The 115343-nt window shown below is 48.1% G+C and carries 101 protein-coding genes and 1 tRNA gene (2 of these 102 only partly in view); 49 read left to right on the forward strand and 53 right to left on the reverse strand.

The window, feature by feature from the left end; all coding sequences use genetic code 11:
- The 3 genes from BUC30_RS07395 to BUC30_RS07405 form a co-directional block, all read left to right on the forward strand.
- A protein-coding gene (locus BUC30_RS07395; RefSeq protein WP_139260808.1) for a hypothetical protein crosses the window boundary here: on the forward strand, nt 1-601 show its 3' portion. It extends 356 nt beyond the left edge of the window; the window shows 601 of its 957 coding nt (coding positions 357-957); its start codon lies off the left edge, out of view; it ends in the stop codon at nt 599-601.
- Nucleotides 602-679: 78 nt separating this feature from the next.
- Complete coding sequence (locus BUC30_RS07400) at nt 680-2374, forward strand: proline--tRNA ligase (protein WP_073424247.1); 1695 nt, start codon at nt 680-682, stop codon at nt 2372-2374.
- A gap of 98 nt (nt 2375-2472) precedes the next feature.
- Nucleotides 2473-3765 carry a PAS domain-containing protein gene (locus BUC30_RS07405; RefSeq protein WP_073424248.1) on the forward strand — a complete coding sequence of 431 codons (1293 nt, stop codon included), beginning with the start codon at nt 2473-2475 and terminating at the stop codon, nt 3763-3765.
- A gap of 230 nt (nt 3766-3995) precedes the next feature.
- On the opposite strand, the gene BUC30_RS07410 is transcribed toward BUC30_RS07405, so the two are convergent.
- The gene (locus BUC30_RS07410; RefSeq protein WP_073424249.1) at nt 3996-6524 is read right to left on the reverse strand and encodes a GH36-type glycosyl hydrolase domain-containing protein; all 2529 of its coding nucleotides are present in this window, start codon (nt 6522-6524) and stop codon (nt 3996-3998) included.
- Nucleotides 6525-6793: 269 nt separating this feature from the next.
- The gene (locus tag BUC30_RS07415; RefSeq protein ID WP_014545006.1) at nt 6794-7390 is read right to left on the reverse strand and encodes a PadR family transcriptional regulator; all 597 of its coding nucleotides are present in this window, start codon (nt 7388-7390) and stop codon (nt 6794-6796) included.
- A gap of 221 nt (nt 7391-7611) precedes the next feature.
- Between BUC30_RS07415 and BUC30_RS07420 the strand changes: the two genes are divergently transcribed.
- The 5 genes from BUC30_RS07420 (at nt 7612) to BUC30_RS07440 (ending at nt 13178) form a co-directional block, all read left to right on the forward strand.
- Nucleotides 7612-10188 carry a response regulator gene (locus BUC30_RS07420; protein WP_170861517.1) on the forward strand — a complete coding sequence of 859 codons (2577 nt, stop codon included), beginning with the start codon at nt 7612-7614 and terminating at the stop codon, nt 10186-10188.
- 52 nt (nt 10189-10240) lie between these two features.
- Complete coding sequence (locus BUC30_RS07425; RefSeq protein ID WP_073424251.1) at nt 10241-10918, forward strand: hypothetical protein; 678 nt, start codon at nt 10241-10243, stop codon at nt 10916-10918.
- Nucleotides 10919-10924: 6 nt separating this feature from the next.
- Entirely contained in the window at nt 10925-12619 is a 1695-nt protein-coding gene (locus BUC30_RS07430) for a M3 family oligoendopeptidase (RefSeq protein WP_073424252.1), read from the forward strand.
- Between the two features lie 136 nt (nt 12620-12755).
- Nucleotides 12756-12840: transfer RNA gene (locus BUC30_RS07435), tRNA-Ser, on the forward strand.
- 23 nt (nt 12841-12863) lie between these two features.
- Nucleotides 12864-13178 (forward strand): hypothetical protein, encoded by a 315-nt coding sequence (locus BUC30_RS07440; protein WP_073424253.1) that lies wholly within the window; start codon nt 12864-12866, stop codon nt 13176-13178.
- Between the two features lie 154 nt (nt 13179-13332).
- Here the strand turns inward: BUC30_RS07440 and BUC30_RS07445 are convergent, their stop codons facing one another.
- The gene (locus BUC30_RS07445) at nt 13333-14457 is read right to left on the reverse strand and encodes an RICIN domain-containing protein (protein WP_244536540.1); all 1125 of its coding nucleotides are present in this window, start codon (nt 14455-14457) and stop codon (nt 13333-13335) included.
- A 142-nt stretch (nt 14458-14599) separates the two neighbouring features.
- On the opposite strand from BUC30_RS07445, the gene BUC30_RS07450 reads away from it, so the two are divergent.
- From BUC30_RS07450 to BUC30_RS07460, 3 genes are all read left to right on the forward strand, one after another.
- On the forward strand, nt 14600-14983 hold the full coding sequence (locus BUC30_RS07450) for a hypothetical protein (protein ID WP_073424254.1): 384 nt from the start codon (nt 14600-14602) through the stop codon (nt 14981-14983).
- 12 nt (nt 14984-14995) lie between these two features.
- Nucleotides 14996-15880: an OmpA family protein gene (locus BUC30_RS07455; protein ID WP_244536542.1), complete on the forward strand. Its 885-nt coding sequence runs from the start codon at nt 14996-14998 to the stop codon at nt 15878-15880.
- Between the two features lie 181 nt (nt 15881-16061).
- Complete coding sequence (locus BUC30_RS07460) at nt 16062-17060, forward strand: class II fructose-bisphosphate aldolase (RefSeq protein WP_014544999.1); 999 nt, start codon at nt 16062-16064, stop codon at nt 17058-17060.
- Between the two features lie 58 nt (nt 17061-17118).
- Here the strand turns inward: BUC30_RS07460 and BUC30_RS07465 are convergent, their stop codons facing one another.
- A complete protein-coding gene (locus BUC30_RS07465; RefSeq protein ID WP_073424255.1) occupies nt 17119-17352 on the reverse strand; it encodes a hypothetical protein in 234 nt (77 codons plus the stop codon).
- A 3-nt stretch (nt 17353-17355) separates the two neighbouring features.
- Between BUC30_RS07465 and BUC30_RS07470 the strand changes: the two genes are divergently transcribed.
- Both BUC30_RS07470 and BUC30_RS07475 read left to right on the forward strand, forming a co-directional pair.
- Nucleotides 17356-18201: a hypothetical protein gene (locus BUC30_RS07470; RefSeq protein ID WP_073424256.1), complete on the forward strand. Its 846-nt coding sequence runs from the start codon at nt 17356-17358 to the stop codon at nt 18199-18201.
- Between the two features lie 90 nt (nt 18202-18291).
- Nucleotides 18292-18528 carry a zinc ribbon domain-containing protein gene (locus tag BUC30_RS07475; RefSeq protein WP_073424257.1) on the forward strand — a complete coding sequence of 79 codons (237 nt, stop codon included), beginning with the start codon at nt 18292-18294 and terminating at the stop codon, nt 18526-18528.
- Here the strand turns inward: BUC30_RS07475 and BUC30_RS07480 are convergent.
- Together BUC30_RS07480 and BUC30_RS07485 are read right to left on the reverse strand one after the other, a co-directional pair.
- Nucleotides 18506-22495 carry a hybrid sensor histidine kinase/response regulator gene (locus BUC30_RS07480; protein ID WP_073424258.1) on the reverse strand — a complete coding sequence of 1330 codons (3990 nt, stop codon included), beginning with the start codon at nt 22493-22495 and terminating at the stop codon, nt 18506-18508. The genes BUC30_RS07475 and BUC30_RS07480 overlap by 23 nt on opposite strands.
- Entirely contained in the window at nt 22492-23577 is a 1086-nt protein-coding gene (locus BUC30_RS07485; RefSeq protein ID WP_073424698.1) for an HD-GYP domain-containing protein, read from the reverse strand. The genes BUC30_RS07480 and BUC30_RS07485 overlap by 4 nt, the downstream gene beginning before the upstream one ends.
- 170 nt (nt 23578-23747) lie before the next feature.
- On the opposite strand from BUC30_RS07485, the gene BUC30_RS07490 reads away from it, so the two are divergent.
- A complete protein-coding gene (locus BUC30_RS07490) occupies nt 23748-25562 on the forward strand; it encodes a glycoside hydrolase family 43 protein (RefSeq protein WP_073424259.1) in 1815 nt (604 codons plus the stop codon).
- A 75-nt stretch (nt 25563-25637) separates the two neighbouring features.
- Here the strand turns inward: BUC30_RS07490 and BUC30_RS07495 are convergent, their stop codons facing one another.
- Together BUC30_RS07495 and BUC30_RS07500 are read right to left on the reverse strand one after the other, a co-directional pair.
- Entirely contained in the window at nt 25638-26234 is a 597-nt protein-coding gene (locus BUC30_RS07495) for a hypothetical protein (RefSeq protein WP_073424260.1), read from the reverse strand.
- Nucleotides 26235-26236: 2 nt separating this feature from the next.
- Nucleotides 26237-26833 carry an FISUMP domain-containing protein gene (locus BUC30_RS07500; protein WP_073424261.1) on the reverse strand — a complete coding sequence of 199 codons (597 nt, stop codon included), beginning with the start codon at nt 26831-26833 and terminating at the stop codon, nt 26237-26239.
- Nucleotides 26834-26982: 149 nt separating this feature from the next.
- Here BUC30_RS07500 and BUC30_RS07505 point away from each other — a divergent pair, with 149 nt between their 5' ends.
- From BUC30_RS07505 to BUC30_RS07550, 10 genes are all read left to right on the forward strand, one after another.
- Nucleotides 26983-27678: a hypothetical protein gene (locus BUC30_RS07505; protein ID WP_015732445.1), complete on the forward strand. Its 696-nt coding sequence runs from the start codon at nt 26983-26985 to the stop codon at nt 27676-27678.
- Nucleotides 27678-28361, forward strand: coding sequence for an N-formylglutamate amidohydrolase (locus BUC30_RS07510; protein ID WP_073424262.1), 684 nt, complete (start codon nt 27678-27680; stop codon nt 28359-28361). Before BUC30_RS07505 ends, BUC30_RS07510 begins: the two co-directional genes overlap by 1 nt.
- A gap of 141 nt (nt 28362-28502) precedes the next feature.
- Nucleotides 28503-32072 carry a pyruvate:ferredoxin (flavodoxin) oxidoreductase gene (nifJ, locus tag BUC30_RS07515; protein ID WP_073424263.1) on the forward strand — a complete coding sequence of 1190 codons (3570 nt, stop codon included), beginning with the start codon at nt 28503-28505 and terminating at the stop codon, nt 32070-32072.
- Nucleotides 32073-32344: 272 nt separating this feature from the next.
- On the forward strand, nt 32345-33256 hold the full coding sequence (locus BUC30_RS07520) for a patatin-like phospholipase family protein (protein WP_073424264.1): 912 nt from the start codon (nt 32345-32347) through the stop codon (nt 33254-33256).
- Between the two features lie 186 nt (nt 33257-33442).
- Complete coding sequence (gene glgC, locus BUC30_RS07525) at nt 33443-34693, forward strand: glucose-1-phosphate adenylyltransferase (protein ID WP_014544985.1); 1251 nt, start codon at nt 33443-33445, stop codon at nt 34691-34693.
- A 203-nt stretch (nt 34694-34896) separates the two neighbouring features.
- Nucleotides 34897-35718, forward strand: coding sequence for a NifU family protein (locus tag BUC30_RS07530; RefSeq protein ID WP_073424265.1), 822 nt, complete (start codon nt 34897-34899; stop codon nt 35716-35718).
- A 110-nt stretch (nt 35719-35828) separates the two neighbouring features.
- Nucleotides 35829-36881 carry an IMP cyclohydrolase gene (locus BUC30_RS07535; protein WP_073424266.1) on the forward strand — a complete coding sequence of 351 codons (1053 nt, stop codon included), beginning with the start codon at nt 35829-35831 and terminating at the stop codon, nt 36879-36881.
- A 17-nt stretch (nt 36882-36898) separates the two neighbouring features.
- A complete protein-coding gene (locus tag BUC30_RS07540; protein ID WP_073424267.1) occupies nt 36899-37354 on the forward strand; it encodes a hypothetical protein in 456 nt (151 codons plus the stop codon).
- A gap of 1 nt (nt 37355) precedes the next feature.
- Nucleotides 37356-38687, forward strand: a complete 1332-nt coding sequence (gene trmFO, locus BUC30_RS07545) for a methylenetetrahydrofolate--tRNA-(uracil(54)-C(5))-methyltransferase (FADH(2)-oxidizing) TrmFO (protein WP_073424268.1) — start codon at nt 37356-37358, stop codon at nt 38685-38687.
- Nucleotides 38688-38690: 3 nt separating this feature from the next.
- A complete protein-coding gene (locus tag BUC30_RS07550) occupies nt 38691-40082 on the forward strand; it encodes a GntR family transcriptional regulator (protein ID WP_073424269.1) in 1392 nt (463 codons plus the stop codon).
- 87 nt (nt 40083-40169) lie between these two features.
- On the opposite strand, the gene BUC30_RS07555 is transcribed toward BUC30_RS07550, so the two are convergent.
- From BUC30_RS07555 to BUC30_RS07575, 5 genes are all read right to left on the reverse strand, one after another.
- Nucleotides 40170-40904, reverse strand: a complete 735-nt coding sequence (locus BUC30_RS07555) for an IMP cyclohydrolase (RefSeq protein WP_073424270.1) — start codon at nt 40902-40904, stop codon at nt 40170-40172.
- A gap of 43 nt (nt 40905-40947) precedes the next feature.
- Nucleotides 40948-41193, reverse strand: coding sequence for a hypothetical protein (locus tag BUC30_RS16325; protein WP_244536543.1), 246 nt, complete (start codon nt 41191-41193; stop codon nt 40948-40950).
- 170 nt (nt 41194-41363) lie between these two features.
- A complete protein-coding gene (gatB, locus tag BUC30_RS07565) occupies nt 41364-42821 on the reverse strand; it encodes an Asp-tRNA(Asn)/Glu-tRNA(Gln) amidotransferase subunit GatB (RefSeq protein ID WP_014544977.1) in 1458 nt (485 codons plus the stop codon).
- A 96-nt stretch (nt 42822-42917) separates the two neighbouring features.
- Entirely contained in the window at nt 42918-43367 is a 450-nt protein-coding gene (locus BUC30_RS07570; protein WP_073424272.1) for a type II toxin-antitoxin system VapC family toxin, read from the reverse strand.
- Entirely contained in the window at nt 43360-44430 is a 1071-nt protein-coding gene (locus tag BUC30_RS07575) for a hypothetical protein (RefSeq protein ID WP_073424273.1), read from the reverse strand. Before BUC30_RS07575 ends, BUC30_RS07570 begins: the two co-directional genes overlap by 8 nt.
- A 133-nt stretch (nt 44431-44563) precedes the next feature.
- Here BUC30_RS07575 and BUC30_RS07580 point away from each other — a divergent pair, with 133 nt between their 5' ends.
- A complete protein-coding gene (locus BUC30_RS07580) occupies nt 44564-46138 on the forward strand; it encodes a hypothetical protein (RefSeq protein ID WP_073424274.1) in 1575 nt (524 codons plus the stop codon).
- A 189-nt stretch (nt 46139-46327) separates the two neighbouring features.
- Nucleotides 46328-47893 (forward strand): FISUMP domain-containing protein, encoded by a 1566-nt coding sequence (locus BUC30_RS07585; RefSeq protein ID WP_073424275.1) that lies wholly within the window; start codon nt 46328-46330, stop codon nt 47891-47893.
- 104 nt (nt 47894-47997) lie between these two features.
- On the opposite strand, the gene BUC30_RS07590 is transcribed toward BUC30_RS07585, so the two are convergent.
- Entirely contained in the window at nt 47998-48195 is a 198-nt protein-coding gene (locus BUC30_RS07590) for a hypothetical protein (RefSeq protein WP_014544972.1), read from the reverse strand.
- 141 nt (nt 48196-48336) lie between these two features.
- On the opposite strand from BUC30_RS07590, the gene BUC30_RS07595 reads away from it, so the two are divergent.
- Nucleotides 48337-49077: a TatD family hydrolase gene (locus tag BUC30_RS07595; RefSeq protein WP_073424276.1), complete on the forward strand. Its 741-nt coding sequence runs from the start codon at nt 48337-48339 to the stop codon at nt 49075-49077.
- On the opposite strand, the gene mfd is transcribed toward BUC30_RS07595, so the two are convergent.
- Nucleotides 49042-52440, reverse strand: coding sequence for a transcription-repair coupling factor (gene mfd, locus BUC30_RS07600; protein WP_073424277.1), 3399 nt, complete (start codon nt 52438-52440; stop codon nt 49042-49044). The two genes, BUC30_RS07595 and mfd, sit on opposite strands and share 36 nt — an antisense overlap.
- A gap of 148 nt (nt 52441-52588) precedes the next feature.
- On the opposite strand from mfd, the gene BUC30_RS07605 reads away from it, so the two are divergent.
- Together BUC30_RS07605 and BUC30_RS07610 are read left to right on the forward strand one after the other, a co-directional pair.
- Nucleotides 52589-54091 (forward strand): RimK family protein, encoded by a 1503-nt coding sequence (locus tag BUC30_RS07605; protein WP_073424699.1) that lies wholly within the window; start codon nt 52589-52591, stop codon nt 54089-54091.
- 9 nt (nt 54092-54100) lie between these two features.
- Nucleotides 54101-55396 carry a carboxylate-amine ligase gene (locus BUC30_RS07610; protein WP_073424278.1) on the forward strand — a complete coding sequence of 432 codons (1296 nt, stop codon included), beginning with the start codon at nt 54101-54103 and terminating at the stop codon, nt 55394-55396.
- A gap of 6 nt (nt 55397-55402) precedes the next feature.
- Here BUC30_RS07610 and BUC30_RS07615 read toward each other — a convergent pair whose 3' ends face one another.
- The 5 genes from BUC30_RS07615 to BUC30_RS07635 all read right to left on the reverse strand — a co-directional run bounded on the left by BUC30_RS07615 (nt 55403) and on the right by BUC30_RS07635 (nt 60979).
- Entirely contained in the window at nt 55403-56275 is an 873-nt protein-coding gene (locus BUC30_RS07615; RefSeq protein WP_280168757.1) for a TIGR02172 family protein, read from the reverse strand.
- A 355-nt stretch (nt 56276-56630) separates the two neighbouring features.
- Nucleotides 56631-57206, reverse strand: coding sequence for a hypothetical protein (locus tag BUC30_RS07620; RefSeq protein ID WP_073424280.1), 576 nt, complete (start codon nt 57204-57206; stop codon nt 56631-56633).
- Between the two features lie 120 nt (nt 57207-57326).
- Entirely contained in the window at nt 57327-58769 is a 1443-nt protein-coding gene (gene purB / locus BUC30_RS07625) for an adenylosuccinate lyase (protein WP_073424281.1), read from the reverse strand.
- Between the two features lie 73 nt (nt 58770-58842).
- Nucleotides 58843-60426, reverse strand: coding sequence for a bifunctional metallophosphatase/5'-nucleotidase (locus tag BUC30_RS07630; protein WP_073424282.1), 1584 nt, complete (start codon nt 60424-60426; stop codon nt 58843-58845).
- 31 nt (nt 60427-60457) lie between these two features.
- Complete coding sequence (locus BUC30_RS07635; RefSeq protein WP_073424283.1) at nt 60458-60979, reverse strand: nitroreductase family protein; 522 nt, start codon at nt 60977-60979, stop codon at nt 60458-60460.
- Between the two features lie 220 nt (nt 60980-61199).
- Here BUC30_RS07635 and BUC30_RS07640 point away from each other — a divergent pair, with 220 nt between their 5' ends.
- The 7 genes from BUC30_RS07640 to BUC30_RS07670 all read left to right on the forward strand — a co-directional run bounded on the left by BUC30_RS07640 (nt 61200) and on the right by BUC30_RS07670 (nt 69315).
- Nucleotides 61200-62927: a BspA family leucine-rich repeat surface protein gene (locus tag BUC30_RS07640; RefSeq protein WP_073424284.1), complete on the forward strand. Its 1728-nt coding sequence runs from the start codon at nt 61200-61202 to the stop codon at nt 62925-62927.
- A gap of 34 nt (nt 62928-62961) precedes the next feature.
- Complete coding sequence (locus tag BUC30_RS07645) at nt 62962-63606, forward strand: hypothetical protein (RefSeq protein WP_073424285.1); 645 nt, start codon at nt 62962-62964, stop codon at nt 63604-63606.
- 3 nt (nt 63607-63609) lie between these two features.
- Entirely contained in the window at nt 63610-64710 is a 1101-nt protein-coding gene (locus tag BUC30_RS07650) for a BspA family leucine-rich repeat surface protein (protein ID WP_073424286.1), read from the forward strand.
- A 116-nt stretch (nt 64711-64826) separates the two neighbouring features.
- Nucleotides 64827-66899, forward strand: a complete 2073-nt coding sequence (gene metG / locus BUC30_RS07655) for a methionine--tRNA ligase (RefSeq protein WP_073424287.1) — start codon at nt 64827-64829, stop codon at nt 66897-66899.
- A gap of 62 nt (nt 66900-66961) precedes the next feature.
- Nucleotides 66962-67156, forward strand: a complete 195-nt coding sequence (locus BUC30_RS07660; protein ID WP_073424288.1) for a hypothetical protein — start codon at nt 66962-66964, stop codon at nt 67154-67156.
- Nucleotides 67157-67165: 9 nt separating this feature from the next.
- Complete coding sequence (locus BUC30_RS07665; RefSeq protein ID WP_073424289.1) at nt 67166-67885, forward strand: MauE/DoxX family redox-associated membrane protein; 720 nt, start codon at nt 67166-67168, stop codon at nt 67883-67885.
- Nucleotides 67885-69315: a hypothetical protein gene (locus BUC30_RS07670; RefSeq protein WP_073424290.1), complete on the forward strand. Its 1431-nt coding sequence runs from the start codon at nt 67885-67887 to the stop codon at nt 69313-69315. Before BUC30_RS07665 ends, BUC30_RS07670 begins: the two co-directional genes overlap by 1 nt.
- Before the next feature lie 38 nt (nt 69316-69353).
- Here BUC30_RS07670 and BUC30_RS07675 read toward each other — a convergent pair whose 3' ends face one another.
- From BUC30_RS07675 to BUC30_RS07705, 7 genes are all read right to left on the reverse strand, one after another.
- On the reverse strand, nt 69354-69776 hold the full coding sequence (locus BUC30_RS07675) for a PTS sugar transporter subunit IIA (protein ID WP_073424291.1): 423 nt from the start codon (nt 69774-69776) through the stop codon (nt 69354-69356).
- Nucleotides 69776-70798: an aminoglycoside phosphotransferase family protein gene (locus tag BUC30_RS07680; RefSeq protein WP_073424292.1), complete on the reverse strand. Its 1023-nt coding sequence runs from the start codon at nt 70796-70798 to the stop codon at nt 69776-69778. Before BUC30_RS07680 ends, BUC30_RS07675 begins: the two co-directional genes overlap by 1 nt.
- 116 nt (nt 70799-70914) lie before the next feature.
- Nucleotides 70915-71931: an ABC transporter permease subunit gene (locus BUC30_RS07685; RefSeq protein WP_014545089.1), complete on the reverse strand. Its 1017-nt coding sequence runs from the start codon at nt 71929-71931 to the stop codon at nt 70915-70917.
- On the reverse strand, nt 71932-72762 hold the full coding sequence (gene dapB, locus BUC30_RS07690) for a dihydrodipicolinate reductase (protein ID WP_073424293.1): 831 nt from the start codon (nt 72760-72762) through the stop codon (nt 71932-71934). It abuts the gene before it with no gap.
- Nucleotides 72763-72851: 89 nt separating this feature from the next.
- Nucleotides 72852-73592 carry an ankyrin repeat domain-containing protein gene (locus tag BUC30_RS07695; RefSeq protein ID WP_073424294.1) on the reverse strand — a complete coding sequence of 247 codons (741 nt, stop codon included), beginning with the start codon at nt 73590-73592 and terminating at the stop codon, nt 72852-72854.
- Nucleotides 73593-73700: 108 nt separating this feature from the next.
- Complete coding sequence (locus BUC30_RS07700) at nt 73701-76073, reverse strand: LysM peptidoglycan-binding domain-containing protein (protein ID WP_073424295.1); 2373 nt, start codon at nt 76071-76073, stop codon at nt 73701-73703.
- A complete protein-coding gene (locus tag BUC30_RS07705) occupies nt 76070-76285 on the reverse strand; it encodes a hypothetical protein (RefSeq protein WP_015732474.1) in 216 nt (71 codons plus the stop codon). The genes BUC30_RS07700 and BUC30_RS07705 overlap by 4 nt, the downstream gene beginning before the upstream one ends.
- A gap of 380 nt (nt 76286-76665) precedes the next feature.
- On the opposite strand from BUC30_RS07705, the gene BUC30_RS07710 reads away from it, so the two are divergent.
- A complete protein-coding gene (locus BUC30_RS07710) occupies nt 76666-78681 on the forward strand; it encodes a thrombospondin type 3 repeat-containing protein (protein ID WP_244536545.1) in 2016 nt (671 codons plus the stop codon).
- Between the two features lie 30 nt (nt 78682-78711).
- Here BUC30_RS07710 and BUC30_RS07715 read toward each other — a convergent pair whose 3' ends face one another.
- Together BUC30_RS07715 and BUC30_RS07720 are read right to left on the reverse strand one after the other, a co-directional pair.
- Nucleotides 78712-78891, reverse strand: a complete 180-nt coding sequence (locus BUC30_RS07715; protein ID WP_073424700.1) for a hypothetical protein — start codon at nt 78889-78891, stop codon at nt 78712-78714.
- 92 nt (nt 78892-78983) lie between these two features.
- Nucleotides 78984-80633, reverse strand: a complete 1650-nt coding sequence (locus BUC30_RS07720; protein WP_073424297.1) for an endo-1,4-beta-xylanase — start codon at nt 80631-80633, stop codon at nt 78984-78986.
- A 299-nt stretch (nt 80634-80932) separates the two neighbouring features.
- Between BUC30_RS07720 and BUC30_RS07725 the strand changes: the two genes are divergently transcribed.
- Nucleotides 80933-81817 carry a tRNA modification radical SAM protein MnmL/YtqA gene (locus BUC30_RS07725; protein WP_244536546.1) on the forward strand — a complete coding sequence of 295 codons (885 nt, stop codon included), beginning with the start codon at nt 80933-80935 and terminating at the stop codon, nt 81815-81817.
- 98 nt (nt 81818-81915) lie between these two features.
- Complete coding sequence (locus BUC30_RS07730) at nt 81916-82431, forward strand: adenine phosphoribosyltransferase (RefSeq protein WP_073424299.1); 516 nt, start codon at nt 81916-81918, stop codon at nt 82429-82431.
- A 48-nt stretch (nt 82432-82479) separates the two neighbouring features.
- Here BUC30_RS07730 and BUC30_RS07735 read toward each other — a convergent pair whose 3' ends face one another.
- From BUC30_RS07735 to BUC30_RS07800, 14 genes are all read right to left on the reverse strand, one after another.
- Entirely contained in the window at nt 82480-83709 is a 1230-nt protein-coding gene (locus BUC30_RS07735; protein WP_073424300.1) for a beta-ketoacyl-ACP synthase, read from the reverse strand.
- Nucleotides 83706-84434, reverse strand: a complete 729-nt coding sequence (gene fabG / locus BUC30_RS07740; protein WP_170861518.1) for a 3-oxoacyl-ACP reductase FabG — start codon at nt 84432-84434, stop codon at nt 83706-83708. Before fabG ends, BUC30_RS07735 begins: the two co-directional genes overlap by 4 nt.
- A 15-nt stretch (nt 84435-84449) precedes the next feature.
- Nucleotides 84450-84920 (reverse strand): hotdog family protein, encoded by a 471-nt coding sequence (locus tag BUC30_RS07745; protein ID WP_073424302.1) that lies wholly within the window; start codon nt 84918-84920, stop codon nt 84450-84452.
- Nucleotide 84921: 1 nt separating this feature from the next.
- Nucleotides 84922-86157 carry a beta-ketoacyl synthase N-terminal-like domain-containing protein gene (locus tag BUC30_RS07750; protein ID WP_073424303.1) on the reverse strand — a complete coding sequence of 412 codons (1236 nt, stop codon included), beginning with the start codon at nt 86155-86157 and terminating at the stop codon, nt 84922-84924.
- Nucleotides 86154-86777 (reverse strand): DUF3261 domain-containing protein, encoded by a 624-nt coding sequence (locus BUC30_RS07755; protein WP_073424304.1) that lies wholly within the window; start codon nt 86775-86777, stop codon nt 86154-86156. The genes BUC30_RS07750 and BUC30_RS07755 overlap by 4 nt, the downstream gene beginning before the upstream one ends.
- 37 nt (nt 86778-86814) lie before the next feature.
- Complete coding sequence (locus tag BUC30_RS07760; protein WP_073424305.1) at nt 86815-89148, reverse strand: MMPL family transporter; 2334 nt, start codon at nt 89146-89148, stop codon at nt 86815-86817.
- Nucleotides 89149-89163: 15 nt separating this feature from the next.
- Nucleotides 89164-89820, reverse strand: a complete 657-nt coding sequence (locus BUC30_RS07765; protein WP_073424306.1) for a LolA family protein — start codon at nt 89818-89820, stop codon at nt 89164-89166.
- Nucleotides 89813-90241 (reverse strand): acyl-CoA thioesterase, encoded by a 429-nt coding sequence (locus tag BUC30_RS07770; RefSeq protein ID WP_073424307.1) that lies wholly within the window; start codon nt 90239-90241, stop codon nt 89813-89815. Before BUC30_RS07770 ends, BUC30_RS07765 begins: the two co-directional genes overlap by 8 nt.
- 14 nt (nt 90242-90255) lie before the next feature.
- Nucleotides 90256-91782: an HAL/PAL/TAL family ammonia-lyase gene (locus tag BUC30_RS07775; RefSeq protein ID WP_073424308.1), complete on the reverse strand. Its 1527-nt coding sequence runs from the start codon at nt 91780-91782 to the stop codon at nt 90256-90258.
- 15 nt (nt 91783-91797) lie between these two features.
- Nucleotides 91798-92793, reverse strand: a complete 996-nt coding sequence (locus tag BUC30_RS07780) for an LpxL/LpxP family acyltransferase (RefSeq protein WP_073424309.1) — start codon at nt 92791-92793, stop codon at nt 91798-91800.
- Between the two features lies 1 nt (nt 92794).
- A complete protein-coding gene (locus BUC30_RS07785; RefSeq protein WP_073424310.1) occupies nt 92795-93562 on the reverse strand; it encodes a glycosyltransferase family 2 protein in 768 nt (255 codons plus the stop codon).
- Entirely contained in the window at nt 93555-95321 is a 1767-nt protein-coding gene (locus BUC30_RS07790; RefSeq protein ID WP_244536547.1) for an ApeI family dehydratase, read from the reverse strand. The genes BUC30_RS07785 and BUC30_RS07790 overlap by 8 nt, the downstream gene beginning before the upstream one ends.
- Before the next feature lie 581 nt (nt 95322-95902).
- On the reverse strand, nt 95903-96157 hold the full coding sequence (locus BUC30_RS07795) for an acyl carrier protein (RefSeq protein WP_073424312.1): 255 nt from the start codon (nt 96155-96157) through the stop codon (nt 95903-95905).
- Between the two features lie 3 nt (nt 96158-96160).
- On the reverse strand, nt 96161-96436 hold the full coding sequence (locus BUC30_RS07800; RefSeq protein ID WP_073424313.1) for a phosphopantetheine-binding protein: 276 nt from the start codon (nt 96434-96436) through the stop codon (nt 96161-96163).
- Between the two features lie 102 nt (nt 96437-96538).
- Here BUC30_RS07800 and BUC30_RS07805 point away from each other — a divergent pair, with 102 nt between their 5' ends.
- From BUC30_RS07805 to argH, 6 genes are all read left to right on the forward strand, one after another.
- Nucleotides 96539-97636 (forward strand): methyltransferase, encoded by a 1098-nt coding sequence (locus tag BUC30_RS07805; RefSeq protein ID WP_073424314.1) that lies wholly within the window; start codon nt 96539-96541, stop codon nt 97634-97636.
- Between the two features lie 2 nt (nt 97637-97638).
- Nucleotides 97639-98331: a beta-ketoacyl synthase chain length factor gene (locus tag BUC30_RS07810; protein WP_073424315.1), complete on the forward strand. Its 693-nt coding sequence runs from the start codon at nt 97639-97641 to the stop codon at nt 98329-98331.
- Between the two features lie 5 nt (nt 98332-98336).
- Nucleotides 98337-99113, forward strand: coding sequence for a lysophospholipid acyltransferase family protein (locus BUC30_RS07815; RefSeq protein WP_244536549.1), 777 nt, complete (start codon nt 98337-98339; stop codon nt 99111-99113).
- Between the two features lie 202 nt (nt 99114-99315).
- Nucleotides 99316-100338: a hypothetical protein gene (locus BUC30_RS07820; RefSeq protein WP_073424316.1), complete on the forward strand. Its 1023-nt coding sequence runs from the start codon at nt 99316-99318 to the stop codon at nt 100336-100338.
- Between the two features lie 71 nt (nt 100339-100409).
- Nucleotides 100410-100859, forward strand: coding sequence for a hypothetical protein (locus BUC30_RS07825; RefSeq protein ID WP_073424317.1), 450 nt, complete (start codon nt 100410-100412; stop codon nt 100857-100859).
- A 76-nt stretch (nt 100860-100935) separates the two neighbouring features.
- Nucleotides 100936-102339: an argininosuccinate lyase gene (gene argH / locus BUC30_RS07830; protein WP_073424318.1), complete on the forward strand. Its 1404-nt coding sequence runs from the start codon at nt 100936-100938 to the stop codon at nt 102337-102339.
- A 187-nt stretch (nt 102340-102526) separates the two neighbouring features.
- On the opposite strand, the gene BUC30_RS07835 is transcribed toward argH, so the two are convergent.
- From BUC30_RS07835 to BUC30_RS07885, 10 genes are all read right to left on the reverse strand, one after another.
- Nucleotides 102527-103825 carry an FISUMP domain-containing protein gene (locus BUC30_RS07835; RefSeq protein WP_073424319.1) on the reverse strand — a complete coding sequence of 433 codons (1299 nt, stop codon included), beginning with the start codon at nt 103823-103825 and terminating at the stop codon, nt 102527-102529.
- Between the two features lie 41 nt (nt 103826-103866).
- Nucleotides 103867-104532, reverse strand: a complete 666-nt coding sequence (locus tag BUC30_RS07840; protein WP_073424320.1) for a hypothetical protein — start codon at nt 104530-104532, stop codon at nt 103867-103869.
- Nucleotides 104532-105182 carry an OmpA/MotB family protein gene (locus BUC30_RS07845; protein ID WP_014545120.1) on the reverse strand — a complete coding sequence of 217 codons (651 nt, stop codon included), beginning with the start codon at nt 105180-105182 and terminating at the stop codon, nt 104532-104534. The genes BUC30_RS07840 and BUC30_RS07845 overlap by 1 nt, the downstream gene beginning before the upstream one ends.
- Nucleotides 105183-105184: 2 nt before the next feature.
- Entirely contained in the window at nt 105185-107083 is a 1899-nt protein-coding gene (locus BUC30_RS07850; protein ID WP_073424321.1) for a fimbrial protein, read from the reverse strand.
- A gap of 7 nt (nt 107084-107090) precedes the next feature.
- A complete protein-coding gene (locus BUC30_RS07855) occupies nt 107091-108008 on the reverse strand; it encodes a hypothetical protein (RefSeq protein WP_073424322.1) in 918 nt (305 codons plus the stop codon).
- Nucleotides 108009-108017: 9 nt separating this feature from the next.
- Entirely contained in the window at nt 108018-108734 is a 717-nt protein-coding gene (locus BUC30_RS07860; protein WP_073424323.1) for a right-handed parallel beta-helix repeat-containing protein, read from the reverse strand.
- A complete protein-coding gene (locus tag BUC30_RS07865; RefSeq protein WP_073424324.1) occupies nt 108731-109579 on the reverse strand; it encodes a hypothetical protein in 849 nt (282 codons plus the stop codon). Before BUC30_RS07865 ends, BUC30_RS07860 begins: the two co-directional genes overlap by 4 nt.
- Before the next feature lie 67 nt (nt 109580-109646).
- Nucleotides 109647-110210, reverse strand: a complete 564-nt coding sequence (gene tadA, locus BUC30_RS07870) for a tRNA adenosine(34) deaminase TadA (RefSeq protein ID WP_244536550.1) — start codon at nt 110208-110210, stop codon at nt 109647-109649.
- 2 nt (nt 110211-110212) lie between these two features.
- Nucleotides 110213-111205, reverse strand: coding sequence for a putative heme d1 biosynthesis radical SAM protein NirJ2 (nirJ2, locus tag BUC30_RS07875; RefSeq protein WP_073424703.1), 993 nt, complete (start codon nt 111203-111205; stop codon nt 110213-110215).
- A 385-nt stretch (nt 111206-111590) separates the two neighbouring features.
- Entirely contained in the window at nt 111591-111917 is a 327-nt protein-coding gene (locus BUC30_RS07885; RefSeq protein ID WP_139260811.1) for a hypothetical protein, read from the reverse strand.
- A gap of 243 nt (nt 111918-112160) precedes the next feature.
- On the opposite strand from BUC30_RS07885, the gene fabF reads away from it, so the two are divergent.
- The 4 genes in view from fabF to BUC30_RS07900 are tightly spaced (at most 18 nt apart) and all read left to right on the forward strand, a layout consistent with a single transcriptional unit that may run on beyond the window.
- Nucleotides 112161-113411: a beta-ketoacyl-ACP synthase II gene (gene fabF / locus BUC30_RS07890; protein ID WP_073424704.1), complete on the forward strand. Its 1251-nt coding sequence runs from the start codon at nt 112161-112163 to the stop codon at nt 113409-113411.
- A 13-nt stretch (nt 113412-113424) separates the two neighbouring features.
- Nucleotides 113425-113556, forward strand: a complete 132-nt coding sequence (locus tag BUC30_RS16435) for a hypothetical protein (RefSeq protein WP_015732488.1) — start codon at nt 113425-113427, stop codon at nt 113554-113556.
- Nucleotides 113557-113559: 3 nt separating this feature from the next.
- On the forward strand, nt 113560-114330 hold the full coding sequence (locus BUC30_RS07895; protein ID WP_073424327.1) for a polysaccharide deacetylase family protein: 771 nt from the start codon (nt 113560-113562) through the stop codon (nt 114328-114330).
- A gap of 18 nt (nt 114331-114348) precedes the next feature.
- On the forward strand, nt 114349-115343 hold the 5' portion of the coding sequence (locus BUC30_RS07900; RefSeq protein ID WP_073424328.1) for an AMP-binding protein. The gene runs 733 nt beyond the window's last position; only the first 995 of its 1728 coding nucleotides appear in the window; its start codon is at nt 114349-114351; its stop codon lies off the right edge, out of view.

Consider the following 115343-nt stretch of genomic DNA (forward strand, 5'->3'; position numbering starts at 1 on the left):
CTATTATGTTCCTGATGAAGAATACTACGGAGATTACCTTTGGGGGGAATCTGGTAATTTAACCGATGAAGATCTTCGTCCGCACTGCTACTACACGAAAAAGACAGTTATTCCCGATCCGCCTTATGAATACCCATTCAAGGCAACTGAAGTTTATTACAGCATACTCAATACTTCAGGCGACACCATCCAAACTGAAAAACAAATGACATGTGATGAAAATGAAATTGTGCGTTTCTGCGGTGGAAACATTACGATTCAAACAACGATGTTTCCTGAAGGTGAATACAAGCTCGCTGCAAGAATAAGTATAAATGGAGAAGAATTCGATAAAACCATAAAATTCGTCTCGAAAAGTGATAACGAAACATTGGATTTAAAAGGACCAAGCAAATCTGTTTCGCAAATCAAAATTCATTCTTCAGGCTTGCAAATTCAAATTTTCAGTTCGGAACCGAATGTGTTTTCCGTATTCAATTCCAAGGGGCAAACAATCCAAAAAGGGCGCGTCAATGGTTCAACGAATATCGCCATCATGGCGCCGGGCACCTATTGGGTTAAGGTGGGTTCAGAGACTCGCCGAGTGCAAGTTTTCAATTAGTTTTGATTTGGAGAGCGCTTGTCCGGTAATGGCTTTTTAGCTACATTTACGCCGTAAAATTTTAAAAGGTCATTAACGATGAAACTCTCCAAGTACTTTTACGTCACGCTCCGCGAAACGCCGAGCGATGCCACCATGCCCTCCCACATCTTCCTCATGCGCGGTGGCTACATCAAGCCCGTTTCTACCGGTATCTATTCCATGATGCCGATTGGTTACCGTGTCATCCAGAAGATCGTAAACATCATCCGCGAAGAAATGAACAAGATTGGCGGTATCGAAGTGGACTTGCCGGTGGTGCAGACCGCTGAACTCTGGAGCGAATCTGGTCGTTATCAGGCTATTGGCGAAGAACTCCTCCGCTTCAAGGACCGCAACAACCACAACATGGTGCTCGCCATGACGCACGAAGAAGCCATGACCGACCTCGTGCGCTACGTGCTCAACAGCTACAAGCAGCTGCCGGTAATGCTCTACCAGTTCAAGACCAAGTACCGTGACGAAGCCCGTGCCCGCGGTGGTCTTATCCGTGTCCGCGAATTCTTGATGAAGGATGCTTACAGTTTCCACACCAGCCAGGAAGACCTCGACCGTCACTACCAGGAAGAATACGACGCCTACCTCCGCATCTACCGTCGCGTGGGCATTGAACCGGTGGTGGTGCAGAGCGATACGGGTATCATGGGCGGTAAGGTCGCTCACGAATTCATGCTCGATACTCCAAACGGCGAAGACTACTTGATTCTCTGCAAGAAGTGCGGCTACCAGGCCAACCGCGAAATCGCCAAGTTCCAGCGCGTGCCGTTCAAGGGCGACGAAAACGCAGCCCTCGAAAAGGTTGCCACGCCGAACAGCGAAAGCATCGAAGAAATCACCAAGTTCCTGAACGTTCCGGCAGAATCTACCGCCAAGTGCGTGTTCTTCGACTTCGAAGGCAAACTCATCACGGTCGTGGTTCCGGGCAACCTCGACGTTTCCGAAATCAAGCTCCACAACCTCTTGAAGGCCAAGGAACTTTACCCCGCCGAAGACAGCCTCATCAAGGCTTGCGGCATGGTTCCGGGCTTTGCATCCCCGATCAATTCTCACGACACCCGCATCATCGTGGACGAAGCCATCGCAGATTCCTTCGATCTCGTCACGGGCGCAAACGAAGAAGGCTTCCACTTCAAGCATTGCAACCCGAAGCGCGACTTCCCGAAATTCGAAGTGGCCGACATCGCCGAAGCTTCCGAAGTCTGCAAGTGCCCCTGCTGCGGTGAACTCCTCACCGAAACCCGCGGCATCGAAATGGGTAACATCTTCAAGCTCGGCACCAAGTTCTCTGAATCCATGGGCGCCAAGTTCCTCACCGCCGAAAAGACGACCGCTCCGGCCATCATGGGCTGCTACGGCATTGGCGTGGGTCGCTTGATGGCATCCGTCGTGGAAAACAGCCACGATGACTTCGGACCGATCTGGCCCAAGTCCATCGCTCCGTTCCAGGTGGAAATTGTTCCGATCGGCAAGGAAGCTGAACTCATGGAACTCGCTGAAAAGTTCGAAAAGGAACTCGAAGCCGCTGGCATCGATGTGCTCGTGGACGACCGCGACGAACGTCCGGGCGTGAAGTTCAAGGACGCTGACCTCTGGGGTTCTCCGGTGCGTATCGCCATCGGCAAGAAGGGCCTCGCAAACGGCGAAGTTGAATGGAAGTTCCGCAACGAAAAGCAGTTCACCATGGTCAAGGTTGAAGACGTTATCGCCAAGGCCAAGGAATACTTCGCTGAATAAGACGAAAAGAATAACGTTATTCCCGCCTGCCCTTCGTGGCAGGCTTTTTTCTTTGCTCTATTGCCCCATCCCTGTAAAATTGATTATCTTATAAACGTATGATGAACTCTATTGACTGGTCTGTGGGCTGGTGCTATATCTGCACCGTGCTCTTGCTTTTATTGATTGTCACCATTTTGCTGTTGCTCGACTACTGGAAGAGGCAAAGGCTTTATACGCTTTTCGCGGGCAACCTTGGTGAGTTCATCGTCGTACTTTCCGACAAGTTTGAATTCATCAGTTCACTTCCGCAGTTCATGTCGGACCCGCTCTTTGATAATTTGAGCAAGGACCGCTTGTTCCGAGACATTCTTCCGCCGAAGGACTGGGCTCGTCTCAAGCTTTACTTTGACGATATCGACAAGCACCCCGAAATGCCGTTCATGTTCTCGTACAAGCGTGATGACGGCACCATGCTCTGGTTCGAAATGCGCTGCCAGCACCAACGCCTTTCGATGGACGAGTCTCGTTACATCTGCTTGATTAAGAACATTTCTAACACAGTCGAAAACCAGCACCGCTTAGACGAGGCTGAAACAAAACTCAAGTCTTTGCTCCGCAATACCGGCGACTTCCTGTGGAAATTCGATTTTGAAAGCCGCCAGCTCTTTTTGCTCACGCCAATGATGGACGATGACTACCGCGACGTACCCCGTTCTGGCGGTGTTGTCGATATTGAATCGCTCATGCCAGAAGATGACTTCAAGTTGCTCGAACGTGTGATGAACGAATGCATGATGAAAGCTGGTGGCGAAGCCGCCTATGATGACAAAGGGCACCTGCTTGACGAACTGAGCCAGCTCAACCGCCTCGCCAACGAAAACGCACGATTCGGCACTCTCAAAATCCGTTGCTGGAACAGTGAAAAGAACCTCGTGTGGTACGACTTCCGCGGTCACCTCGCCCCTGATGACGAAGACCGCATCGTGATGATGGGTTCTGCCCGCCGCGTCGAAACCTCACCTGAAATTCCGTTCCTCATGAAGAGCGGCATTGAAGAATCTCTAATAAATTCACTATTCAATTTCCCGAACATCGGTATTTTCTGGGTCGACCGCAACTTTACCATTCTTGGATGCAACAACGCCTTTGCCACAGACTCTGGATTTGCCAAGACCGACGAAGTCATCAATCAATCCCTCAAGGATGTCATTTCCATCAAATATCTCCCCTATTATGATTCCATGATCAAGGACGTATTCGACAACGGTTCAGCCAAAAGCTGGAAAGGCAAATTTGCTGATAGTGACTGGATTACAACAATCAACGTTGTACCGATGCTCAAATCGCTCCTCAAGTCCGGCTATACCGTAAGCCGTGTACTTTGCGTCTACATGCGAATCTCGGGATAAAACCTCTTTAAGTATAAATTCACAATTCCATTGCAAAGCAATGGAATTTTTTTTATAAAAAACACCAGCCTCGTGAGAGACTGGCGTCTAAAATTCCGAATTTGGATTAGAACCGAATTATCGTTTCAAGAAACGCAGAGAGCCTAGCGAGAGCAGGAAAGATCGCCCGTAGCGTAGTTTCCTACGTGAGGGCGAGATTGACGAACTATCGCGACGGCTATATGTGTTTCTTAACCCAAGGTGACTTCGACCTTGTGCACACCCTTCGTAAAGATTGGGGCGACGTTGGAATCAATTTCCTGACCGTCAACGACCATCTTTGCGACACCCTTGCAGATGTGATCCGGGTTCTTCACGGTGATCTGGTAGGTAGCACCACGGAACTTACGGGTAGCTTCGAAGCCATCCCATGCGCTCGGGATGCAAGGATCAACGACGAGACCGGTGAAGCTTGCGCGGATACCGAGGATGAACTGCGTTGCAGCCTGGTACGTCCAAGTAGAAGTACCGGAGAGCCATGCGTTACGGCCCATACCGAACTGCTTGTGTTCGTCACCGAGGATGTTCTGCGGATAGCAGTACGGTTCAGATTCGAACACGTCGAGGATGTCATTCTTGGAAGCCGGGTTGATCTGGTTGTAGTACTGGAAAGCGTTATCGCCACGGCCGAGGATCGTTTCGGCGATCATCACCCACGGGTTCGTGTGGAGGAAGATACCGCCGTTTTCCTTTGCTCCAGGAGGATAGGTGGAGATGCCACCGACAGCCGGTTCAAAGCCACGGTAACCCGGAGTAGAGCTCTTCACACCGTACTTGGTGTTGAGGAGCTTGTTCAAGCTGTCCATACCCTGCACAGCGCGGTCACCGAAAGCAATGCCGGAGATGACCGGCCAGGACTGACCGTTGCAGTAAATCTTGCCGTACTTGGCAGAAGAAACACCGTAACCGTTGCCGTCCTTGTCAAACCAACGAGTCCACCACTTGCCGTCCCAAGCGCTATCGTTGAATGCCTTCTTGACATCTTCGTACCAGCCCTTGTACATTTCAACGGCTTCCTTGTCGCCGAGAGCTTCTTCAATGCCCATCATTTCGAGCAAAGCCTTTGCGTACAAAGCAGTGTTGAACGTAGATTCAGCACCGAGCGGGAGGTTCATGCAGTCGTTCCAGTCAGCGAAGCCGAGGAGCGGCAAATTGTGCTGACCGAGGTGTTCACGAGTGAACTGGAGAGCGCGCTTCAAGTGTTCGAGAATTGTGCCTTCCGGACGTTCGCCACGCTTCTTGCCAGGAACGTAGAACGACTGCTTTTCGTTGAGGAGTTCCATCTTGCCGGTTTCCTTGAGGTAGGAAGCGACAGTGAGAACGATCCAGAGATGGTCATCGCCGTACCAGTCGGCATACATCGGATTGCCATCGGCATCAAGGACGCCAGCCTTTTCGCGGGAATCGCCGGCGTTAGCTTCGTTACCCGTGTCTTCAGCAAGAGCGAGCGGAGCGTACTGGTGCATAGCGTTACCTTCCGGACGCTGCACGGAGATGAGGTTCTTCGTAAGAACGAGAGCTTCTTCAGGCATGTGGCTCATAACGCCCATGAGGTCCTGAGTAGAGTCACGGTAACCGATACCGCGGCTGGTGCCGTAGCCCAACTGGTAGAGGGATAAGTAGCGGCTCCAGTTCTTGGTGGTGTGGCACTGACGCGGGTTGTGCACGTTCACCATCGTGTTGAAGGAAGCATCCGGGGTCTTGACCTGGATCGTGGAGAGGTAGTTTTCCCAGAACTTTGCGAGTTCTTCGAAAGCCTTGTCCACGTTCTTGAGATCGCGGTACTTCTTGATAGCCTTAGCTGCAACCTTGAGGCTCTGTTCCTGACCGAGCTGGGTGCAGGTACGGAAAGTCTTCTTGGCAGCGATCTTGCCAGCGTGGATCATGAGAGCGGCGATGTTATCGCCACGGTCGCATTCGCTGTTAGCAAGTTCCTTGTTCTGGAGGCTGAGCGGATTTGCCCAAGAACCCATTTCGTTATGGCCGAGGAATACGCGGCGGTCACCATCGAAGGAACCAACCTTGCAGTCAGCAGTAACGTAGTTCACAGCGTAGTCACGCTTCATGTAAGCGTACTGTTCCAAAACGACGTGGCCGTCCTTTTCCCAGTGACCCTTGAGGGTCATGGTCTGCGGAACCCAGTCGGCGTTCGTGAGCTGCTTTTCAGCTTCAAAGTGGCTGAATTCATAAACCGGGATGATGTCCACTTCCTTAGCGCCACCGGCAATGTTCGTCACCTGGATGTCCTGGAGGAGAGTGTTGGAGCCCGTCGGAACGAAAATCGTGACCTGCACGCGGAGACCGAAAGCTTCGGCAATCCAACGCATGTAGGAAAGGCCCACGTGGCATTCCCACTTGTCCATCTTGGTCAAAGTCGGAACGTAGAACGGGGAGAAAATCTTGTAGCTCTTGCCATCCTTGATACGGATGTAGATAGTGCTGGCCTTGAAGTCAGAGCACGGCATCTGTGCAATGTACTTGGTGATACGGTTGAGAGCCGGGTCGCCTTTGCAAACGAGAGTGCCGCCGGTCGTATCGACGATACCGCCGAAGTTAAGAGTACCGACGTAGTTGCACCACTTGATCGGGGTAGCCGGGGTGGTGAGCACGTATTCTTTTGCAGCGTCATCAAAGTAGCCATACTTCGGGGCAGCGACCTTAGCGGTCTTCTTTGCCGGGGCCTTCTTTGCAGCGCTCTTCTTCACTGTTTTTGTAGCCATTTTATCTCCGTTAGAGAGGGGGGGGGTTAGTTAAATTCGGAAGTAGGAATTAGGAATCCGGAATTGTGAATCTGATATTCGATGTTCTGAACTCGTTAATTTCCTTCAAATTTTGCGGGTAAATATAGTTTTTAGTTGGTAGAATTTAGTTGATAGAACTTAGAGAACGTCTTTAATTCCGTCATTCTGAGCAAAGCGAAGAATCCAGTCAAAGAAAGCACTGGATCCTTCCACCTACGGTGTCAGGATGACGAGCACTCGTCTAAGCTCTATTCATCAAACTTTTCAAAATCTCTGTTACCGAAATTGATGTAGAAGTATCCACCGAGTTTCTTGCTGCGGACCGGGTCGCGCAAAATGCCGATGGCGGCACGCACGTACTTGAGTTCCACCAAGATGTGGTCGCGGCTCATGCAGTTGAGGAACGGTCCTTCCGGGTAAAGCGTCGGACGTGGCTCTTCGGCAATCATCTTTTCGAGATTTTCGATTTCCTGAACCAGTCTACGTTCATGCACTTCGAGCGTGCGGATAACTTCTTTGTTTTCGGCACCATAAAGGAAAGCAAAACCAAGCGTACGCGGATCGTCGTTGAAACCGGTCAAATGCTTGAGGACTTCCTTGCGCAGCACTTCCCTACCCTTGTCCGTGATGTTGAACACCATGCGTTCCGGGCGGTTTCCGTCGCGTTCGGAATGACCGACAATGCATTCATTCTTTTCAAGCGTTATCAGTCTATTATAAACGGTCGAAGTGCTAATCTTAGCCCAGCGGTCAAGTTCACGATCACGAATTTCCGTGATAATATCATACCCACTGCGTTCGTGTTCCAGAATGAGGCCGAGCAATACAAGATCGTAACGGTTCATTTAAATTCCTTGATTTTGCTAGTATTCCAATTTGGAATAATTGACTAACAAGAAAATTACATTTTTTTCGCGGAAAAGAAACAACATGATGTAAAAATTCGGAAAATTTTTGAATTTAGTCCCGTAAATCCGCAAATACTCTTTTTTTAGGCAACTCTCCATTCTTATTGGGATAATTAGTTTATATTTCTATTGGTTGCTAGTAGATATTGGGGAGCTTTGTGCAGACTATTCAGAAAATAAAAAGAAAAAACAATCGATTAAAATTTTCGATTATAAGGTTTGCACCTCTTATTCTCGTTGTCTATTTGATCATCGAGGCTTTTGCTGCGTTCCAAAAAGAAGACAAAAGCGCGGTTACAGCTCGCAATAGGGACTATATCAAGGATATCACCCTAGCGATGGCTAATAAGCTCGACGATATTTTTTCCAATTCTCTCAAGTCTGTCGAAGCGCTAGCCAAGCTCAGTTCAAACGATATTCGAGACGGTCAAATGAGTTCCGTATTCCTGGCGGAACTTGAAAAGTTGATTCAATTTGACCATTTGATCTTTGCGGATTCTAGCGGAATGGCTATAAAGACTTCTGGTCAAAAGGTTTATGTGGGCAATAAGTGGGCTTTTACCGACGGCATGAAAGGCAACAGCGGAATTTACGTGGCTATGCCCACCAATACTACAATTGCATCTGTCGGCTTTTACGCTCCTGTGATTGTCGATAGAAAAATAGTTGGTCTGCTATTCTCGTCATTTGACGAAAACACCATCAAGAGATTGCTTGATTACAAGGTTTTTGGCGCACATGCTTCCGCTGGCATTATCAACACGGAAGGCAAAAATCTCATAGCTCTTGAGACCATGAAAATACAGCAAACTTCGATTCAAGGTCTCCCCAAGGATAACTTCAAGAATTTCCTTTACACCTCTAAGTTCGATGAAGAAAACAGAAATAAGATTATATACGCCTACACAACGCGAAGCCCGTCCAGCTACCAGTTCAAAGGAGAAAACGATGAAATCCAGGGCTACATCGCTCCGCTACACTCGGTTCCTTTAAGTGTTTATTCCAACTTCCCCACTGAAGCCGCAAATGCCCTTTATACCATGGGCATCAAAGCGGGGCGCATGCTTCAGTTTTTGCTCATTTGCATATTCGCAGGTTATATCGTCTATCTCATGATTGTACAACTGTTGATAAGGCGTAACGAAGCCCGGCAGAATCGTATGGCGAACTATATCGCCATAGCCGAAAATACAATCGCAAGAGCCATGATTTACGTGGATGCCGAGAATGGAACATTCGAAGACCTCTCTATCACGCCAATGCCGTTTCCCAAAAACGGACGCTTGGATGATCTTGTTGAAGGGTTTATCAGATTCAACGACGACATGCAGAATGGCGACGACTTTAGGACCTTCTTTAATGTAACCATAAAGGATCGCAAGGTTCTCGATTATATTCCAAGTGTCATATTCTGTAGCCCACAACCCAACGGGAAAAAAGAATACATTACCATGGTGTATATTCCTGTTGAAGTGAAAAAGAATGTTGTACACAAAGGAATTATTTTATTTAGAAACATCACCACTGAAAAATCTAAAGAAATTGAAGCAAACCGCAAGCTTTCGCAAGCATTGAACGCCGCCCGCGAAGCAAGTAATGCCAAGACGACATTCTTGTTCAACATGTCACACGACATCCGCACACCGATGAACGCGGTCATGGGATTCACGGCAATGGCGAAAAAACATATCGAAGAAAAAGAAACTGTCAAGAAATACTTGGATAAAATCGATATCGCCGGTAAGCAGCTTTTGTCTCTTGTGAACCAGGTTCTTGAAATGTCCCGTATTGAATCGGGAAAGATTATTTTGAGCGAACAGAAGTGCAACCTCGAAAATATCATCAAGGCTTTGTCGACAACGTATGGTTCGCACGCCGAAACAAAGGGCATTCTGTTTACAGCAACGATCACGAACATCGAACACAAGTTTGTCCTTGTCGATGGCGACCGCATCAATCAAATTGCGGCAAACATCATCGGAAACGCCATCAAGTACACGAATGAAAATGGAACCATCATGTGTACACTCGAAGAGCAAAAATGCGACCGGGATGGCTACGGGATTTACGCTTTTACTGTTGAAGACTCAGGCATTGGCATGAGCTCTGAATTTTTGGAGCACATTTACGACGAATTTACACGCGAAAGTTCCACAACGGTCAGCCGTATCCAAGGCACCGGTCTTGGCATGACCATCGTGAAAAAGCTCACAGACATCATGGGTGGCACAATCAAAATCGAATCCAAGAAAGGACAAGGTACAAAGATTGTCGTGAGCATCCCAATGAAGTGGTGCCAGGAATTGAAGACCGAAGTCACAGAACAGAAAACCATTACGACAATCCCGCTTAAGGGAATGAAGGTGTTGCTCGTTGAAGATAACGAAATGAACCGCGAAATCGCCGAAGAAATCCTGACCGAAAACGGACTCATCGTCGATACTGCAACTGATGGCGATATAGCCGTCGATAAAGTGCGTAAAGCTGCACCTGGCGATTATGAACTCATCTTGATGGACGTGCAGATGCCCCGCATGAACGGCTACGATGCGACCAAGGCAATCCGCAAGCTAGAGGATTCGCAAAAGTCTAGAATTCCAATTATCGCCATGACAGCAAATGCTTTTGAAGAAGACAAGAAAAACGCACTTGACGCGGGCATGAACGGGCACCTCGCCAAGCCGATTGAAGTCCAAAAACTTATCCAAATGTTGACTAATTTTAGGCAAAGTTAAACAAGTGGAAAAATATTTGTTATAATAAATGATATAAGACAAGGAGATAAATATGAAAACCAAATTCTCACGCTTCGCAATATCGCTCGCTGTTGCAGGTGCATTTGCTCTTGTGACAACATCACTCACCGGCTGCTCGATTTTCAAAAAGCTTCAGGCAGCTAAAGTCCTCATCCAGACAAAGATGGAGTACAAGGACCTCACCTTTGATAACGTCGATGTCTATGATGACGTCATGGAACTCGTGAATACCGGAATGGACGGTTTCTTGCCGAACCCGAAGGCAGTCATGTTGGTCAAGGACTTGTCCCAGAACATCATCAACAAGAGCCTTGGTAATGCAAACTTTGACGTTTACATGAACGCCAATAACACAACCAAGGACACCTTGTGGATCAACAAGCTCCAGATCGAAATCAAGTTCGATACGCTTGTGACGGTTCCGCTTACTCTGAAAGATACCATCAGACTTGCTCCGGGCGACAACGACCTGCACTTCAACGCAGCATTCCCGCTTGATGCAAACGTCTTTAAGATTAACGAAATCAAGTACTACGGCATTGCAGGCTTTATCGACGTATCCCTTACCGAAGGGGGCGAACCGGTTTCCCAGGACTTCGAAATCAAGAAAGATGTCCAGCCTGAAGATGTCGAAAAGCTCCAGAACCTCGTCCGCGACAGATTGTTTGATCTTCTCGTGAACAAATGGCTCGGAAAAATTATTAAATAATAACACATGAAAAAACGTACCTTTGTTCCGGAGAATTTGAATCCGGATGATGAAAAAGAAATCTCTAGACTATATCGCGCTCTTTTGCAGCGCGATATTCCTGTAAACGTCGAACCGCTCCGTCAATGGATTTTAGACTGGAGCGAACTGGAATCGGTTCTTGGCGAAGTGAGCTGCAGACGCTATGTCGCCATGACGTGCGATACCCGTGACGAGAAAGCAGCCAAGGCTTATTCAGATTTTGTTGAAAACATTCAACCGCTCATGATTGAATACGACAACAAGCTGAATAGGAAGCTCATGGCACACCCGTCTAAGGACGCTCTCAAGGGTGAATTCGGTGAATGGCTCAAGGGTGTACAAGTTTCTTTGGACTTGTTCTCCCCCGCGAACATTCCACTTGAAACCGAAGAGAACAAAGCGATTCAGGCATACCAGAAAATCACTGGTGGCATGAGCGTCGAGTTCGACGGCGAGGTCAAGACCATGCAGCAGCTCGCTGCCTATATGGAAAAGACCGACCGCAATCTTCGTGAACGCGCCTGGCGTGCTATGTGGGAACGCCGCCTCCAGGACAAAGATGCGTTAGACCAATCTTACGATAAGTTGTTTGAAATTCGCAAGCAGATTGCCCAAAACGCAAACTGCAAGGATTTCATCGACTACATCTTCCTTGCAAAACACCGTTTTGACTACACTCCTGCCGATTGCGAAGCCTTCCACGAAAGCATCGAGAAGCTTGTTCTTCCGTTGCAGAAGGAAATGTACAAGCGTCGCGCCAAGGAAATGGGGCTCGAACGTTTGCGCCCGTGGGACTTGGATGTCGACCCGCTGAGCAGACCGCCTCTTAAGCCGTACCAGAGCGGTGATGAACTTATCGAAAAAGTCGATTCCATTTTTGAAAGCATCCATTCGCAAGCCGGTAAATGGGCCCGTGAAATGCAGGCGAAAAAGCTTATTGATCCGGATTCCAGACTGGGCAAGGCTCCGGGCGGATACCAGATTGGTTTTGACGAAAGCCGCCTCCCCTTCATTTTCATGAATTCCGCCAATACGGACCGCGACATTTATACGCTGTTGCATGAATCAGGCCATTCGTTCCATCAGTTTGCTCTCGCAAACCAGCCGATTTTCGCTTACCGCGATGTTCCTGCTGAATTTGCAGAAGTTGCAAGCATGAGTATGGAACTGATCGGCATGTCGAACCTTAAGCCGTTCTATGGTGACGACCACGAAGCGATTGTCCGCAGCACTGAAGGCGAACTCGCCGACGTGATATGGTTGTTCCCGTGGGTGGCTAGTATCGACAGTTTCCAGCATCGTCTGTACAACTTCCCGACTCATACCGCCGAAGATCGCAGCGATATCTGGAGCGAAATTATGGACCGCTACGATGCTGGTGTGGATTACAGTGGACTTGAAGCCGTTCGCCGCAACTTGTGGCAAAAGCAACTTCATTTGTTCGAATGCCCGTTCTATTATATCGAATATGGCATCGCACAGATTGGCGCTTTGCAGGTCTGGGCAAACTTCAAGAAGGATCCGCAGAAGGCAATCGACGATTTGTTCAAGGCAGAAAGCCTAGGCAGCAGCCGTCCGATTCCAGAGCTCTTCGCAACCGCAAACATCAAGTTTGATTTCACGCCCAAAACGCTGGAACCCTTGATGCAAGTGGTCTGGGACGAACTCAGTAAGCTGTAGGGCTGTATTTGAGGCTAAAAAATCTTAAAAGCTCTAAAAAATTTCACTTTTTTTTGATTTTTTAGCCCAACACCCTTGACAATCAAAAAAATAAAAGTTATTATTGGCGCACCTCCTCAATGGAGGTCATCCTAACGGAGGGATGGCCGAGTGGTTGAAGGCGCACGCTTGGAAAGCGTGTTTACCTTACGGTAACGAGGGTTCGAATCCCTCTCCCTCTTCTAAAAATTTTTCGAGGTACCTAATGGCTGAATCTCAAAGAGTTTATCTTGACGATATTTACGCTAGTGAAGAATGCCAAGGTTCGGTTTTCCGCGCCGTTGTCATGATGGCTCATGAAGCCCGCTTCATTAACAATCAGTCCAAGCAAGGTTACATTCAGCTCACTCAGAAGCCGACAACTATTGCTATGAACCGTTTTAAGGAACATAAGCTCACGATGGTTGAAAAAGGCTCTAACGATGTGACTGAAAATGCCGTAAAGGCATCCGTTGCAGAAGTTGCTCCGAGCGCAGAAGCTGTTGCAGAAGCAAGCGAAGCCGCAACTGACGCTTTCTAATCTCGAAAAACAGAATTCAAAAAAGACCGCTTTCGAGCGGTCTTTTTTTATCCCACATTCGTCATCCTAACGCCAAAGGCGGATATGTGAAACTTGGCTCTTCAGTGCCTTAATTGAATTAGGTTCGAAGGAGCAGGATCCAATGAGATTTCGTTTAGTTGCTTTTCAAGAGTTTCGACGTTACACCGCGACGAATCTTGCCGGCAGCTCGTCCGAGAGCATCAAATAACCGCTCTGGCATTGATTCTTCCAAATTCTTGTTTGGAACTCGGCGTTTGGAAATGGATACAGGCTTATCCGCAGTATCGGCTCGCTGTTCTTCAATTTTCCAGATGAAATCATCAGAGCGCGATGTCATTGGGTTCTGCACGACATTTTTACCGACCGCCTGCAAATAAAGCCCACTCTTGTAATTCTTGAGAAGGAAAGCATTCGGAGTGTTCACTCCGGCATCTTCGAGCTGGTATTTTTGGTGCGCACCGCCATTGTAGCCGTATGTCGATGCAGTTACACCCGCAGCGGTTGATTCATTCGGAATATCGATTACGCGATTTCCAAGCTGGAATCGGTAGGTGACAGGCTTATCGCCCATCGAATAAATCTTGACAAAAGTTGCCGTGTCGGCACAATCCATGAGTTCAAGCGTATTCGAAGAAGTTATTCCCATGCATTTCTTTTCGGAAAGGGACTTTACCCTCCCCTGCTTGAAGAACGCTTCCTTGAAAATGTCCTGATACATCGCGTTCACGATTTTCACGTGATTGATCAAATCCTGTTCGGAATGGACTTCACTCTTGTAATTGATGCCATACGGCCAAAAATGTTGGCTATCGCCTTTGAGCACGGCATCCGGACCATCAATTTCCTTGATAAGCGCTTGGGCTTTTTCTCCCTGGAACACGCCGTCCTTGAACATTGCTTTGTACTCAGATGTTGTGCCCATGCCCATGGTATGCGCCATTTCGTGCATGGCAGTGCCCACATACATATAACCCCGATCCTTACCGAAACGTAAATCGCCATTGCTGCTAGCCTCGGCTGTAGGAACGCCCGTGCTGTAGTAAACTTCGATATGTTTCGAAAGATCAGAGTACTTATTGTACAGGAAAACCGCCGAATCCATCGCCGCCGTAATATGCTCGTAGGCGTCAAGTTCGTCCTGAGTCGGATTTGCGGATTTATTCAAATGATATTCAACGTTGCCAGCAAAAGCGCTAGACAACGGAAGCAGGAAGGAGAAAATTCCAATATAACTTGATTTTTTTACAAAAAGATTCATAAAAAACCTTCCTATATACAATTTTAATTTACACTATTCCATATATATAAGCAAGTAAAAAAAGTTTTTTGTGATTGCAAGAACTATGTAATAAACCAGAATGTAATTTTAGCGTGGAATATCAATCATAGGAGAAGCCCCAATGAAGGCTAAATTATTAGCATGTTGTTCTGCAATCGCACTTGCCGCCCTTACCGGCTGCTCAGGAAGCCAGAGCGGAATCAACCGTTCCCTTGGACAAGCCGATGCAACACGCTCGCTCGTCAATGAAAACAAACTCGACGCAAGCATGACTTCGAACTCGTACTCCAAACTTGTCGCAGCCAAGGCTCTGAAAGAAGACGGAAAAATCGAAGAAGCCCAGGCTCTTGCAGAACAGAGTGAACTCGAAATGCGACTCGCCATAGCCAAATCTGAAAACGAAAAGGCAAAAATCGAAGACAAGAAACTCGAAGAATCTCTCCGTGCCGACGAAGAACGCAAGGTCTTGTACCAGAGCATTCTCGAAAAGGAATCTAAGAAGTAAGGAGCCGCAAAGATGAAGACGATTAAGATTTTGACTCTCGGCGCCCTCGCCGCATCCATGAGCTTTGCCGCAGATGCACCTTCTGTCACCCCTGTTGACCAGTGCAGACTCGCTCTCGACAATGCCAAAACCAATTTGCCATCCAATGCTTACGCCGCAAAGCTTACGCTTGCCGAAGGCTATGGCACGCTCAATGCCCTCGAAACAATTTATGCGGATGACGATGAATCCAAGCTAATCCCGACATTCTTGGAAAACTGCCAGAAATACGCAGAAATCGCAAAGCTCCAGGGCGAAACCCAGGCTATCCAGAATCACATTGCAGAAAACTGGGAAAAACGCGCAGCCACAAACCGCACCATCGAAGCAATCCAAGAACAGATTGGCGAAGCTCGTAGCGGTAAGGTCTCGGACCTCGAAGCTGAAAAGCAGGCAATCAAGGCTCAGAAGGACAAGCTCGAAGCCAGCAAGAACGAAGCTATGGACAAGTTAAACGCCCTCCAGTCCCAGATGATCCAGGTGACGAAGGACGCTCGCGGTATCATCCTCTCGATGTCCGATATCTTGTTCGACGTGGGCCGTGCCACCTTGAAGACCGACCTCATGACAAGCCTTGCTAAGATTGCCGGGATCCTCTCCGTTTACCAGCAGTTTGACGTGTCCATCGAAGGTAACACCGACAACACCGGTTCTGAAGAATTCAACATGACGCTTTCTCAGCAACGTGCAGAAAACGTGATGAACTTCCTCGTGGAACAGGGCATTGCCGAAACCCGTCTCACCGCCAAGGGTCTTGGCATGACCATGCCGATTGCGGACAACTCTACCAAGGAAGGTCGCCAGAAGAACCGCCGCGTGGATCTCGTTATCACGGACCGTACGCAGAAAGTGAAGTAGTTCGGTAAACCGAATAAGACAGGAGTCGCCCCGGCCTTAGGTCGGGGTCTCTTTTATACAGGAAAATTCATCAACTTTTTGATAGAAAAGCCTTTTAATCAAGTCTATTTTTTCTAGATTTAGTCACGTAACTTTTAAACCGGCGGCGCAAGTCGCCAATCAAAAACAAGAGGTAAAACAAATGGCAGTTTCTTACAAGGAACTCGGCTTGGTTAACACCAAGGAAATGTTTGCTAAGGCAGTTAAGGGTGGCTATGCTATCCCGGCTTTCAACTTCAACACCATGGAACAGATGCAGGCTATCGTGCAGGCCGCCGTTGAAACCAAGTCTCCGGTGATCATGCAGGTCTCTAAGGGTGCTCGTAACTACGCTAACGGCACCATCCTCCGCTACATGGCTCAGGGTGCTGTTGAATACGCCAAGGAACTCGGCTGCGCAAATCCGCAGATCGTGCTCCACCTCGACCACGGTGACTCTTTCGAACTCTGCAAGGACTGCATCGACAACGGTTTCTCTTCCGTGATGATCGACGGTTCTGCTCTTCCGTACGAAGACAACATCGCCCTCACCAAGAAGGTTGTTGAATACGCTCACGCTCACGACGTTACCGTCGAAGCTGAACTCGGTGTTCTCGCCGGTGTTGAAGACGAAGTTGCTTCTGAAGTTTCTCACTACACGAAGCCGGAAGAAGTGATCGACTTCGCTACCCGTACGGGCTGCGACTCCCTCGCTATCTCCATCGGTACTTCTCACGGTGCTTACAAGTTCAAGCCGGAACAGTGCACTCGTAACGCTCAGGGCAAGCTCGTTCCGCCTCCTCTGGCATTCGACGTGCTCCACGCCATCGAACAGAAGCTCCCGGGCTTCCCGATCGTTCTCCACGGTTCTTCTTCTGTCCCGCAGGACGAAGTTGACACGATCAACGCTCACGGCGGTAAGCTCCCGGATGCAGTTGGTATTCCGGAAGAACAGCTCCGCGAAGCTTCTCGCTCTGCTGTCTGCAAGATCAACATCGACTCTGACAGCCGTCTCGCTATGACTGCCGCTATCCGTAAGTATTTCGACGAACATCCGGAACACTTCGACCCGCGCCAGTACCTCAAGCCGGCTCGTGAAAACATGAAGAAGATGTACATGCACAAGATCGTGGATGTGCTCGGCTCCAACGACAAGCTGTAATCTATAGTAGACTATAGCTGATTTGCTTTTAGAACCGCTAGGCAATCGCCTGGCGGTTTTAATTTTTTGAAGTCACTAGAATAACAATCAATCCAATAACAGATACAGACGCAGCCGCAATTCCAACTTTCGTCAATGTTGAAGCAGCCTCTGATTTCGCATTTTCTTCAGCAACACATTCTTCATATTCAGTCTTTTGAGCGTAAATAGCAGCACAATTTGTCGAAGCGCATCCTAACATGTTGCAGCAAAGAATTGCAGAAAAAAAAGTAAATACAAAAGTCTTGAGCATGAAATGCAATATAAAAACTTTTGTTATATTAAAAGCAAATTAAAAGGGGCTTTATTTATGTTCGGAAAGTGCAAACATTTATTTTTTATTTCAACTATTCTTTTGACGTTGAGTACCATTGCCTCGGCTAATAAATGTACAGATGCTATGTTTGGAGGTAATTCATTCGTCCTTCAGGATAAGGCTCGTATTGATTCTTCTTACTTTAACGAGCGTGGAAACGAATGGACTCACAAATATATTTACAATGAAAATGGGCGATTAGAACAAATGCTTTTTGATTCAAAAGAAGGTTCAAAAACCGAAGTTCTTTACTTTTATTATGACACAACAGAAACAGCGCTCAAAAATAGAGGTTCAGAATACATCATATTGAACTGCAATACACAGGACACTATGTGCATTCGTCAAAAAATTTATTACGATGGGGCGTTCCAAGGGGAACAAATCAGCAAAAGAACCTCAAATTACGCAAGTTCAGAAACAATAGAATCATCGACACATTGGTTCACGGAACGAATTCTAAAAAATGATACGCTGTTTGAAATCGAATACTTTGATTACAACACAGATTCCGTACGGAAAAATCAGAATCTAATTGTTGCAGATTTTTCTGACGATTTTAAATGTCTCGAATACAGAGGTGACGACAATACAGTGAATTCCATAACTTATAAGCCCAATGGAAACGGATATTCTATAAGCATTGACGAGGGAACCTACCACAGAGAATTTTTCTTCGTGAATACAGACAAAACAACTTCCATCCGCAAAGCTGTAAAGCCTGTTAAAATGCTTCCCAAGGCCCGTTACTTCGACCTTCTGGGACGATATAAATTCACAAAATAAATGGTGATTCCCGGTTAGATCCCCTTCCGCGCTACGCTTGGTCGAGGATGACACTTCCAACTTCCTACTGTCTACTTCCCACTGCCTACTATGATTTGTCCTCATTGCGGCGCCGAATTGAAACAAGGCGCGACCTTCTGCCCCCACTGCGGGAGCGACAAGAACACCGGCTGGAAAGAGGGCGCTGAATATAGCGACCTCGACCTCCCCGACTACGATGAAATTGTCGAAAATGAATTCGGCGAAAAGAAGAAAAAATCAAGCCCGCTTACGATTGTCGCAGTGGTGATTGTCGTGCTTGCATTTATGGCTGCGATGGTTCTTTAAGCGTTTCTTCCAAGCTCTTGAGGCTTGCTTCGGCAGCCGTAAAATCGTAATCGTCAATCTGGTTATGCAGTTTCTGCAAAAGTGATTCCTGCTCCTGCGAGAACATGATCTCATCGAGCGAATCGAGAATGCGTTTGCAGGCGGTCAGCGAGCAAGATTCTACAGCCGGCTTAAGTTCTTCTATAGCTTGAGTAAGCTTGCTTATGGCTTCAGGATCCACATGCTTGATAATAACGGCAGCGTTCGACTGCTCAGCTGCGATATTTTGCAAGACAATTTTCAAATCGTCAATTAAATCTTCGAGAGCATCTATAAACGCATTGTATTCGCTATAATTTTGCTCTTTCTTGAGGAGCGAATTTTCAAGCATAACGCCAAGCGTCTGCACGTGATACGAACCAATCGTTCCACAAAGCCCCTTAATCGTATGAACAATGCGCGTCGATTCTTCGAAATCAGCACCTTCAAAAGATTTTTTCAGTTTAAGAACTTCACCACCGTAATCACGAACAAAGCCCTGAATAATCTTGAAATACAGATTCCTGTTGTCATTGGCGTGGTAAAGACCTGCCGCCGCATCGAAGTTGCGCACCTTTTGGAACATAGCGACAGCACTATCATCAGTACTTACAGATGTATTTTCTGTTTCGCTAACACTTGCTGTCATCGGAATCTTATCCGCCACTTGTAAATACTTGGCAAGTTCCGCATAAAGCATCATCGGATCAATCGGCTTCGCGATGTAAGAATTCATGCCCGCATGGAGACAATCGTCGCGGTCCTTTTGGAAAGCTCTTGCACTCATGGCTATAATCGGCACATTCTTGAAATACTCATCGGAGCGATTACGAATCGCCCTTGTGGCATCAAGACCGTTCATCACAGGCATCTGGATATCCATTAGTACCAAGTCAAAAGCATCTTTTTTGAGCAAATCAAGTGCGATTTTACCATTTGCGGCAACCATTGTCGCAAGTCCCACGCTGTTCAAAAGCGATACAGCCAAATCCTGGTTCATCTCATTATCTTCAACGAGGAGAATCTTCGCTTCCTTGAAGAATATCTTATTTTTCTCAACTTTTTGAGCTTTCTGATACGTGAGTTTTTCATTAACCGCTTCTTGCATAGCACTTAGCAAGGAGCTTATCTGCAGCGGTTTAGCGACACAGCTATTGAAACCGATTTCTGACGCCAGATGATAATTTTTCTCGTCAAAGTGAATCGGATGCATGAGAATTTTCGGAATAATCCTCATGTTTGCGGGCAAGCCCTGAACAAAATCAAACCCATTCATAATGGGCATCTGATAATCGACAATAAAGAAATCGTACGGAGTCTCCCCCGCTTCTTCGTGAGCTTGTATCAAATCCAAAGCTTCATCCACAGAAGCAGCCTCTTCAACAACGCAGCGCAACTTCGTCAAATAATGCCTCAAAACAGCTCGCAGTCTTTCGCAGTCGTCCACCAACAAAACATTCTTGTTTTTAAATGTCGAAACAGACTTCCATTTTGGAACAGCCACCTGTGAAGCAAGAGCAAGCGTTATCGTAAAGAAGAACTTTGAACCCTTTCCATATTCACTTTCGACACGCAGTTCACCACCCATGAGTTCCACAAGCGATTTCGAAATGACAAGACCAAGTCCAGTTCCCCCGTACTTGCGGGTAATAGAGCCATCCGCCTGCGTGAATGCGTTAAACAAATGCTGCAGTTGCTCGCTCGTCATGCCGATACCCGTATCAATAACGCTAAATGACAGCTTAACATTATTTCCAAGCACCTGTTCCTGCTTGATCTTCAGCGTAATGCTTCCGCTTTCCGTGAATTTGGTCGCATTGTTTATCAAGTTTGTGAAAATCTGAGAAAGGCGTAACGGGTCACCCATCAGGACTTCCGGAATTTCCGGGTCTACATCGACAATCAATTCTATTGGGCGCCCGGCGATGCGCACTTCGGCAAGGGCAGCAACTTCACCAATAATATCTTGCAGCACAAGTTGCGTGATTTCCAAATCTTGCTTATTCGCTTCGATTTTCGAGAAATCGAGAATGTTATTGATAATACCGAGCAGCGATGTTGCCGCATGGCTAATGCGTTCGATAAATCCAAGCTGTCGCTCATCCAGTTTCGTTTCCTGAATCAAGTGAGCCATACCGATGATGGCATTCATCGGTGTGCGGATTTCATGACTCATATTTGCCAAGAATTCACTCTTGGCCTGTGTTGCATGTTCAGCAATTTCACGAGCCGCCACAACCTCAGAAATATCGATCATCGAGAGCATATAGCCGACAATCGCATCTTGCACCTTGAGCGTGCAAGCTTCTCCGCGGAACCAAGTGTCTGTATGCGAATTGAGCGTCTGGAGCATAAACGTATCTTTCCAGACACCTTGCTCATTAAACGTCCTTTTGAGCGCTTCTACAACATCTTCGGGCATGCCGCACTTGGGCATGTTTTCTAGTGGTTGCCCAATCGCATCTTTCCAGTCCACAACAAGGTAATCAGCCAACTGTTTAGACATGTACTTGACTTTACGGTTCTTGTCAAAAATCACAAGAATCGAATTTCCTGCCGAAAGCATGATCGTATCAAGAATCGTATCCTTCTGGATGCCGCTCGTTTCATCAGAAATCAGGAACAAATAGCGAATTGAACCATCGTCTTCGACAAGGAACTGGAAAATGACTTTCCACCAAGCATCTTCGCCCACGCAACTACGCACCGGAATAATAATCTGGCGCTCGCTAGCATGCATTTCGCCGCCCTTCGACACCTTGTAGACAAACTTTTTGAATTGCTCCGAGCGGAAGAACTTCCAGAGAATTTCGCCACGGACGTCATTGCCATTATTGAAAAATTCAGCAATATAGGCACTCGCATGGAGAATATCAAACGTATCGTTCGTCAAGATAAGTCTAAAGTTATCACTCCCCAAAAGCGTCTCGAACATCGTACTGGAACTGACACTTTCGTTCAAGTCTTTTTGAATAAAAAACTTGAAAAGGAAACGCACAATAAGCCACGTGAGGAAAATCAACGAAGCTACAATAAGCGACACGACCAAAATAATGGCGTACAGATTTTCTTGAACCTTCGCAACGACCTTGTTTTTTTGAATCACATGGACAACATAAAACGGCGCATTTTTTAACGGCTTAACTAAAAAAATCAATTTGCGATTTTCGACGTTTGTCTTTTCAAAAAGAGTCACGTTCACAGAATCCAAATTTTCAATCTGGATATCATCCTGGACAAGGTGTAAAAGCCCCGCAACAGTATCCGTAACTATATTATGCAAATTGGTTTCATACGGGAAATACGTAAACAGGCTATCGTTTTCCGAACTCACAAGCATCGTAATACCGCCGTCAGTCCTAGCAAATTCCCCCATCAACTGACGGACTTTTTGCAAATCGACATCGACGGCGACAGCCCCCATAAACGTTCGATTTTTCTCCCAAAGCGGATATGAATACGTGAGCACGCGCTTCTTGGCTTTTGCATTTATTTCGGGACCCGTGATAGCAAGCCCCTTGTGCCGAGAAGCTTCCAAATACCAAGTTCTTATACGAAATTCTTTTTTGCCTTCTTCGAGCTTATAATCATTTGCAGAAATATACTTGCCATTCTTATTGCCATAATAGGCATCAACAATAAAAGGAGATGACTGCTGGTGCTTTTTCAACACCTTCTTGATTTCAGATTCTTTTGTATGCTGGAGAATTTGTGGAAGTGGCTTGAAATGCTTTTCAAATTTCGAGAAGAACAGTTCAAGATCGACAACAACTTTGTCCTGAAATTTAGATTCCGAAGAACTGTACGAAGAAGTAATTAAGGTGGATTTTAGAAAGTTCGAAAAAACAACGACCAACACGATGGTAAAGACAAGCATCGGTATGGTATAAACGAGCGAAATGCGCCAGCTGAGGTGGCGCTTTTTTTCATTTATAGGACTTGGTGTCAATCCTTACATTCCTCGGAAGAAGAAGTGTCTTTGAACCGTTCGTAAATTTCGGGCAATTGGTCTGCTATGGCGAGGAACGCATCAACAACATCGGGGTCAAACTGCGTCCCGCGGCCCTTGACAATTTCTTTGACAGCGACCTCATGCGGGTATGGTTCTTTATACGGGCGTTTCGAGACAAGGGCATCGTAAACATCGGCAACCGCCATGATGCGGGCTCCAATCGGAATATCGTCGTGTTTCTTGTGGTTTGGGTAACCGTCACCGTTCCAATGTTCATGGTGACCGAGAGCCATTTCTGCAGCTATACGCACCATCGGGCTATCATGAAGTTCCTTGGTCGCCTCTTGCAAAACATCGTAACCCATCTGCGGGTGCTGCATCATGATTTCACGTTCATCTTGCGTAAGCGTTCCCGGCTTGCGCAAAATACGGTCATGAATGCCGACCTTGCCAATATCATGGAGCGGTGCTGCGGTCGCTAAATTTTCAATGTATTCCGGTGTAATCGTTTCAGTGAATTTTGAGTTTTTACGCAACTCTTCCGCAAGGCGCTGTACAATAATCTGTGTACGCTTGATATGCTCACCCGTCTCAGGATCGCGGTATTCGGCAAGCGAACCAAGACTCGTAAGCATGACCTTAAGCGTCCTGCGGAGGTCCGCCGTCTTTTCATCGACAAGATCGTGCAAGTGGTCGCGCTGGAGCTTTAGCTGGAGCTGGTTTTTGATGCGGAGCGTCACGAGAGCCGGGTTGAACGGTTTGGTAATATAGTCTACAGCACCGAGGTCTAGACCTATCTGTTCGCTCTTGCTATCAGCCTTGGCAGTTAGGAAAATAACCGGAATCCCTTGCAAAATGTTTTTTTCGCGCATGATCCTCAAAGTCTCATAACCATCCATTTCGGGCATCATGACATCAAGCAAAATCAGGTCTGGCTTAATTTTTTCGGTAAGCTCAATCGCCTTTTTACCATTGAGTGCAACACAAACATCATAGTCATTCGACAGAATACCTTCCAACACGTCAATATTCGTCTTGGTATCATCAACAACTAAAATTTTTAAACGCGAACGTTCCATATTCATAATATACGTTAAATAATCTAAATATTACAACTCATTTTATTACACCATAGAACATAAAATAGTCTTATTTTTCTCTATGGATTATTTCTCAAAGGTTCCACACCATGATTTAGTGATTTTCGTCATAGCAGAAAGTATATTAGGAATATAAATTTGGAGTTTTTATGAAAAATCGTTTGGGATGGACCAAAGTACTCTTTACTAGCGCATTTCTGGCTAGCACAGTTCAAGCCGATGAAATTGTCGATATCACTCCGTTCTATCGAGCTGTCGATAGCGTGGCCCTTGGCAACATAATCAACGACCTTTATAATGACCTAACCCTCCCCGACACGATAAAGTTGGGCGGAGAATCCTTTGCAATCACCTGGGAAAGCAGCGATACGCTGTTCCTCACCCATGATGGACACATCAATGGTCGTTTTGTCGGCGAAAACAAAGAAGTCACTCTCACGGCGACCGTGCAAGACTACTTGAGCGATAAAAAACAAGTTGTAAAGAACAAGGTTTCCATCCACGGATTCGAGCCTTATTCCAACTACCTTTTCGCTTACTTCCCCGCCAATAACGACGAAAACATCTATTACGCCCTCAGTAACGACGGATACAACTTCACCCCGATGAATAACGGCAAACGCGTCGTTGCCGCCGACTCCGTGAGTATCAAGAAAGGGCTCCGCGACCCCCACGTGCTCCGCGCACCGGACGGCTGGTTCTACATGGTCAATACCGACATGAAGAGTGCCGAAGGCTGGGCCAGCAACCGCGGCATGGTGCTCATGAAATCCCGCGACCTTATCCATTGGAGGCACGCCACAGTGCATTTCCCGGAAAAATACAAAGGCAAGAACTTCGCGAACGTGACCCGAGTTTGGGCTCCAGAAACAATCTGGGACGAGAATTACGAAAACAAGGACGGGAGCAAAGGCCGCCCGCTCGTATATTATTCGCTTTTGACTAACGACGGGACCATCTCTTACGACCAAGTGTTCTTCAACTACGCGAACGAAGACTTTACCGACCTCGAAGGCGACCCGAAGCACTTTTTTGACCGCGGCAAATCCACCATCGACATGGACATCGTCTACAACCCAGTGGACAAGCTCTACCACGGGTTCTACAAGAACGAAGGCGACGGTGGCATCTGCAAGGTGCAGGCAAGGACTCTCACCTCCGAAAATGGGACTAAGGGGCCAACGTGGTACAACAGAACCGGCGCTTTGCAGCAAACAACCGAAGCGGTCGAAGGTGCAGGAGTGTTCAAGCTCATCAACCAAAATTCCTGGGTCTTGATGTACGACTGCTACGTGAATGGGCATTACCAGTTCACGTCTAGCTCGGACCTCAATACATTCAAATTCGTGCAGAACACCAAGACAAGCGGCGCATTCACGCCACGTCACGGTACAATCCTCCCGCTTACCGCAGCAGAAACGGCAGCGCTCATGAAGGCTTTCCCCACTCCGGACTTTGAAGCAAAAGTCATCGACATTCCCGATTCCATCGGTGTTTGCGATGGCAAGAAAGTTGTTGGACCATGTAGCGCAACAAAGATTATCCCTTACGTGAAAGTAGGCGATGACGGTTGGAAAGAAACGCTTGATGTGAAAGTTACAAAAGGCGCTAGCGTAACATTCGGTCCGCACCCGTGGGATGGCAAAATTTGGAGCTGGGAAGGTCCAGACGGATTCAAGTCCACAACCCGAGAAAACACGCTTAAGAATCTGGATGGCACCAAGAGCGGTTATTACACAGTAACATACACAAACGAAACAGGTTGCAAGAGCGTTGCAAAAATCAAGATTGTCGTAGACGATCCAGACCATCCGTATGAAGAACAGCCTCCGGTAAGCATTGGTAATCGCGGAATGCGCGAAAGCAGCAAGGATTTACGTCTGAAACGCAACCCCATCTATTTTGATTTACTCGGTAACAGGCTTTCTGGCAAGCCGCGCAACGGAATGTTCGTAGTAAAATAGTCGTTAGTCACCGGTTATTAGTCATTAGTTAAAGAATCACGGCTGAGTCGCCTAACAGAAACCAATGACCATTGACTAAATGCTATTGACCAATCTATTAAGCTTTATAAAAGCATTCACAGGGTCGGCGTAATTCCAGACGCCACCGAGCGAAGCGACGCCAGCGGGTGACAACTTCTTAAAATCGTCAATCGTATCCGTATCGACACCTCCCCATAAAATGAGGGAGGCTTTTGCGTTTATGCTTAGAGAAGTTCCTAGCGTTTCAACAGAATCAATCGCCGAAAGCGGTTGCATAATCGGGCCAACGAGAGCGCCTGCCACCCATTCCGGGAGCTTTTCGGCTTCTTCCGCATTTTTGCAGAGTGCGACACAGTTGATGCGTTTCCAGCTTTCGGGAACCTCGCCTATAAAGCTTTGCGCATCGCAGACGCAACCGCGAACATCAAGCTCTTCGGCCATGTCTGGCGTTCCACGCACCCAGATGCGGTCGCGCAATTCCATCGGGAGTCCAAGTAGCCAACGATCGAAATCGTTGAATGTCGCGCGAGCATTTCCACCTCGCCCACGCTTGTCGAGAATCAAACGGGTTAAACCACGGCGAAACATTTCTTCGATATCGTCGTGTTCAGCAGCAAAATCATCAGGACAAGTAAAGAGCCAAAGTCGCATTTTTATTTCCTCACACATCTGACGGAGAGGGCAAATTCTTCGTAAGTTTCATCATACGATACGCTGGAACGTCCTTTTTCGAGCATCACAGTGCGGGCGTAATTTGCACGGACCTCATCGGTTGTCCAAAAGTAAGCGTATTCGTCAAAATAATTATAGTATTCCAAAAAATGGTAACCGCCACCAACTTCTGATACAAAGTCCAATGACATCAATGAATCTGCAGCAAAATCAAAACCGCCTACAGCTTCAATCAAGTTGTCAAAATCTGCTTTTGATGGGATTTTCCAACCTTGCGGGCAAGCAACCATCGCTACATTCCAGGCGTAAAGTCTCCCCTGCTTTTCGCAATACTCTGCGCTATCGTTATAGCAAGATGTTCTCTTGTAAAGCGAGTCCGAAGCATCAAAATAATTCAAGTTTTGAGCCATCCAGACTTGGCCACCTATTTCAATGATCTTGTAGCTTTGCGAATCGCGAGCGTCAATGAAAATGCCTGTGCGGGAATCCTCGTCCGCAGCGCCCACCGAAGAATCCGAACACGCCCAAAATGCGATTGCAAAAAAGACAGAAACGAAAGCCCCTAAAAAATGTCTCATATTATCAAATATAATAAACGATTTTTTCGCACTACAAGATGGCGATTCCGGCTCCCTGGAACATTTCGTACCCAACAAAATTTTTGTATATTTGTGCGCGGATTGACGATTTGATGATCAAACCGCCACGGTTAATAACGAGGCACTCGATGGATTTGAAAATACTCCCTCAGCCAGACGATGTTACGTGCGGACCGACTAGCCTACACGCTGTTTACTCTTATCTTGGCTATAACATTCCCCTTAAAAAGCTCATTTCCGAAATTGAATTTTTGGAAGAAGGCGGCACGCTAGGCGTTTTCCTTGGCATAGACGCCCTCAAGCGCGGTTTCAAGGCTACTATTTATTCTTACAATCTCAAAATTTTTGACCCGACGTGGAGCAAACTCAAGATGCCCGAGCTCCGCGAAAAACTGGTCGCTTTGCACAAGGCAAAACACGCCCCCAAGCTCAAAAAGGCTATTGACGCCTACATCCGATTCATTGACCTTGGCGGAACCGTTGCTACAGCAGACCTCCGCGCAAGCATGTTCGAAAGCTATTTCAAGCGAGGCATTCCGGTGCTTTGCGGCCTCAGCGCCACCTATCTTTATCGTTCCCCTCGCGAATACACAAACGAAAAAGACCAGTCCGTCTTTGACGATATCCACGGTGAGCCGATGGGGCATTTTGTAGTGCTTTACGGACTCGATGAAAAGAAGCAGTTCATGGTAGCAGACCCGGATTGTACAAACCCGATGGCAAACGGCCCTTATTACAAAGTAGACAAGTTCCGTCTAATCCACAGCATTTTGCTGGGTGTCATGACGTACGACGGAAACATCCTGGTCGTGGAGAAAAAGTAATGAAAGCTCCGGCACTGATGATTACCTGCGAACATGCGAGCAATGCTGTGCCGGATTTCGTCCTGCGCGCACTCCGCGATTCCAAAATTCCCGATGACGTTCTCGCCTCCCATCGAGCTTACGACATTGGTGCATATAAAGTATTTTCAAATCTTGTAAAACGATTAAAGCCCGACTTCCATTGCTCTAGTCGGTTCTCGAGACTCGTGGTCGACATGAACCGCAGTGCGACCAACAAGACGTTCTTTTCTGAATTTACTGTTGGATTACCAAATACCGTAAAATCGCACATGATGAGTCTTTGGGAAAAGTACCGTGAGAAAATTGAAACCTTTGTCGCGAGTGAAATTCCTGCGAGAGCGCGCAAAAATGAGAAAAATGCACCTAAGGAAGCGCCGCTCAAGGTCATCCACCTCGGTATTCATAGCTTTACGCCTATATTAAATGGTATCGAGCGCGATGCCGATGTCGGGATTCTCTATGACCCGAGCCGACCTGCCGAAGTAAAAATTGCGCAAACGCTCATCCAGAACATCCACGAACGCGCCCCGTGGCTTAAAATCCGCAAGAATTACCCGTATTTGGGCAAGTCCGATGGCCTTACGACCACGCTTCGCCAAAAGTTCGGCCAAAGTTACGCGGGACTTGAAATCGAGATTAACCAAAAGCTGCTTAATTTTTAAACTTTTTTCAAAAATTGGTTGTCCGTTTTGGGTAATCTTATTTAATTTTATGCGTGGATTTTTGCCCTTTTAGCGTGTAATGCACGCCGAAGGTGTATATGATCAGATTTTTTACGAAAAAACCTAAAAACGGAGATATCCATGGCAAAAAAGATGATTGCGTGTGACGGTAACGAAGCCACCGCTAGCGTAGCGTTTGCTGTTAGCGAAGTTGCTGCTATTTACCCGATTACACCGTCTAGTCCTATGGCTGAGCACGCCGACAACTGGAGTGCTGCAGGCAAGAAGAATATTTGGGGACAGGTTCCCCGCGTGTTTGAAATGCAGTCCGAAGGTGGCGCTGCCGGTACCGTTCACGGTGCTTTGCAGGCCGGTGCTTTGACCACGACCTTCACCGCATCTCAGGGTCTTCTCTTGATGATCCCGAACATGTACAAGATTGCGGGCGAACTGACCCCCACGGTCTTCCACGTCACTGCACGTGCTCTTGCTATGCAGGGCCTTTCCATTTTCGGTGACCACTCCGACGTTATGGCTTGCCGCCAGACGGGTTTTGCAATGCTCGCCTCCAGCTGCGTACAGGAATGCCAGGACCTCGCTCTCGTGGCCCACGCTTCTACGCTCGAAAGCCGCGTTCCGTTTATGCACTTCTTTGACGGCTTCCGCACTTCTCACGAAGTGATGAAGATTGAAGCTCTCGAAGACGGCGTTATCCGTAACGTTATCGACGAAAAGTATGTGAAGGCATGCCGCGAACGCTGCCTCACACCGGACCGCCCGACTATGCGCGGTACCGCCCAGAACCCGGACGTTTACTTCCAGGGTCGTGAAACCGTGAACCCGTTCTATGCAAAGGTTCCGGAAATTGTCCAGAAGTACATGGACAAGGTTGCTAGCTACACTGGCCGTCAGTACCACATCGTGGACTACGTCGGTGCTGCCGATGCAGAACGCGTTATCATCTCTATGGGTTCTTCGACCTGCACCATCGGTGACACAGTCAAGTACCTGAACTCCAAGGGCGAAAAAGTCGGTCTCGTCAACATTCGCCTCTACCGTCCGTTCCCGATGGAAGCTGTTGTTGCCGCACTCCCGAAGACTGTCAAGAAGATTGCCGTCCTCGACCGCTGCAAGGAACCGGGTTCCGCTGGCGAACCGCTCTTCCAGGATGCCCTTACCGCTATTTCCGAAGCTGTGATGGCTGGCAAGATGGCTATGCCGAAGATGATCGGCGGCCGCTACGGTCTTTCCTCCAAGGAATTCACGCCGGCTATGGTCAAGGCCATCTTCGACGAACTCTCCAAGGCAGAACCGAAGGCACGCTTCACCGTCGGTATCAACGACGACGTTTGCCACACGAGCCTCACCATCGACCCGAACTTCAAGCTCGAAAGCGACTTCTTCCAGGCAATGTTCTTCGGTCTCGGCTCTGACGGTACTGTCGGTGCAAACAAGAACTCCATTAAGATTATCGGTAACGAAACCGACAACTACGCTCAGGGCTACTTCGTTTACGACTCCAAGAAGTCTGGCTCCATGACCACCTCTCACCTCCGCTTTGGTAAGAGCATCATCGACGCCCCGTACCTGATTGGCGAAAACGAAGCTGACTTTGTTGCTTGCCACCATACTCCGCATCTCGAATCCATCGACATGCTCAAGTATGCCAAGGTCGGTGCAACGTTCCTCGTGAACACCCCGCACTCCGCCGACACCGTTTGGGACACCTTCCCGCGTCCGGTGCAGGAAGCCATCATCAAGAAGCACCTCAAGGTGTTCGTCATTGACGCTTACGCCGTTGCCGCAAAGACCGGCATGGGCCGCCGCATCAACACTGTGATGCAGACCTGCTTCTTCTCCAAGCTCGGTAACGTGCTCGATGCAGAAACTGCTATCAAGTACATCAAGAAGTATGCCGAAAAGACTTACGCCAAGAAGGGTATGGAAGTCGTCCAGAAGAACTGGGACGCTATCGACGCCTCTCTTGCCAACCTCTTCGAAGTCAAGGTTCCGTCTGCTGTCACCAGCACAAAGGAATTCCGCGCTCCGATCCACGGCAACGCTCCGAAGTTCGTGAACGAAGTCACCGCAGAAATCATCAAGGGCAACGGCGAACAGCTCCCCGTTTCCAAGATGCCTTGCGATGGTGTGTTCCCGACCGCTACCACCAAGTACGAAAAGCGCGACCTCGCCCTCAACATCCCGTCCTGGAATCCGGACGCTTGCGTGCAGTGCGGCAAGTGCGCTATGGTCTGCCCGCATGCAGCCATCCGTATGAAGGTTGTGGACGAATCCGCCGTGAAGAACGCTCCGGAAGGCTTCAAGTTCACTCCGGCCAAGGGCTTCAAGCTCGAAGGTTCCGAAAAGCCGGTATTTGCAATTTCCGTGTCCAGCTACGACTGTACGGGTTGCGGCGTTTGTACGCAGGCCTGTATCGGTAAGGACAAGACCGACGCTACCAAGAAGGCCATCAACATGGTGCCGCAGGAACCGATCAAGGTTCAGCAAGGCAAGTGCTGGGACTTCTTCGTCGACCTCCCGGAATTCGACCGTACCAAGGTCAACAAGAACCTCGTCAAGCAGGCCATGCTCCTCGAACCGTTGTTCGAATTCTCTGGCTCCTGCGCAGGCTGCGGCGAAACCGCTTACGTGCGTCTCGTTTCTCAGCTCTTCGGCGACCGCATGGTTGTCGCTAACGCTACGGGTTGCTCCTCCATTTACGGCGGTAACCTCCCGACCACTCCGTGGGCAAAGAACAAGGAAGGCCGCGGTCCGGCTTGGGCAAACTCCCTCTTCGAAGACAACGCTGAATTTGGTCTCGGTATGCGCCTCGCTATCACGAAGCATGCCAAGCAGGCTTTGAGCCTCCTCGAAGCCGTGAACGTTCCTGCAGAACTCAAAGAAAAGCTCACGACCCAGGAGCAGAATGACGAAGCCGGCATCAAGGCTCAGCGTGAAAACGTTGCCGCCCTTAAGGCAGCTCTCGCCGGTGCTACCGACGATGCATCCGTCAGCCTCCGCGACGAATTCGCCGACTACCTCGTGAAGAAGTCCGTGTGGATCTTCGGTGGTGACGGTTGGGCATACGACATCGGTTACGGTGGTCTCGACCACGTGATGGCCACGGGCGAAAACGTGAACATCTGCGTCCTCGACACCGAAGTGTACTCCAACACCGGTGGACAGGCTTCCAAGGCCACGAACCGTGGCGCCGTCGCCCTCTTCGCTGCCGCTGGTAAGCGCGCTGGCAAGAAGGACCTCGGCCTTATCGCCATGAGCTACAAGAACGTTTACGTTGGCCGTATCGCCCTTGGCGCAAACGATGCTCAGGCCCTGAAGGTTCTCCAGGAAGCAGAAGCTCACAATGGTCCGTCTCTGATCATCTGCTACTGCCCCTGCATCAACCACGGTTTCGATCTCAACAGCCAGCTTCAGCACCAGAAGATGGCTGTGGATTCCGGTTACTGGACTCTGCTCCGTTACAACCCGGCTCTCGCCGCCGAAGGAAAGGCTCCGCTTATCCTCGACTCCAAGAAGCCGACGATTCCGGTTGCAGAATACATCTACACCGAAAACCGCTACAAGCAGCTCACCCGTAACAATCCGGAAGTGGCCAAGAAGCTCGCCGACGACCTCCAGAAGGAAGTCGATGCACGCTATGCATTCTATGACGCCATGTCCAAGGATACGGAAGGGCTGATTAGTCTCTAATCAGTGCTAACGGCATCAAGAAAGGCTCCCGTTCGAAAGAACGGGGCCTTTTTATTTTAGAAGCGGGCGTCCACACTGCCAAGCGAAGGAGGCTACTCTTAAGTAGCCTTCGTAGCGCGGAGCATTCAACGTCACAAGTTCTTGTATGCGATAGTTGAATGCGGAGTCTCATACGCGGCAAGAGAAATCTTGCCGCTCTTTTTTTTCTTTGTACAGAATATTTTATTATTTTTAGACAAACTTTAATAGAACTATTTACCAGGGAGAATTTTATGAAACTTGCGATTGCTATTTCGGGCGGTGGCGCTCTTGGCATCGGTCCTTTGCAGTTTATGCGCCGTCTGGAAGCAGACCTTTCTTCTCATCTTGCTGACGCAGGCGCTGCTTTTGCGGGAACCTCAACCGGTTCTATCGTTGCGGCAGGTCTTTGCTCCGGCATGACAGCAAGCCAGCTTTACGACCTTTACAGATGCAATTTGCCCGCTATCTTTACCAAGGTCAAAACACCGCAATTTTTAAATATTCTCTCTTCGGATTATCATCGTTATGACAATTCGAATCTCAAGAAGCTATTGCAGCAGAATTTCCGTTACAAGATGTACGAATTCAAGAAGCCCATTTTTATCCCTTCGACGTTCATGAATGGCGATAGCGTTGAAAAGGTCTGGGACCGTGGCGATGGAATGTCTGACCAGTGGTTTGCGGTGCTCTCGAGCTGCTCTGCCCCGACGTATTTTGATCCTGTAAGTCGCGAAAAGAATGGCAAGACGGAAATTTATTGCGATGGCGGCATGTGGTCCAACGACCCTATCATGGTTTTGGAATCCGGTCTGAACAAGGTCAAGGAATTCAAGGACAACTACAAAATTCTCTCGTTCAATACGGGAATGCGTTCTGCCAATAAAGCGCCGACCGACCACAGTATCATCGGCTGGGGCAAATACATCATGGAAGAATGGGTGGCACGCACAGGCAGATCCGGCTATTTCCAGGCATGCGCAAACATTGGCGAAAAGAACGTTTATCGTGTCGTTCCCGAAGTCGATAAGAAATACGCCATGGACGACCTCTCCGTTATCGATACAGTTTCTGACATCTGGGATAAGCTGTACGACCAAATCGGCAAGGAAGTGTGCGAATTTGTGAAGTCGACAGAACCGGCTCAGAAATTGACGAAAGACTAAAAATCCATAAAGAAGTCGAAAACAGCATCTATAAGTCTTTCTGACATACACTTATGGGATATACTCCGCCAATCACCTTGGTGGGGTATGTTTTTTTTAACAAAAAATCAAAAATTTAAGGTTTTTTGCAAAAAAAAAAGTATTTTATGGACGACTATTACATAATTGCATTTACAGAGGAATTTCATGAGCTGGTCTTACTCAAGAGAGCATCAAAAGAATATTCTTTGCATGATCATGGCTGGTGGACAAGGGAGCCGTCTACAGCCCCTCACCCGCGACCGTGCAAAACCCGCCGTACACTTTGGCGGAACCTACCGCATTATCGACTTCGTCCTCAACAATTTCATCAATTCCGGCATTTTCAAGATCAAGGTTTTGACGCAGTTCAAGAGCGATTCGTTGAACAAGCACATTTCTGCCGCCTGGAGCCTGAACGCAAGTTTGGACCAGTATGTGGACCTCGTGCCCGCCCAGATGCGTACGGGTGACGAATGGTACCGCGGTACTGCCGACGCCATATTCCAGAACATCAACTTGATTACCGACGAACGTCCGGACCTCGTGGCAATTTTCGGTGGCGACCACATTTACAAGATGGACATCAACCAGATGATTGATTTCCATTTGAGCCGTGCAGCCCTTCTCACGATTGCGGCTATTCCGGTGCCGGTCGAAGAAGCTCGCGAATTTGGCATTATCGAAATTGACGCGGACAACCGCATGATCGGTTTCGAAGAAAAGCCGAAAGAACCGAAGCAGATGCCGAACCGTCCGGGTTGGTGCCTCGCCAGCATGGGCAACTACCTTTTCACAAGCAAGTTCCTCGTGCGCGAACTTTTGAAGGGCGCAAACGACGGTGCAACGGACTTTGGCAAGCACATCATTCCGCGCTTGTACAAGGAATACCCGGTGTACGTCTACGACTTCAATACAAACATTGTGCGTGGCGAAAAGGCTTCTACAAAGGGCTACTGGCGCGACGTGGGTACGCTTGACGCCTTCTTCGAAGCAAACATGGACCTTTGCTCCGAAAATCCGCCGTTCGACCTTTACAACAACTACTGGCCGATCCGTACATACAACTGGAATCAGCCGCCTGCACGTTTCTTTGCGGGCGACAACGAAAGCCACCAGGGCGCAGCCGTCGATTCCATCGTTTCTGCGGGCTGCATTATCGGTGGCGGTACGGTTGTGAAGAGCATCCTCTCGCCGGGTGTTACCATCCAGAAGGACGCTCTCGTCGAAGAATCCATCCTTTTCCCGAACGTGACGATTGGCCCGGGTGCTAAGGTGCGCCGTGCTATCGTTGAAAAGGGCTTGCATATTCCGGCTGGTTTCCAGATTGGTTACGACCTGGAACGCGACAAGCAGCTCTTCCACGTGACCGAATCCGGTATTGTCGTCCTCGCCAAGGATACTATAATTAAAGCCTAGCAAGGCGAGCGTCGCGGGAAAGCTAGCTTTCCCATGACCGAGCCGCTAAGGCTTGCGCTCGAAGAGCGCCAGGCGTAAATACATAAAGTCTCTAGTGCTCGCCATAGCGCGGGCATTTCCTTTTTTACGTTTAAAACCCTATATTTACGCTAGGCTTTGTAAAACCCTCCCCAAAAGCGCTATAAATTTCTAAATTAGCGCACATGAACGAAGAACAAAGCGTAAAATTCTCTCAGAAGTTACAAGATATTGCTAAAGCTCCCAAGTATCGTGGGGCAATTTTCCAGATTGAAGCTGATGAAAAAGGCCTCGCCCTCGTCGATGTGAAGGAAGCGAGCCTCAAGGTCTACTTGATGATTGACCCGGAATGCGACAAGATTTTGGAAACGCGATTCTTTACGTACGGCGGACCGCTCTTTACTGCCCTCGCCGATTCGTTCTGCCGCAAGATTCAGATGGCAACAGTCGATGACGCCTGCAAGATTACCGCCGAAATCCTCGAAGAAGAATTGCGCGACACGCCGGACGTGCGAGCCATCCCAGAAGACGCCGTAGAAATAAAGCAGATGAACACGCTCATCTCGAAGATTCAGCTCGTCTACCCCGAAAAAAAGGCAACCGCAATTATCGTTCGCGAAAAGATGGAACGCATCAAGTACCGCACGCAGACAGCAGAAGGTCGTGCCGAAGCTGATGCCGAATGGAATGCGCTTACCAAAGTCCAGAAGATAGAAAAGATTGAAGCATGGCTGCACCAGACCGTCCGTGGAACGCTCCAGGGCGATGGTGGCGACGTGCAGATTCTCGACTTGACGGACGACAACCGTTTGCAAATCCGCTATCAAGGCGCATGCGCCGGATGCGGCAGCGCTATGGGCGGCACGCTCTTCTACATCGAAGACGAGCTCAAGAATAATGTCTATTACAACCTGATCGTTGAACCGGAAGACCCGCTCGCCAACATTCCGCAGAATCCGGACTTGCCTGGATTGGACGACAACAATCCGCCTGCTAGTTTGTTCTAATTGTTAGCCAGCAGTCGTTGGTCAATAGTCATTGGTTATTAGTTTTTTGAGCCCACCGTGCGTGGGCTTTTTTCTATATTTCCTTTGGAAAAATCCACAAAGGAAATGATATGTCCGAAGAACTCGTTTTGAAATTCGTTGACCCGCAGCCGATGCGCTACGGTGAAAACTCCCACCAGTCCGCTGTATTCTACCGCGACCCGACCTGCACCGAAGCAAACCTCGCTTCTGCAAAGCAGCTCTGGGGCAAGGAACTTTCTTTCAACAACATCGTCGATGCTGACGCCGCCCTCGAAATGGCTCGCGAATTCAGCGACGGCAATGCTGTCGTGATTGTGAAGCACATGAATCCGTGCGGTCTTGCTACGGGCGAAACGCTCCGCGAAGCTTTGGAAGCCGCTTGGGCAGGTGACCCGGTGTCCGCTTTCGGTTCTGTGATTGCCGTGACTCGCAAGGTTGACCTCAAGACGGCCGAATTCCTCAAGGGCAAGTTCGTTGAAATATTGCTCGCTCCGGCTTTCGATGACGACGCTCTCGAATTCCTCAAGAACAAGTCCAAGGACATTCGCCTCCTCGAAGTTGGCGAAATCAAGAAGGCTACGCCTTGCAAGGTTTACAAGCACGTGATTGGCGGTATGCTCGTCCAGGACCGCGACATCGGTACTTGGGAAAAGTTTGAATGCGTGACAAAGGCTCAGTTCCCGAAGAACAAGGAAGACCTCGCCCGCTTCACTTGGCTCGTCACGAAGCACACGAAGTCCAACGCCATCGTGATGTGCTACGAATACAAGCCGGGTTACTTCCAGGTGATGGGTCTTGGCCCGGGTCAGCCGAACCGCATTGACTCGAACCTCCGCCTCTGCCAGCCGCGCGTTCGCGACAACGTTGCACGCCTCCCGGAAGCAAAGGAATTCTTCGACGAAAACGGCAAGCTCATCAACGAAGCAGGCCTCAAGGCTCTCGAAAAGAAGGTCTTCGGTGAAGTCGTTATGGGTTCTGACGCATTCTTCCCGTTCCCGGACAACGTCGAAGCAGCACACGATGCCGGCGTCCGTTACATTGTTCAGCCGGGTGGTTCCAAGAAGGATGACCTCTCCATCGAATCTGCAGACAAGTTCGGCATTGCGATGGTGTTCACCGGAATGCGCCATTTCCGCCACTAATTCATTATAAGGTAAGAATGATTCCAGTATCTCAAAAAGAATCAAACCAAAGGGAGAAGGACCTGTATTACGCAGTCCTCTCCTTCTTGAAATCTGTCCGCAAGGCCGGGAAAACGACCGCCAAGGAATGGAATGATTACCGTTCCAAGTTGAGCGGGATTGCACCCTCGCCCGAAATGAGCAAGGCAACCGACATGTGGACTATGGATAACCTGGATCAGTTCCAGCCGGATAAGACGCAGCTCCCGCCGTTGAATGACATGGAGTCTGTCGCTAAGGTTTCGCCCGAGTTCTTGTCTCAGTTGCTTGAGGCTTTGTACTACGGCATGCTGAACTTGACTCAGGCGAATCTTATTTCGGACGAAATTCAGGATGCGGACCCGGAATGCGTAAGTACGGCATCCCTCGAAGAATTGTTGGTCAAGCTCTGGATCGGTAACGCGAAGAGCTATAGAAAAATTGTTGTGAATTAAAATGAACGAACGAGTACGTGTTATTGGTGGCGGTCTTGCAGGCTGCGAAGCGGCTTTACAATTGGCAAGCCGTGGTTTTCAGGTTGATTTGTACGAAATGCGCCCCAACAGGCAGACGCCCGCCCACAGGGATGGACACCTCGCCCAACTCGTCTGTTCTAACAGTTTCAAGGCTTTGGGCATTACAAGCGCCCATGGCCTTTTAAAAGCGGAACTCACTCTGCTCGGGAGTTTCCTCCTGGATTCCGCGCGTGAAGCGGCAGTGCCAGCAGGCGATTCCTTGACGGTGAACCGCGACATTTTTAGTGAACTTGTCGAAAAGAAGATTGCAGAATTCCCGAACATTACGCTGCACCGCGAAGAAGTGACGAGCCTCGAAGGCGATTGCCCGACACTTGTTGCCGCAGGGCCTTTAGCAAGTGATGCGCTTGCTGACGATATTTTTAAGCGTCTCGGCAGTAACCGTCTGCACTTCTTTGATGCGATTGCGCCTGTCGTCGAGACGGACAGCATCGACTTTAACCATGCATTCTACATGAACCGCTGGGAAAAAGGCGAAACGGCAGACTTTATCAACTGCCCGCTCGACAAAGAAACTTATACAGAATTTGTAAACAAGCTCTGCGAAGCAGAAGCGACGGAACCGCGCCCGTTCGAAAAGCGCGAACTTTTTGAAGGTTGCCTGCCGGTCGAAGAAATGGCGCGTCGTGGCTACGAAACTCTCCGCCACGGGCCCATGCGCCCGATTGGGCTTGGGCTTGGAAACAACGGACATCTGTGGTATGCCGTGATCCAGCTCCGTGCCGAAAACAAGCAGAAGACATTGTTCAATATGGTCGGTTTCCAGACGCGCCTCAAGTGGGGCACGCAAAAGGAAATCTTTACCATGGTGCCTGCCCTCCGTAATGCGAAATTTGCACGCCTCGGCTGCATGCACCGCAACACGTTCATCGAATCGCCGAAGTTCCTTGATAAGACGCTCCGCTTGCGTCCGGAACTCGATTGCGCCAAAGATATTCCGCCTACGTGGTTTGCAGGCCAGATTACAGGATCCGAAGGCTATACCGAAGCGGTTGCTACAGGTTGGTACGCCGCCTGGAACATGGCCCAAACGATTTTGCACGGGCATTCCGACCCGCTCCCAGATGAAAGCTGCATCGGATCCTTGATGAACCGCCTTGTCGAAGAGAACGAGGACTTCCAGCCGATGAATTTCAACTTCGGCCTCCTCCCCCATCACGAAGGCTTGAAGAAAAAGAACAAGAAAGAGATTCTTGCCGAACGTGCCGAACGCGCCGTTCGCGAATGGATTGCGGCCCGAAACATGGCATAAATTATGCGTGACGAGATCAAACAAGCGATTTTGCAGCAAGAGCTGAAAGACGGGGAAATGCTCCCGTCTGTACGCAAGCTGATGAAAACGTTTGGAGTCTCATCGGGAACCATTCAGGGCGTGCTCAAGCAACTCTCTGAAGAAGGGCTCATTTACAGCATCCGCGGCAAGGGATTCTTCTGGGGCAAGGCTCCGGACGCCAATGATCTTGCACAAATGCTTTCGAAGACTGTTCATCGCGAAACCGTGCTCGAACGCCTTGAACGCGAATTTTCAACGGACTGGGAAAAGGGTTTCCTCGACCCGAATAGGAATTTGCCGCTTGCGAAGGAACTTTCCGACCGCTATAACGTGTCGCAGACGATTCTCCGCAAGTTCCTGATCCACAAAGTGAATCAGGGAATTCTTGTGCGTCGTGGGCGCTTGTACGCATTCGCCTCCCCGCTCAAGACAAAGACGGTCAAGAATTTCAGCGAGATTTTGTTCGTTACGCGATGCAATTCGTGGGGCGGCTTTACCGCAGAAAGCGAACGTGAACTCGACTTTTTGCGTCTCGTTTACCAGACCGCCGGTGAACAACATTTCAAGCTCATTCTGCTCGGCATCAACGAAGAAAGCGGCAAGCTCATTGACCGCAGTGGAAAAGTCTGCCGTCTGACAGATTATCCGAATGCAATCGGTGCAGTGCTATCGACACTCTTGGTGCAGAATCCGCATGCGCTTTTGCAACTCTTTTACGGTGTGAAGTACCCCGTCTCCGTATGGTGGGAACACCCGCTGCAAAACATTCCACCGAGATTCTTGAGCAAAAATAACTGGGCGTTTTTCAACTCCACATTCGGAGAAATCCCGGGCCAGCAGCTCGGCAAATACCTATTGCAGAAAGGCATCAAGAAGGTCTGTTATTTTTCGCCGTACCATAACAGTTCCTGGTCTAAAGACCGCTTGACTGGCCTCATGAATTCGGGGCTAGAAGTCATTGCATTTACCGATGACGAATACGCAAGCCCGTGGGACTACAAGGAAATCGCAAGACAGAGAGTCTCGAGATTTTCCGTCGAATCGTACGCCCGTAATCTCGTGAAGAAAAAGCTTTTGCAGTTCGCCAAGAATGTTCCTGAGGATTGCAACTGCTGGGTCTGCGTAAATGATGAAGTCGCAGGTATTTTCTACGAAATGAGCGATGACGGCGATTGCACATTGCCGGGCGACAAAACCGACCCGAACGTGCTCGGATTTGACAACTCCGCCGAAAGCTACTTGTTGCGCATTGCATCGTACGACTTCAACACAAGCGCTCTCATCAAGCAGATTTTCTACTACATCGAAAATCCCGATGGCTTCGGGAATAAAAAACGCCTGCACCAGATTCTGGGGCAGGTCATTGAGAAATAGTTTTATAGTCGTTAGTAGCTAGTCAATAGTTATTAATTAATCGCGACATGCGCCAAAAACTAATGACCATAGACCAACGACCATTAACTAAACGTTCTTATTCACGATAATCGTCTTAGCTTCGAAGGTTTCGCGGTCAATCCACTTGACCATCAAGGAAACCTTGTTGTCTGCATTGAGAGCGTCCCAGTAAGCCTTGAGCGTTTCTTCGGCAGAGTTGAAAATCGGCATGAGCTTCGGGAAGCCGTTGAAAGACGGAATCGGCTTGCCATCCGTTTCGTACGTGCTGATGAAGTGTCCAAGACCCGGGAGAGCCTTTTCGAATTCAAACGTCATGCGTTCGCAGCCAGCATCTTCGCTGTTGCCCCTGCTCTTGAGGATGGAGAGCTTGTAGATAGCCGGTTCAGCATTCTTGTAGTGGATGCCGGAAATACGCGGCGTGAAGTTCGGAGCATCGTCTTCGTACTGGCGAGTGCGGAGAGCGCTTTCGAACGTGCCGCCGAGCTTGATGGCGTTGTAAATCGTGTCCGTCTGGTCACCGTTCGTGATAATCTGGACGTCCTTCGTGTGGCGAGCCGGATAGTAAATGATGAGGTGCGGGTCCGTGAGCTTGGATTCATCGAAAGCCTTGGTCTTCATAAAACCAGTGTCGGCTTCGATTTCAAACACGCGGTTGCGGCTGTTCACGCTGCGACCCATGATCCAGTAAACCTGCACGTAAGACTTACCATCGGCGCTTGTGCCAAGCACGATACCACGGCCCGGATACGGATTCTTGGAGAGGTCGTTGAAATTCTGTTTTGCTTCTTCTGTGTAGTTCATATTGATTTCGGCGTGCCAGCGGCACTTTGTTGTAGGTTTAAACTTATCTCTTCGGGTTGTAATTGTTCATCAGGACCATCGCAAGGGCAACGCAGAACATCACCACGCTGCCGACAACCACCTGCTGTTTGTGGTCGTATTCGCGTTTGACGTAAGTCGGATTTTCTTCGTTGAGTTCCTGGAGCGTTGGGCCTTTGGCGAGAGTTGAGGAATCCACGCCGTAGACCTTTTCCTTTTGCTCTTCAGTCATGTTCAACGTGCTGACGTAAGAACTATCCGAACGGTCCATCTTTGCGAAGGCTGAGGTCGGAAAAGCAAGAAAGAGAGAAACAAGAAAAGCCAAAACAAGGCGCTTCGACAACACTTCGATAAACTCAGTGCATCGGCTCAGCGACCTTGTATCTCTTTCTTTCTCTCTAGTCTCTCGTCTGTAGGGCATAGCCCGTTCTCTCGTCTAAATTACCCTTCCTTAGCGAGTTTGTCGAGGATCTGGTTCACGAGACCCGGGTTAGCCTTGCCACCGGACTTGCGCATCGTCATACCCACGAGGAAGCCCTTGAGAGCAACCTTACCTGCCTTGAATTCAGCGAACTGAGCGGCGTTAGCGGCGCAGACTTCGCGGACCACGGCTTCGATAGCGGCGGTGTCGGTCACCTGCACGAGGCCCTTTTCCTTCACGATGACTTCAGGATCCTTGCCTGTTTCGAACATTTCGGCAAACACGGTCTTTGCAATCTTACCGTTGATGGTGTTGTCTGCAATGAGGTTCACGAGAGCGCAAAGCTGTTCCGGCTTGATCTTGAGAGCGGAGAGACCTCCTTCGAGGTCCTTCATCTTGGCGAGGAGTTCCGTGATGACCCAGTTGGCAAGCACCTTGCCGTTCTTGCAGTTCTTGGCAGCAGTGTCGTACCATTCGCTCACGTCGCGATCTTCGGTCAGCACCTGAGCGTCGTATTCAGAAACACCGAAGTCCTTCATGAAGCGTTCGCGGCGTGCATCCGGCAGTTCCGGAAGGGTGCGGCGGATTTCTTCGACAAATGCCGGGTCGGTCACGAGGCGGACCATATCCGGTTCCGGGAAGTACTTGTAGTCGTGTGCGTCTTCCTTAGAGCGGATCACAATCGTCTTGTCGGCGTTGGGATCATAGCGCTTGGTGCACTGTTCAACTTCCTTGCCTGCATCGAGCGTCGATGCCTGGAGGTTCATTTCGCAGTAGAGAGCCTTTTCGAGGTTCGTAAAGCTGTTCAAGTTCTTGATTTCAGCACGGATACCAAACGGAGCGTCTTCAGATGCGCGGAGGGAAATATTACCGTCGCAGCGCATGTTGCCGTTTTCCATGTTGGCATTAGAAACGCGTGTGTATTCGAGCGTCTGCTTGATCTTCTTCAAGACGAGCACGGCTTCTTCCGGGCTACGGATGTCCGGTTCAGTCACGATTTCGCAAAGCGGAGTGCCGCAGCGGTTTGCGTCAAAATGGCTCTGGGACGGGCTCATGTCGTGGATGAGCTTACCGGCGTCTTCTTCCATGTGGATACGGGTAATGCCCACGCGCTTCTTGGTGCCGTCGGCCTTCACAATTTCGAGCCAGCCGTTCTTGCAAATCGGATGGTCATACACCGGAAGTCCACCCGTCTGCGTAATCTGGTAACCCTTCGGAAGGTCCGGGTAGAAGTAGTTCTTACGAGTCCACATGGCGTTCAAATCGATTTCGCAGTTGAGAGCGAGACCCAAGCGAATGGCGTATTCCACAGCCTTCTTATTCGGCACAGGCATGGCACCCGGCATACCGAGGCAAACAGGGCAAACGTGCTTGTTCGGGCTTGTGTTCACTTCAATTTCGCAGCCACAGAACATCTTTGTCTTAGTGGCGAGCTGGCAATGGATTTCGAGACCAATAACAGGACAGTAATTAGACATGTTAAACTCCAATAAATTTTACGCGGAAAAGATAGAAAAAGTAGGATGTAGGAAGTAGGAAGCCGGAAGGATTTAGGCTTTTTTCCTAGCCCACAATTACAGCTCATCCAGCGTTACCACGAGCGCATCGGTATCATCGCGGAAATAAGCGCATTCCGTGAGGATGCAGTCGGCACCATTCACAAACGCAGTCGCCAAGCGCAAAGATTCCGCTTCGGTCAGCTTGTGGTTCGTACGGGCTGCTGCAGCAAAAAGTTCAGCCGCCTTGAGCGACACATCGGCATTCACTTCGCAAAGGTGCACATTTGAGGACTTCTCAAAGAATTCGCGATACTGCCTAGCAAGCACACCGTCATTTGCGCCATACGCCTTCTTGCAAATTTCAAACAAAGTTACAGAAGAAACCAAGACTTGCACATTATTTTCATACACGCCATCGAGCACACCCGAAACAACCGGATAATAATCCGGATGCATCTGCAAGAGCCGTACAAGCGGCCCCGAATCCAAAAACAAAATACGACTCTGTTCAATCGACTTAATCATCTTCTTTGACCGGTTCGTAGATTTCCATGTAAGCGGCATCATAACGCTGTCCAGAGCGCATCATCTTAAAGCGCCCCGCACGCGGATAGAAATACCAGTTCATCCATTCGCCACTCATGTCGGTGCGCTTGGTCTTGATGGCAATCGGTTTTTCGCCATTGTAGAAATCTCGTTTATGCGGAATCACGCGTTCCATGGCGCGGTACGTATGCACCGTATTGCCAGCCTTGCGTTCAATCGTTCCGTGGCCGTCTTTGCTCCAGGTGATGTTCACAATGCCATGTTCATCTTTTAGCGGTTCGCATGTATCGAAACCGCTTGCGCACCACAGATATTTTGGATAAGAGAAGCTATAAGAATCTAAATTAAAAGTTTCAACGATACGGTTGTTACCCTTAAACGTCGGATAATTGCCGGCAAGCGTGTATTCGCCAGCATTGTAATCTTCGCAGCCACGCTGAGCCACGCGAACAACTCGGTTAAACACGTCTACGCCTACAGCGCAGCCTTCTTCTTGGTAAACAAAGCGAGCATGACCATTGATGTTTTTCTTTTCGAGGTTGCCCATTTCAATTTCGGCAATGTTATCATCTTTGCCGTTCTGCACAATGATGTTGAAGCGGCTAGCATTGCTCGGCGAACTCTTGAGAACCACGCGTCCCGTTTCAGAGACGTATTCCCCACTCAAGTCTGCGTATTCTTGCATAAAACGGTCCAGCTCCGAACGCTTGACCCACACATCGCCAAACTTGCAGTTTACAGGAACAAAACGAGGCGGAGTCTTGGGTTCAATTTCTTCGTAGGTTACAACCCTTTGTGTCTTAGTGACGGTCTTGTATTTTCCGTTTTTGCCACGAACCTTTTCTTGGACATCCACATAGCTTTCGTGTTCAATTCGATCTTTCGGAATAGGGAGTTCTTTAATTGCATCCGATGAAGTTAAGTAGCCTAGGGGTCGATTTTCGTTGATTTCTCCATTATTTTTTGCAAATACATCAAGTCTCATTTGGGCAAAAGAACATGCAGCTAAAGCACCCACGACCACCAACAAAATTTTTTTCAAAATGGAGTCCTCTTTTGAATTAATAGATTAGATTATTGTCGGCTTTATATGTAGCAAAAAATAATATGAAGTTTTTTTTACTAACATTTAAACAAGGAATTTAAACATAACCTTCCCCCAAGGAGTACATGTAATGAAGAAAATGTTTCTTGCAACCTGTTTGCTTGCAGCATCAGTGTTTGCAGCACCGAGTGCAGAAGATGTTAAGGCTGTAACTGAAAAGCCGGCTGTTGAAGCTAAGACTGCTGTTACCAAGGCAAAGGCCGCAACAACAAAGAAGAAGGCTAAGGCAAAAGCCAAGGTTGAAAAGGCTGCTGAAGATGCCAAGGCTACTGCCGCTGCTGCTGATGCCAAGGCTCAGGAAGCCGCTAAGACCGCAGAAACAGCAAAGGCTGCTGCAACTGAAGTAAAGGATGATGCTAAAGCCGCTGTAGCTGAAAAGGCACCGGAAGCAGAAGTCAAGGCTCAAGAAGCTGCAAAGGCTGTAGAAGCAAAGGCAGAAGCCGCTAAGGCTGACGCAGCTGCTGCTGTTGAAACGACGGCTCCGGCAGAACCGATTATTCCGGCTATCGATCCGACTCCGGAAGCTCCCAAGGCAGAGCCTGCTCCGGTTGCTGAAGTCAAGGCTCAGGAAGCTCCAGCACCTGTTGTCGCCCCCGCTCCGGCTGTCGAAGTTCCGACAGAAGTTGCACCGGCTGAAGTCGCTTCCGCAGAACCGGCTTCTACTACGAGCCGCAAGAAAAAGAAGATGATCGAAAACGCAGTCTTTACCGTCAACCAGATTGATTTCGACATCAACGCCGACTTCGAACTCGAAGCAGGCAAGGTTCTTTGGACAACCGAAGACGATGAGAATTCGGATAACTTTGAAACCTGGAGCGGTAAGGCCAACCTCGCTATCCTCGCTGAAACACAGAACTTCAAGGGCAAGGTTGCTCTCGCCTTCTATCCTGGTGACTTGAAGACCGATAGCGACAACCACGCCATTGGTGGTGCAGAAGACTACTTCACTCTCGATGAAGCATGGGCTTACCAGAGCAAGGACTGGTTCAGCTTCAAGGTCGGTCGTTGGGACAACACCGATAAGAATGGCGACTACTTCGGTGGCTATATCGATGGTTACAAGAGCGGTTTCCTTTCTACGCAGGATCCGGAAAACCAGTTTGAATTTGGCTTCAATGTCAACGAAAACATGGATATCGCCCTTTCCTTCATCAGCACGGCAGCCCACCTCAACAACGGTGACCTCCGCCTTGTGTTTAACTTCCACGATCTTCCGAGTCTCGAATTGTTCGATATCCAGCTCGGCTACCGTAGCAACATCTTTGACAGAGTTCACGATAGCAAAGCCAAGATCCAGCACAATGCATCTCTGAAGGTTCGCGCTCCGATCGTTCCGGATTTCTTCACGGTCTTTGCTGAAGCAGCCCTCATGGACCTTGCTGACGACCTCGCTGTACCTGTCACTGGCGGTTTCGAATTCAACTTCAAGACTGTTGACCGCGTCATTCTTGAAGCAGAATACATCAACCATCGCAGAAGACATGGTTTCTATGAAGTCCAGACCAAGCATATCAAGGACGTTCTTGCAGCACTTTATCTTGAAAAGGCGCTCACGGATCGCTTCTCCCTGTCTGCCGGCCTTCACAACTACTACGGTTCCAGAGACGTGATGATTTCTGGCAACCTGGTGGGTAGAATAAACTAATAAGACTGCTCGGCTCTTGAGCAAAGCAAGACTCCGTCTTCGCCTCGCTCTCGCCAACGCCCTCGGTTAATACCGAGGGCTTTTTGCTCACAGACTACTGCAAAAACAGCCTGGCTTTACAAAGGCACCTTGCTTGGCAGGGTGTTTTTTTATATTACTGATAAATGGTTTGTTTTAAGGAGGATATGGATGAAATTATTAAGAACGCTTGCGGTAGCGGCGACACTTGCGCTTGTGGCATGTGGTGACGAAAATGCGGTCGCACTTAACGAGCCTCCTGTATCAAGTCAAGAGGATTCTAGCTCCAGCTCTGATGTAATCGAAACAAGTTCCTGTTCTGAAACGGTAGTCACAAGTTCTAGTTCACAAACACCCTCCACAGAAATATCAAACGGTTCCATCATCACCGATGGCAAAGTTGTCGATTTGCGCGATGGCAAAACATACAAGACAACGGTCATCGGAAATCAGGTGTGGATGGCTGAAAATCTCAAATTGGATGTTACCCAATACGTTGATGACGGAACATATAATAACGAATACGGTTTTTATGACGCCTTATGGAACAGTTATTTGTATGGCGAAGTTTTAGACACTAGCGAGCATTTCTACCCGTGGAACATCGCCATCGATACAGCCGGATTATTTGGAACAAGTGCCAAAGGTTGCGGCTTCGAGTCTCCATGTAATTTAACGGGAATGGTTCGTGGAATATGCCCCGAAGGTTTCCATATTCCCAATCCATCAGAGGTCGAACAATTGATTAGAGCAATAGGCGGAAAATGTGGAACAGCACAAAAGCTTAAAGCCCAAAATTCAGAATGGAAAATTAACAACGGTACCGATGAATTCGGTTTTGCAGTACTTCCTGCCGGTTATTATGCCGTATGGTGGGGTGATGGCATGGAAGGTTTTACTTTTGAATACGAAAGGAATCCTCCAGCAAAATTTTTAACAACAGCAGATACACTTACTTGGAGTATCGCAACCGAAGCAACCTATGATAGCGGCGTTAGAGAAGAATACGAAGTCGTTGCTGTTTATGAAGAATACCACGGATACATGAGTTCACTTCGTTGTTTAAGAGACGAACCCGCCGGAGTTGATTGGGTGGATCCGCCTCTGCCAACCGCGCCCGCCTTGCCAGATTTTGAATACGGTGAATTCACCGATGAACGCGATGGACAAACATACAAGACCGTTGTTGTCAACGGCAAAACATGGATGGACCAGAACTTAAATTACGTCTTTGACGCTGTGGATACAAATGCTTCGTGTAAGGTTTTTTACGAAGATGAAGACGAAGAATGCGAGAAATCCTCTGATTATTCATGCAAGCATCCATTTGTCGGAAGTCCTGTAAGTTGTAAAAACAAATACAGCATAGATGCCGCTTACTGCAAAGAAAATGAAGCGGTCTGTAAAAATTATGGAAAGTTCTACACTTGGAATCAAGCTTTAAAAGCATGCCCCACAGGTTGGCATTTGCCCGACAATAACGAAATAGATGACTTTTTGGAATCCATCAACCCCTATACCGTTTATGAAGGGGAATGTCTTTTAAAGCATACCAGGTTCAAAAAAATTGAAGATCCAGACTTAAACAAACTGTTATATAAAGATTTTGGAATGGACTATTTCCAAATGCAATTCTGGACTTCAACCATAGCCAATTTCAACGACGATTACGCAAACACTTCTGGTTACGCATGTCACAAAACGGACTTGCAAAATGTCCGCTGCGTAAAAGACTAGCAGTCACTTAAAAATCATAAAAGAAATCCTGCGATGACCTCGCAGGATTTCTTTTGCAATTACTGCCTACTGTCTACTGCCGACTGATAACTGCGGCGAAGCCGCTAGAAGCCCTTGCGTTCCAGGTCGAGCAAAAGCGCCTGGAGAGATTCTTCGACCGAAGCACGGAAGCTATTCGATCCAAGGCTGCAACTTGCAACGACTTCGTTACCAGAAGAAATTCGAATGACATCAAAGCCATTTTCGGATGTAAAGCAGACAGTCAAACCTTTATTCAGAGCTTTTTCGAGTAAATCGCGCATAGCGACTCCTTTAATGAGGTGATCAAAAAACTTGGGTTGGCGCACCAACAAACTTAAACTAGGCTTTTTTACCCCAAAAAACAAGCAAATAATTTTGTTTTTCCATAAATTCTTTGTATTTTAAAGGTATAGGGGGCTATTATGTTCGATTTTCACATTCATTTAGCACGATTACCCCAAAAAAAGCAGCTCACGCAGTTGCTTTTAGACCGTAATTATGACTTTATTGCGGTTTCTTGTGAACCCTGGGAATGGGAAGAAGTCTCGCAACTGAAAAAAGAGTTTTCGACCGAAATCAAGCCTTTTAAAGTGACCTACGGAATCCACCCGATGATTGCAACACAGGTTTCTAGCGAAACGTTAGCCCAACTGCGCACCCGTTTAGAAGAAGATCCGTTTGCCATGGTCGGCGAAGCGGGTATCGACAAGCGCTATCCGGGTTACAACGACGGCACCCAAGACCAGATTTTTTTGGCGCAAGCCGGACTTGCATTGGAACTCAAGCGGGATTTGCAAATCCACTGCGTTGGCGACTACATGCACGTGTTGAAACTTTTGGAAGAGGCGGGGTTTGAGTCCGTGGCTCAAACCGATAGAGCCACAAGCGCGCCGTCACGAGAAGCGCCACGCCCGATATTCCACCGTTTTGGCGGGGATGCAAATTTTGTGAGAAAAGCCCTCCCCTATGGAGCGCTCTTTTCCCTGCACGAGGATAGTTTCCGCAAAAAATCAACCGCAGCCGCTATCAAGCTCATTCCTGAAAGCAACGTATTCTTCGAGACTGATGCCGATGAATCATTCCTTGAGCCTGCGGAGCTTCTTGAAGAACTTGAAGGCCGTCTGGAATCAGTTCGGCTCGCCTACGCCAAGAGCCTTGAGTAAAGGATCCGCCGACCTGATGGTCGCCGCCTGCACTTGAATATTTGCAAACGCTCGGAACACTTCGAGCGTTTTTTTTGCCATTTCCACGGGAGTCCCGCGCCCGACCTCGAACACAGCCTGTAACGGCGACATTCCCAAATAACGCATACTGCATGTGCAAAGGCTGCTGATTTCGCCAAGCACACGCGGGTCCGGCGACGGCGTTTCTGCAAATGTCGCAACAATGACACCCTTGCGGAGCGCAAGCCCCTGGATGCGCAAACGACCTGCCAAAAGTCCAAGTTCGGTCACGAGCAAAAGCATCTTTGCCGGTGTTGGCACAGGGCCAAAGCGGTCCTGGAGTTCGCTTTCGATATTCTGCACATCCGCCTGCGACGTGATGCGGGCAATGCGCTGGTACAGCGAGATTCTCGTAAGGCCATCTTCCACGTAATCTTCGGGGAGGTAAGCATCCACGCCGATTTCCACACGCGGCTGTATCGGCTTTTCAAGAGCACCGCCGCGGAGCATTTCCACCGCTTCACGCACCAAACGCACATACGTTTCAAAGCCGACTTCGGCAATAAAGCCGTGCTGTTCCTGACCAAGCAAGTTCCCTGCACCGCGAATTTCAAGGTCGCGCATGGCAAGCTGGTAGCCGCTGCCGAGGTCGGTAAACTGTTCCAAAGCCTTGAGGCGGCGCATGGATTCTTGCGAGATTTCGCCACGCTGCGGAATGACGAGGAACGCCTTTGCCAAGACGCTGCTGCGGCCCACACGTCCACGCATCTGGTAAAGCTGGCTAATGCCAAAGTGGTGCGCGTTCATGATAATAATCGTGTTCGCGTTCGGCACATCCAAGCCCGATTCGATAATGCTTGTGCTCACGAGAATATCGAACTTGCGCGAAAGAAAAGCGTCCATCACACGTTCAAGCTCGTGATCTTCCATCTGACCATGGGCCACAGCGACTTTCGCTTCGGGAGCCATCGCTTCGATATCTTCGGCAAGCTTCGTAATCGTTTGCACGCGATCGTTCACCACAAACACCTGGCCACCGCGAGCAAGTTCATCGAGAATCGCATTCTTCAAGACTTCGTCATCGCGCTGCATCAGCTTTGTTTCCACCGGCAAACGGTTAATCGGCGGCGTGTTGATAAGCGAAATATCGCGAACGCCCGTCATGCTCAAGTGCAGCGAACGCGGAATCGGCGTTGCACTCATGCTGAGCGTATCGACAGCAAGGCGGAGCTGGCGCAATTTTTCTTTTTGCTTCACGCCAAACTTTTGCTCTTCGTCGATAATCAAAAGACCGAGGTCCTTGAACTCGCTCTTGTTCGACAAAAGTGCATGCGTTCCGATGACGATGTTCACGGAACCTTCCGCAATCTGCTTAAAGATTTCCTTCTTTTCCTTGGCACTCTTGTATCGGTTCATCAAGGCGATGTTGACCGGATAAGCGGCAAAGCGTTCGCAGAAATTTTCGTAATGTTGTGCCGCAAGAATCGTTGTCGGCACAAGAATCGCCACCTGCTTGTTGGAGGCCACACACTTGAACGCCGCACGCATGGCAACTTCCGTCTTTCCAAAGCCCACGTCACCGCAAATGAGGCGGTCCATCGGGCGGTGACTTTCCATATCGCGTTTGATGTCGGCCGTAGCACGGAGCTGGTCTGGCGTCGGATCGTATTCGAACGATTCCTCGAATTCCTTCTGCATGTTGCCATCGGGCGGGAATCCGAAACCTTCAACGAGTTCGCGTTTCGCATAAAGTTCCACGAGATCGCGCGCAATCTTGATGACCTTTTCCTTGACGCGCTTCTTGATGTTTTCCCAAGTCTTGCTGCCGAGGCGATCGAGCTTTGTTTCCACATCGTCCGAGCGGTCGAGGCGTTCGATCTTTTGCAAATCCGACACGGGGAACTTCAAGCGGTCGCCGCCCTCGTATTCGAGCAAGGCGCAATCGACCATACCGCCGTTGACTTCTACACGGACAAGCCCCAAGTAGCGGCCAATGCCGTGGTCTTCGTGCGCCACCAGGTCTCCGCGATTGAGCGATTCCACCATCAACGCATTCGTCACCGAGCCCGCAATCTTGTGCTTACGAGCCTTGTTCGCATGGCGGTTTAGAATTCTCGATTCCGTGAGAAACGCCACATTATCGTCTTCGAGCCAAAAGCCTTCGCTCAAGTTTCCGATAAAATAATCTTCGACCGGCAAGCCATCAAAAATTTCACGCAAGCGGTTCACGCCGCCAAGCGTCTGAGCCATCACATAAACGCGACCGCCCTTGTCGTAAAATTCCTCGATTTCTTTGGCAACTGCATCCGTGCCGTTCGAGGTAAAATCTTGCGGACGCATGTGCATTTCGTGCCAGTTGCCGTCATCCACCTTGACACGAGTCATATCCAGCGACGCGCGGCCTACGAACAAACGCGAAAGCTCTCCAATTTTGAACCACAAATCCGCAGGGGCCGCAATTCCAGCATCAGCTACGCGAGCTTCGTCATAAGCGCCTCGGAACGCGCCATACATCTTCGAAGCAGTTTCCGAAAGCAACGAAAGTTCTTCAAAGACAAGCGATGCACGCGGCATGTAATCCAAGAGGCTCGCCACCAAACGCTGGTGATTCGGTCGATGCCACCACAGCGATTCTTTGGAACATTCCTCGCCCGCCATCACCGATTCTGGCACCGTAAATTCACCCATCGGGAAGAACTCGATATGCGTCATCTGCTCTAGCGAACGCTGCGAGAAAATATCGAATGCACGGATGGATTCAATCTCGTCGCCGTAAAATTCAATACGAATCGGGTGTGGATAAAGCAAGCAGTTCACATCGACAATGCTCCCGCGAATCGAAAACTCGCCTACCCCGCTTACCATCGGCTGTTCTACAAAACCATGATCAAGGAACCACGGGCGCAAAGACGAAGGCTCCAGCTGGTCGCCAACGCGGAGCGTACGCACCTGACGCATAATTTCGCCCGGTTCCGGGAGTTTCATCAAAAACGCATCAAGCGGACAAACGACAACGAACGGCTTTTCGGTATGCGAAACATCGCGGAAGAACTTCAAGCGTTCTTCAAGCACGCCCTCGAACGGTACCTTGATTTCGTAAGGCTTCAAACCAAGTGACGGAAAGAACCTAACGAACTCCTCGCCCACCATGCTTTCCAGGTTTTCGACCCAGACTTCGGCACTGCGGTAATCCTTAGCCACAACGAGAATGTTTTGCGGGCTTTTCAAGAACCGGTTCGCCACCATCATCGATGCAAGCGGAACCGATGCACCATTGACGTGAATGGCCTCGTTATCAGCATTTTCAAAAAGCGAAATCGCAGGGAACGAATTTTCTTGAAGGAATTCCGAAATGGTAAGCATAGAGGGAAATGTAGAAAAAATCTCCCTTTTCCTCGCCACGCTTTACAATTCTTGAAATATTGAGCTATCTTTATAGCGTCAAAAAGCAAAGAGGTTTTTGGCACGCACGACGCAACTTCGCCTTGAAGACGCCACACGTGCAAACATTATGAAAAAAATAATTGTCGTGAACACGCCAAAGAATTGGAAGTTCCACATTCCCGAAGCCGAAATTGTCTCGGCAAAAGACTACCTTACTAATCCAGAATTTACAACCCAGAAAAACGTTCGCGTTTTCAACTTGTGCAAAGACTACAGCTACCAAAGCAAGGGCTATTATGTAAGCCTGCTTGCCGAAGCGCGCGGGCACAAGGTCATCCCGAACGTCAAGAACATCCGCGACTTTAAGGCCCCGGCAGTCGTGAAAATCATCAGCGATGAAATCGATGAACTGATCCAGAAGAGCCTGCACAAGCTGACCGGCACAGAATTCGTGCTTTCCATTTACTTTGGGCAAAACGTCAGTGCGCAATACCTAGAACTTTCGCAAGCACTTTACCGCGTTTTCCAGGCACCGCTTCTGCGTGCAAAATTTGTTTTCAAGCAAAAATGGTTCATCCAGTCCATCCGCCCGATTAGCGTTGACGAAATTCCCGAAACGCACAAGGAAATGGTTGACCAGTTCGCCATCGAATACTTCCAGAAAGACCGCTACGTCTCCCCCAAGACGGAAGATTACGTGTACGACCTCGGCATTTTAACGAACCCCGATGAAGTGGAACCGCCGAGCAACAAGGAAGCCATCCAATTGTTCATTGAAGCCGCGCAAGATACGGGTTTCCGTGTGGAAATGATTACCAAGACGGACTACCACCGAGTCGGTGAATTTGATGCAATCTTCATTCGCGAAACGACAAACGTCAACCACCACACATACGCATTTGCACGCCGTGCCCAGAGCGAAGGCATCGCTGTCATTGACGATCCCGATAGCATTTTACGTTGTTCCAACAAAGTTTATTTGCAAGAACTGATGACTGTCGGTAAGATTCCCTCCCCGAAGACGATTATTGCCCACAGCGAAAACCGCCACACGCTGGCCAAGGAAATCGGATTCCCGATGGTCATCAAGACACCGGATTCCAGCTTCAGCATGGGCGTCAAAAAGGCTAACAATAAAGAAGAACTTGAAAAAATTCTCGACACAATGTTCGAGCACAGCGACTTGCTCATCGCTCAGGAATTTACGCCCACGGAATTTGACTGGAGAATCGGCATTCTCGACGGAAAGCCGCTCTTTGCCTGCAAATACTACATGGCAAAGGACCACTGGCAAATTTACAACTGGGATAGCAAAGACAAAAACGCTGTTTGTGGCAAGTGGGATTGCCTCCCGATTGAAAGCGTCCCGCACGGCATAGTGAAAACGGCTCTCCGCGTCGCAAGCCTTATCGGTAACGGGCTTTACGGCGTGGACCTCAAGGAAATCAACGGTCACCCGGTCGTAATTGAAGTAAACGACAACCCAAGTATTGACCACGGTATCGAAGACCAAGTTGGCAAAAAGAAGATTTATCTTGCCATCATGAGGAGCCTGCGCCACCGCATCGAAGACCGCCAAAATGCAGCACAGCAGAAAGTGCTTCAACACGAAAGGGATATGTTTTTATAGGGGGCAATCATGAGCAACTACAAACTTTGGGAACGCTTCGGCGTCGAAATGGAATTCATGATTGTCGATCGCGACACGCTCAACGTGCTGCCTCGCGCCGATGTCCCGCTCGGAAAAGATAAAGACGGCAATCAACTTTCGGACATTGAATACGACGATATCGGACTTTCGAACGAGCTCGTAAGCCATGTGCTGGAATTCAAGTGCGCTCACCCCAAGTCTACATTCGACGGGCTTGGCAAGCGATTCTTCCACGAAATCCGCCGTGCAAACAAGAAACTCGAAAAAATCAATGCCATGCTTTTGCCGAGCGCCTGCCATCCGTTCATGGACCCGGCAGAGATGCAACTCTGGCCGTACGATTGCCTCGACATTTACCAAACTTACGACCGCATTTTCAACTGCAAAGGCCACGGCTGGGCAAACTTGCAAAGCACGCACCTGAATCTTTCTTTTGATGGTGACGAAGAATTTGGCGAGCTTCACGCAGCAATTCGCTTGCTGTTGCCGCTGATTCCCGCCATTGCCGCAAGCAGCCCGTATCTCGACGGCAAATACACCGGCTATCGCGACGCCCGAATCAACGTCTATCGCCACAATCAGGACAAAGTCCCTGAAATCACAGGCCAAGTCATCCCGGAACAAGCGTACAGCTACGATGAATACAACAAGATGATTTTTGACAAAGTCAAGAAGGCTATCGCGCCTTACGATACCGAACACTTGCTCAATCATTTCTTCTTGAACAGCCGTGGTGCCATCGCCCGCTTTGACCGCGGAGCGATTGAAATCCGCCTCGTCGATATTCAGGAATGTCCGAATGCCGACATCGCCATTGTAGAGCTAGAAATAGCAACACTTAAGGCGATTGTGAATGGCAAGTTCGCGGCATCTCGCGAAAACGCATCCGAAGCCGCCTCCGCCGCAAATTCCGTGCCGCACACGCTTAAGGAATACCGCGAATTCTTGCGCAACTTCGACACAACTCGCCTTGCCGAACTCCTCGCCAAGACCACGAAGGATGCTGAAAACGCGACCATCAATTGGCAAGAATACCTCTCCGTATTTGGCATGGATTCCGCGGTTTCCGCGGGCGACATCTGGAAGCACATCTATAGCGTTGTAAAAAACGACCTCACCGAAGTCTCGCAAAGCTTTATGGAGAAAATGCTCGAACGTGGAACGCTCTCCAGCGCCCTCTACAAAGCACTCGGCGACGCCCCCACCCACGAAGCATTTGTCACCGAATACAAAAAATTAGCCGATTGCCTTGCACACAACCGGCTCTATGGAATTAGCGAATAAAACCGCTTACAATCCCAAGTCTTTTCGAGCTACCTGGAAATTCATTTCCAGGTATTTTAAATTTGCATCTTCAGCCATCAAATGCTCAAAATCGAGAATCGGGAACAGCACGTACGGTTTGACGCGAGCATCCACCGCCGCCAATTTCTCCGGAGTATCGGCACCAAAATAATACTTTGCAAACACGTCCCAGCACTTGTGCATCATCGCCGCATTCATGTAGTGGGCAGCCAGCAAATAATCATCCGGCAGATAATGGCAGAAATAGAAATAGCAACCTAAATCGAAAAGCGGGTTACCGCAGGCAAACTCGCCCAAATCGATAAAGTACGCGCCATTGTCATTGACAATTAAGTTGCCCGTCTGCATATCGCCATGAACGCAACGAGAAACCTTTGGCGTTTCCTTAATGAGGTTACGCGCAAATTCCTTGACATTCTCAGGGAACATCTTGGATTGTTCGAGCAATCGCGAATACTTTTCCTCAGCATCTTGGAACGTGCCAGGAATGCACGACGTGGAATGCAGCTTTTTGCAATGTTCCGCAAAAACTTTAATGTATTCCTCAAGATGTTCTGGATTTTCGCCCACGCATTTCGAAATCGAACGCTTCCCCACGATGCGTTCGTAAATCAGGCCCAAACGACCATCCTGTTCGACAATATCGCCCACATGCGGCGTCGGGATTCCAAGTGAAACCACTTTCCGGCAAATATCCTGCTCACGGAGCAATTCCTCCTTCGTCGAGCAAAACCCCGGAAAACCCAATTTCAGCATCCATTTGCCATCCGGACTATTGTAGTTCTCGGAATTGTGACGATTGCTGAACATCGTCCATTGTGATAAGTCAATTTTCTCCATAATGGTAAAATACACCATTTTATTGGAGAAATCACAAAAAAAATCGCTTTTTTCAAAAGTGAACAAAATCACACCGTGATGGAATTCACATTAAAAAACACGCAAAACTAAATATATTTTCGTCATCCAAAAAGGAAAGGAGGGTGTATATGGAACCGCATAATCGCAGTAACGAAGGCGATGATTATATTCCGCCATTCAAGCCGTAACATCATTTAGTTACAATGCAAAAAACGAGCCCGCAAGGACTCGTTTTTTTTCATTTCATAATTCGCGACATTCGACTTTTGCTTTTTTAATGTTAGACAATATAGAAGCGATCAGGTCAGCGCCAACGCTCAGACCGTATTTTGCAGCGTTTGGATGTCTTATTTCACTCTTCAAGGCGAATATTAAATTGATCTGCACACGAACGAAGATTCTGTACAAAATGCTCAGACAAATTAAAATCGCCAACAATCTGAGGTTTTATAGCAACAGCAATATCATTTTCAAAAACAAAGCCAAAGCCGTCTGACGGAATACTTACAGACGTACTCGATAAATCAATCTTGCCTGTAATAGGATTCCTTTCAGGCTCTTTCTTTTTTATTATTCTTTCAAAATTCAAATACAATGACGAACTTTGGAATTCATCACTTATAACATATTCATCAAAGAATCCCTCAATACCAATCATTGCATATTTACGCTCCACATCATAATAAATCAATCCAACAATTGCTTTTTGTTCATTTTCAAAAACGCATCTGGAAATATCATCTATCAATGACTTGTTTTGATTGTACAATTTAATCCATTCTGCAAAACGATCATCCTGCGCAATTACATTACTTTTTGATGTTTGGAACTGATTACCTTTTTTAGAGTTCAAGGAACTTGAATTTGTTAGAGTGCAACCATAAAGCAGAAATATAAATATTGAACAAAAAATCAAGTTTTTCACCATTGAATCCTCTGACGAAATGTTTTATAATCAAAATACTTATATTCGGACAAAAACACAAGCAAAAAAATACCCCATGACAACATGGGGTAAATTCACTAATTTTCCTAGAAACGAGCTGAATTAAACCTTCAACTCTCCAGCATCTATATTGCTCCAGTCGGGAACCTTTTCGATTGCCGGGCGGACTTCTTCAGTCACGAACTTCACGACCTGACCAGGAGCGCGACCCACGAACTTGCGGAGGTCGAGGATTTCCTTGAGCTTTTCTTCGGTGATGCCGAGCTTCTGGAACTTTTCGTTCTTCAAGACGCGTTCGAGCAAGTCGTTGTCCTTGCCCTGTTCCTTCACGACCTTGCCCGCTTCCATACTCATCACGCGGATTTCTTCGTGGAGTTCCTGACGGTCGCCGCCATTCTTCACGCCTTCCATGATGATGTTTTCGGTAGCCATGAACGGGAGTTCAGCCATGATGCGCTTTTCAATGACCTTCGGATAAACAACGAGACCGTTGGTAACATTTTCTGCGATGATAAGCATGGCATCCATAGCGAGGAATGCTTCAGGAATTGCCAAGCGCTTGTTTGCACTGTCATCGAGCGTACGTTCGAACCACTGCGTTGCCTGCGTGAAGGCGGTGCTGTTGACCTGAGCCATCACGAAACGAGCGAGAGAGCAAATGCGTTCGCTGCGCATCGGATTACGTTTGTAAGCCATGGCGCTGGAACCGATCTGGGTCTTTTCGAACGGTTCTTCGACTTCCTTGACGCCCTGCATGAGACGCATGTCAGTCGCGAACTTGTGCAAACTCTGAGCGATGGAGCTGAGCACCTGGTTCACGCGGTTGTCCCACTTGCGGGTGTAGGTCTGACCGGTGATGGTGAGCACGCGCTTGAAGCCAGCCTTGGCAGTCACGCGGCGGTCGAGTTCCATAATCTTTTCTTCGTCGCCATTGAACAGGTCCATGAAGCTAGCCTGCGTACCGGTCGTGCCCTTCACGCCGCGGAACGGAAGCACTTCGATGAGGAAGTTCAATTCTTCGAGGTCGATGAGCATGTCCTGGAGCCAGAGGCAAGCGCGCTTACCCACGGTCGTGAGCTGGGCAGCCTGGAAGTGCGTTGCACCGAGCTGGGCCATGTCCTTGTATTCCATCGCAAACTTGGAAAGCTTGTCCATCACGCGGCAAAGACGCTTGCGCACGAGAATCATGGCCTGCTGCATCTGGATAAGGTCGGTGTTGTCGCCCACGAATGCAGACGTTGCACCGAGGTGGATGATGCCCTTAGCCTTCGGGCACTGCACGCCGTAAGCGTAAACGTGGCTCATCACGTCGTGACGGCGGCGCTTTTCTTCTTCTTCGGCGACTTCGAAGTTGATGTCCTTTTCGTGAGACTTCAGTTCGTCCACCTGTTCCTGCGTAATCGGAAGACCGAGTTCCATTTCGGATTCGGCGAGGTAAATCCACAGCTTGCGCCAAGTCTGGAACTTGTACTGCGGGCTGAAGATGAAACTCATTTCCTTGCTAGCATAACGCTTGATAAGCGGGCTTTCGAATTGATCACGCATGATTCTATCCTTTTTTAAGTTTTACAAAGGCAAAGATAAAAATTTGCAGAACACATTAAAAGGGGCATTTTTCTTACCGAACGTATTTCACCGCAATCCGCCCCTGTGGTTTTCGGTAAACTTCGGGGATTTCGTCGCCCAAGCTTTTCAAGAATTTCACCATCGCTTCATCATCGGTCATCACCTTATCCATAATGATTTCACTTTCGCGGAAGGCTGTAATTTCACCGCCTTCGTATGCCACATAAGATGACAATCCGACCGTATATAAAGCCTCCTCGTCAATAGCGACAAAGCCTTTATCAGTCTCTACCTGCACATTTTCAATGCGTACTTGCGCAGCTCCGCCACCATTTTTCGTATCAACGACAGCCGTATAGCGGAGTCCCGAAACTTGCAAGAATCCGCCGGATTCCTCAGGCAATTTCGAAGCTCCTTGAGCAAGCGCCTCCTTGATCTGACGCCCGGTTGCACGAATCAAGCACATGCCATTCCCAAAAGGCATTATGTTCAGAATGTCTTGATATTTCACTGCGCCCATAGGAACTGTTACGCGGACACTTCCGCCATTTTCAATCCCAATTTGCGCTCCCACCGCAAAACGCATAGCATCTGCCGCCAAGTCGCCCAAGTTTGTTTCGCCCTTGCGAACCAAACGCTTTCCGTCATCGCCATTGATTGTCAATTCAAATTTCGTATTCGAGACAACTTTCTGCAAATCGGCGGCAGTCAAAGCAAGCAAGCTATCGTGTACCGCAGCGACCTTTTTGTTCACAGTAACGACGCCATCCAGCGGAATCAACCGAGAGTGGAATTTCCCATTGCGAGTAATATCTAGCACCCCGACATTCTGGAATTTCGTTCCCGTCTGCGAAACAAGAACGCTGTCGCCATTGGCGTTTGCAATAAACTCTTCGCCAACAACGCTATGCGAATGCCCGTCCAACACAGCGTTTATCCCCATCGTTTTCTGAACAACTTCAACAGAACTCACCGGTGGCACAAGCCCCAAATGCGAAAGCAAAATCACGTAATCTGCGCCTGCTTTACGCGCATCATCAACCGCCGACTGCACGAGATTGAAAATTTTCTCCGAAGGAATATCATACAAAGTCTTTAGCGATTCATCCGTAAACGCGTAAGCCTCCCCCACTAAAGTTTGCGGTGTCAGCACTCCGACAAATGCAATTTTTTTTGTGCCAATCTGCTTTAAAACGTAGGGCTTAAACAGCGGCGTCAAAGTTCCTTTCTGCACAAGGTTCGCACAAACGATTGCTGCGTTCATGGAGTCCGAAAGTTCCATCAAGCGCGGAATTTTATAATCAAACTCATGATTTCCGAGAGTAACAACGTCATACCCGACAGCATTCATGAGCGAAACAACATAACCGCCGCGAGAGATACTCCCCATCGCTCCGCCCTGCAAGAAATCGCCGGACGAAACCGTCAAAACATCAGCTGTATCAGCAATCGCATCGCGAAGACCTGCAAATTTTGCATAGCCATCCATTTGGCAATGAACATCATTTTCGTAAACGACAACGATGCTCCGGGGTGAAGCCAAAGCATTCGAACGACCTTCAACTTGAGGCTGTTTCCCTGAACAAGAAAATACGCCAAAAACAACCAAAGGCAACAAGTACTTTAGCTTATTCATAACCCCTCTATAATTGCAGTTTTTGCCTGTATTAAAGCTTTTCGGCAAATTCACTCATCGGCTTGCGCACGTCATGACGAGGTGACGGCACACCGTTCTGCGGGTCGGCATAGCCAATGTCCAAAAGGCAAGCGAGCTTGATGTTTTCCGGGAAACCGAATTCATGTTCAATGTGAGCAGCATTGAAACCGCGTGCCCAGAGCGTTGCAAGTCCGAGGTCGGTCGCCTGCATCATCATCGAAGTTGCAATAATGCTCGAATCCATAATGCCACTTTTGAAATTGTCCATGTAGGTCGTCGGAGTGTAGACCTTGTTGTCGTCGTAGCAGACCATCAGCACCACAGGAGCGTTATACGCCATGCGCGTGATGCCACGAATCTTCTTGAGCGCGGCCGGCGATTGGAGAACCTTGATAAACACAGGTTGTCCATTCACAGCTGTCGGTGCGATACGTCCCGATTCCAAAATTTGCATGAGTTTTTCGGGTTCAACTTCTTTTTCGCTAAAAGCACGGCAACTAAAACGATTTCTGGCCAATTCAATAAATGACATAAGTACTCCTTTCCTTTTTCTGTATATCTATAAAAACAATATACCTCTGTCAACAATGTTTATAGAAAGCATTCCTCTTAGCAATTATATTAAAATATTTCCAAAAATATCTCGACAAAAGACCACTTCACGAACGATAATAAAACGAGGTGCGTCAAAATTCTATAATATTCTTACGAAAAAAGGATATATTCCATTAGGTAAAATAAGGAATTAAACAATGGCAACAAAAAAGACCGGAGAAAAAGTCGTCGCAAAAGACAAAGAGCATCTAAAAAAATTGATTGAAGACTCCATAAAAGAAAAAGGTATTAATTGCAATCTCAATTTCATCGATGTTTCTAACATAACAGACATGTGTTGGTTATTTCATTCATCGGAATTTAACGGAGACATCAGCAAGTGGGACGTGTCTAACGTGACCAACATGAGCTACATGTTCGATGAATCTCAATTCAACGGCGATATCAGCAAATGGGACGTGTCTAACGTGACCAACATGAGCTACATGTTCACAAGTTCTCAATTCAACGGCGACATCAGCAACTGGAACGTGTCTAACGTGACCAACATGAGCTACATGTTCGCAGGTTCTCAATTCAACGGCGACATCAGCAACTGGAACGTGTCTAACGTGACCAACATGAGCAACATGTTCACTGATTCGCAATTCAACGGCGACATCAGCAACTGGAACGTGTCTAACGTGACCGACATGAGTTTCATGTTCGAAGCCGGCAAGAATTTCATGTTCGGACGATCTCAATTCAACGGCAACATCAGCAACTGGGACGTGTCTAACGTGACCAACATGAGTTTCATGTTCGGACGATCTCAATTCAACGGCGACATCAGCAACTGGGACGTATCAAAAGTCACAAACATGCAAGGAATGTTTGCTGAATCTATATTCAACGGCGACATCAGCAACTGGAACGTGTCTAACGTGACCGACATGGACTACATGTTCGCACGTTCTCAATTCAACGGTGACATCAGCAAGTGGGATGTTTCAAAAGTAAAAAACAAGAAGGTCATTTTCAGTGATTCTTTGCTTGAAAAAAGCGATAACCTTCCCAAAGGGGTCTCTAAAAGCAAGAATGCATCACAAAAAAAGCCATCCACAAAAAAGCCCGAAAACTTGTTTATGTTGAATACAATCACCATGAGCGATGCTCAAATCAAAAAATTCAACAGCATCTATAATGAAAAAAACATTCCTGAAATTTTTGGCAAAAAAGGTGCTGCATTAAACAAAATTTTAAGTGGAAAAACAACATTCAAAACAGCTAAAACACCGCCAATCGAAGTCTATAAAGATATGGCAGAAAAGGGTCTTGAATTCAACATCCACTGGGAAGGCACAGAATTTACAGAACTCGAATCTTGGGGTGTCGGCAACGGCAATGCAAAAGGCGGAAATTTCTGGTATTGCATAGACTTTAACGAAACTAGAGCAAAATTCTTAGAAGATTACGACCAAGATTGGAATCCTCAATCTAGTGAATTTGTAAAGCACATGGACGAATATGGCAACAACTGCGAAATCAAAAAATTCCAAGTTGTAGTCCATGGCGATAGCCAGCAAAAAATTTTCGCGTTGCCCGTCAAAAAATTGCTTGAACCAAACAAAAGCACAGAAAAAGGACTCGTTATTTTCAAAATTCCTTATTATTTGGAAGGCAACTACGATTCCGCAGGTCGCAGTTGCAAAGATTTTAGCGACAACCTTCGTTGCACATCCAAAGACAGCAAAAAAGAACTTTACCTTTTGGATAAAAAAGGACAGAAAATCAAAAGCATCCTCGACTTTGAGCATAGCGAACCAGATAAAAACGGTGATGTCTATTATCCTGTTCCAACAAGCGATTTTGAAAAGAAATCCAAGAACAAAACACTCACCCAAGAAGCAATTGCTAAGTGGAAAAAACTGTTGGGCATGAAGTAAACACCACATTGAATAACAAGCAAAGAAAATAAAAATGAATGAAGAAAATAATATCAAACAATGTATTGAAGACTTTCTCAAAAAAAATTTAAACACCGAGTATATCTACAACGAATTTTCGTTGCAGTTTGAGCTTGGAATATTCTTAAGGAACAACGGATTCAATGTTTATTTTGAAAAGAACGTTATGGCCGAATTCGGCAAAGAATATTCTAAAGATTTCATAAAAAAAGAAATGGATCTTTACGTAATCGGCAAAGATAATGAAAAATACGCTATTGAGTTAAAATATCCTACAAATGGAGCATACCCAAAACGAATGTTTCAATTTTTAGCAGATATTCAGTTTATGGAATCTGTAAAAAAGAATCTTTCTTTCACCAAGACTTTTTGTCTAGCTCTAATAAATACAGACAGAAAAGGCGGACCATTTATGGTGATTGGCAAAAAAAATACCAATGACGAACTAAAACCGATTTATTCTCTTTTCCGATCATCAGAGAATTCTTATAATAACAGCGACCAATTTTTTGCACAACAGCCGATCCATGGAAAAATCAATAATCCAATAAATTCAAAAAAATCAACTGAACCACCATTTGTAAAAATTGAAGGATCTTACAATATCAAATGGAATAAGGCAAACGAAAATTTTTGGTATTATCTGCTTGAAATATAACCCATGCTCTCATCCCCCCACACCTCAATCATCGCCCGCGACCGCGATCACCTAGAACAACTAATCAAAGAAGCCATCGAAAAAGATGGTCCAAATTGCGATTTGAACTTTATTGACGTATCCAACATAACGGATATGTCAGGATTGTTCAGTAGATTTAGCTTTTTCAACAATGAGTTTCATAAATTCAACGGCGACATCAGCAAATGGGATGTATCCAATGTCAAACGCATGGACGGCATGTTCTTTGAATCCGTATTCAATGGCGATATAAGCAAGTGGAATGTATCAAATGTCCAAGATATGCATTCCATGTTTATCGAATCCCTGTTCAACGGAGACATTAGTAACTGGAACGTTTCCAATGTCAAAGACATGCATTCCATGTTCGCTGAATCGCAATTCAATGGCGATATAAGCAAGTGGAATGTGTCCAATGTCGAATACATGTATTCCATGTTCTGCAATAGCCCTTTCAATGGCGATATCAGCAAATGGAACGTATCCAAAGTCAAAAACATGAACAGCATGTTCGCCGGATCCAAGTTCAATGGCGACATCAGTAACTGGGACGTTTCCCATGTGAAAGATATGAACGGCATGTTCGAATGTTCAGAATTCAAAGGAGACATCAGCAAGTGGGAAACAGAACGTTTGCTAGACCTCCACGGAATGTTCCGCGATTCTGAATTTGAAAAATCAGGGAAAGCAAAAGAGTGGCTCAACAAAATTTATCCGCTCATGCTCGAAAACGCAACCGATTTCGATGGTCACGTTACCGCGTTGAACCGCGAACATCTGCTCAATTTAATCGAGGCTTCAATGTGGTTGCATGGTCCAAATTGCGACTTGAACTTTATCGACACATCCAATGTAACAGTGATGGACGAGTTGTTCTATGGCTCTCCGTTTAACGGCGATATCAGCAAATGGGATGTATCCAAAGTGAATTCAATGTACTCCATGTTCACAAATTCTCATTTCTCTGGAGACATCAGTAATTGGAACGTCTCAAAAGTGAAATGCATGTACGACATGTTTGAAGGTTCAGCACTCGAAAAACTCGGCAAAATTCCCAAGTGGTATGACGAATCGTTGATTTAGGCACCTACGGTGTCCGAATAACGGTACAATTTTTCATTTAAAAATTCTTCATTAAACGAACAAAACATAAAAATCTAAGTTCTAAGTTCTAAGCTCTAATTACTATATTTACGCACATGAAGAATTTTTACGTTACAACCCCAATTTATTATGTAAATGATGCCCCGCATATCGGGCATTCCTACACGACCGTTCTCGCAGATATCCTTACCCGCTTCCACAAGATCATCGGCTACCAGACATTCTTCTTGACCGGTACCGACGAACATGGCCAGAAGGTGCAGCGCGCTGCCGCCAAGCGTAACGTGACTCCGCAGGAACACGTGGACGAATACTACCACCGCTTCGAAGACCTCTGGAAGAAGATGAACATCCAGAACGACTTCTTCATCCGCACCACGATGCCGGAACACAAGGCATTTGTGCAGGAATGTTTGCAGAAGCTCTGGGACAAGGGTGAAATTTACTCGAAGGAATACGAAGGCTGGTACTCCGTTGGCGAAGAACGCTTCTTCAGCGAAGATGAACTCGACGAAAACAAGTGCGACCCGATCAGCCACCGCCCGGTGGAATGGCTCAAGGAAAAGAATTACTTCTTCAAGATGAGCGCCTACCAGCAGAAGTTGATTGACTTCTTGGAAAGCCACAAGGACTGGATTGTGCCGGACTACCGCTGGAACGAAATCCGCGGGTTCCTCCGCCAGCCGCTGAACGACCTCTGCATCAGCCGTCCGAAGATCCGCCTCAGCTGGGGCATTCCTCTGCCGTTCGACCCGGACTACGTGACTTACGTCTGGTTTGACGCTCTCCTGAACTACGTGAGCGCATCCACCGCCTTCCACAAGACTTATGCAGACGGCACTCCGATTTGGCCTGCCTCTTACCACCTCATTGGTAAGGACATTCTGACGACCCATAGCGTCTATTGGCCGACCATGCTCATGGCTCTCGACATTCCGCTCCCGCAGCACATCCTCGCCCACGGCTGGTGGCTCGTGAACGGCGGCGAAAAGATGAGCAAGTCCGCAGGCAACGTCGTGAACCCGATGGACTACATGGAAAAGTACGGCATCGACGCCTTCCGCTACTTCCTCGCTCGTGAAATGGTTGTCGGTCAGGACGCGAACTTCACGCATGAAGGCTTTGTCCGCCGCATCAACAGCGACCTCGCCAACGACCTCGGTAACGTTTTGAACCGCGTCCACCGCTTGGTGCTCACGAACTTCGGTGGCGTACTCCCGGCTCCGAACGCTCTCGATGATGCCGCAAACGAAGTGATTACAATTGCAAACCGTGTCCGCACGAACGTGATGGAATGGGTTCCGCAGGTCAAGCTCTCCCAGGTCGTCGAAGAAATCATGACGCTCGTCCGTAGCATCAACCGCTACCTCGAAATCAAGGCTCCGTGGAAGCTCGCCAAGGACGAATCCAAGAAGGACGAACTTGCAACGGTGCTTTACATTTCTGCTGAAGCCGTGCGTCTCTCGCTCAGCATGCTCTGGCCGGTCATCCCGGGCAAGAGCGAAGAAGGTCTCGCCATGATCGGTAGCAAGTTCACCGACCAGAACGACCTCGTGTGGGGCATCCTCAAGGGTGGTGAAAAGTTCGGCGAAGGCAAGCCGCTCTTCCCGCGTATCGAAGAAGAAGTCAAGAAGGCAGAACCGCAGCAGTCCAAGCCGAAGCAGAACAAGCCGCTTATGGCAGCAGATGTTCCGGCCGCTATGGACCTCCGTGTTGCACAAATTAAGGAAGTTGCCGACCATCCGGACGCAAGTAGCTTGTACGTACTCAAGGTCAATGCAGGCGAAGGCGAACTCCGCACGATTTGCAGTGGCCTTAAGAGCAGCTACCAGGCAAACGAACTCCAGGACCGCAAGATTCTCTTGTTCGCAAACTTAAAGCCGAGCGCCCTCCGTGGCATCATGAGCCAGGGCATGCTCTTTGCAGGCGACCTCGAACCGGAAACGCACAAGTGCAGACTCGTGAGCGTCCCGGAAGATGCAAAGCCGGGTGACCGCGCTTTGTTCAAGGGTGTTGCTCCGAGCGAACCGCGCGAGCTCAAGGTCAAGGACTTCGAAAAGATTGCTCTCACCGCAAAGGGTGGCGCTGTGTTCTGTGACGCGCTCGCTCTCGAAGTGAACGGCAAGCCTGTGACCTGCGACGTCGCTGACGGCGCTGGGATACACTAGTTAATAGAAAGAACGAAAGAGAGCCTGCCAAACGGCGGGTTCTTTTTTGTATATTGAACTACATGAAAGAAAAAATTCAGAAGATTTATCAAGACGGACTCGTCTATCTCAAATCCTTAAATTGGATTGTCCTGCTCGGCATTGCCGCATTCAGCATCGCACTTGCCATCATCAACAACATCCGCGTCGATGACGCCAAATCCGTCGATTGGATTGGCACTCAAGATGTCCTCGAAAAGCCGGCAGACATTCTTTAAGGAGTTCCCATGATTGCATGTTTTGAAAAAGAAAATCTCAAGAAGACCATTATCGCGGGCATTCTCCTTCTCGTAGCAACATTCTTCGTGACCGTTGGCGTTGCCGAAATCAGCTTCCCCGAAACGATTCTCACGTTCACCGACCAGGAATGGCTCCTCGACATTTGGCCGAAGGCATACCGCTACAACATCCACGTTGGCGTTGGCGCAATCGTTCTCGCTTGCGCACTCATCTTCCCCGCCATCAAAATTCAAAAGGATTTCGCCATCCGCGCACTTGAAACGCTTTGCCGCATCGGCATTGGAGGCATGTTCATTTTCGCCTCGATTTTCAAGATTCAGGACCCGCACCAGTTTGCAACGCTCGTTGCGCAGTACCAGTTTTTCTCGGCATTGCACCTCGACTTCGTGAACAATTTCTTTGCGCTCGTGTACCCGCAATTTGAATTCTGGTTCGGGCTTGCCATGATTGTCTCGCCGTTCGTCCGCGAATCTGCATTTGCGATTTTCTGGATGTTCGTAAGTTTCATCATCGCACTCGCCTGGGCGCTGTGGAATGATCTCGGCATCACTTGCGGTTGCTTTGAACTCGAAGGCGCACAGGATAAGGCAGAAGCCTGGACTAGCCTCATCCGTGACCTCATCCTCATTTGGCCGACTCTATGGCTTGCCTTCCGCAAGAACAAGAGCATCATCGGCATCTGGAAAAAAGACAAGGACGTTCAGTAATGCAGTTGTGGCAAAAGACCCCGTCTATCCTTAGCATTATCTTTGGAACCGCACTCGCCTGCTCGGCGCACCCGGTCGACATGCCACACCACGTTACCCTAGCGGATTCGGCACACTCCAAAGAGCTGAACATCAACGTCCAGCTCCTGGATTCTCTTGCCATTACGAATTTCAGCAAGGCGAAAACGCATTACGACAATTCCACGTCCATACGCCTTTTCGCAAGCGGTAAATTTACCGACGCGTTCCTGTTTGACACCCGTGTCAAAGTCAACACGGACTACACAAACCGTTACATCAATTTCAATTACTACAATCCCGACGAAGGACTCCCCTACAATAAGCAGAGCGAACACAAACGCACTTGGGACCTCTTCGCCGCAAACGTGAGCTACAACCTTGAGCCGGTCAAGCTCCTCGCCGGATTTGACTTTTTGGAATGGGGCCCAGCCCGCCGTAACCACGTGATTTTACGCGGAGAACGCAATTTTTACCGTCCTTGGCAAGACAGCTCCAGCCGCATTCCCGATGCTGCCCCGACTCCTTATTTTGGCTACCAGTTCACGTTAGGCCCTATTGAATACACGCAATATGCTGCCAAACTTTTCGAGAAGAAGAACTTTGGCAAGTATTTCCATGCGCATCGCCTGAACTTGAACCTTCCAAAAGAAATCACGCTTGGCATTTCAGAAACATCGCTTTACGGCACTACTACTGAAGCAGCGGGCTCAAACCCGAATCCCGATAGCGATAGCACCGGCCGTGAATTTGAATGGGCATACGTCCTCCCGTTCATCCCTTACGTTTTTCAGGAACACCTGCAGGGCGATCAGGACAACATCTCGCTCGCGTTTGACTTGAGCGTGAAAACTCTCCCGAATTGGGAATTTTACGCTGAACTTTTGTGGGACGATATGAAGTCCCCGACGAGCATGTTTGACGACAGCTGGTGGGGCAACAAATGGGCGACAACGCTCGGCGTTGCTCGCGACAACATTGAAATCGGTCCTGTGAATCTCGACTGGATGTTCGAATACACGCGCATTGAACCCTGGGTCTACACACACCACAAAGGGAAAGCTTACACATACGCAAGCTATGCCAAAAGCCTCGGCAGCGACCTCGGCCCGAATAGCCAAGAAGTCCATACCGAAGTGACCGCCACATACAACTTTATCAAGGCAACGCTCTTCTTTGGCGCTGTAGCCAAGGACACCGCTTTCGGCGGGAATATCAATGATTTGCACACGCCCGAAAGCGCTATGGACAAAAAGTTTCTAAACGAAGAGACTACAATTCGCTACAAAGAACTTGGATTGACATTGTGCTTGACTCCGTGGGAATGGTTCAGCTTTAGAACAAGCTACACAAGATTCTTCGGAGACTTTAAAGGCTACCGCACTTATGCCGTCGGTAGCCTCCAGTGGTGATGTTTTTGTCATGCCCGCCTTGAGCGGGCATCTCCATCTTAAAACATCTTTTTCAACTCTTCCTCGTCAGTGGCGGCGAGGACTTTTTCTTTCCATTCGGGGTCAAGCAAGCGCTTAGCCACATTCGCAATCGTAACCGTATGCGCCATTGCCGATTCCGCCGGAGAGAGAAGCACGCACATAAATTGCGCCTTCTCGTCATTACGAGTTTTAATCCCCGTAATACCTTCACGGGCGACGACAAAAGCCATCAGCGGTTCCTTCAAACCAGGAACGCGCGTATGCGGGAGCAAAAGTCCCTGCCCCATATAAATGCCCTGAGCCACACGCTCAGAAAGCCCTTTCCATGTCGACAAGGCGTCGAACGGATAAGGACTTTTCACAAGCGCGTCATAAGCGTAACCCAAAGCACGATTGAACTCCACAGGCTGCGCGTAAATACGCGTATAGATGAGAGCCATTACTGGAGAGCCCAATCCATGAACTTGAACACTTCAGGATCTGTAGCCTTGGCGATCTGCTTGAATTCGCCAAACAGCACACGGAGCTGAGCCTTGCCCGGTTCAATGTACTGTTCGAACTTTTCAATCTTCTTCACCTTGGAGAGGAAGCAGTAAGCACCGAGAGCCTGCATCAAGCGCTGCAAGCTAGCATGCACAAAGCCTTCCCAGGCATCGTCCTTCGTATAAATTCTTGTACCGCGGTACTGGCTGCGCCAATATTCAAAGAAGTCCTTGATCATCGGAAGCGGCAAGCTCACGTACGGATCCCACAAAAGCGATGCGATATCATAGAACATGGAACCACGACGAGCGCCCTGGAAATCGACAAATGCGACTTCGGAATTCGGGCGGATCATGATGTTCTGGCTCTGGAAATCGCGATGCATCAAGACCTTCGTCTGAGCTTCGACGGAGACGGCCACAAGCGAATAGAAATTGCGGACCGATTCCGGAATTTCCGTAATGCCCTTGTAGAGCTTGAGGTAATTCTCGGTAAAGTAATCGGATTCCCACTTGAGGGCGGCAAAGTCAAAGCGGCGGAGCCAAATTTCGGTGTGATGGCTGAACAGCTGATGGCTTGCATTCTGCCACTGGATAAGCGCATCAATCACTTCCGGGTACAGAATACGCGCACTGCCCGAAAGAACCTTCGTGCCATTCGGGAAAGCTTCGTCCAAGAGGCTGCGTTTGCCCAAGTCTTCTTGCAACACCTGGCAAGCTTCTTCGTCGACGCAATAAACGCGCGGGACCGGCAAGCCGTATTCCCTGAACGTCTTGGAATACTCGACAAAGTGCTTGAAATCTTCATTCACTTCGGCACTTACCTGCAAGACGCTTTTACGTTCATCGCTAGCGATACGGAAATAACGCCTTCCAGAGCCTGCACCGGCAATGGGAGTCACAGTAAAGTTTTCAGTATAACCATGAGTCAAGAGATACTCATGAATACTCGGAGAAATTTTAATAATATCGTTTTGCATGCTTTTAATATACAATAAGAAAGAGGAAAATGACAAAGAAAATGTAGGTTATTGGTCATTAGTTGCTAGTTATTAGCAATAAACCAAAGACTATGGACTAACGACTAAAGACTATCTTACGAGAACTTAATTCTCGGGTCGACTAGCGTATAAAGGATATCGCTAAAGAGGCGCCCCACCATTGCCATAAGGCTGCTGAGGAAGATGATTCCCATCACCACGTTGTAATCGCGGTTGACCATCGAATTGTAATACAAAAGCCCCATGCCATCGATATCAAAGACTTTTTCGATGAGGAGTGCACCCGCAAACATAAGCGTGCAAATTTCCGAAAGGCGCGTTGCAATCGGGATAAGCGCATTGCGGAGCGCGTGACGCACAAGAGCTTGCTTAAAGCTCAAGCCCTTAGCTAAAGCCGTACGCATGTAATCGCGGCCCAGTTCCTCGAGCGCAGAATTTTTCATCAGGAACGTGAGGAACGCAAATTCGCTAATCATGTAACAGAAAATCGGGAGCGCCAAATGTTGCGCCAAGTCAAACACTTTTCCGAAGAACGTGAAATCCTCAAAGTCATCGCTCGTGAGCCCACCTAGCGGGAAAATGTCCAAATACGAACCGCCAGCCAAAAAGATGATGAGCAAAATGCCAAGCGCATAACCCGGCATCACGTAACCCGAGAAAATAAGACCACTTGTAAAAGAATCGAGCTTGCTGCCGTGATGAACCGCCTTCCAGAGCCCAAGCGGAATGCAAATAAGGTAGCTCAAGAAGAACGAGGTCACGCCAAAGAACAAAGAAATCGGGAAACGGCTTACAATCACATCCCAGACCGGAAGTCCGTACGTGTAGCTTTCCCCAAGATTCAAATGCAAAACATTCCAAAGCCACGTGAGGTAACGTTTCCACGCAGGCTGGTCAAAACCAAAGTACGCCTGAATTTGCGCAATCTGGTCCGGCGAGAGCGCCTTGGACGCATCCACGCCACCCTTCATCGAAGCCGCCTGTTGCGCACGAGAAATCAGCTCTTCGACAGGTCCACCTGGCAAGAGCTGAATCAAGATAAAGCACACCAACGAAATCCCGATAAGCGTCGGGATCATCAGCAGCAAACGACGAAGGATATAGGATCGCATTTATCTCATTTTTCCAGAGCGCAAGACGTCCATCATATTGAACGGCTTTGCGGTACCGGCGGCAATCTGGTCGGCGAGGAAGTTCACAGCATCAACAGTGCCTTCGGCATAAATCTTGCGACCGCAAACATTGTGCTGGAATTCAAAGTGAACCGTGCCGTCAGCGCTATCGAGGCTGTAGGTATGGAATGCGTGACCGCCGAGATATTCTTCGGGCACGTGCATGCGTTCCATCTGTTCCTTTTCGTTGCGGACCTTTTCGATATCGTCCGGTGTGTAGTCAAAACCCATCTTCTGGAAGGTGCCTACGACTGCACGAGCTGTACCGCTTGTATCAGCCTTGGTCTTCTGGTGGCTTTCGACAACGGAGAGTTTGTAGCCTTCGAATGCTGTCGGGAATTCGTTAGCCAAGAATTCAATCATCGTCTGGAAGGCGACAATCTGCTTTGCCATGTTCGGAGCGATGACGCTCGGATGATTGGCTTCGGCAACGAGCTTTGTAAGAGCTTCGCGGTCACCACCGGTCGTGCCCATCACGAACGGAATCTTGTGATTCACGTAGAAGGCGGCGTTATCGTTCACTGCCGTCGGGTGCGTGTAGTCAATGCAAATCATATTCGGATACTTGGCAAGGACTTCACCAATGCGGGCTTCGCGGTTGCTCGGTTTCAAGAGCTGAATCGTCTTGCCTGCAACTTCGGCTTCGTTTTCGACGATAATTTCACCCGTCAAAGAATACGGGACAAGTTCCAAACCGCGGGCAACACAAGTTTCGGCCACGATGCGGCCCATGTTACCCGGAATACCATTAACCATCACTTGAACGGACATAAAATCTCCTGTTGTTTTTTCCGTTTGACAAGATAGAAAAAAAGGGCGGGCTTTAGACCCGTCCTGTAAACTCAAGCTAAAAGATTAGCTTATTTGCCACGAGAGTCAAGCTTATACTTTGGAGTATTCTTGGCTCCGGCCTTCTTCAAAGCCTTGATGAGACGAGTATAGCCTTCGTTCGTTGCCCAGTCGAGCACAGAATAGCCCTGACCGCACTTGGCGTTCACATCGACACCCTTGTTGATGAGGAACATCATAGCGTCGTAGTTGCCAGACTTGACCGCCCAATGAATCGGCATATAGCCATCCGGGCTGCGGTTTTCAAGCGGAGCACCAGCGTTAGCGAGCACTTCGAGCATGTCAGCCTTGCCAGTCTTTGCGGCGATAAGAACTGCGGTAGCGAGGTTCTGCGGTTCAACGCCTTCCTTCTTGAGCTGATCCAAGATGCGGACGACAACTTCCTTGTTGCCCATCATGACAGCGTTATCGATAACCGGTTCGCCATTGCCGTTGTTGACATTAGCCTTTGCGCCATGATCAAACAAGTAGTTGAGCACCATCATGTTGCCCTTGTTTGCAGAGATAGCGACGGCGTTGTTTCCGTTATCAGCCGGCTGGTCAATTTCGAAAGATGCCTGGAGGAACAAAGTCATCTTGGCGGTATCGCTATTGACCGCATAAGAGACGAACTGATTCGGCGTAAAGCCAATCTGCTTTTTCGTCAAATATCTACGAACAGACTGCGGGTCGTTCGGGTCCATGGTTTCTTCACAACCAGTCAAGGAAAAAATAAGACCAGCAGCACAGAGAGCCAAGATTTTCTTCTTCATATTATACTCCAATGAATTTTTGATTTTTCCAAGTTAAAACTACACTATTTTTTTCAAATTATTCCATAAAAAACACGAATTTACACATTTTTTTTCAAAAACAAACGATTATTTCTTGCTTTTCTTGGTCGTTTTAATTTTCAGCTTCTCATTGATCTTGATTTTCGTGTCTTTAAGCCCGTTCCACTTCACTATATCTTCAATCGTCACACCATACTGGCGCGAAATATCCCAAAGTCCCTCGCCCTTCTTGACGACATGAGTAATCTCTTCGATCTTCGGGGTGCTCGGAGCCGGCGTGGAAGTTCCCGGAATCTTGATCTTTTGTCCAACCTTGATGTTCGAGGAATTGCCCATTTCGTTCATTTCACGGATGGCGGCAACCGTCGTCGAGAACTTTTTGGCGATAGCAAACAAATTGTCACCCGCTTCAACCGTGTAGATAATCGTCGTGCTGACCGGAGCTTTTTTCGAAGACTTAGAATTAGAATTCGAAGACTTTTCTGCGGTCTTTTTGGATGACTTACTCGAGGTCTTGGAATCCGAAGATTCTACAGCCTTAGCAGGCTCGACAGGGAATTCTTCGTCAGTCGCCTTGGACATTTTGCGCGGCGGACGGACATAAGCAGGAATAGCAAGAGAATCGCCAATCGTGAGTCGCTTGGTAAAGCCGCTGTTTGCCTGCAACAGGAGAAACACAGGGACTTTATACTTCTTTGCGATTTCGGCATAGGTATCCCCCGCCTTGACCACATACTTTTCGCCTTTTTTGAGGGCAACGCGTTGTTGGACAAAGCTCGTCGGCTTGAGATCTGGCTTGGAAACGTAAATTGTATCGCCCTTCTTGACGTTATAACCCGTTTCAATATTATTCCAGACACGCAATGATTCTTGAGAAACGCCAAAGCGACGGGAAATGGAACCGAGATTATCGCCCAGCTGCACCACATATGTGCGGACCTTCGTCGGCTTTTTGCCTGTAGACCTGCGCGGAGCGACCTTGATCGGGATGAGCAGCGTACGACCCGGCTTAAGCTTTGTCTTTTTCATGTCGTTGGCACGCTGAATTTCTGCTACACGCACGCCATACTGTTGCGCAATAACGCCTATAGACTCACCCTTACGCACCTTGTGCTCTTTCCAGCTCGAAAAGCCGTTCTTTTCCATGCGGTCGTAGTTCTGCACAAAGGCGGCTCGCGTACCGTATGGCAAACGGAGCAAGTACGCATCGCGATTAGGCGGTGTACACCACATGGTCAATTCCATGTTTAATGTACGGAGCGTATCTTCAGGAACCTTCAGGAACTTCGCAATCTCATCGAGAGAGAACGAATCGTAAACGGTAACCGTATCGTATGCCGGCAGCTGACGCTTGTTAACTTCCACATCGTAATGACTTGGATAATGACCAATGACCATCGCCGCAAGGATTCGCGGCACGTAATGCATGGTTTCTTGCGGGAGCTGCAAATCCCAGTATGTTACAGGGCGGTTGCCCCACGTAGAATCAGCCTTTTTCTCACGAATCAATCGACGGATTCTGCCTTCACCGCAGTTGTAGGCAGCCATCGACAAAAGCCAGTCGCCAAATTCGGCGTACAAGGTTGAAAGATAGCTCAAAGCAGCTTCAGTCGCCATTTCCGGATTGCGACGCATGTCGACCCAAAAATCAACTTCCAGACCGTAGCGGATACCCGTTTCCGGGATAAACTGCCACATACCTGCCGCCTTTGCACGGCTATAAGCCTTGACATTAAAGCCAGATTCTACCAAGGCAAGGTAGATAAGGTCTCTCGGCATGCGCTTTTGGGCAAGCTTGGTATAAATCAGGGAATCATAAGCCGTCTTGCGGGTAAGCGAGCGAGTGATAAAGCCACGTGCAGACGTCGTCATGTAATAGATTTCCTGCATGACGCGTTCGTTAAAGCGAATCGGGAGCGAGAAACGCCCGGCATCAACGGTGTCGAGGAAATTTTCAATGACGCGCATCGAGGCGCTGTCTGCGGCATTCTCGTCGTAAGCGTCTACGCCGTCGATAGAGAGGCTATCCGTATTGGTAGAATCACTCCCCTCCTGCTCGGCGAGGTTCGGATAGACATCTTCTAAAGCCTGGACAATGCGCACAGGCATCTGCATTTTATAAATGGAATCTTCAGAACGCGTGAGCTTGCTCTTTGTAGAATCGAACTTCTCAGTTACGAGCAAACGCAGAGATTCTTCAAGATAATGCTTGGAAACAGCCCATTGATTATTATCAATTGCCTGAAGTCCATACTGATAATAGACCCACGAAGGCCTCGTCGAATCCCCAACAATTTCCTTACCTGGGTTTGGAGCAGGTACATCAATAGAAACCTTCTCCGGCTGGATAGGTTTCCCCTGAGATGACGCGGCAAGCTTCGCCTGCTTGGGAGCGCAGGCGCTCAAAAATAAAAGAACTAATGCAAGACCGAGTCTAACGAATTTATCCGACCATATCACTGGTCGAAATCCATGTCCTCGCCGTAGTCAGACCAAATGGGGTTACGGCCAAAGGATGGCTTGTCAAAATCGACTTCTTCGTCAACTTCTTCTTCCTGCGGTTCTTCTTCTTCCTTGATCAGATCATCTTCTTCGCCCAAATAGGTTGGATCCGGGGTATCATCGAACGCATCACTCTTAGGACGACGACCACAATAGTAAGCTTTATTCATATAAGCTTTCCTCCAATTTATTGCATCAATCTGTTCATGCCATATAGGATAACCCCACACATCACAAAAGCAGTCACGATTTGCAGAATGATAATCACTCTGTTAATCTTATACGCCTTTTGCGACTTTCGGTGCCATGACGGCAATTTATTTGCGGAGTTATTGTTTCTCACTTCGGAAGTGAAATATATACATAAATTTGAAAATGCAAACAGATAATCTAAAAAAATGTCTAAATTCTTTATGAAAAAATGAAACTATTTCTATCAACACTTCTCTTTTGCGCCGTTTTTCTGTTTGCGCAATCTGGATTTTCCTTTAATAGCAGTGGAATCCATGTTCCTGGAGCACGAACGCTCAACCCAGGAGACCTTTTTGTCATGGGCGGATTCGAAATGGCGAGCAGCAACAAGCCTGCCAGTCTCGAAGGATACCTCACTGATGAAACGGGCAAGGAATACACGCTGACCACCACCCCTTCGAACACGATTCTTGGCTATGTCGGCTACGGCATCCTTGATTATCTCGAAGCGGGACTCAACCTGAATGTCCACTATGACGGTGACGCTGGAGGAACCAAGCTCAAAGGTGTGGGCTTTGGCGACATCGGACTCATGGTCAAGGCTCAACTTCCAAACCAGTCCTTAAAGGACCTGTTCAACTTCGCCGCTGCACTCGAGGTATTCATTCCGACCGGAACAAACGAGAAGGGCGTCCGTCCGAGGCACCTTTGGTACATCCATAAAGGCGACTATACCAACCCCTATTCTGCCGCAGACTTTGCTGTGGCAGGAACGCTCTACTTATCGATCAACATCCACAGGAATCTGCGCTGGAATAATTACGCAGGCGTTCTTAGAGCATTTGAAAACGGCGAAAATATATTCACTTGGGGTTCAGGCATCACACTCTTCCCTTACGAATGGGTTTCGCTTGTCCTCGAAGCTTCCGGTGAAACAAAGATCCGAACCAAAGATGTGTGGCGCGGGTTCTTGAATGATCAGCTGAGATTTTCTCCTGGATTGAAAGTCAGACTTCCGAAATTCACGACGATGTCTATCAATGCAGACCTCGGCATGGACTTGTTCAGAAAAAGGAAAATCAGTAGAGGACATGAAATCACAGTTAAGAACAAGGGACACGAATATTCTTACACCGTCCCAGGAAGTCCTCCGATTGCAGTCTCTATTAAATTTAACCGTACATTTGACCTCGGTGGAAGGATCGATGACTTTAAAAAGAAGATGGAAGCATGTCCCAAGTCGAGTCTTTCGTTCAAGGACAATAAATACCGTTGCGCGCCGGACTCCGACAACGACGGTATTGCAGACGACTTGGACGAGTGCCCGGACACACCTGCCGAAGTGCTTATTGACGAAAGCGGTTGCCCTTTTGACCGTGACAACGACGGCGTTCCGGATTACAAGGACAAGTGCCCCAATACAAAGGAAGGATACCCGGTTGATGAATTTGGATGTATCCGCGATAACGACAACGACGGCATCCCGAACGAACTAGACAAATGCCCGGATTCTGAACCCGGCGAAGAAGTCAACGAAAAAGGATGTATTCTCGATACTGATGAAGACGGCGTTCCGAACGTACTTGACTCATGCCCGAGCACACCCGCAGGACTTAAGGTCAACCAGTACGGATGCTTTATGGACAACGATAAAGACGGCGTTCCTGACGAATGGGACAAGTGCCCCGACAGCGCCCCGAACGAGATTGTGAACATGTATGGCTGCCCCATTGATTCCGATGAAGACGGCATCCCGGACTTTATGGATAAATGTGAAAACACGCCGCCAGGAGTAGGCGTAGATAGTGTTGGCTGTAGACTAGACTTCGACCGAGACGGAATTTTCAATGAAGACGACATGTGCCCAGACACACCTGTAGATGCACCCGTTGACAAGACTGGCTGCCCCATCGACTCTGATAAGGACGGCGTCGTGGACTACCTCGACAACTGCCCGAATACGCTGGACCACACCGCTGTTGACGCCAATGGCTGCCCTATTCGTGAAAAGCTAAATTTGGATAAAATAGCAAGACGTATCCAGTTCCATAAAGGTTCCGAAATGCCACTCAATTCTTCTTACACAGCATTGAGTGATGTCGTGTCCATCATGCGACACAACAAGCAAATCGCCATTGAAATCCAGTGCAGTGTAAAATCAGGAGAATCGAAGGAGCCTATTGAACTTGCGAATTCTAGAGCGAACTTCATCTTTGAATTCCTTGTGAACAAGGGCGTCAAGGAAGATCGCTTAAAAGCATCTGGATATGGATTGCAGCTACCGATGAACAGTCATGGCTACGCCAAGCTAAACCCTGTCGGCGTACGTCTCTTGCCGTACCACATCAAAGAAGAGTCGTCAGAACTGAAATAGATTGCCGCGCTTCGTTCGCAACGAAGTGTTTTATGTTCTATCCTTGCTATTGAACAAGAACGCGATGACGAGCGCGACAACAACGTACAGCGCGACTGCAGATAAAAGCCCGAGAATCTCCGAGCCAGAGAGAGCCTCCACCTTGATGTACAAGAGGACGGAAAGAGGCATGGCGAGTAAAAAGAGGATTCCGGGGATTTTCTGTTTCATGAAAAGCAAGATAGTAAAAAAGCCGCATAACGCGGCTTTAAAACGTGACTGGATTCCTCGCCCGTAAAGGGCTCGGAATGACGAAAGAGCCATTACTTCACGGTGATCTGGTATTTCTTGTCACCAGCGTTAACCTGGTAGTAGCCCTTGAAACCGCGGAACTTGGCAACGCCATTTTCATCGGCAGTGGCGTAGAGGTCCGTCGTCCAGACCTTGTGCCACAAGTCGTAAACGCGCTTTGCAGCAGGCTTTTCGCGACCATCAGAAGCAATCATGCCGCCATTTTTGACCCAGTGACGGTTGTCCCAGAAGCCCCAGAAGACGATGCCGTTCACAGCCGGGTGGCTAAATGCGGTACGGAGGAAGGTTTCAAACTTTTCAGCCTGAACTTCTTCGGTGTCACTCATACCGGCTTGCCAGTCGCCCACGTCGAATTCCGTGACCTTAATCGGGAGACCGAGAGAAGCGAGCTTGTCCAAGCGTTCCTTGATAAGACCCGGCACAACCGGACGGAGACCAAAGTGGCACTGCACGCCAATGCCCATCACAGGCACCTTGCGTTCGAGCATACCCTTAATCAAGCCATAATAACGATCCGTTTCACCAGCGGCAACGACGTTGTAATCGTTGATGTAGAGGAATGCGCTCGGGTCAGCCTTGTGAGCCCAAATGAAGGCACTGTCGAGAATGCCCCAGCCGCACTTGTTGAACGTCCAGGATTCGTGAATCGGTTCGTTCCACACGTCGTATTCCGTAATCTTTCCCTTGTATTCCTTGAGGTCGCGATAGATACGTGCCTTGAGCTTTTCGGCCATTTCTTCGCAGCTACCCTTATTGCTGTAGTGTTTGTCAAAGCCGTAGCCCTGATGGCTCCACATGAGAGCGTGACCGCGAAGTTTCCAGTGATTCTGGGCGGTGAAGTCGGTGTATTCCTTCATTTCTTCACGCTTGATCTTGCCCTTCTTCGGTTCGTATTCCGGCCACTTGAACTGGTTTTCAGAAACGCCATGCCAGAAGTACTTTTTGGCTGCGTTGCGGTACCAATTTTCGGTGCTATCCTTGGTGTCGTAGAGAGCGAGCGCCGTACCGAACGGGAACGAATGGCGCAACAGCTTCACGTGAACCTTTTCACCCGGATTCGCCTTGACCGTGAAATCCACCTTGCGGAGGCTATCGATACGGGCATCGGCATTGTTATACCAGGACGGGTCAGACATTTCGTCCATCTTTTCGACTTCGACATCGTCGAGCTGGATCCAGCCCTTCTTAAGGCCAATCTGGAACGTAATGTTGTTGAGGCCGTAACCCTTCTGGTCGGCAAGGAAAATCATTTCATAAGTCTGCCACTTGTCTGTCAAGTCAAACGAAGCGCTTTCCTTTTGGCGGTAATCCGGAGGACCACCCTGCACCACGGAATTGATAGGCATGTTGCCTTTTGCCTTGAACGAGAGCTTATAAAAACCGGAGTCTGCCAAGAATTTAGGCGGCTGGAGCTGCAAGCCCCACCACGGATTCGGGAGTTCCTTCACGACGACCTTTGCGCCCTGGGAACCATCGACACCGAGCCCCTGCACGGCAATTTGCGATTCGGCTACAGCTGGACCATCAGGATTGTTCCACAGATACCAGCCGCCGTCACCATACTCCATATCACCATTATTCAACTGTGCAAAAGACGGCACAGAAAGCGCCATGGCAACGGTCGCCGCAATCGCAAGAGCTTTATTCTTTTTAAAATTCATGAGGACACCTCGGTTTAATTATAGTCAGATCATTCAAAAGCCGTTGAGAATGCGCATCACCGTCATCCTGAACGAATGTGAAGGATCCAGGGCTTTTATTTTCAAGTTTAAATATATACTCGAAGTGCGTTTTTCGGGCGATTTAGGGCATATTTTAGACCGACTATAATACAAACGAGCGAAAAAGTGTAACAAGTGTATCAACGCAGGCAACCGATTTTATAAGTAATAATCAATGTTCATTCCAGCAGAAATAAATGTATATCTAGTAACAAAGAACATTTAACTATTTTATGGTCATGCATTACAAACCTTATCGCGATTTACTTTTGGAATTGTTCCCGAACTATCTCAAGGTTAGGAAGCTCCCGCTCAACGGCGGCATGAGCTGCCCAAACCTCGACGGCACCAAGGGATTTTCGGGTTGCAGCTACTGCAACAACCGCAGCTTTAGCCCTGTTTTTGACGAAGCAAAAGTCTCGATTCAGGAACAGCTTGAAAAGTACGTTCCGAAGCTTCGCGACAAGTACCCGAATGCAGGCATCCTCGCCTACTTGCAGCCGTACACGAATACACACGCGCCGCTTGAACATCTGCGCGAAATCATCGATCCGATTATCAAGCACAAGGAAATTGCAGGGCTTGCCATTGGTACGCGCCCGGATTGCCTTGAAGACGAAAAGATAGCATACCTTGCAGAGCTCAACCGCAAAAAGCCAATTGTTGTTGAAATCGGGCTTCAGACAGCAAACGACTTGACGCTCGCGGGCATCAACCGCAGGCATACACTTGCGGAATTTGAAGACGCCGTAAAGCGCTGCCAAGCCGCAGGTCTTACCGTCACGACACATGTGATTGTTGGTCTCCCCGGCGAAAAGATGGAAGACTTTAAGCACACAGCACAAGTCGTTCACGATTTGAAACTTGCGGCAGTCAAGATTCACCCGCTGCACATTGTCGTGGGCACGGTCATGGCGCAAGATTTTGCCAACGGCGAAGTCAAATTGCTTTCGTTCGAGGAATACTGCGAAGCGGTTGCCGAGATGATCAAGATTATTGGCAAGGATATCGCGATTGAGCGATTCAGCGGCGAAAGCCCGAGCGAGCTTTTGATTGCACCGAACTGGTGCGGAGAACGCGACAAGATTATTGCTACAGTCGAGAAATTGTTAGATAGAAATTAGTCGTTAGTCACTAGCTTAAATTTGGCGGCAAAAGCCGCGGTTATTACAACCAATAACTAATGACCATTGACTATTAACCATTATAACGAGAGGGGAAAATGAAACGTATTGAAGACTACATTATTGCTGTTCCGGATTTTCCGAAGCCGGGAGTTTTGTTTCGTGATATCACGGGAATTTTGAACGACCCCGATGGACTAAAGCTTACGCTTGATGCGTTCTACAAAACGCTTGAAAATGTTGATTTTGATGTCGTTGTCGGGCTAGAAGCTCGTGGATTCTTATTCGGCGTTCCGATAGCAGAACACTTTCACAAGCCTTTTGTCCCAGAGCGCAAAAAAGGGAAACTCCCCCGCGAAACCGTCGAAGTGACTTACAATCTCGAATACGGGACTGCATGCATGGAAGTCCATAAAGATGCGATAAAACCTGGGCAACGCGTGGTAATCGTCGACGACCTACTCGCCACTGGAGGCACTGCAAAAGCAGCCGCCCATCTCGTGGAGAAAATGGGCGGCAAGGTTGAATGCTTTGCATTTGTTATTGAACTAGCAGACCTTAAAGGTCGCGAAGTTCTTGACGGCTATCGCGTGGAATCGCTGACAAAGTTTTAAAGCAAATGAAAATGGTGACCCCGGAACAAGTCCGGGGTGACAGAGCGATTAAACACGTTTGAAGATAAGCGACGTGTTGACTCCGCCGAACGCAAAGTTGTTCGACATGAGGTATTCCACATCCATTTCACGGCCGGAACCGGTAATGTAATCGAGCGGAGCGCACTGTTCATCGACATTATTGAGATTTAGGTTGGGGTTAAACCAGCCACGATTCATCATATTGATGCCGAGCCAAGCTTCAATACCGCCGCATGCGCCTAACGTATGTCCGATATAGCTCTTAAGGCTCGAAATAGCAACAGAAAGCCCATTAAAGGCGTTGTACGTTGCCCAACTTTCTGCAATATCGCCATGGCGTGTTGCCGTACCGTGACCGCTCACGTAACCAATCGCTTCCGGTGAAATTTCTGCACTCTTGAGAGCAAGCTCAAGCGCAATCTGCATCGTCTCTTTTTTCGGCTGCGTGATGTGGTCGCCATCGGTATTGTGTCCAAAGCCGACAAGTTCCGCATAGATATGTGCGCCACGAGCTTTAGCATGCTCGTATTCTTCGAGAATGAGCGTCCCGGCACCTTCGCCAATGACAAGACCATCGCGGTCGCGATCAAACGGAGCGGGAGTCAATTCAGGAGTATCGTTCTTGACGCTTGTCGCAAACAAAGTATCAAATACAGCCGATTCCGTAGCGTCAAGTTCATCAGCGCCACCGGCAATCATCACATCTTGCATGCCGTACTTGATAGCTTCATAAGCATAACCGATCGAAAGGCTACCGCTTGTGCAAGCCGTATTCGTCGTGATAATGCGGCCTGTCGTACCAAAGAAAACACTGACGTTGACCGCACAAGTCTGCGGCATGGAACGGATGTAAGTCGTTGCTGTAATCTTGGAACAATCATGAGGCGGCTTCAGCATCGAGAAGAAATCCAACAAAGGATTAATACTGCCCATCGAAGAACCATAAGCCACGCCAACGCGACCAGACTTCAAAAGAACAGTTTCTTCGGCAAGCCCTGCCGACTGAATGGCTTTATCCGCAGAAGCAATCGCAAGCACAGCCACACGACCTGCACCGCGAACCTTTTTGCGGGAATATTCGGGCAAGTCATAAAGAATCGGACATGCCAAGCGCGTATTCATTTGCGCATACAAATCCCATTCCTTCATGCGGACAACGCGATTTTTCAAAGTCTTGAGCGAAGCAAAAACATCTTCGACATCCATGCCCAAGGACGAAATGCAACTACCACCAGTAACAACAACGCGACGGGTCATGCCAAGCCTCCATTCACAGAAATCACCTGGCGAGTGATGTAGGCAGCTCCTTCTGAAAGCAGGAACACAACTGTTGCAGCCACTTCTTCGGGCTTTCCAACACGCTTCATCGGAATTGCAGGCAAGATCATATCAAGCGGTGCATCCTTGATCATTTCAGTTTCAATAACACCAGGGGCAACACTATTTACCGTAATATTACGGCTCGCGAGTTCTGTAGCCAGAGCCTTGGTGGCACCGATGAGGCCAGCCTTCGAAGCGCTGTAATTGACCTGTCCCCTGTTTCCGATTATTCCAGACACAGAAGAAATCGTGATAATGCGGCCCTTACGTTTACGGCACATCGGCATTACGAGTGGATGAACGACATTGTAAAAACCGTTCAAGTTTGTATTCAAGACTTTGTCCCAATAGTCATCCGTCATGGCAGGGAAAGCGGCATCAGCACAGACACCCGCATTCGTAATCACACCATAGTACACGCCATTTTCGGCAATGTCTTTTTCAAGAACTTCCTTGCACTGTTCACGGTCGCAAATATTGAACTGCAATGTGCGAATATTACCGCCATTGGCACGAATCCGCTCAGCAAGAGCGTCAATCGGAGCGGAGTTTCTATTGTAATGAGCGACGACTGTATAGCCTTCTTTTGCAACCGCTTCGGCAATTGCAAGACCAATACCGCCACTAGCACCCGTAATCAAGACAGATTTTGCATTATCCATATTCATTCCTCAAATTCAATTCATGCCCAAAGTAGCCTTTGGATCATCGACTTCAACCGTGTTCAGAGTTGCTGTTACTGCGATTTTATCACCCACTTTTGCAACACCATCAAACGTGACCGCTTTATCCATTCGAACGGTTTCATGAACAGTGACAACAACGGTTTCGCCATCCTTAAAAACCGGAATATCGGCTTTGAAACCGCTCACACTCATGATGAATCCCACCTTTGGCTTATCGCCTTTGGTGCGGCCATAAATTCCAGACAAAGCAGAAATGCTCTGGGCCATGTATTCAAATGCGACCCAAGCTGGGATTCCGCCCAAATCGTCTTCGTAGAAAAGACTATTACGCGAAATATCGATTTCCGTCGTGATATTTACATCTTCAAGGCTGTAATTTTGAACGCGATCCAGCAAAAGCATTTTGCCTTTATGCGGAACGAGTTCGCTTGTAGCCTCTTTTGTTTTAAATTCTTCATTCATATTAAATCAAACTGTTTTCAACAATCAAAGACACATTGCAGCCACCGAATGCAAAGGAATTACTCATGCAATATTTGAGATTCTTTGCGGTTTCAGCGGGTTTTACCAAATGTACAGGCGGGAGATTTGCATCGACTACACCATCGAAAAGATGCGCCGGAAGTCGACTGACGCATTCGGTATTTTCGCCAGCACTTTTTAACGCAAGGCAACAGAAAGCCAATTCCAAAGCACCCGCAGCGCCTAACGTGTGTCCCGTCAAAGCTTTTGTCGAGCTTACAGGAACATCAGCATGATTCGCTTCTCCGAAGAGACGGTTTACGGCACGAGATTCCATTGCGTCGTTCAGTTCCGTACCGGTTCCATGCAAATTCACGTAACCGATTTCAGATGCGCTAAGCCCCGCATTTTCTAGGGCAGCCTTCATCGCCTGATACGCCCCTTCCCCATCGGCACGAGGAGCCGTAATGTGGTCTGCATCAGCGCTTTCGCCAAAGCCAACCACCTTGAGATTTCTGCAATCGTGCGTACAAAGCTCATCACACGGCTCACGTGTGACCACAAAAAATACAGCCGCATCGCCAAGCGTAAGCCCGGAACGATTCGCACTAAACGGATTTGTCGGGCGGTCACTCATCGCTTCGAGAGAGGCAAAGCCAAGAATCACCGACAGAGATGCGATATCCACGCCACCCACAATTGCCACATCGCAATTCCCTGCATAAAGGTTATTACGAGCGGAAACAAAAGCACTCGCGCTAGAAGCACATGCTGTAGAATGAACCGAAGTCATTCCAGTAATGCCATAACGATCAGCAATAAAGCGCAGAGGGAAATCAGCACGCTGGTAATCGAGCAAATACCCCTCGGGGAATGCGCCTGTTTCCTTAAAACATCTGAGAGCGGCCACAGAAGCTTCGGAGCCATTGTCGCAAGAGCCGATGAAAATACCAACGCGATTTGCTCCAAACAGATCAACCGCTTTGCGAATGGTCTTATCCATTCCAGACAACGCCGCCTGTGAAAGGCGATTAACGCGATTGTCGTACTTTTTCTCGCTTACAGGAGGTAACGATGCAGGGTCAATAGTCGCCGCAGGGCGCATCACACCCGCCACATCATAAGTGGTAAAATTTCCACGAATGCCTTTCGTCAGTTTATCAAAGACTTGTACTTTATCGCCACCTAAAATGCAGTGGAGGCTAAAATCATTTATGTACAAAGGTCGATTATTCATTCGCTACCAAGATTGATGTGGTACTTGTATTGGCGCAATTCGTTCACCAAGTCAATTTCACTTGCCTTACGGGTAACACGCAAAATAGTCTTCCCGTTCTCAGACAATTCACGTTCGAAATCTTGAGACTCATCCGACAAGCGCTTTTCGGTAAATGCAAAACCAGACTTTTCAAAGTTATTCTTTAGCGCCTCAAATGGATAAAAGCAAGTCTGCAAATCGGCAATCACATATTCCGCTTTCATTTTTTCGACATCGATGACCGAACTTACAAACGAAACAGAATCTTTTGCATAAGTCAACTCTGCAATTGTCGTGCCAAAACCGCTAAAGAAAACGACCGAAAGGATAGTGTCATTTGCACGCACCCAGACATCGCCACTAAAAGTCGTTGTAGACGTATCCGCAAGAGAGTTGCCCGGAGACTTCATTTTTCGGAAAGTCCCTTCGAGATGTTGTGCCTCATCAATAGTTCCTGACATCGCTGTGGTCGGCAGCAAATTGACAAAGCCAGAATCAGAATAATAGACAGGCATCGAATTGGGCTTGATAAGAGTGTGCTGGCAAGACGTAAGGCAGAACACACCTAACGCAACGCTTACCCAAGCAAAAATTCTCATACCAAGTTTCATATTCTAAGCACAAAGTTAGAAAAATTTAACGTTTTGCACTTAATGGAGAAAGTAGAAAACAACATAAAATTCCAAGCAAAACGGCAAGCCCAAAAGTTTTTACAGGGATAAATGCACTACAGACAAGACTTCCAAAAGAAATCATCGTCGTCGCTGCCGAAAGCATAATCGCTAGAGTGGTCACCGATTTTTGACGACCGCCTTCCCTAAAGAACAAAGCATAATCTATACCTATACCGAGTGTCAAAATCACACCGACAATGGCAAAGAAATTAAATTCCATATTCAGATAGCCAAACGCAGACGCCACAAAGAAACTTGCCAAAATTGGAGATCGCAAAATCCTCAAAGCATCAGTAAACTTATACACAACTACAAGAATAATAAACATCACAATATACGCCAAACCAACAAGCGTCAAAGAGATTCGTGAAATTTTCGTGAGCGACGCATTGATATTTTGCATTTTATTCACCGCATAGACATGAGGCAAATTCTTAGCCATTTGTCGAGCATCAAAATTTTCCGTGACATGGAGCGGGAATACGGCGCTATAATACTTTTTGCTCTGAGAATCGCCGACCGCACCAATCCACAACATTTCTAGCAGTGAACGAAATGAGTGCGGGAGCATTTTTGAATTTTCAGAGAACAAGCTTTTAAGCTCGACGTACTTTGCGTCCCCCTTTAAACCTTCTACGAACAGGGAATCTTTCTGCACACCAATTTCCGTTAAGAAATCCCGACTTGCAAGCAAACGCTGGGCATCGTCAAAAGTCTTTTTTTGAGTTTCAAGCGACGGAACAAAGCTGGACACCGCTAAATACGATTTCAGCTGTTTTTTCTTTTCAGCCTGCAAAAGACGCGATGCCAGAACCTCTTCACGTTGCAAGACTTCTTCTTCGCTATCGCCTTCTACAATAAAATAGTTGGGCGATATTCCGATATTATTCAATTTACGATTTAAAGTTTCCCCCGCTTTTAGCTTGTCGCTCATCGAATAAAGACTGCCCAAATCTGTATGGATTTTGAGAGAGCAAAGCCCCGGCAACAACGCAATAACGAAAAAGACAAAAAACAGGACAACAACCCACGTAGGTAATTTAGAATAGCACTTATTGAATTTTTTAGGAATAGATACTGGAAGATTCTTTACAGACAAGCTATTGTTTTTCACCCTGACATTTCGCGGTCTTTCAAACACATCGTGGAACAAAAGCGTAATGGTCAAGAACGAGCTCAACAATCCCACAATCGAAAATACCGCCATTTGTCGCAATAGCGGAAAATTGGCAAAGGTAAGTGCGATATAGCTAAATTCTGTTGTCAAGAATCCAAGCAAAAGCCCCTTAAAAATCTTGGTACGAATATTGCGAACGCCAGACTTCCAGTTCGTGAAAAAATGCACCGAGTAATCAATGCTGACACCGATTACACTTGTACCAAAAACAAACGTAAATACATGGACTTTCCCGAAAACAAACCACGTAAACACGAGCGCCGTAAAAACGGCAAGTAAAATCGTCGATATCGTTGCGGCAATAGGCAAAGCCGAGCGGTAAACATAAAGAAGCAACAGCAAAATCAAAAAGATGGAAACACCCGAAATCAATGCAATTTCAGATTTTGCTTCTTTCGAGCTTTCGTAGCTATGGAACGGAGCTCCCGACGCCGCAACACGCAATCCAGAATTTGCCTTTTCTAAAGAATCCAGCACGCGATTCACGCGCCCAATCACATGATCGTCTGACGCCATCGAAGAAACACTTTCAGAAAGCACCGCATTCCACATCACGTATGTAGCCCCAGAATCTTGAGCGGCAAGCACGCCATCACGCAAACTAAAATGCGTAGAGGTCATCGGCGAATTCTTCATGTAATTTTCAAAAGAAGATTCTCCAAGCAAAAACGGATCTTCTTCGAGGCGGTTCAAATTGACCATAGAAAACGAGCCGTATATTTTCTGGAGGGCGCTAAGCTTCAACGCTTCAATATTTCCCGATGAAAGAGCGTCTCGGACATCATCGCCCTGAATTGTATAACGATGGTCAAACAAGAAATTGCGAGTCTCGCCCAATGTATTTTCATCAACAAAAAGTCGAGTTTCCGTTAAGGAGGGATCATCCTTAAAAAGACTATCTAGCGAAACAGCGACTTTGCGTGCAACCTCAAAATTTTCATGCCCGACGAGAACCGTAATATTTCGCATGGTGCGGTTACTGAGGGCATTCTCAGCCTCGCTCACATTTTGAATTTCATTGAAATCCGGCAAGATGGAATACAGATTAGAATCAAGTTTCCACGGAACTGAGATGCCGAGAACAATCAAAACAATATGAACAAGAGCCCAAACTTTCATAATAAGAATCCTGTACTACGGAGCCCCCGGCTGTTCTGCCGAATTTTCATTTGATGTTTTTTGATTTGAAAACTCGTATACCACAGGGGACCCCTCACCATCCGTAATAACGACTTTTTCCAAATTTTCGGATACATCCATCACAATGTTAGCAATGACTTTTTGCACCGCTTTTTCTCGCGGAACAAGCCCTACCGTATATCCATTTGACGTCTTTTCACAAAATATATTAAAGTTCGTTTCTAATTCTGAGAGATTTCCAGAAAAAACAGCCTGAATAGTTTTTGAAAACTGAGCAAAAACAGGATTATCATTCGAAGAAATGATACGAACCTGACCGTTCACGTTTCGTTCAGAAATACCCGCATCCGAAATAGTCAACTCCGATGGAAACGGCTTTTGAGTCTTCCAGACAATGCCTGAAGTTTTTGAAATGCGGAACGTCCCCGTCGAAACGAAATCACGATTCAGCTTCTTTATAGACTTCGTCTGCTTGAAATCTCCTGTCACGACATCATGGCGAGTCATTTGGAGGAGTACACTCGACAACTCCTGTTTCGACGTTGCGTTCACAGGATGGTCAAAAACGGCAGCCATGGATAAAGACATGGACAAAGCAAGGACAAGTAATAGTATCATCCCATTTAATCTACAAAAAATGCTTCTAGCCATTTTCAAGAATAGCTCGAACTTTTTCAACAAAGCACGCCGGGCATGCCCAAAGGGATTCTTTAGTCTGCATATCGACCGCCATTTGGGTACTTTCGGCCTTTGTAAGCACAGTTCCCGATTCAGCATCCATAAATTTATAAGAGAGCTTCATGCAGACTTCGTATTCTTCGAGAGTCACGACAGCACGAATTTTTTGCATAAAAATCATGGGGCGGATATACTTGATATGCATATCCACAACGGGCCAAACGTAACCGCTACGCGTCATTTCGTTGTAATCGTAACCGATTTTACGCAACAACGCACATCGGGCAACTTCCATGAACTTCACGTAATTGCCATGCCATGCGACCTGCATGGAATCGACATCGTAAAATTCAATCTGGAATTCAACCGTTTCCTTGATTTTCTTTACAGCCATACGAATTAGGTCCTTTATACCGCGTAAAATTTATTGCGGATGAGTTCCAATGTATTACGCAAATCCTTTTCAAGCTGACGGTCGCATTCTAGCGGTGCAAACTTGGAGAACACCTGATCATAAGTATCCTTCAGATTCTTGATGCGTTCTTCCGAAATTTCCTTGCGTTCCAAGCGGATGCGAAGTGCCTGAGCAGAAGCTAAAAGCGTTGCCGCAGCCACCTGTTCTGAAAGTTCCAATACGCGGATGCAGTCGCGGGCTGCAATCGTACCCATGCTGACCTTGTCCTGGTTGTGGCATTCCGTTGAACGGCTAAACACGCTCATCGGCATCGTCAAATGCAAAGCTTCGGCGGTCCAAGCAGAAACGCCAATCTGAACAGCCTTGAAGCCGTGGTTGATATCGTAATCGCCCTTGCTACCTGCAAGATTCGGCGGCAAGTTGCGGTTAAACTTGATATCGACAATCATGGCGAGCTGACGGTCCAAAAGGTCTGCAATGTTTGCAACCATATTCTTGAGCGTATCCATCGCTAGGCAGATGTGTCCGCCGTAGAAATGCCCACCGTGGAAAATGTTTTTCGTGAACGGGTCGACAATCGGATTGTCATTGGCACTGTTGAGTTCAATTTCAATCAGCTGGCGCAAGAAAGCACTGGAATCATAGAAAAGTCCAATCACATGCGGAGCGCAACGCAGTGAATACGGATCCTGAATTTTTTCAGGAACAACGTTCTGCACGACTTCGAGATTCAAGGCTTCACGCATCTTCTTTGCGGCAAGTCCAAGCCCCGGATGCGGCTTCGCTTCGAACAAGCGTTCATAATAGTGATAGGCATTGCCCTTCATGGCAACCGTAATCATCGCCGTAATGCGGCAAGCCAAATCCGAAAGGTATTCGGCACGGGAATAAGCCATGCAGGCAACCGCATTCATCGCCGCCGTACCGTTCATAATGGCAATAGCTTCTTTCGGACGGAACTTGTGCGGAGTAATTCCCAATTCCTTCATCACGTCCAGAGAAGAACGGCGTTCGCCCTTGTACATCACATCGCGCTCGCCAATCACGGCACCTGCCAAATACGAAAGCGGAGTCAAGTCGCCGCTAGCACCCACAGAACCTTCCTGCGGAATCAGCGGCAAGATATCATTCTGCAAGAACTGCATGATGATTTTCAAAAGAGCGTAGCTCACGCCCGAAAAGCCCTGCGCAAGCGTATTCAGGCGAACCGCCATAATAGCGCGAGTCGTTTCTGCATCAAAATAATCGCCGAGACCGCAACCATGAAAACGCGTCAAGTTGATAGGAAGCTGATAATAATGCTCCGGCGGCAACACCTGCGTGCAGGAATCGCCATAACCCGTCGTCACGCCATAAATGCCACCGTGTTCAGCAAGTGCTTCATCCAGGAATTCAGCACCCGAATCAATCTTTTTCTGAAATTCAATAGAGCTATCGAGTTCAACAGCCACCTGCTTTTTCGCAATAGCGACCACATCTTCAATAGTTAATTTTTTACTTCCGATAACGACTGTTTTCATGAGATTGTTCTCCACCTATTTTTCTAATCTTTCCCAAAAGTTGTAGAAATTGTACCACTGATAAGGATGTTCTTTGCACAGCCTTTCCAACAACTCAGTGTATTCCTGCAAAAGCTTTTTCAAGCGCTCCGGACGCTCTTTACGTGAGCAGTCCAAAGACGTTTTAGCCCGCACCACATGCATTTCGTATGCTGAGCGGATATTAAAATCGTGTTTGCGAATCGCAAAAATGAAATAAACAGGAGCATCAAGGATGCCCGCCAATGAAAACGCGCCTTCCGGGAAATTTGCAGTATCCCCTAAAAACGTTGTTTCAATCACGCGATTTCTTGAATTAGCAGACGTGCGATCCCCAGCGATTACAACGAAGTTGCCATTGTGAATTTGTTCTTTCATCCACACCGCAGTATTTACATCAATGCGGTTTGCATCCACAACATGGTCCATCAATTCCGGATTCAATTCACGCAAGAGGCTATTAAATTTTGAAGTTACCGAAAAGTCAAGTACCGGGAAAACTTCAAACTTTCGCTTCGTCATGTATTCGCCATACCCCGTCAGCGAACGAAGCATTTCCATATTCCCTAAATGTGAACAAATGGCAAAAGCACCTTGCCCATTTTCGAACCCGTCCATCAACGAATGCAAATCATCATTTTGCGTTTCAATTTGGTTCAGCTTGATAGCCCCCTTCCAGCCAAGCAACTTTTCCATCATCGAAAGGGCAAACGAATAGATATGCTTATACGTCCCCAATAAATCAACGCGTTTCCCGTTCGCCTTGAACACATGTTCCAGATAAACTTTAGAACGAACACGAACAGGCTTCGCTCCCAGCCAAAAGAAGAAGCAAACCACAGCCGTAATGATTTCGACCATGAACAGCGGCAGATGACATACCATCCAAAGCATAAAGCGGAAATGCCACATGCGACCGCCCACTTCCTTGATGTCCGCCCAATGCGCCTTCAAGACATCATTTGTATTCAAATTTGGGGTATTCGCGTCCATGTTATTTCTTTTTAAACAGACGGCGAGCCAGAATCAAAGGCAGTCGAATCAACATGCCAAAGAAGAGCATCGAATGCGTGAGCGAAATGGCGACATTGTCATGGAACATTCTAAAGTTCGAAACTCCGTCTTCCGGATAGCTTACCTTGATCGGGTAAAAACGCATCTTTAAGCCAGCCCAAGAGAGTCGCACTAAAATTTCAATATCAAAGCCCATGCGGTTGTTACGGAAACGGCGAACCACTTTCCAAGATGTTGCCAGCGGGTACACGCGAAAACCGCACATGGCATCGGGAATGTCCTTCGAAAGCGTTTCGACAGCCACCCAGAAATTCGTGACCTTACGGCCGTTTTCACGAGATTTTGGAACAGAATCATCGTACTGCGGGAATCCACAAATCATATCAGCAGGGTGCTTTTTCGCCGCCTTCATGAAAAACGGAATAGCCTCCATATCGTGCTGACCATCGGCATCGACCTGAAGAGCATGCGTATAGCCAGCAGCGACAGCAGCTTCCATTCCAGAGCGCACCGCACCGCCTTTACCGCGATTGACTTTGTGTGTTACAAGTTCCACATTCGGAAATTCCTTGGTGATTTGCACCAGAATTTCATGACCTTCCGGAGCATTGCCATCATCAACAAGAATCACGGGCAGATTGTAAGAGACAAGCTTTTCGACAACAGCACGGGACGCCTTTTCGTGCCTGTACACAGGTACAATCGCACAAAGTCGAACATCGACGTTTTTTGCATCAGCTTTAGCCAAGGGATTCCTCCGGATTCATCGTGAACGAACCGCTTGAATGCATCTTTTCGTTGCCTTGTGCATCAGGCATACTTGTAAAGCTAAACGTCACCTTAGCGGCATCAGCATTATAAGAAACCTTGAGCATCACAGGAACATCAGGCAAAATGGGGCTTGCGAACTTGGTACGATGAATTTTAGAAAGCTTTTTAGGCACATCCAAGAAATTTCGGGCAAGGCGAAGCACCATATCCACTTGAGCGACTGCCGGGAGCAACTTAAACTCTGGGAAATGTCCATCGTAGTAATCGCTCGTCGCCGGGAACAAAAGCTTTGCTGTCAAAGCCCCCGGTTCACGACGGAACTTCAAAATCTTAAAGTTCGGACTTTCAGGCAAATTAAACAAAGCCTGGATATCGCGCATGCGGATTTTGCCTTCGGTATTCTGCGGCAATTCTTCAAGATAGCGCCACTTCTTTGGAGAAACGGTATTCTCTATAAACTGGAGCAAATAATCATGGAAATAATTATTGATGGCAAGTTTCGGTAAGCCCGCAAACTTTTCACGCCCAACCTCGTTCAGCACAATCGCGGCAGCCAAGTACTGGCGTTTGCCCACCATCGGTACCACACGCACATCTTGCACCAAGCCAGTCTGCTTCAAGCGATTTTCCACTTCAGGGAGCGAGATTCGTTTTTCTTCAATTTTCACAATCGAATCCGAACGTCCCTTGAGCAAGAAACGACCGTCGTCATAGAGGTCCACCAAGTCCCCCGTCGTGAAACCATCAGCTTCCAAAATGTAGCTCGACTTGATGTTCAAGCATCCGTTTTCGGCAACACTCATTTTGCAAACTTCAAACGGTTTCCAAACAGCGCCATTCTTGGACTGGCGATAAGCAATGCCACCAGTTTCGGTGCTGCCATAAATTTCCATCGGCCAATAGCCAACGAGTTCACTTGCTTTTTGAGCCACCTCCACAGGGAGCGGGCCACCCGAAGAGTAAATAATCGGCGGGCACTTAAAATCAATCGGCTTGTCCGCTTCGGCAGCCAAGCGCTTCAAGAACGCAGGGCTCGAAGCCACAACTGCAGCCTCCCCCGCAATGTTTGCAAGTTCAGTTGGGAAATCGATACGATGCCTACGGAACGGGAGTCCCGTCGCAATAGGCAAAAGCGCCGTAAACAACAAACCGTAAATATGATGGTGGTTTACAGTACTAAAGACTTTGCGATCGACCCAGTCGTTTCCAAAGACTTTCACGAGTTCAAAAAGTTCATTTTCAAATTGCATAAACAATTTGAATACGGCCTTCGGCTCTCCCGTCGTGCCCGACGTGTACATTACCATTTCAGCCTTGGTTTTATCAAACTTGCCGAACTTAATTTCGCGGGAATTGTCACCATCCGAGCAGTGCGCATTTTCACCCGCGAGTACATCCTGAATCATCGTCGCAGGCATTCCTGCGATATCACCCGTAAAAGGTTCATCCGTCAAGAATCCGTATTCAGGCTTCTTGATTTCCTTGATAAACGCATCTTGGCGATTCGCGGTCACAAGCGCCTTGCGACCGCTTTGGAGCATCGCCAAAAGCGATACCGTAAAGAAATACGAATCTTCGCAATGCAAAATCCATGGTGTATTTTCACGAGCTTCAAGGTAATAACGCACCTTGGAAACATCGCTCACGAAATCGCCCCAGATTTTGCCATCAGCGACAAGCGCTCCATCCGGGCGAGAATCCTGTTCCAAATCACATACAGGAACGTATGACTGCATTTTGCTCTGCACCATTTTTCGAATCCCAAATTCCACTGTAAAAAAAATTCCAACTAAAATGTAGGAAATTAATCCGTTATATAACGACCAAACTTTATCAGACCCAATAAAAACGGTGGTTGTTGAAATGGATGCATTCACAACAAAAAAAACACACCACGCCAAAGTCACCTTATTGCAATAACGTTCCACCGATTTTAACGACGGAGAATTTTTCAGATTTTTATTCCCAAGCATCGCCATGCGAAACGCAAAACTCGGAGTCCGCCAAAGCGTAAATCCAAAAAACGCAAGCAAACTCAAGTTGACAAGTACTGGGTAAAACTTGACAAATAAAATGTTATCTGCAAAAAATGCAATAACCGCGCACACAAGCACAAGTGCAATAAGCACAGCCATGCGTAAGCGGTCCAACTTTGACGAATTGCGCGTAAAGTTCAGAAAATGAAAAAACGCAAGCGATAAAAGCAAGAGGCTCAATCGCCTTGGCGAGAGCCCCCAAAATTCTAACCCGCAATAAACGATTAACGGGTACAGAACAGAAATTGCGGTAAAGAGAACCTTTCCCGCGATCGATTTCATTACTTGCTTTCCGAGTGGATCAAGTTGTAGATAGCGTCCACCACATCCTGCAACGTGCGAACGGCCTTAAACACTTCCGGATCAATATTTCTCGGCAAAAAGGACTTCAACTTGACAATCAAGTCAACGGCATCAATGCTATCCAGTTCCAAGTCTTCGTAAAGCTTGGCTTCCGGCACGAGCTTTGATTCGTCAATATCGAAATCTTCGATAAGAGCAGCCTTGATTTTTTCAAAAATTTCCTGTTTTTCCATAAATCAACCCTTAGAATGTTCAGAAATATAAGCAGCAAGAGCATCTACAGAAGCAAAATGCTTCTTCGTTTCTTCTTTTACCGTTGAAAAAGTGACACCAAACTTTTCCTTGATGGCAATACCCAGTTCAAGGGCGTCGATGGAATCCAGGCCAAGACCTTCACCCTTTTCGTTCTTGCCAAAAATCGGAGCAGAATCTACGATATCATCAGGTGTGATATCTTCCAATTCCAAGGATTCAATGATGACATCCTTAATGCGGTTGTTCAAATCGGACATGAGTTTTATCCTTAATTAATCTTTATTTCACGTACCCCAATATAGAAAATTAATTTTATATTAATTTACAACATAGAAAACTTCTATTTTGTAATTGTTAAAATGTTTGAATTTTACAAAGACGACTCCATTGATGCAGTGAACGCCAAATTCGAAGCGCAAAAGATTGCTTTTTCCCCACTAAGTTTTCAGGCAATCCGCGCACTTAAGAACATGGGAATTCTTGGCGAAATCAGCAACGCCCGCAAAAAAGGCATAACGATTTCGGAGCTTTCGCAAAAAACAGGCGTTTCGGAATACGGTGTCAAGGTTCTTGTCGAGATGGGACTTGGCATGGGAGTTGTCAAAATCAACAAGGATTCCGAAGAGAACAAGGAACGTTTTACGCTCGGGAAAATCGGCTTTTTTCTCTTGTTTGATGAAATGACTCAAGTAAATATGGATTTTTCGCAAAATATCTGCTACCGCGGTGCAGAAAACCTGGAAGAATCCATCCGTGAAGACAAGCCCGCAGGACTCCCGCATCTCGGACCGTGGAAAACCGTATACGAAGGGTTATCGAAACTCACAGATCTGCAAAAAAAGAGCTGGTTCGGCTTTGACCATTTCTATTCGGACCAATCCTTTCCCGACGCCCTCCCCATTGTATTCGAAAAGCTGATCCAACACCTGTTTGATATCGGCGGAAATACCGCCAAATGGGCAATCTCCTGTTGCAAGTACAACAAGGATGTCAAGGTTTCCATCATCGACCTCCCTGGTCAGACCGCAGTCGCCGAAAAGAACGCTAAAGAAGCAGGCTTTGCCGACCGTATCGACGCCATCCCTTGTAACGTCCTCGACAACGCCACCGAATTCCCTCAAGGTGCAGACGTCGTCTGGATGAGCCAGTTCCTGGATTGTTTTTCACTGGACCAGATTAAACTGATTTTGACGAAAATACGCAAGGCAATCACGCCAGAAACAGATATCTACGTATTGGAAACTCTTTGGGATAAGCAACGCTTTGAAGCCGCCGCCTATTCATTACAGGCAACATCACTCTACTTTACCTGTATCGCCAATGGCAACAGCAAAATGTACCGCTATGCAGAACTTAAAAACGCCATAGAAAGCGCGGGCTTCGAACTCAAAGAGGCTCACCACAACCTTGGTCCAAGCACACATTCCCTCCTCCGTTTCCGCATAAAGCAAGCATAACCATGTCAGACAACACCATTCATCCAAAAATCTATATCGAAAAGATTGCAAGTTTTGTACCGACAGAGGCAAAACCAAAACCCGATGTTTCATTTGTCCCGATGCTCACAAGACGTCGCCTGAGCTACATTTCTCGTATGGTCGTTCTCGTCAGTGACCAGGTTTCTCAAGATAAAGACGGAAACAAGCTCACCCCCAGCAAAGTCACATTTGCATCGCAATTTGGCGAAATCAGCCAGCAGTTGAAAATTTCCCAAACACTCATCGACACGGGAACGGTCTCGCCCGCCCATTTCAGCCTTTCCGTATTTAACGCCGCTGTCGCAAACGCCTCCATTCTCGAAACAAACACCGCAGGCTACTCCGCCGTTTTTTCCGGAAAAGACGCTTTTACCACCGGACTGACAGACTGCTTAGCCGCCCTCGAAAACGAGCCTAGCGACACCCGCACGTTCATCTTTGCAGACGAGCTTATCCCCGAAACTTACGCTCCCGTTGCAGGAGTACCCTACCCAAACGCCGTTTGTGCCCTCGCCCTCAGACTGACCACAGACGAATCTAAGGCTGACCCAGCTCTTAAGAATATCGATGTTACAAACCAGCTTGCACAGCTCAAGATGTTGCAGAACAATTTCGACACCGCCGCAGAACAGGCGATAGCATTCCTCTGCGCTATCGATATGCAAAGGAATTAGCCCCGATGATTCAAAAGATCCGCTACGTCTGGCATGTTATCGCCAAACTGTTCAGTTTTGCACTTTTTGGCTCGTTTAGCCTTTTAGTTGCAGTATTCGGTTTTCCGATTATGCACGTTTTTGCAGGCTTTTCAGAAAAGCGTTTCAAGACCATAGCACGCAAGCTAAATCATTTATTTTTCATCATTTACATCAAAATCATCAGCTTTATCGGCTGCATCCGCGTAAGCGTCGAAAACAAGGAAGCCCTCGCCAACCTCCGTTCCAAAGTCGTCATCGCCAATCATCCCTCCATTCTCGATGTCGTCATCTTGTTTTCGCTCGTTCCCAACGCCGATTGCATTGTCAAAGGCGACCTCGTCAAGAACAAATTCGTTTCACTGATCATCAGAAACCTCTATATTCCGAACAACATTCCCTTCGACGACCAGCTAGAACTTGCCAAAAAATCGATGGAAGAGGGCAACAACCTCATCATTTTCCCGGAAGGTACCCGTTCAAAACCCAATGAGCCTTGGGAATTTAAGAAAGGTGCTGCCAGATTTGCACTTTACTCAAAAAACGATATAGTTCCTGTTTTCTTTGGCGGGAATGAAAAAATTGGCATTCGCAAACACGATAAAATATTGCAGTACCACCCCACAGAACGCTACCAGTACAACCTTAAGGTCCTAGATCCGATTTCGGTAAAGGAATTTGAGGACGTCCCTATGACCAAAAGTGCTATCGTTCTCACGAAAAAAATGAAGGATATTCTCGAGGCAGAGCTTCCAAACAAGTGAATATTATCACTTATTTTTGCAAATCAGCCCCATATATTCTCAGTTCATCGTTTATTTTACATTTTAGGCAAAAAAGTTCTTTTATTTTTTCCTTACTTTTGCTAGATTATATGTAAGAACAACCGCTCATGAGCTTTACATAGCACTGCTCATTTAAGCAGTTTTATGTAAAGTTTAACGAGCATAAACGAGGACTAGCAATATGATCAAAAAAATCTTAGCGGCATCTCTTGCTCTTGCAGCATCAATTTACGCTACCGAACGAGTCTATATGGCTCCGTTCAACATGATTGGGTTAAACGAGAATTTCGCATTGCCTGCCGAAAAACTCCTCAACACCTATATCGAAGATAACAAGAACTTCATCTTGCTCAACTACACCGAACAAGACTCCGTCAAGGCAGGCGACCGCGTTGCCGCAAACAAAAAAGCAATCGAAAAGAACTGCTCCAAGTTCATCATTGCAGAATTCACCCGCCTCGGCGAAAACGTCATCACCTCGTTCAAGCTTTATGACGTCAACAACGAAACCGCCGTCTGGAGCGACCGCCTTAAGGCTAAGAATCCGGACGATTTTGACCCGATTATCCAGCGCGTCGCCCGTAACATAGGTACAGACAAGAAGGCAACCGATGACGACGATATTTACTCCGTGACCGAACAGGAAACGAAGACCCGCAAAAAGAAGAGCATGTCCTCTTATATCGGAGGCCAGATTACAAGCATGGTTCCGGTCAATCCCGAAGCAAAATTCGAAGGTGGCTTTGGTTTATTCGTTCTCTACGATGCTAGAAACTGCTTGTTCGGCTTCGACTGGTCTATCCACAATATCGATTCCAAGAAAACGCATAGACCGACCCTTTCTGGTTTGACACTCTCTGCCTACTACCCGTTTGGCACCAAGAACATCACTCCGTTTATCGGTGGCGGCCTTGCATATAGCAGACGCAGCGTCGAACTCGACACCTATCGCTATTATGACGAAGACGACGAAGTGGTCTCTAGTGGCCTTACCGGCGAAATTGGCGGCGGTGTGATCCTCAACCGTGCAAGCCGCGTGATGTTCATTGCACAGGTCAAATACTTTGCGGACTTCTTTGAATCTCCGTTTGTCGAATATAGAGATCAAAAGGTCGGAGATTACGGCATGAATACTCAAGTCATAACCAAGAACTACTACATCAACGGATTTAAGTTCAGCTTGGGTCTCGGTTTTGGTATCTAACAGCAAATAATATTTTGTATCTTTAGCCGTGAAAACAACATTATTTCACGGCTTTTTATTTGAGGTTTTGTATGATTAAAACGGAAAATATTTTCAAAAAACTGTGCTGTGTCGCGATCGCTTGTGCAACCACGCTTCTCTTAAGTTCTTGTGCAGGCTCGTATGACAGATACCAGGAAGAAGCTGACAAGTACAAGCCTTGCAATTGTGATGGTTACCACATGAACCACGCGGAATGGCATTATGTGGACAGATTCGGTCAGAAAGTCGATGTGATTGGCAAGTGCACTAGAGGCATGAAGAACGGAAACTTCGATTTCTACGTCAACGGAATACAGGTCGCTCGCACAAAGTTCAGCCGCGATGAAGAAATCAAGACCAAATGCTTTATTAACGGTGTACAGACCTACAACTTGTACACTTGCATGAGCATCAACGCCAACGGAATGAATCCCAATGTTCAAGGCAATAATCAAGCTCCTGCCGTCCAAGCTCCGGTCAAAAAGAGCGTTTGGGACTAACAAAATACTCTAAAAATTTTTATCTTTAGCCGAGAAATCATAGCCGATTTCACGGCTTTTTTATTTGAGGTTTACAATGGCTAAGAAGAAAGATACCCAGACTAACATGTGGACAGGCCGCTTTGCTAGTGGCATGGCTCAGAGCATGGTCGATTTAAGTTTCAGCTTGCAGTTTGATGCTGAACTCATCGAAGAAGATATCGAAGGAAGCATCGGACATGGCAAGGGTCTCGTGGAATCGGGCGTTCTTTCGAAGGCTGATTATAAGAAGATTTGCGATGGCCTCAAGAGCATTCTCGATGATTATCACGCCGGCAAGAACCTTTGGTGCGATAGCGACGAAGACATCCACATGGCCGTAGAACGCGTGCTCACCGAACGCATCGGTGCCCTTGGCAAAAAAATCCACACGGGCCGCAGCCGCAATGACCAGGTCTGCACGGACTTTAAGCTTTACATGCGTCACCGCGCTGCTGAAATCCGCCAGCTCGAAATTGAACTTATGGAAACGGTTTTGGACCTTGCCAAGAAGTACTTTGGCAAGATGATGCCGGGTTACACGCACTTGCAGCAGGCACAGCCGATTTACTTTAGCCATTACCTCATGAGCATGTTCTTTGCCGTGAGCCGTGACGTGAAGCGTCTCGACAACTTCTTGGAATTGCACAGCCAGCTCCCGCTCGGCAGTGGCGCCATGGCAGGTTCAGCATTTCCGTACCACCGCGCACTCGTCGCCGAAGCCCTTGGCTTTAAGGACGTGAGCCCGAACAGCATTGACGCCGTAAGCCATCGCGACATGATGCTCGAATTCGAGGCGGACCTCGCCATCATCGCAAACACGATGAGCCGTTACGCCGAAGACTTTGTGAACTGGAGTACTTGCGAATTTGGATTCCTCACGTTGCACGACGCATTCTCCAGCGGTTCTTCGATGATGCCGCAGAAGAAGAATCCGGACTCCATGGAACTGATTCGCGGAAAGTCTGGCCGCATGCTCGGAAACTTTACCGCACTTTACACGCTCGTGAAGGGCGCTCCGCTCAGCTATAGCCGCGACTTGCAAGAAGACAAGGAACCGGTCTTTGACAGCGTCCACAACGTGAAGGTGATTCTCCGCGTGATGAAGGAAGCTTTGGAAACGGCTCGTTTCAACTTCGAGACAATGCACGCCAAGATGCTCCCGGCGCTCCTCGCAACAGACCTCGCCGACTTGCTCGTGGAAGCAGGCGTTCCGTTCCGCGACGCCCACCACGTCGTGGGAAGCCTCGTCGGCGATGCAGCACGCCAGGGCAAGCAGTTCACGGAACTTTCTGACGAGGCTTGGGCCGCCGCAGGCGTCCCGGACGTCGCCAAGATGAAGAAAACGCTTACGTTCGAATACAGCGTAAGCAAGCGTAACATTGAAGGCGGTACGGGTCCGAAGTCCGTAAAACAGCAGTTCACGAAGGCTGCAGCACTCCTCAAGAAGCTCAAGAAGTAATTGCCTCCGAAAAATGGCGACCCCGGAATAAAAGCAACCAAGGCGAACGCTGCGAAAATACTTGCATTTTCATAGCTGAGCCGAAGGGATTTGTACTTGTACAAATCCGGGGTGACATTACAAATGTGAAAATGCCGTGCATTCAAGTGCACGGCATTTTTGCAATAACCATTATTCCATCAAAACGTTATTCAGCCTTGATGCAGCGGACGGAGAATTCATCTGAAGTACTGCGGAGGACTGCACTAGGTATGCTATAGTAATTGATCCATGCCGCTAAAGCGTTATTTTCTTCAGTAGCATTCGAAAGCCAGAAGTAAGCGCTTGTCTTCAAGTCAAAGTAACCACTGCTTTCGCGACCGCCAGCCGCCTTGGCATCAAAGCCCCAGGAATTGAGACCTTTAGAAGCCTTATCGCTCCAGCCTGTTGTAGAACGCAAATGGACATTCGACAAAGCCGTTCCCGCCAAGCTCGTAAAGACAGATGAAGACGGCAGCGTCCATCCATCAGGGCAAACACTCTTGGCAGCTTCATAAGTATAAAGGCGACCATACTTTTCGCAATTTTTATTATCGTCATTGTAGCAGTGGCTGCCCTTGACATCAAGGTTCATGTTGTCAGCCATCCAAGTAACACCCTTAATTTCAATCGTTCTATAAGACTGACCATCGATTTTCAAAGTACCATAGTTATGTGGGATTTCGTCAATGAACGAAGAATCGAGCGCCCCCGTGACACGCGCATTATAACTACTTACAACACAACGAACGGACAAGCCATGGTCTTTATAAAAATTGCCTTCCTGTAATAATTCAACATCGTTGCGAAGCTGTAAGCCATAAGCCGTTCCCGCATCCTTTTCTTTTGCAGCCCAGAAGAACGCAATTTGACCTGTGCTGAGGAACGTTTCGCCATCATTGTTGCGGCGTCCAGAAGCCAAAGCGTTAAAGCCAAAGCGATTCGTCGGAGCAGGCACCTTGTCAGATTCATCCCATGTTTTTATGGACTTCAAGCTCGTGCCGGATCCTTCCCCATTGTTGTTCAAATCCACATACTGCATCAAATTCTGCCATTCAGACGGACTCGGCAAATGCCACCCCGCAGGGCAAACACCTTGTATATTACTACCACTAGTACGTGCGCCATACGTTGAAAGGAATTTTTTATCCAAATCCATCGCCGCAGTCCAGGAATAAAGGCGACCATACTTGGTACATTTTTTATCGTCTTCATGGCACCAGGAGTTGCCCTTGAGATTTTTCATGCTCGTGGAATCAGCATAACGAAGGTTCTCCGCCATCCAATAGAGGCCATCAATCAAAGTAACACTATATTCATTGCCATCACGACTATCTATAAGCTTGCCATCCTTAATTTCAGCAGGACGTTCAACACTCTTTAAAACATGTTCATCAGCAGGAGAGCAACCAACAAGACCACCAATAGCAACAGAAGCGGCTAACAGAAAATAATTCTTCAGCTTCATAAAGAACCCCTTTTAACGTTGTTTACACAGATAAATGTATATTATTTTTTGTCTTGCGGAACTAATCTGTCTACAATTCTGAACAAATCGTTGTAAATTTCGAGGAAGTCTTCGATCCAAATAGGGTCGTGTTCGCCAACAATGTGGAATGTTTCTTCGAGTGTGTGGAGGGAGTTGTAAAGACCCACGGTCGAACCCGCCGGCTGAACGTATCCGCCACTGTACGCAGACGATGCGACAATGCGGGCGCGGTAACTACGACGAAGTCGTGCGATCAAGGCACTGCGGAGCGCCAAGAGTTCGTCATGCGCAACGAGATATTCGCCTTTCTGAATCCAGCCATCGACAATGTTCAAACGACGATTGATGGAATCGCGTTCGGTTGCCGGCACAAGCATTTTCTTTGTCGAAAGTGTCGAACGGATACGCCCCACAATTGTGTTGAGCAAATCGGCATTCCAGAAAATCATCGGCGGGCGCGCATCGCCCTTGTTCGTCTCGAGAGCGGGCTTGTGGGCTTGAATCCAGCGGTCCAACTTCTGCGCGACTAGTTTTGCCTCGGGATAACGGTCCACCGCCACATATTCCTGGGCGCGCGTGTAAAGCGTATCCGCATAAACCATCCGCCAATGCGAAAGCTTGCCAGTCTTGCGAATGGCATCAATGCTAGCCTTGATTTCGGACAGTTTTTCGGTAAGCTCTTCCATTAGGGCGTTACCTCAGCTGTTTTGTTGGACTGGAGCGGGGTTACACCGATTTCCACGCGACGGTTCAAACGGCGATGTTCTTCGCTATCGTTCGGGTATTTCGGGCGGTGTTCGCCAAAGCCAGCGGCAAAGAGCCTGTCGGGCGGGAAACCCATTTTCACTAGCATCTTGACCACGTTCACGGCACGTTCCGTAGAAAGGTTCCAGTTCGTATAGGATGTCGAACCGCTAAACGGAATGTCGTCTGTAAAGCCACTCACCATGATCACATCTGTAGAATCAAGAGCTTCCAAAAGCCCCTTGCTGATACCGCGAATCACGCCCTCACCTTCTTTGGTGAGGTTTGCGCCGTTAATCGGGAAAAGGAAACTCGCTTGAATCTGGATTTTGCCATCTTCGAGCGCGATAAGGCCTGCTTCGATGGAAGTCTGCAAGCTCTTAGACAAAAGCGCATTGCGTTCTGCCGCTATCTTACGCATCTGTTCCTGGCAGCTGAGCACTTCTTCTTCGGTACGCGTGAGGTCTTCCGCTTTTTGTTCCTTGAGGGTCGCCATCGCCACAAACGCAAGGATAAAGAGCGAAACGAGGGCCACGCCCAAGTCCGTGTACGCCATCCATGGATTGCTATTTTCGTCTCTATTGCGACGCATGATTAACCTTCAGCTTTAGGTTGAGCGGGAATTGCAGAACGCTGTGTCTGTTCGAGAACTTCGAGCAAGATTTCCTGAGTCTTGACCGCATTTTCCATGAGCACTTCGCTCGCGCGTTCATGGAAGGCTTCGAGAGACTGGTTGAGGTGTTCAACAAAGTTGTCTTCTTCTTCGTGTTCTGCGGTATCGCCGGAGAGCTTTTCGAGAATCGTTTCGAGGCCGCTACGCAGCATTTCGAGATTGGCGCTGAGTTCGGACTGGTTCACGCGCATAAGTTCTGCGGTTTCCACGATGTTTCCGCCAAGAGCATCCGTAGCTTCTTTTTCCTTGACCACGCGATTGTCGATGCTTTCGGTAAGAGCCTTTTGAGCTTCGAGAAGCACGCTCGACGTTTCGGAAAGCTTCTGGAATGCACCGAGAATGTCGGAGGAAAGAGCACCGAGCTTTTCGGAAACGTTCTGCGAAAGTTCTGCAGAACCCGCCTGAGCCTTTTCGGCAACCTGGAGAGCCACGTTCTTGAGCGTTTCGAGACCTTCGCGCTGGGAATCCACGTTGGCAGTCGTCTTGTCTTCGAGGCGCTGCATAAAGTCGGCCCACTGTTCGCTAGACTGCTTGACCTGTTCGGCGACGGAATCACCAATGCTCTTAGAAGCTTCGTCCATTGCATCCTTAGTAAGGTATGCCACATCCATCGTGCCCTTCGCCACATCCTGAAGGCCAGCCTTAACATCGAAAGCAACGCCATCAAGGCCTGCTTTAACTTCAGAGGCGACCTTAGAAAGTGCGGTTTCCACATTGCCAGAAACTCCATCAAGCGAAGACTTAACGCCAGAAGAAAGACCATCAAGACTAGCATTCAAGGCGACAGAAATACCATTGAGTTTATCGTCAAGCTTCGACGGGATTGCCTCAACGGACTTGGAGAGCGCACCGATATTTTCGTTGATCGGGCTGAAAGCGTTCGTCACAGAAGCGCCAACAAGCTCGCCAAACTTCTGCGTTGATTCGTTCATATTCGCCACAGCACCAGCGAGAGAATCGTTGACCGTCTTAATAGAAGAGGTCATTTCAGTAGAAACCTTCTGGACAGATTCCACAACATCCTGGTTTAGCTTCGAAGTCATGGCAGAGAGTTCCTCGCCCACCATCGAAACAACACCAGCCAAACCTTCCTTCACGGAAGATGCAATCACGGACAAATTCTTTTCAACAGATTCAAAGAGGCGTTCAAGTTCGTTCTTATCTTCTTCAATCACACCTTCTGCGCTTTCATCTTCTTGCATATCGAGCGTGAATGTATCGAGGTGCGCCATGAATTCATCGCGCTTGGAGCTGAGCACCGTACGGCTTGCACTCAAAATCAAAGCGGCAAACAAACCACAAAGGCTAGTACCGAAAATGCCCTTCATGTTCTGAAAAAGCACCTGAATCGTATCAAGCGTACCCTGCGTCGTAGAATTGTCAATCGCACCACCAGCGGTTGCCACAGACTGCATAAGGCCGAAGAACGTACCCATAAGGCCGAGAAGAATGACCGTCGAACCCACGCTACGGTTGAGCGGAATCGAAGAACCCGACGAAAGCACGTCAAACGCAATCGGGGAATCGAGGCGGATGTTCTTTTGCAACAGACGCTTTGCAAGTTCAATTCTCTTCGCGACAACGCCCGTTCCCGGTTCCGGATAAGCGTTCCCTTTTTCGCAAGAATCGATAACTTCGTCTTCGGCGATAATCTGCTTCATCTTGCGGATGGCAGAAAATTGCTCCACCAAGTAAACAGCCATGATAGCAATCATGATGATCCAGCCAAATGCCGGGGCGCCAAAGTAGAGAGCGCCTGCGATAAGGGCTACAAAACCCACCACCGTCAAAATAAGAATCGTATTGAATGCATTTTTCATTTTTTACCTACACATTCTGCGCTTGATAAGGAGCGACTGTTTCAAACAAGTTCAACTGACCGCGAGAGAACCCGCGAAGGAAAAGGGACCATTTGCTCTGGTACCATTCGATAACCTGAGTCGTAAGCCCCTGGGCATAATCACAAAAATCATCCGTAAACGCAAGGAAGCAGTTTTCGTATGCGTAATGCGGGTTCCAGTAGCGCCCCACATTGCGAGCGCAAGACATTGCGGACGAATAGTAACGGATAGGACCTTTAGAGGCGAACGCCGCCGCAAAACGTTTTTTCGCAAGCGAGTTCAAGGACGTACGGAGCGAAACCACCATGGCGTTTTCTTTTTCACGAAGCGAAGCTTCGAGGCATGGCAAGAGCTTTGACACCGGGTCTACCGCACTTTCAGAAAGCCAGTACTTGCAAAGTTTTTCTTGCAACTGCATCACGCGACCATGCATACGCACAAACAACGGTTCGGCATCGCTCACGAGCAAGTGGATCGTCGCCGAATAAAAGTTGTTGATGTCCTGCTTGTTGTTCTTGACCGTAAGAGCCCAACCCTTTTCTTCGTCATGGACCAAGAAATCACCGCCTTCAAGCAAGAGTCGCAAGACTTCATCAGTCGAAAAACGCTGGATCCACTTGGCGCGGAATTCGCTATAAAGTTTTTCGCAATCCTTGAAGATTTGCGGGAAGCCCGATTCGCAAAGTTTCCAGGCTGACTCGCTGTACGAGATCAGCTCAGAACTGCCGACGTTTGCTTCCGGATTGTTGAGCATGGCGTCAAGATGTTCAAAGAGAGCAATTGACCACGTGACCATCATGGACTGAGAAAGCGTCGCGACAATAGCCGAGCGATTCGGACGCACGGCCAAGCGTACGCTTGCCCCTGTCATCTTACGTATGGCTCTACGGAAAGCTTCTTCCACGACTACCTCTTAGAAACGCGCTTCGATGTTGTGCCACACGTTGCGGCGGACGCGCTTTTTACTCGTCTTCAAATCAGCGGCTTCGCTGCGGATATCGGATTCCTGGTTGTTGCGAATCAAGTCCGTATCGCCATCGAGCTTGCCTTCGGTTTCGAGATAAAGTCCATAGACGTTTTCGGAGATGCTTGTACCATTCGAAACAACACGACCAGCCCTCACAGACAAGGCATAACGGTTATGAGCAAACGTGCAACGGGCAAGCGTCACATTGGGGCTTTCATCAACCCAAAGGCCATAATAGTTATTGAAGAAATTGACGTTTTCGAGAGTACCGCTAGAACGGAAAATCGTATTGCGGAACGCATTCTCGACGGTCAAGTTCTTTATTTCAAACGGTTGTGCGCTAGACATGATGTGGAAACCATTCCAGTTTGCCACAGAATCGGCACCGCTAAAGACGACGGGTTTATCGTTTGTACCCGCAATTTTTACCGAGCCCTGGATCATGAGCTTTGCAAATTCGCCCATCAAAACGGTCACGCCCGGTTCAATGACTAGCGTATCCGTAGCGCCGACAACCACGCTTTGTTCAAGCACGTAAGGGCTATCCTTTTCTTGCAAAAAGACCTTGTTGTTTTCAGCCACCGGAAACGGCATACCCGAAGCGAAAGCCACACTAGCAATTGTCACCACGGCCACAAGAGAGGAACAGATTAAATTTTTCATTGGACGTTCCTCAAGGTGATTTTTTGATTGACATTCATGCTCGGAAGCGTATCGCCTGCGACAAGGTCGCGAACATCAATAACTGCCACGAGATTCATTTCGGCAGACGAGATGATTCCATGAGTGACATCAAAGAGAACCATGCCATCGCCCACGACATAGTCGCTGCTCTTCAGCTGTAAATTCGAAGTCGTGTCCGGGAGTTCGAGGTATTTCACGCCCATGTGGATTTTAGCCATGCGCACGCCATCCTGGAGGAAAACGTCTTGCAGCGTGAATGTCTTATAAACGGTCGTGGAGCTATTGCCCTTGCCGAAAATCGGCATCTGGCGTTCCCAAGATTCACCAAGCTTGACCGGCTTTTCGGGGAGAAGCGGCTGAGCCTTGAGGAAAAGCGGAATGAGATTCAGATCATCTTCGGAAGGCATTTCGACCGCATTTTCAATAGTCGGGTCAGTGATGATGCCATCGTGATCAAGCTTGAACTGGAAATTCTGAATGGATAAATACTTTTCAATGTTGCGGAATTCATCAACGGAGCGCTTGTCGCTTGTGTAATCGACGGAATCGATTTTCATTTCAAAGCGGCCCGAGCCATCGTCATACGACATGAGAAGGCTCATCGTGCTGCGGACATTCACGTGGGTCCGCATGGATTCGGGTTCGTTGATGGAATCGCCTGGGATGCTCGCATTCAGAGTCGATTCAAGAACGAACGTCTGCGGAGAAACGGTCTTCGTGTTAAAAGAAAGATGGATTTCGTTCCGTTCGCAGGAACAAAGGGTCATTAACGCAATAGAGAGTGTTGAGAGCGCGGAGAATGCGCTAAACTTGGTAAAATTCATGCTTTGAATATAGATATTAGACGAGAGGCTAGAGACTAGAGACGAGAGAAAAAGCGGTATAAACGGCTTAAGCGCGGTCGCCCTTGTTACCGGAATCGCCTTTTTCAAGGCGCATCTGCTGGAAAAAGCCTTTCAGAAGACCAAGGCATTCGTCTGCGAGAATACCTCCCGTGACTTCAACGGCGCGCTTGAGGGCGTTGCCGGTAATGACATCGATGGTGGTGCCACAGCCGCCAAAACGGGAATCCGGAGAACCGTAAACAATGCGGGAAACACGGCTGTTGAGGATAGCGCCAGCGCACATGGGGCAAGGTTCAAGCGTCACGTAGAGCGTGCAACCGTCCAAGCGCCAGTTGTCGAGCGTGCTTGCGGCTGTGCCAATCGCAATGATTTCGGCATGAGCAGTCGCATCCTTGAGCTGTTCGACTTGATTGTAGCCCTTCCCTATTACGACTCCGTCTTTTACGATGACGCAACCGATGGGGATTTCCTTCATGTCAAAAGCAATCTGCGCCTGGCGAAGCGCCATACGCATGAAACGTTCATCATCAGACGAAAGACGTGGTTCGACAGGCTCACCAACCTTGGCGAGTGACGAGTGATTGGCGTTGCTATCGGTTACGTTATTCATACCTACTTTATTCCTCTTCCGTACGCGCAGTAGGAGTCTTCTTGCATGTAGTCACCGTCGTGATAATAAGCGGCACGGGCGCGGCAACCACCACAGCGGTCGTTGAACTTACACTTACTGCAAGCTCCCTTGTAAGCCTTTGTACGCAACTGTTTGAAGATTTCGGCGTTCGCCCAGATTTCATCGAACGGAGTGTCGTGAACATCGCCCGCTTCTTCCATCATGTAGGCGCAGGGGCGAACCTTGCCGATCGGGCTTACGATGCAGTAGTCAAGACCAGCAAGGCAACCACGGCTGTAACGAGTCTTGATGTCGAGCTGGTCTGCGATGCGAAGGAACTGCGGAGCGCATGTGGGCTTCACTGGAATTCCGAGCGTGCGGCTCTTTTCCATAATCTTACGGAGCAAGCCTTCATATTCGGCAACACGGAGCGCATGACCTTCGATTTCCTTGCCTCGACCCACCGGAATGAGGAAGAAAATCTGGTGGTTCACGGCACCGATTTCCTTGACCCAGTCCATGATGTCGAAGATTTCGTTCTGGTTCCAGTCCATGATAGTCGTATGGATTTGGAACGGGAGGCCCGCCGCCTTGCAGTTTTCAATACCCATCAACGTGAGTTCAAAGGCGTTCGGAAGGCCGCGGAAATCATTATGACGCTTGGGATCAATGCTATCGACGCTGATACCCATGGCCATAGCACCCGCTTCCTTGAGCTTGAACGCCAAATCATGCGTGATGAGCGTTCCGTTCGTGCCAAAAACCGGGCGGAGTCCACGTTCGCGGGCATGAGCCACAAGTTCCACGATATCTGGGCGCGTCATCGGCTCGCCACCGCTAAAAATCATGATCTTAAATCCGGCCTTCGCAATCTCGTCAATGAGCTTGAGCGCTTCTGATGTCGTAAGTTCTGCAGACTTGTTTTCGCCAGCATCCTGATAGCAGTGTTTGCACGTCAAGTTACACTTATTAGTTGTCATCCAAGAGACGATCATGCCATAGACCTCATTCAAAATATTTTTTTCACCTGCAAATATAGAAAATGCCCGGAAGTAAAAATCCGGGCAACGCAATAATACCCATTGCGATTAAAAACCGCGAATGCGTCTACAGCTCATTTGCGCAGTTTCTTCATTGTAGACATAAATAGTATAGGGATGTCCAGGAACCAGTTCTGCATCACATATTTTCAAAGCACCACTGGGGCATCCTCTCCCACGAGTAAGGGTTGTTTTACGCTGAAAAGGCATAGAACCATCTTTACATTCCATAAAATTTTCTTCAGACGATTCGTAACAAATGTGATCAACAGGCTCTTCAATAGTATTCTGATCACAAGAAAAAATTTCCCGCTCAGAGGCGGGAACGATTGCATTTCAATTACTGTTCGAGTAACGATGTAATCTGATCACAATCCATTGCACCAAGAACCTGATCGTAGATTAAAACGTTAAAATGACTGCCATCATATTCTGTTTGGCAGGTTTTCACATATCCCGACGGACAGCCGGAGCCAAAAGTTGTCGTACCCCCGAGCTTGGAAACTGCGGCAGCCAATTTTTCATTGCACAATGATTCTGCATTGGTCGCATCACTCGATTCCACACATGCATGAACAGGAAGACTCAACATCGTAGCATTGAGATCACACGAATCCACATGAGACGGAGTGCTAGAAGAGGAATCATCGCTACAAGCAGAGAACAAGGCAGTTGCAGCAATTACGGTACCAAGAGTAAATTTTTTCACATTTTCTCCTTCGATAGTTTGATTATTGACAACAAAATAATAAAAAATGTCAAAAAAAGTTATTTTTCCACGTCATTTTTGCAATATATCCTATTATACCACTATATAATTATCGTTCCCATTGCAAAAATACTATTTTAGAAAAGAACGATCCGAAAAGGAGATTTCCGCTCAGTGGCGGGAATGACAATGCAGATTTTTATGAATAGAAGAAGAGTTGTTATTACTGGTATGGGTGCGGTGACCCCCGTAGGCAAGTCCGCCCCCGAACTTTGGAACGCCATTAAAGCAGGCAAGTGCGGCATCGGTCCGATCACATTGTTCGATGCCACGAACTGCCCAGTGAAAATTGCGGCAGAAGTCAAGGATTTTAAGCCCGAAGAACACGGAATCGACCCGAAGGAAGCCCGCCGCATGGCACGCTTCACGCAGTTCCTCGTTGCCGCCGCTAACGAAGCGGTCAAGGACGCAAGCTTAACGAAGGAAGAAATCGCCGCTGACACGACCGGCATTGTCGCAGGTAACGGTCTTGCCGGCATGGACGTTGTCGAAGAAACTTACTGCAAGTACCTCGAAGGTGGCCGCCGCCGCGTCTCGCCACTCGCCATGCCCGAACTGATTGCAAACGAAGCATGCGCCAACGTATCCATCGCTCTTGGCATCACAGGCTCTGCCTGGACAGTCTGCACCGCCTGTGCCTCCGGCACGGACGCCATCGGCGTTGCCCTTGACGCCGTCCGCTCGGGCAGGCTTGACGTCTGCCTCGCCGGCGGTTCCGAAAGCGCCATCACGGACTACTCCATCAAGAGCTTTGCGGGCATGCACGCCCTCACCGACAAGTTCAACGACGCCCCCGAAAAAGCATCCCGCCCGTTCGACAAGGACCGCAGCGGTTTTGTCATGGGTGAAGCAGGAGCCATCCTCGTGCTCGAAGAACTCGAACACGCCAAGGCCCGCGGTGCAAAGATTTACGCCGAAGTCGCCGGTTACGGTTCTTCTGCCGATGCTTACCACATTACAAGCCCGCGCCCGGGTGGAGAAACTTGCGCCAAGGCAATGATCAAGGCTATGAAGGATGCGGGTATCGCCCCGACGGATGTGGACTACTACAATGCCCACGGTACCTCGACGCATTTGAACGACCTCACCGAAACACAGATGCTTAAAATTGCTCTCGGCGAACATGCCTATAAAATCAAGGTCTCTAGCACCAAGAGCATGACCGGCCACTGCGTCGGTGCAGCAGGCGTTATCGAAGCGATGATTAGCACGCTCGCCATCCGTGATTCGTTCTACCCCGCCACCATCAACCTAGACAACCCGGACGCAGAATGCGACCTCGACTACGTGCCGCACAAGGGCGTTGAAGGAAACATCGACGTTGCTGTATCTGCCTCGCTTGGCTTTGGCGGTCACAACGGTATCGTTGTCATCAAAAAGTTTAAAGATTAACAAAGGAGCCGCTATGTCTGATTGGCTTTTTAAATCCTGGGTTAAAGCAACCATCTGCAGCGCAGTATTGTTCTTTTTCTACCACCTCTTCATTTCGCAGAAGTTGGAAGAAGAAGTTTCCACAAAATCTAAAGAACAAGAGTAGCTTATGGAACAGAATAAAGATATCGCCGACATCCAAGCGGCCGAAGCAACCTTCCAAAAGAAGAAGAAGTTCATCCTTTGCTACCACAGCTTTAGCGTGAACAACTTCAAGAAGGCGTCCGTCCAGATCAGAAAGCTTGCAGAAGCGGCAGGCTCCCCCATCAGCATTGCGGTCATCCCCGCATTTGGTGCTGCCCCGGAATCCGAAGCCGAACAGTTCCGTGAAGAACTCGACAAGTTTGTCAAGGAAGGCTACGAAATTATGCTCCACGGTGCACGCCACCGCGCAGACCTCTCGCTGAACCGTAGCATTGCAGGCAAGCTAGCGCTCCTCGTTTCGAACAACGAAGCCGAATTTGCAGGCATCGACGAACGCTTCACGCAAGCACTCCTCAAGCGCAGCCTTGCTCTCTGGAAAGCACACGGCAACGGCAAGCCCTCCGGCTTTATCCCGCCGGTCTGGTTTGGCAACAAGTTCCTCAAGGAACAGGCTCTCGAAATTTTCGACTACTACGAAGATTTCCATGGCATTTACCAGAAGGTCAAAGGAAACATCAAGAAGACGAACTCTGCAACGCTTAGCTTCTCGATTTTGCCCACCCCGATTCTCGGTATCGCGCAGACTTACGCTTGCCTTCGTATGCTCTTGCCAGGTGGAGTCCATCGCTTGGTGTTCCACGATAAAGACTTCAGAACGATTGGAGAAAAACGCATTTTGAACATGGTGCGCTACATTTCGACCTTGCGCGAAAAAATCATGTACAAGGACTTGTAATTTCAGGACTTCGCACAGATGATTTTAAATAAGTTTCTATCTAAAATTGATTACAAGTCTTATGAAGACTTGTATAAAAATTTCAAGATAACGATTCCGAACGATTTTAACTTCGCTTATGACGTTGTTGACGAATATGCCAAGACGGAGCCGAAGCGTGAAGCCCTCGTGTGGTGTGACGATAACGATGAAAGCCACATTTACACGTTCAAGGACTTGTCGCTTGCCTCCCAGCGCACGGCGAATTTCCTTGTAGAACAAGGTATCCAGAAGGGCGACCGCGTGATGCTCATCTTGCGCCGCCGCTACGAATTCTGGTTTTTCTTGCTCGCTCTGCACCGCATTGGCGCAATCGCCATCCCGGCAACGAACATGCTCGCCGCCGAGGATTTGGAATACCGCTTCAACGCCGCCGAAATCAAGATGGTCGTAACGTACGACGACCCCGCCTTGCAAAAGGAAGTGGACAAGGCAAAATCCAAGTGCGAATCGGTCGAAAAGCTCGTGACCGTTGGTCAGACCGCTCGCCAAAACTGGATCAGCTTCTACGATGACTACGAACTTTTCCCATCAACGTTTGAACGCCCCGTTGGCGATGCCGCTACGCATAACGACGACATCATGATCGTCTATTTCACGAGTGGCACGAGCTCAAATCCGAAGATGGTGGCACACACTTATACGTACCCACTCGGACACATTGTGACCGCCAAGTACTGGCAGCACGTTGTGGACGGAGGACGCCATTTGACCGTCGCCGAAACAGGCTGGGCCAAGGCTCTCTGGGGCAAGATTTACGGGCAGTGGATTGCTGGAAGCGCCGTATTCACTTACGACATGACCACGTTCATCCCGGGCAAGCTCCTCGAGAAGATGGCAGAATACAAGGTGACGACATTCTGCGCACCGCCGACAGTGTACCGCTACATTTTGCAGCATGGCCTCAGCAAGTACGACCTATCGAGCTTGCAATACTGCACGACCGCTGGCGAAGCATTGAACTTGGACATTTA

This window comes from Fibrobacter sp. UWB7 (genome assembly GCF_900142945.1).
Classification (GTDB): domain Bacteria; phylum Fibrobacterota; class Fibrobacteria; order Fibrobacterales; family Fibrobacteraceae; genus Fibrobacter.

Bases quoted from the DNA above. Each gene is read 5' to 3' on its own strand.
- BUC30_RS07400 (WP_073424247.1), top strand. From the start codon at position 680: ATGAAACTCTCCAAGTACTTTTACGTCACGCTCCGCGAAACGCCGAGC.
- BUC30_RS07405 (WP_073424248.1), top strand. From the start codon at position 2,473: ATGATGAACTCTATTGACTGGTCTGTGGGCTGGTGCTATATCTGCACC.
- BUC30_RS07410 (WP_073424249.1), bottom strand. From the start codon at position 6,524: ATGGCTACAAAAACAGTGAAGAAGAGCGCTGCAAAGAAGGCCCCGGCA.
- BUC30_RS07415 (WP_014545006.1), bottom strand. From the start codon at position 7,390: ATGAACCGTTACGATCTTGTATTGCTCGGCCTCATTCTGGAACACGAA.
- BUC30_RS07425 (WP_073424251.1), top strand. From the start codon at position 10,241: ATGAAAACCAAATTCTCACGCTTCGCAATATCGCTCGCTGTTGCAGGT.
- BUC30_RS07430 (WP_073424252.1), top strand. From the start codon at position 10,925: ATGAAAAAACGTACCTTTGTTCCGGAGAATTTGAATCCGGATGATGAA.
- BUC30_RS07440 (WP_073424253.1), top strand. From the start codon at position 12,864: ATGGCTGAATCTCAAAGAGTTTATCTTGACGATATTTACGCTAGTGAA.
- BUC30_RS07445 (WP_244536540.1), bottom strand. From the start codon at position 14,457: ATGAATCTTTTTGTAAAAAAATCAAGTTATATTGGAATTTTCTCCTTC.
- BUC30_RS07450 (WP_073424254.1), top strand. From the start codon at position 14,600: ATGAAGGCTAAATTATTAGCATGTTGTTCTGCAATCGCACTTGCCGCC.
- BUC30_RS07455 (WP_244536542.1), top strand. From the start codon at position 14,996: ATGAAGACGATTAAGATTTTGACTCTCGGCGCCCTCGCCGCATCCATG.
- BUC30_RS07460 (WP_014544999.1), top strand. From the start codon at position 16,062: ATGGCAGTTTCTTACAAGGAACTCGGCTTGGTTAACACCAAGGAAATG.
- BUC30_RS07465 (WP_073424255.1), bottom strand. From the start codon at position 17,352: ATGCTCAAGACTTTTGTATTTACTTTTTTTTCTGCAATTCTTTGCTGC.
- BUC30_RS07470 (WP_073424256.1), top strand. From the start codon at position 17,356: ATGCAATATAAAAACTTTTGTTATATTAAAAGCAAATTAAAAGGGGCT.
- BUC30_RS07475 (WP_073424257.1), top strand. From the start codon at position 18,292: ATGATTTGTCCTCATTGCGGCGCCGAATTGAAACAAGGCGCGACCTTC.
- BUC30_RS07485 (WP_073424698.1), bottom strand. From the start codon at position 23,577: ATGGAACGTTCGCGTTTAAAAATTTTAGTTGTTGATGATACCAAGACG.
- BUC30_RS07490 (WP_073424259.1), top strand. From the start codon at position 23,748: ATGAAAAATCGTTTGGGATGGACCAAAGTACTCTTTACTAGCGCATTT.
- BUC30_RS07495 (WP_073424260.1), bottom strand. From the start codon at position 26,234: ATGCGACTTTGGCTCTTTACTTGTCCTGATGATTTTGCTGCTGAACAC.
- BUC30_RS07500 (WP_073424261.1), bottom strand. From the start codon at position 26,833: ATGAGACATTTTTTAGGGGCTTTCGTTTCTGTCTTTTTTGCAATCGCA.
- BUC30_RS07505 (WP_015732445.1), top strand. From the start codon at position 26,983: ATGGATTTGAAAATACTCCCTCAGCCAGACGATGTTACGTGCGGACCG.
- BUC30_RS07510 (WP_073424262.1), top strand. From the start codon at position 27,678: ATGAAAGCTCCGGCACTGATGATTACCTGCGAACATGCGAGCAATGCT.
- nifJ (WP_073424263.1), top strand. From the start codon at position 28,503: ATGGCAAAAAAGATGATTGCGTGTGACGGTAACGAAGCCACCGCTAGC.
- BUC30_RS07520 (WP_073424264.1), top strand. From the start codon at position 32,345: ATGAAACTTGCGATTGCTATTTCGGGCGGTGGCGCTCTTGGCATCGGT.
- glgC (WP_014544985.1), top strand. From the start codon at position 33,443: ATGAGCTGGTCTTACTCAAGAGAGCATCAAAAGAATATTCTTTGCATG.
- BUC30_RS07530 (WP_073424265.1), top strand. From the start codon at position 34,897: ATGAACGAAGAACAAAGCGTAAAATTCTCTCAGAAGTTACAAGATATT.
- BUC30_RS07535 (WP_073424266.1), top strand. From the start codon at position 35,829: ATGTCCGAAGAACTCGTTTTGAAATTCGTTGACCCGCAGCCGATGCGC.
- BUC30_RS07540 (WP_073424267.1), top strand. From the start codon at position 36,899: ATGATTCCAGTATCTCAAAAAGAATCAAACCAAAGGGAGAAGGACCTG.
- trmFO (WP_073424268.1), top strand. From the start codon at position 37,356: ATGAACGAACGAGTACGTGTTATTGGTGGCGGTCTTGCAGGCTGCGAA.
- BUC30_RS07550 (WP_073424269.1), top strand. From the start codon at position 38,691: ATGCGTGACGAGATCAAACAAGCGATTTTGCAGCAAGAGCTGAAAGAC.
- BUC30_RS07555 (WP_073424270.1), bottom strand. From the start codon at position 40,904: ATGAACTACACAGAAGAAGCAAAACAGAATTTCAACGACCTCTCCAAG.
- BUC30_RS16325 (WP_244536543.1), bottom strand. From the start codon at position 41,193: ATGGACCGTTCGGATAGTTCTTACGTCAGCACGTTGAACATGACTGAA.
- gatB (WP_014544977.1), bottom strand. From the start codon at position 42,821: ATGTCTAATTACTGTCCTGTTATTGGTCTCGAAATCCATTGCCAGCTC.
- BUC30_RS07570 (WP_073424272.1), bottom strand. From the start codon at position 43,367: ATGATTAAGTCGATTGAACAGAGTCGTATTTTGTTTTTGGATTCGGGG.
- BUC30_RS07580 (WP_073424274.1), top strand. From the start codon at position 44,564: ATGAAGAAAATGTTTCTTGCAACCTGTTTGCTTGCAGCATCAGTGTTT.
- BUC30_RS07585 (WP_073424275.1), top strand. From the start codon at position 46,328: ATGAAATTATTAAGAACGCTTGCGGTAGCGGCGACACTTGCGCTTGTG.
- BUC30_RS07590 (WP_014544972.1), bottom strand. From the start codon at position 48,195: ATGCGCGATTTACTCGAAAAAGCTCTGAATAAAGGTTTGACTGTCTGC.
- BUC30_RS07595 (WP_073424276.1), top strand. From the start codon at position 48,337: ATGTTCGATTTTCACATTCATTTAGCACGATTACCCCAAAAAAAGCAG.
- mfd (WP_073424277.1), bottom strand. From the start codon at position 52,440: ATGCTTACCATTTCGGAATTCCTTCAAGAAAATTCGTTCCCTGCGATT.
- BUC30_RS07605 (WP_073424699.1), top strand. From the start codon at position 52,589: ATGAAAAAAATAATTGTCGTGAACACGCCAAAGAATTGGAAGTTCCAC.
- BUC30_RS07610 (WP_073424278.1), top strand. From the start codon at position 54,101: ATGAGCAACTACAAACTTTGGGAACGCTTCGGCGTCGAAATGGAATTC.
- BUC30_RS07615 (WP_280168757.1), bottom strand. From the start codon at position 56,275: ATGGTGTATTTTACCATTATGGAGAAAATTGACTTATCACAATGGACG.
- BUC30_RS07620 (WP_073424280.1), bottom strand. From the start codon at position 57,206: ATGGTGAAAAACTTGATTTTTTGTTCAATATTTATATTTCTGCTTTAT.
- purB (WP_073424281.1), bottom strand. From the start codon at position 58,769: ATGCGTGATCAATTCGAAAGCCCGCTTATCAAGCGTTATGCTAGCAAG.
- BUC30_RS07630 (WP_073424282.1), bottom strand. From the start codon at position 60,426: ATGAATAAGCTAAAGTACTTGTTGCCTTTGGTTGTTTTTGGCGTATTT.
- BUC30_RS07635 (WP_073424283.1), bottom strand. From the start codon at position 60,979: ATGTCATTTATTGAATTGGCCAGAAATCGTTTTAGTTGCCGTGCTTTT.
- BUC30_RS07640 (WP_073424284.1), top strand. From the start codon at position 61,200: ATGGCAACAAAAAAGACCGGAGAAAAAGTCGTCGCAAAAGACAAAGAG.
- BUC30_RS07645 (WP_073424285.1), top strand. From the start codon at position 62,962: ATGAATGAAGAAAATAATATCAAACAATGTATTGAAGACTTTCTCAAA.
- BUC30_RS07650 (WP_073424286.1), top strand. From the start codon at position 63,610: ATGCTCTCATCCCCCCACACCTCAATCATCGCCCGCGACCGCGATCAC.
- metG (WP_073424287.1), top strand. From the start codon at position 64,827: ATGAAGAATTTTTACGTTACAACCCCAATTTATTATGTAAATGATGCC.
- BUC30_RS07660 (WP_073424288.1), top strand. From the start codon at position 66,962: ATGAAAGAAAAAATTCAGAAGATTTATCAAGACGGACTCGTCTATCTC.
- BUC30_RS07665 (WP_073424289.1), top strand. From the start codon at position 67,166: ATGATTGCATGTTTTGAAAAAGAAAATCTCAAGAAGACCATTATCGCG.
- BUC30_RS07670 (WP_073424290.1), top strand. From the start codon at position 67,885: ATGCAGTTGTGGCAAAAGACCCCGTCTATCCTTAGCATTATCTTTGGA.
- BUC30_RS07675 (WP_073424291.1), bottom strand. From the start codon at position 69,776: ATGGCTCTCATCTATACGCGTATTTACGCGCAGCCTGTGGAGTTCAAT.
- BUC30_RS07680 (WP_073424292.1), bottom strand. From the start codon at position 70,798: ATGCAAAACGATATTATTAAAATTTCTCCGAGTATTCATGAGTATCTC.
- BUC30_RS07685 (WP_014545089.1), bottom strand. From the start codon at position 71,931: ATGCGATCCTATATCCTTCGTCGTTTGCTGCTGATGATCCCGACGCTT.
- dapB (WP_073424293.1), bottom strand. From the start codon at position 72,762: ATGTCCGTTCAAGTGATGGTTAATGGTATTCCGGGTAACATGGGCCGC.
- BUC30_RS07695 (WP_073424294.1), bottom strand. From the start codon at position 73,592: ATGAAGAAGAAAATCTTGGCTCTCTGTGCTGCTGGTCTTATTTTTTCC.
- BUC30_RS07705 (WP_015732474.1), bottom strand. From the start codon at position 76,285: ATGAATAAAGCTTACTATTGTGGTCGTCGTCCTAAGAGTGATGCGTTC.
- BUC30_RS07710 (WP_244536545.1), top strand. From the start codon at position 76,666: ATGGGCGGATTCGAAATGGCGAGCAGCAACAAGCCTGCCAGTCTCGAA.
- BUC30_RS07715 (WP_073424700.1), bottom strand. From the start codon at position 78,891: ATGAAACAGAAAATCCCCGGAATCCTCTTTTTACTCGCCATGCCTCTT.
- BUC30_RS07720 (WP_073424297.1), bottom strand. From the start codon at position 80,633: ATGAATTTTAAAAAGAATAAAGCTCTTGCGATTGCGGCGACCGTTGCC.
- BUC30_RS07725 (WP_244536546.1), top strand. From the start codon at position 80,933: ATGCATTACAAACCTTATCGCGATTTACTTTTGGAATTGTTCCCGAAC.
- BUC30_RS07730 (WP_073424299.1), top strand. From the start codon at position 81,916: ATGAAACGTATTGAAGACTACATTATTGCTGTTCCGGATTTTCCGAAG.
- BUC30_RS07735 (WP_073424300.1), bottom strand. From the start codon at position 83,709: ATGACCCGTCGCGTTGTTGTTACTGGTGGTAGTTGCATTTCGTCCTTG.
- fabG (WP_170861518.1), bottom strand. From the start codon at position 84,434: ATGGATAATGCAAAATCTGTCTTGATTACGGGTGCTAGTGGCGGTATT.
- BUC30_RS07745 (WP_073424302.1), bottom strand. From the start codon at position 84,920: ATGAATGAAGAATTTAAAACAAAAGAGGCTACAAGCGAACTCGTTCCG.
- BUC30_RS07750 (WP_073424303.1), bottom strand. From the start codon at position 86,157: ATGAATAATCGACCTTTGTACATAAATGATTTTAGCCTCCACTGCATT.
- BUC30_RS07755 (WP_073424304.1), bottom strand. From the start codon at position 86,777: ATGAGAATTTTTGCTTGGGTAAGCGTTGCGTTAGGTGTGTTCTGCCTT.
- BUC30_RS07760 (WP_073424305.1), bottom strand. From the start codon at position 89,148: ATGAAAGTTTGGGCTCTTGTTCATATTGTTTTGATTGTTCTCGGCATC.
- BUC30_RS07765 (WP_073424306.1), bottom strand. From the start codon at position 89,820: ATGGCTAGAAGCATTTTTTGTAGATTAAATGGGATGATACTATTACTT.
- BUC30_RS07770 (WP_073424307.1), bottom strand. From the start codon at position 90,241: ATGGCTGTAAAGAAAATCAAGGAAACGGTTGAATTCCAGATTGAATTT.
- BUC30_RS07775 (WP_073424308.1), bottom strand. From the start codon at position 91,782: ATGAAAACAGTCGTTATCGGAAGTAAAAAATTAACTATTGAAGATGTG.
- BUC30_RS07780 (WP_073424309.1), bottom strand. From the start codon at position 92,793: ATGGACGCGAATACCCCAAATTTGAATACAAATGATGTCTTGAAGGCG.
- BUC30_RS07790 (WP_244536547.1), bottom strand. From the start codon at position 95,321: ATGCAGTCATACGTTCCTGTATGTGATTTGGAACAGGATTCTCGCCCG.
- BUC30_RS07795 (WP_073424312.1), bottom strand. From the start codon at position 96,157: ATGGAAAAACAGGAAATTTTTGAAAAAATCAAGGCTGCTCTTATCGAA.
- BUC30_RS07800 (WP_073424313.1), bottom strand. From the start codon at position 96,436: ATGTCCGATTTGAACAACCGCATTAAGGATGTCATCATTGAATCCTTG.
- BUC30_RS07805 (WP_073424314.1), top strand. From the start codon at position 96,539: ATGTTTGAATTTTACAAAGACGACTCCATTGATGCAGTGAACGCCAAA.
- BUC30_RS07810 (WP_073424315.1), top strand. From the start codon at position 97,639: ATGTCAGACAACACCATTCATCCAAAAATCTATATCGAAAAGATTGCA.
- BUC30_RS07815 (WP_244536549.1), top strand. From the start codon at position 98,337: ATGATTCAAAAGATCCGCTACGTCTGGCATGTTATCGCCAAACTGTTC.
- BUC30_RS07820 (WP_073424316.1), top strand. From the start codon at position 99,316: ATGATCAAAAAAATCTTAGCGGCATCTCTTGCTCTTGCAGCATCAATT.
- BUC30_RS07825 (WP_073424317.1), top strand. From the start codon at position 100,410: ATGATTAAAACGGAAAATATTTTCAAAAAACTGTGCTGTGTCGCGATC.
- argH (WP_073424318.1), top strand. From the start codon at position 100,936: ATGGCTAAGAAGAAAGATACCCAGACTAACATGTGGACAGGCCGCTTT.
- BUC30_RS07835 (WP_073424319.1), bottom strand. From the start codon at position 103,825: ATGAAGCTGAAGAATTATTTTCTGTTAGCCGCTTCTGTTGCTATTGGT.
- BUC30_RS07840 (WP_073424320.1), bottom strand. From the start codon at position 104,532: ATGGAAGAGCTTACCGAAAAACTGTCCGAAATCAAGGCTAGCATTGAT.
- BUC30_RS07845 (WP_014545120.1), bottom strand. From the start codon at position 105,182: ATGCGTCGCAATAGAGACGAAAATAGCAATCCATGGATGGCGTACACG.
- BUC30_RS07850 (WP_073424321.1), bottom strand. From the start codon at position 107,083: ATGAAAAATGCATTCAATACGATTCTTATTTTGACGGTGGTGGGTTTT.
- BUC30_RS07860 (WP_073424323.1), bottom strand. From the start codon at position 108,734: ATGAAAAATTTAATCTGTTCCTCTCTTGTGGCCGTGGTGACAATTGCT.
- BUC30_RS07865 (WP_073424324.1), bottom strand. From the start codon at position 109,579: ATGAATTTTACCAAGTTTAGCGCATTCTCCGCGCTCTCAACACTCTCT.
- tadA (WP_244536550.1), bottom strand. From the start codon at position 110,210: ATGAATAACGTAACCGATAGCAACGCCAATCACTCGTCACTCGCCAAG.
- nirJ2 (WP_073424703.1), bottom strand. From the start codon at position 111,205: ATGATCGTCTCTTGGATGACAACTAATAAGTGTAACTTGACGTGCAAA.
- fabF (WP_073424704.1), top strand. From the start codon at position 112,161: ATGAATAGAAGAAGAGTTGTTATTACTGGTATGGGTGCGGTGACCCCC.
- BUC30_RS16435 (WP_015732488.1), top strand. From the start codon at position 113,425: ATGTCTGATTGGCTTTTTAAATCCTGGGTTAAAGCAACCATCTGCAGC.
- BUC30_RS07895 (WP_073424327.1), top strand. From the start codon at position 113,560: ATGGAACAGAATAAAGATATCGCCGACATCCAAGCGGCCGAAGCAACC.